This window comes from Streptomyces hesseae, from assembly GCF_031845785.1.
In the GTDB taxonomy this organism is placed as follows: domain Bacteria; phylum Actinomycetota; class Actinomycetes; order Streptomycetales; family Streptomycetaceae; genus Streptomyces; species Streptomyces hesseae.
Genome location: NZ_JAVRFI010000017.1, coordinates 57,672 through 155,940, shown reverse-complemented (window position 1 = coordinate 155,940; position 98,269 = coordinate 57,672). Strand labels below are relative to the sequence as shown.

The window sequence follows — 98,269 nt, the reverse complement described above, 5'->3', positions numbered from 1 at the left end:
CCCCCGACCCACCACCCACCGTCAGAGCAACCCAGCCACCTTCTCCCGATACCCCCGCACCGCCGCCGCGTCCCGATAGGGCTCCAGCCGCCGCTCGAAGTCCCGCACATACTCCAGCGCCCGCACCGACCGCATCTCCGCCGCCGCCTGCGCCGCCTCCACCCCCAGCGCGCACGCCTGCTCCAGCTCGCCCAGCCCCAGCCGCGCCGACGCCAGCACCACCCGGCAGAACAGCCGGCTCCGCGCGTACGCGGGCGACCGCAGCTGCAACGACCGCTCCGCGTGCTGCGCGGCGGCGCGGTACTGCTGAAGGTCCCGGTGGCAGTGGGCGAACTCGTCCGCCAGCTGCGCCTCGTCGAAGTACCGCACCCAGTACGGCACGTCGTCGCCCGCCCGCGAGCTCTCCAGGGCCCGTTCCGCCCGCGCCAGCGAGGCCGAGCAGGCCCGTACCTCGCCGAGCACCCCGTGCCCCCGCGCCTCCACCGCGTGCAGCAGCGACTGGACCACGGGCGGCGCCCCGGAGCCCACCCCCTGCTGAGCGACCCGCGCCAGCTGCACGGCCTCCCGACCGTGCCCCAGATAGACGGCCTGTCGGCTCATGGTCACGAGCACATAGCTGCCGTATGCCCGGTCCCCGGCGGCCTGGGCGAGCCGCAGTGCCTGGACGTAGTACCGCTGGGCGAGCCCGTGCGCGGCGATGTCGTAGGAGGTCCACCCGGCGAGCCGGGTGAGATCGGCGGCGGCCGCGAACAACCGCCGCCCGGTGGTCTCCCCGTACGTGCCGCGCAGCATGGGCTCGGTCTCGTGCTCGAGATACCGCACCAGCGCCTGCCGGGCGTGCCCTCCCCCGTACGCGTGGTCGATGGTCCGGAAGAGCTCGCCCACCGATCGCAGGGCGGCGATGTCGCCCATGGACACCCGCCCCCCGGGAGCGCGCTCGGCGGCCCGCTGGCGCGGCATCTGCCCGCCGCGCGCCTGAAGCGGCAGGCGCGCGCCCTCGCCGGAGGGCGCGGGGCTCATACCGCGCGCCACCCGTTCGTCCGCGCGCCCGATCAGCCAGTCACGGCTCGGCACCACGAGCCCGGCCGGAGTGAAAGCGATCTTCCGCAGCTCGGTGTGACTGCCGGAGTCCTTGCGCCAGAGGCCGCTGACGATGTCGATGGCCTCTTCGGGCGAGGCGGCGAATTCCAGCCCGGCGTACACGGGCGCGCACGCGTCCAACCCGAGGTCCTGGGCGGACAGCCGCCGCCCGAGCCGCCGGGTGAACACCTCGGCGATCAGCGCGGGCGTGGTGCCACGCGGCTGCTGTCCGCGCAGCCACCGCGTGACGGAGGTTTTGTCGTAGCGCAGATCGAGGCCGTGTTCGAGCCCCAGCTGATCGACGCGGCGGGCCAGGCCCGCATTGGAAAAGCCGGCCTCCGCGATGAGCGCGGCGAGTTGACGGTTGGGGATGCGCTGTGGGGGTCGTTCCGTCATCAGCCTGCCGGTCTCCCTGATCTTTGTTCCTGGAACGGCGTGAATTTAGCGGTCTCCCTCGCCCCGAAAGCCACCTTCGCCCCGCATTCATCCGATCGTGTGAGTACAGGCAGAATCCCGAAAAAGGGCCGCCCGACCTCCCAGGGAAGATCACCCAGCCCCCGACCGACTGCGGGGTGCACCGGAGGCGGTCGTACAGTGGGCACGGGCGTGCGAGGCGCGACGGCACGCGACGGGCACGCCCTCAAGACCACCAGACCGGGCCGGAACGGGTTCGGAACCGGTTCGAGGAGGAGCTGCCGTGAGTGAGCTGCGCTTTGTCCATCTGGGCTTCGGTGCGGACGCGGTCGAATACCAGCAGGCCTGGCAGAAGCAGCGTGAGACCCACGCGGCCCGCTTCGCGGACGAGATTCCGGACACCTGTCTGCTGCTGGAGCACCCGGCGGTCTACACGGCCGGACGGCGCACGGAGGACAGCGAGCGCCCCCTGGACGGCACCCCGGTCGTCGACGTGGACCGCGGCGGAAAGATCACCTGGCATGGCCCCGGCCAGCTCGTGGGCTACCCGATCCTCAAGCTGCCCCGCCCGGTGGACGTCATAGCGCACGTCCGCCGCCTGGAGGAGGCCCTGATCCGCGCGTGCGCCGAGCTCGGGCTGGAGACGACCCGGATCGAGGGCCGCAGCGGCGTCTGGGTCCTGGGCGACCCGCTGGAGCAGCGCCCCGCGCTCGGCGGCCTCAGCCTGGACTTCGACCCCCGTCTGACGGACGAGGAGTTCGACCCCCGCCTGAACGGCCCGGAGTACGCCCCGTCCAACGCGGGCCAGCGCCGTGAGGACCGCAAGCTGGCGGCGATCGGCATCCGGATCGCCAAGGGCGTCACCATGCACGGCTTCGCGATCAACTGTGATCCCGACAACACCTGGTTCGACCGGATCGTCCCGTGCGGCATCCGGGACGCGGGCGTGACGTCCCTGTCGAACGAGCTGGGCCGCCGGGTGACGGTGGCCGAGGTGGTACCCCTGATGGAGAAGCATCTGCGGGAGGTCCTGGCGGAGGAGGCACCCGGCCCCCGTGCCGTGGACCCGAAGCCCGAGCCGACGCCGGCGACCGCCGGCTGAGCGGAGAACCGAAACCTCCGAGCCGGCCGCCCAGCGAGCCGCTCGGCGGGGAATGCGCACCGGGATCCATCGGTTACCCAGGGCGCAGAAGTAAGAGCACAGGAAATAACGGGCGTACCCTGGTGTCCGCCGAGGAATCGAAGTCATAGGGAGCCGGACGTGTCCGCTGTCGCACCCGACGGACGCAAGATGCTGCGCTTGGAGGTCCGGAACGCCCAGACCCCCATCGAGCGGAAGCCCGAGTGGATCAAGACCCGGGCGAAGATGGGCCCCGAGTACAAGGAGCTCCATGGCCTCGTGAAGCGCGAGGGCCTGCACACGGTGTGCCAGGAAGCGGGCTGCCCCAACATCTACGAGTGCTGGGAGGACCGCGAGGCCACGTTCCTCATCGGCGGCGACCAGTGCACCCGGCGCTGTGACTTCTGCCAGATCGACACCGGCAAGCCGCAGGCGCTGGACCGCGACGAGCCCCGTCGTGTGGGCGAGTCCGTGGTCGCGATGGACCTGAACTACGCCACGATCACCGGCGTCGCCCGCGACGACCTGGAGGACGGCGGCGCCTGGCTGTACGCCGAGACCGTGCGCCAGATCCACGAGCAGACCGCGGGCCGCGAGGCCGGCCGCACCAAGGTCGAGCTGCTCGCGCCCGACTTCAACGCGGTGCCGGAGCTGCTCCAGGAGGTCTTCGAGTCCCGCCCGGAGGTCTTCGCGCACAACGTGGAGACGGTCCCCCGGATCTTCCGTCGCATCCGCCCGGGCTTCCGCTACGAGCGCTCGCTCGAGGTCATCACCAAGGCCCGTGAGTTCGGCCTGGTGACGAAGTCCAACCTGATCCTCGGCATGGGCGAGACCCGTGAGGAGATCAGCGAGGCCCTCCAGGACCTCCACGACGCGGGCTGCGATCTGATCACGATCACCCAGTACCTGCGCCCGTCGGTGCGCCACCACCCGGTGGAGCGCTGGGTGAAGCCGCAGGAGTTCGTGGAGCTCAAGGAGGAGGCCGACGAGATCGGCTTCGCCGGTGTCATGTCGGGCCCGCTGGTCCGGTCCTCGTACCGCGCCGGCCGGCTGCACCAGCAGGCGATCGAGAAGCGCGCGGCGGCCGCTTCGACCCAGGCGGTCTGACCCTTTCGGCCCTGCTCCGGACCCTGACGCGGCCCGTACCGTTCCTTGCGAAAGCAAGCGAACAGTACGGGCCGCGTCAACGTTTCATAGGTGTTTGACCAAGAGGTCATGCGTTGGTAACACCAGTCGGTGACGATAGGACCACGCACAGCAGTGCGACACCCTCCACGCAACCGAATTCCTTCCGCTCCCGAGGGGACATCGATATGCAGGTCGCGCCCGGTAACGCAGTCCTGGCGACCGCCACACGCGCCTCCTCCGCTCTGCCGTCCACGCTCTCCGTACGGCCCCCGTCCGTCACCGGGGCCCTGCGCGCGCTGGAACGGCTGCTGATGCGCGGTGGCCAGCGCACAGCACGGCGCAACGCGTGGACCGCCGTGCTGGAGGACCGCCGCCGGGCCAAGGACCGGCGCGAGGCCCAGCATGTGCTGGAGGCCATGGCGGCCCCCGGTCCGCAAGCGACGTAAACTGCGCCGTATGGCGAGGAAGGAAACATCCGAGAACCCCGGGCGACTGAAGCAGATCGCCCAGACCTACAAGATGACCAAGAAGGTCGACTCGAAGGTCGGTCTTGTCGTCGCGGCTGTGGGCATTGTCACCTTCGGTGTACTCCTTGCCATCGGCTTCTGGCTCGACCACCCGGTCTACCTGGGCATCCTCGGCTTCCTGCTGGCCTTCCTCGCGATGGCGATCGTCTTCGGACGCCGCGCCGAGCGCGCTGCCTTCGGGCAGATGGAGGGGCAGCCGGGAGCCGCCGCCGCGGTCCTGGAGAACATCCGCCGCGGTGGCTGGACGACGACGCCCGCGGTCGCGATGAACCGCAACCAGGACGTCGTCCACCGGGCCGTCGGCAAGGCGGGCATCGTGCTGGTCGGCGAGGGCAACCCGAACCGGGTGAAGGCCCTGCTGGCCGCTGAGAAGAAGCGCATGTCGCGCATCGTCGGGGACGTTCCGGTGCACGACATCGTCGTGGGCGAGGGCGAGGGCCAGGTGTCGCTGAAGAAGCTCCACACCACCCTGCTCAAGCTGCCGCGCGTACTGCCGGGCGCGAAGGTGACGGCCGTGAACGACCGCCTCCGGGCGCTGGGCGACCTGATGAGCAACATGCCGATCCCGAAGGGCCCGGTCCCGGGCAAGGGCATGCGGATGCCGAAGGGCCGCTGACCAGTACGAGACGAGACGACCGAAACGCGAGGGCGGCCGGAACCGAAGGGTTCCGGCCGCCCTCGCGTTTCCACGGGGTGGGGGTTGTTCAGATCCGGACCTGAACGGCCCGGGCGAGCCGGTCGTGGAGCCCGCGCGTGTCCCGGTCCCAGATGACGGCGGGGATCACGAGCAGCAGGAGCACGCTGCGCACCAGCACCCGCGGCAGGGAGAGCCGCGTGCCGTCCTCGGCGATGACGCGCAGGCCGAAGAGGCGCTTCCCGGGCGTACTACCGACCGTACCCACGGTGAGCAGGCTGAGTACGAGGAAGATCAGGAGTGCCCAGTTGCCGGCGCGCTGCTGATTCCCCTGGGCGAGGAACGCGAAGGCGATCAGCATGCAGAGCGCCCAGTCGATGGCGAGGGCGCCGAACCGCCGTCCGAGCGGGGCGACGGAGCCCGGCCCGCTCTCCGGCAGACCGAGGCGTTCACCCCGGTGGCCGAATTCGATGCCCATGTCCTCCGCGGCCGCGCGGGGCCCGGAGAGCCATGATCCGATTGCTTGCCTGTTGTCCACCCGTCCACGGTACTGGGCCCGCATACGTTTCCCGGGTCCCGGGTCCCCGGAGGAGGCCCCTCTTACCCGGCGAACCCCACGAGACCGCCCCACGACCGGTTAACCTCGGCGAAACAAATGGGTCATCCTTGAGAAATCCCGTCTCTCTAGGGTCGGCGGCAGCGCGTCCATGCGGTACACGCGCCACCGAAGCAATCCCCGACCGCGAGCGGCCGGGCTAGGAGGACTTGGATGTTCCAGAACGCCGACGAGGCCAAGAAGTTCATCTCGGATGAGGACGTCAAGTTCGTCGACGTCCGCTTCTGCGACCTGCCGGGCGTGATGCAGCACTTCACGATCCCGGCCACGGCGTTCGACCCCGACGAGGAGCTGGCCTTCGACGGCTCCTCCATCCGCGGCTTCCAGGCCATCCACGAGTCCGACATGGCGCTGCGCGCGGACCTCTCCACGGCCCGTATGGACCCGTTCCGCCGCGACAAGACGCTGAACATCAACTTCTTCATCCACGACCCGATCACGGGTGAGCAGTACAGCCGCGACCCGCGCAACATCGCCAAGAAGGCCGAGGCCTACCTCGCCTCCACCGGCATCGCGGACACCGCGTACTTCGGCCCCGAGGCCGAGTTCTACGTTTTCGACAGCGTTCGCTTCGAGACCAGCGCGAACCAGTCCTTCTACCACATCGACTCCGAGGCGGGCGCCTGGAACACCGGTGCGGAGGGCAACAACCGCGGCTACAAGGTCCGCTACAAGGGCGGCTACTTCCCGGCCCCGCCGGTCGACCACTTCGCCGACCTGCGCGCGGAGATCTCCCTGGAGCTGGACAAGTCCGGCCTCCAGGTCGAGCGCCAGCACCACGAGGTCGGCACCGCCGGCCAGGCCGAGATCAACTACAAGTTCAACACGCTGCTCGCCGCCGCCGACGACCTGATGCTCTTCAAGTACATCGTGAAGAACGTCGCCTGGCGCAACGGCAAGACCGCGACCTTCATGCCCAAGCCGATCTTCGGTGACAACGGCTCCGGCATGCACGTCCACCAGTCCCTGTGGAGCAAGGGCGAGCCGCTCTTCTACGACGAGCAGGGCTACGCGGGCCTCTCGGACACCGCCCGCTACTACATCGGCGGCATCCTCAAGCACGCCCCGTCGCTGCTGGCCTTCACCAACCCCACGGTGAACTCCTACCACCGCCTGGTCCCGGGCTTCGAGGCCCCGGTCAACCTGGTCTACTCGCAGCGCAACCGCTCCGCCGCCATGCGCATCCCGATCACGGGCTCCAACCCCAAGGCCAAGCGCGTCGAGTTCCGCGCCCCGGACCCGTCCTCGAACCCCTACCTCGCCTTCTCGGCCCTCCTCCTGGCCGGCCTCGACGGCGTCAAGAACAAGATCGAGCCCGCCGAGCCGATCGACAAGGACCTCTACGAGCTCGCCCCCGACGAGCACGCGAACGTCCCCCAGGTCCCGACCTCCCTCCCGGCCGTCCTCGAGGCCCTCGAGGCCGACAACGAGTACCTCCAGGCCGGCGGCGTCTTCACCTCCGACCTGATCGAGACCTGGATCGACTACAAGCGCACCCAGGAAATCGCCCCGATCCAGCTGCGCCCGCACCCGCACGAGTTCGAGATGTACTTCGACCTCTAAAGAGCGCGTCCAGGGCCGCCACCTCCGGAATGGAGGTGGCGGCCTTCGCTTATGCCGTCACGTGTATGGGTTCAGCCGGGAAAGGCCCAGGTCGAAGCCGAAGGGTGGGGGGATGCGGACGGTCTCGCCGAACTTTCGGTCGGTGCGCGTGTGGTACCGGTCATGGTTCGGCTCGGAGAACAGCGTTGCCGTGGAGTCGCGGGCGTCCACGATGAGGTAGAGCGGGATGCGCATCACCGCGTAGTCCCGCAGCTTTCCCACCCAGTCGTTTTCCGGGTTCGACGGGGAAACGATCTCGACCGCGAGGAGCGCGAGGTCGGCCGGTGCCGTGTTCCCCTCGGCTTCCATGACCTCCTCGGGCAGATAGGTGAGGTCGGGATTGCGGAGCTTCGCAGCGTGGGGGGATTCCAGGTCGGTGTTCTCGGTCGGCATGAAGCCGTCCGGGCAGTGTGCGTCGAACTGCCGACGCAAGTGGAACAGGTTGCGCTGGTGAATCACCGTCGGTGCCGCCTGCATGATGATCGTGCCGTCGGTGTACTCGACTTTGACGCCCTTGGGCGCGATCCGCTGGGCTTCTTCGAGCAGTCCGAGGTGCTGGGGGTCGATGGTCACGGCGTCCTCCAAGGGGTGCACGGGCAGCGTATCCACCCCGGACACGGCCGACGGCCTTTCGTTCCACGCTCGTCCACGCGTCACATTTCTTCCTCGCCGTACGTCATGTCAGCGAAGACCACGAGACAGCCACCCCGGCGGGAGGATCGACCGCCGGCCGGGGCGTGCGGGAAGCGAACGGGAAGAAGCCATGACGACATCCACGATCCTGGTCACCGGTGGCACGGGCACGCTCGGGCGGCTGGTCGTACCGATGCTACGGGAGGCCGGGCGCGAGGTGCGGGTGTTCAGCCGGCAGGAGCGCGAGTCGGGCGACGGCGTCACGTACGTGACCGGCGATCTGCTCAAGGACGAGGGGATCGAGGCCGCCGTCGAGGGGGCCGGGATCGTGCTGCATCTCGCGGGCGGGGCCAAGGGCGACGATGTGGCGACCCGGAATCTGGTGCGGGCCGCGCGGCAGGCCGGGGTGGGGCATCTTGTGTACATCTCCGTCATCGGGACGGACAGGATCCCGCTGGGCTACTTCAGGGCCAAGCTGGAGTCCGAGCGGATCGTGGCGGAGTCCGGGCTGCCGTGGACGACGCTGCGTGCCGCCCAGTTCCACGATCTGGCCCTGACCGTGGTGGCGAAGATGACGAAGCTGCCGCTGGTCCCGGCCCCCGGCGGGGTGCGCTGGCAGCCGGTCGACGCGCGTGAGGTGGCCGCCCGGCTGGTGGAGCTGACGCTCGGCGAGCCCGCCGGCGCGGTGCCCGATCTCGCCGGGCCGGAGGTGTTCGAGCTGGCCGAGCTGAGCCGCAGCTATCTGCGGGCCACGGGCAGGCGCCGGCCGATGGTGCCGGTCCGGGTGCCCGGCGGGTTCGGCCGTGCCTACCGGGCCGGGGAGAATCTGGTCTTCGACGGGGCCGTCACGGGGCGGCGGACCTGGGAGGACTTCCTGGCGGAGCGGGTGGGCGGCCGCTAGGCCCGTCAGGCCCGTCAGGCCCGTCAGGCCCGTCAGGCCCGTCAAGCTCTAGGGTCGGGTCATGGAGATCTGGATCAATCCCGCCTGTTCGAAGTGCCGCAGCGCCGTGTCGCTGCTCGATGCCGAGGGAGCCGGTTATTCCGTCCGGCGTTATCTCGAGGACGTGCCCACCGTCGAGGAGATTCGCGCTGTCCTGGAGCGGCTGGGGCTGGAGCCCTGGGATATCACCCGGACGCAGGAGGACGCGGCCAAGGAGCTCGGGGTCAAGGACTGGCCCCGGGACGCGGCGGCGCGTGATCGGTGGGTGAAGGCGCTGGCGGCGTATCCGAAGCTGATCCAGCGGCCGATCATCACCGCCGACGACGGCTCGGCCGTGGTGGGGCGCACCGAGGAGGCCGTACGGGAGGCGCTGGCCCGGTCGTCACACGGCTAGGTCGTCACACGGCTAGGTCGTCACACCGCCAGGTCGTCACACCGCCAGGCCGCTCACGCCGAACGCGTCCGCGAGCCCGCGTGTCCCCGCCTCCGTGAGGTGGACGACGCGCGGGCTCGCCCCGTGCCGGAGCCAGCCGAGGGTGAAGAGCCGGGCGGTGAGGGCGGCGCCCAGCGCGCCGGCGAGGTGGTGCTGGTGCTCGCTCCAGTCGACGCAGTAGCGGATGGCCGGGCGGCGCCGGGGCAGGTCCTCGACGTCCACGCCGAAGGCGGTCAGGGCGGTGCGGCCGGGGGCGGTGATCCGGTACGCGGCGTCGTGGCCGTAGGCGGCGGGGCGGTCGCGGACGGCGGTGTCCGGGCGGTGGGTGCCGTCGTGGCCGGTGAGCATGCCGCGGTCGAGGAGGGCGCGCATCAGGGCGACGCCGAGGTGGCCGGCCAGGTGGTCGTAGCAGGTGCGGGCGCGGTGGAGGGCGTTGGCGACGCCGCTGTCGCGCAGGGAGCGCACCGGCAGGGGCGGGGCGATGAGGGCGAGCGCCTCCAGCGCGGTGGCGACGTCGGGGCCGGTGAGGCGGTAGTAGCGGTGCCGGCCCTCGTGGACGGCCGTGATCAGGCCGCCCGACGTGAGCCGGGCGAGGTGGGCGCTGACGGTGGGGGCGCTCACGCCCGCCTCCGTGGCGAGGGTGCCCGCCGACAGGGCCCGGCCGGCGCACAGCGCCTTGAGGATCCGGGCGCGGGACGGGTCCGCGATCAGGGCGGCGGCGCGGGCGATATCGGGCTGGTGATTGATCACCGGGGTCACAGGGCTCACGAAGCCAATTTACGACGGGCATATTTCGGTCTGTGGCGAAGTGTGCGGGCACGAGACTCGGTGTCGTGACCACAACACCCTCGCGACTCCCCCTCGTCTCCCTCAGCCTCGGCTACTTCCTGGTGATGCTGGACGTCACCGTCGTCACGGTGGCCGTACCCGACATCGGCGCCTCGCTCCACGCCGGGCCCGCCGCCCTCCAGTGGTGCGTCGACGGCTACAGCACCGTCTTCGCGGGGCTGTTGCTGCTCGGCGGCGGGCTGGGCGACCGGTTCGGGCACCGGCGGGTGTTCCTGTGGGGGCTGGGTGTCTTCACCGCCGCGTCGGCCGCCTGCGGGCTGGCCACCACGGCGGGCGCCCTGGTGGCGGGGCGGCTGGCGCAGGGTGCGGGGGCGGCGTTCCTGGTGCCGGCCTCGCTGGCGCTGCTGCGAGCCGCCCATCCGGACCGGGCCTCGCGGGCCCGGGCGGTCGCGGTGTGGGGGGCCGTCGCCTCGATCGCCTTCGGGGCGGGGCCCGTGGTGGGCGGGCTGCTGGTGGCCGGGCTGGACTGGCGGGCGGTGTTCTGGCTGAACCTGCCGGTGGGTGGCCTCACCATGTTCCTGATCCATCGTCACATTCCTGACTCCCGCGGTCTCTCCGGCCCCAAGGCCCCGCGGCTCGACCCCGCCGGTCAGGTGCTGGGCGTGGTCGGTCTCGTGGCGCTGGCCGGGGCGCTCAACGAGGCGGGGACGGCCGGCTGGTCCGCTCCCCCGGTGTGGGCGGCGGCCGGGACGGGCGTGGTGGCGCTGGTCGCGTTCACCGTCGTGGAGCACCGGCTGGAGGCCGGAACGGCGGCGACCCCCTCGGCCCGGCGGCCACTGTTGCCGCCGTCCCTGTTCCGGCGGAAGGCGTTCTCCGCCACGACCGCCGTCGGCTTCCTGATCAGCTTCGGCTACTACGGCATGCTGTTCCTCTCCACGCTCTACTTCCGGCAGGAGCGCGGTTACGACGCCCTCGAGACCGGCCTGGCCCTGCTGCCCTCGGTCTGCATGGGCCTGATCGCGGCGCCGCTGCTGAGCCGGGCGACGGCGCGTACGGGCCCGTACGTGCCCATGGCCGCCGGGCTGTTCCTGGGGGCGGCGGGTTTCCTGGGCTGGCTGGTCGCCGGGCCGGGCGTCCCGTATCCCGCGCTGCTGTTCGCGCTCGCCGCCACGGGCCTGGGCCAGACGACGACGGCGCTCGCCGCCACCGCCGCCGTCATCGACGCGGCGCCGGCGGACGGTACGGGCGTGGCGACCGCGGTCTTCAATGTCGCCCGGCAGGTGGGCAGCGCCGCCGGGGTGGCCCTGTTCGGCACGGTGACCACGGCGGCGGGCGGCTTCACCGCCGGTCTGCGGGTGTCGGCGGTGCTCGCGGCGGCCGCGTTCCTGACGGGCGGGGTGCTCGCCACCGTGCTTCTGCTGGGGGCACGGAGGAGGCGGCGACGGCTCTTGTCCCGTGCGTCGGCTGACGGAAACCTGTCCGCCATCGGGTGCTAACGGCAACTGATCTGATGTGGCGGGCCCGCTTTCGGATCACCGACCGTCGAAGGAGTCACCGTGCCTTTCACGAAGACCGCCGGATCCATCGCCCTGTCCGCCGCCGCCCTGCTCACCGCCGCCGTCCTGCCGCAGCAGGCCCGGGCGGCGGAGAGGACCGACACACCACGGCTGAAGGTGCTCACCTACAACACGTTCCTCATGAGCACGAAGCTCTACCCCAACTGGGGCCAGGCGCACCGCGCCAAGGAGATAGCCGCCGCCGGTTTCTTCCAGGGCAATGACGTCGTGGTGCTCCAGGAGGCCTTCGACAACGCCGCCTCGGACGACCTGAAGGCCAGGGCGGCCGCGGGCTATCCGTACCAGACGCCCGTCGTCGGCCGGAGCAAGGACGGCTGGGACGCGACCGGGGGCTCCTACTCCACGACGACCCCGGAGGACGGCGGGGTGACCGTGCTCAGCAAGTGGCCGATCGTCCGCAAGGAGCAGGTGATCTACAAGGACGCGTGCGGCGCCGACTGGTGGTCCAACAAGGGCTTCGCCTACGTCGTCCTGAACGTGAACGGCACCAAGGTGCACCTGGTGGGGACGCACGCCCAGTCGACGGACAGCGGCTGCAAGGCGGGCGAGGCGGAGGCCGACCGCGCCAAGCAGTTCCGGCAGATCGACGCGTTCCTCGACGCCAAGAACATCCCGGCGGACGAGCAGGTGATGGTCGCGGGCGACCTGAACGTGGACTCGCGGAGCGAGGAGTACGGCTCGATGCTCGCCGACGCCGACCTGGCCCCGGCGGACGGCCGCACCGGGCACCCGTACTCCTTCGACACCAAGGAGAACTCGATCGCGGCCTACCGCTACCCGACCGACCCCCGCGAGGACCTCGACTACGTCCTCCACCGCAACGGTCACGTCCGGCCCCGGGGCTGGACGAACTCCGTGATCAAGGAGAGCTCGGCGCCCTGGAAGGTCTCCAGCTGGGGCAAGGAGTACACGTACACCGACCTCAGCGATCACTACCCGGTGGCCGCCGGGCGCTAGCCGCCTGTTCGATCTTCGTCAAGCCCCGGCCGGAGTTGCGCAGATCGCCTCCGGCCGGACTGCTCCCGAGCCCCGCGCCGTGCTTCAATAGGGGGCATGGCCAGCTACCAGAACTCCGCGACGGGTCGCTTCGACCTTGAGCCGTTCTGGCCTTCCCGTCAGCACCACGACTTCGACCGAGTGTGTTGTCGCGCGATTCCCGCGCAGGCCCACTCCCCCCGCTGACCCGCGTCGAAGTCAGCCGCCGGTACCGTTCCGGCCAAGCGGCCCGCGCCCGCACGTCCTCTCGACGGCTTCTCGCGCGAAAGAGCTGAGCTCTCCATGACGAACCTCCGCACCCTCACCGCGTCCCCGCAGATCCCCGCCCAGGCCGGCCGTACCGACCGCCGCCACCGGCTGCGGGCCGTGGCCCCGGACGAGGTACCGCCCGTCGCCGAGCTGCTGCACGCCGGGGCGACCTGGCTGCCGGCGCCCCAGCACGCCCTGCCCACCCTGCCGGGCCGGCCGCCGATGATCGGGTACCTGGTGCTCGTACCGGCCGGGCACGCCGAGGCCGGGCTGAGCGGTCAGGCCGGACCGAGCGGGCAGCCGGGGCAGGCCGGACCGGCCGACCCCGAGGCCGCGCCCCTCACCGAAGGCGACGCGCTGGTGAGCATCGACCCCGAGCAGCGGACGGCGAGCGTCGCGGGCCGCACGCTGGACCTGACCTACCTCGAGTTCGAGCTGCTGGCCCACTTCGTCGCCCACCCCCACCGGGTGCACACCCGCGACCAGCTGGTGACGACCGTGTGGGGCTACGGGCACGTGGGCGACGGGCGCACCGTCGACGTCCACGTGGCCCGGCTGCGCCGCAAGATGGGCGCCGAGCACCGCTCGTCGATCGTCACCGTCCGCCGCGTCGGCTACAAGTACACGCCCCCGGCGGCCTTCTGACCTTCCCGACCGGCCTTCCCGGTCATGGTGGTGCTGGGTACACCCCCGGCCGTCGCCCAGCCCCCGTGACCGGGCGCGGCCGGGCCCCGCAGACTTGTACCCGCGGGCCGGTGCACGGCCCGCGGGACGATCCGTGGGGAGAGGGAAGAATGAAGGTCCGGGAAGGCCTGCTGGCCGGGGCGCGTGGATTCTGGCTGGCGGTGTCCGGGGCGGTGACGGCGACCGTGTTGTTCTCGTTCACGGTGGTGTCGGCCGTTCTGATCGTGCTGGGCGTGGGGCTGTTCACGACCCCGCTCATGCTGAGAGCCGTCCGGGCCCACGCCAACCAGTGCCGGGCCCAGGCACTGGACTGGTCCGGGGTGCGCATCCCGGTCCCCTACGGGCCGCCGCCCGTGACGAGGGGCGGGTTCGTCGGCCGGGTCGAGCTGTGCCTGGCCCTGCTCAAGGACCGCACCACCTGGCGGGACGCGCAGTGGCTGCTCGTCCAGATGACGGGGGGCATCCTCACCGCGATCCTCCCGGCCGTCCTGCTGGTGTACGCGGTGTGGGGGCCGGTGCTGGCGTTCGGCGTCTGGAAGCCGATCGTGAACGCCGGGGGCAACGAGTGGTTCGCGTTCATCCACATCACCGGCCAGACGTCGGCGAACATGGCGGCCGGCCTCGGCCTCGCCCTCGGCGTCCTCGGACTCTTCGTCAACCCTCGTCTGCTGCGCTTCCACTTCGGGCTGGCAGCGGCCCTTCTGCGGCCCACCCGGGAGACCGAGCTGGCCCGGCGCGTCGACCGGCTCACCGAGACCCGGTACGAGGCCGTGGACAGCTCCGCCGCCGAACTGCGCCGAATCGAGCGCGACCTCCACGACGGGGCGCAGGCCCGGCTCGTCGCCATGGGCATGAGCCTGGGCACCATCGAGGCGCTGATGGAGAAGGACCCCGCAGAGGCCAAGCGGCTGCTGGCGGCCGCCCGCGCCGGTACCGCGGAGACCCTCACCGAGCTGCGCGACCTCGTCCGGGGCATCCACCCGCCGGTGCTGGCCGAGCGGGGGCTCGCCGACGCCGTGCGCGCCCTGGCGCTGAGGCTGCCGCTCGCCGTCGAGGTGGACGTGGAGCTGGCGGGCCGGGCCGCCGAACCGGTCGAGTCCGCCGCGTACTTCGCGGTCAGCGAGGTCCTCACCAACGCGGCCAAGCACTCCGGCGCCGAGCGGATCTGGCTGGACGTCCGGCATGTGGAGGGCACCCTGCGGATCGCGGTGACCGACAACGGGCGCGGTGGCGCCGACCCGGCGGGCGGCACGGGGCTGCGCGGCATCGAGCGCCGGCTGGGCGCCTTCGACGGTCTGCTGGCCGTCAACAGCCCGGTGGGCGGCCCGACGATGGTCACGATGGAGATCCCCTGCGCGCTCACCCGGTGACCCCGCCGGCGGAAGCCGGTGGGAGAGTGGGGCCATGACCGAAGCCTCCGAAAGCTTCCCCGAACGCTCCGCGCTCGTCTCCCTCCTCGGCCTGCGGCCGCATGTCGAGGGCGGCTGGTTCCGGGAGACCTGGCGGACCTCCGGCACGGCCGTCCCGGAGGGGTACCCGGGGCCGCGCGCCCACGCCACCGGCATCTATTTCCTGCTCCACCCGGGTGAACGTTCCCGCTGGCACCGGGTCCGCTCGGACGAGGTGTGGCTCTGGCACCGGGGCGGCCCGCTGCGGCTGCGCCTGGGCGGCGACGGCCCGGAGCCCGACGAGGCCGGCGCCGAGGAGCTCGCCCTGGGCGCCGGCGTCGAGCGGGGCGAGCTGCCGCAGGCGCTGGTCCCCGGCGGGGTGTGGCAGTGCGCCGAGCCGGTGGGCGCCGAGCCGACCCTGGTGACCTGCGTCGTCGCCCCCGGCTTCGACGAAGAGGACTTCACGCTCGCGGAGGGCCCGTGCGCGTAGTGCTCGCCGAGGACCTGTTCCTGCTGCGGGACGGTCTGGTCCGGCTGCTGGAGGCGTACGGCTTCGAGATCGCGGCGGCGGTCGCCAGCGGCCCGGAGCTGACCCGGGCCCTGGCCGAGGAGCGGCCGGACGTGGCGGTGGTGGACGTGCGCCTGCCGCCGTCCTTCACCGACGAGGGCCTCCAGTGCGCCCTGGCCGCCCGCCGCGCCACCCCGGGGCTGCCGGTGCTGGTGCTGTCGCAGCATGTGGAGCAGCTCTACGCGCGGGAGTTGCTCGCGGACGGCAGCGGTGGCGTCGGCTATCTGCTGAAGGACCGGGTCTTCGACGCGGAGCAGTTCGTCGACGGCGTACGGCGCGTGGCGGCGGGCGGCACGGCGATGGATCCGCAGGTCATCTCGCAGCTGCTGACTCGGCGTGAGAAGGACCGGCCGATGGCGAGGCTCACGCCGCGCGAGCGCGAGGTGATGGAGCTGATGGCGCAGGGCCGGTCCAACACGGCGATCGCCGAGCGGCTGACGGTGACCGAGCGGGCGATCGCCAAGCATACGTCCAACATCTTCGGGAAGCTCGGGCTTCCGCCGTCCGACGACGACAACCGCCGGGTGCTGGCGGTGCTGGCCTATCTCGACAAGGGGTGAGGAAGTGTCCCGGATCCCGTCCCGGATACCTCGTGCTCTGCCGCTGTTCGCCCCCGCCTATGTCGGGGGCGTGCAGCTGGGCGCGTACGCCGTGCGGCGCCTGCTCACGCCGGACGCGCGCGAGCGCCTGCTGCGCCGGTGCTCCACCAATGTCGACAACCTCGCCGCCGGCCGCTGGGACGCCCTCGCCGGCAGCGCCTTCCTCGTCGAGGCCCCCATGGAGCTGCCGTACGCGCTGCTCCTGCTGGCGGTCCTGGGGTACACGGAGTACGCCTACGGAGCGTGGTGGGCGGCGGGGGCGTTCGCCTACGGGCACGTGGGCGCCTCACTCCTCGTCTACGCGGGGCTGCGCGCCCTGCGCGCCGGTCCCCGGACCCGGTCCGCGACGGATGTGGGCGTCAGCTACGGCCTCCACGCCGTCACGGGCGCCCTGGCCGCCGCCCTGCCGCGCGGCCCGGCCCGGACGGCCGCCTGCGCGGCGCTGCTCACGCTCGGTGTCCGCCCCTGCCTCCAGGGACGGGGCCGGACGACCTTCACGGACGTGGGCCACCTGCTGGCGCTGACGCTGGGCCTGGGGCTGGGCCCGGCACTGATCAGGGGGCGCCGTCGCGGACTCGGCCGGCGTTCCTCACAATAAGAGGGCAGAAAATGCGATAAGCCGCGAAAAGCGGATGAGGGAGACCGGCCCATGCCCCAGCAGTTCGACGCCTCGACGATCACGAACCTCCGCGACCTCGGCGGCATCGCGCTCGTCGGCAACTCCGCCGTCCGCCCCGGACTGCTGCTCCGCTCCGCAGGGCTCGACCGCCTCGACCCGGTGGCCGACCCGGCCGTCGCCGCCCTCGGCATCCACACGGTCGTGGACCTGCGCAGCGAGAACGAGCGCCGCGAGCGCCCCGACCGGCTGCCCGAAGGCGCCCGTCTGATCGTCGCGGACGTCTTCGCCGGGCCCGGCGCGACCCACCCGGGCGGCGGCGAGGCGGTACCCGGCAAGCTGGAGGACGTCCTGGGCAGCCCGGCCGCCGCCGAGGAGCACCTGGGCGGCGGCAAGGCCGAGAAGGTGATGAGCGACGTCTACCACTCCTTCGTCACCTCCGAGTCCGCCTGCCAGGCCTTCGGGACGCTGCTGACCACGCTCGCCGAGCCGGACTGCGGGCCGCTGCTCTTCCACTGCACGGCCGGCAAGGACCGCACGGGCTGGGCGGCGACGGTCGTCCTGCTGCTGCTCGGGGCGGACGAGGCGACGGCCGAGCGGGAGTACCTGGCGGTGGAGCCGGCCGTACGGGCGGCGTTCAAGCCGGTCATCGACCGCTTCACGGCCGCCGGCGGCGACCCCGCCATCGTCGACGCCATCCTCGGCGTGCGGCCCGGCTATCTGGCGGTGGCGCTGGAGGAGATGCACCGGACGTACGGCGGGGTGACGGGGTACGTGCGCGACGGGCTCGGCATCCCGGACGCGGCGGTGGACCGGATCCGGGCGCGCTGCATCGCGTAACACGGGCACCCTCGTAGCACGGACACCCCCCGGCAGGGGCCCGCGCAACCCACTCGGGTGAGCCGCCCACTCGGGTGACGGGTGAAGTGACCATCGCATCATTCACTCGTTCTACCTACGTGCAGCAGCAAGCAACGGCCTCCCGGCCCCCCGCCCCGCCCACTGTCGACGTCGAGCAGGCCGAAGCCGCGCTCATCGAGCACTATCCGCGTCTGGTACGGCTCGCCTACCTGGTGCTGCCGCCGTCGCTGGGCCGGAACCGCCGCGTGCTGACCGCCCACGCCCTCGTCCAGCGGGCCCTGCCCCGGGGCAGGGCGGGCGCACGGGACGAGGAGACCGTCCTGCCGGGGCCCCGGGGCTCCCACGGGGCGCCGGAGGACCCGGGGTACGCCTACGTCCGTCAGCGGGTGCTGGACTCCGCGCTGGCCGCCGCGCGCCCGCGCGGCCGGTTCCGGCTGCCGCGCCCCGGGCAGCTGCCGCCGCCGCTGCCGCAGGTGTGGGGGCTGCGGCTGTTCCCGCGCTCGGGCGGCGCCGACGAGCTCGTGCTCGACCAGGCGCTCTCCGCGCTCTCCGCCCCCGGCCGCGCCGCCTATGTGCTGCGCGCGCTGGAGCTGCCGGACGAGCGCGACGTGGTGCGGATGCTGGCCGCCGCCGGGGTGATGGAGCCGGGCGCGGCGCTGGCCGAGGCCGACGGGGTACGGCTCCCGCCGGGCAGCCGGGACGCCTCGCTGCTGGAGTCGGTGGAGTTCGACCCCTGCTCCCTCCAGGCCCGGCCCACCGACCTGATGCGCCGCCGCCAGCACACCAGGGCCGCCCTGGCCGCCGCCGCGGCGGTCGTGATCTGCGGGACGCTGATCGCCCTGCCCGACAGCGGCTGGGGCCCCGACGGCGCCGCCGCGCCCCCGTACACCCAGAACACTGCCGCCGAGCAGGCCCTCGACCCGGCCCGTCTGGTCACCGCCGACCCGACCGCCTGGAAGAGCGCCGACCACCCCGGCTTCGCCTCCTGGCCCGCGCGCGGCGGCCGCACCGGCGACAAGGAACTGCTGCGCCGGGCCCTGGCCGCCTGGGCCCGGCCGGGCCCCTCCGTGCAGGTCACCGCGACGCCCGGCACCGCCACCGGGCCCGCTGCCGGACCCCCGCAGCTGCTGTACGCGGGCGAGGCCGACGCGGCGACGGTCGTGCTGTTCCACGACGGGCTGCGCGTCGTGCGCTACGCCGAGTCCAAGAACGGCGACACCGGCGCGGCCGCCCTGGACTTCGCCCGTGCCGACGCGGCCGACACCGCCACCGCCGCCGCCCTCGTCGTCGGCCGCACCGACGGCAACGTCCGCTATCTGACCGCCCCCTGGATCGCCGACGCCGCCGTACGGGACCTGCTCGCCCCGGGCGCGGCCGAGGAGCCGCTGCACCGGGGCGCCGACGGCGTCACCGACTCCGTGCCCAGCCCCGCCGGCGCGAGCGACTGCCACGCCTGGACGGCGCTGCGCTTCGGCGACCACCTGGTCACCGACCTCGGCGAGCTGCTCCCCGCCCGGCTCACCGCGGGCGCCCCCGCCTCCCCCCACGACGCGACCGGCGCCAAGGACCGTACGGCCTGGGCGCGTACGGCCTGCCGGCTGACGACCGTACGGGGGCAGGGCGTGCGCTCGGTGAACGCCTGGCAGTTCGCCACCCAGACGCTGCCCGGGGCCGCCGGGAGCGCGGAGTGGTTCTGCACCCGGGCCGAGACCTGGCGCGGCGCGGGCAGCCGGGTGCTGGCCCAGTTCCTGGCCCCCGGTGGCCGGGCGGGCGCCTCCGCCGCGGTCGTCGGCCGCGCCGAGTCCACGCTCGCCTGCGGGGCCCGCGACCCCCACGTCCTGGCGGGCGCCCTGTGGAAGTCCCCGGGCGGCACCTGGTACGCGCTGGCGGCGGGCGGCGGCGACGTCGCCTCCGTCACGGCGACCGGCGGAGTGCACGGCAGCGACCGGGGCCCCCTCCTGGCCGTGCCCACCCACCAGGGCGCCCAGGCCGAACTGACGGCCCGTCTGGAGGACGGCACCAAGCTGACGCAGCTGCGTTGAGCCGTTCGGCCCGGGCCGAACGGGCCCCGGTACGTACCGGTTTAGGATGACCGCCATGACGACCGGGGTACGCCGCAGGATGGGTGTCGAGCAGCGCCGCGAGCAACTGATCGCGGTCGCCCTCGACCTGTTCGGGCACCGCCCGCCCGACACCGTCTCCGTCGACGACATCGCCACCGCGGCCGGGATCTCCCGGCCGCTCGTCTATCACTACTTCCCCTGCAAGCAGAGCCTCTACGAGGCCGCGCTGCGCCACGCGGCCGACGAGCTGACCGCCCGCCTCGCCGAGCCGTGCGAGGGCCCGCCCGGCGGCCGGCTGTCACGGGTGCTGCGGCGCTTCTTCGACTTCGTGGAGGCCCACGGGCCGGGCTTCGCCGCCCTGCTGCGCGGCGGCCCGGCGATGGCGGGCACCGGCCCGTCCTGCGCGATGATCGACGGGGTGCGGCAGGCCGCGTACGGCCACCTGCTGACACACCTGGGCGTACGGGAGCCGTCGCCCCGGCTGGAGCTGCTCCTGCGGTCGTGGATCTCGCTGGCGGAGAGCACCGCGCTGCTGTGGCTGGACGGCCGCCACGTCCCGCGCGCGGAGCTGGAGCGCCAGCTCGTGCATGCCTTCGCGGCCCTCTTCGCGGTGAGCGCGGCCTACGACGAGGGGACGGCGGCGGTGCTGGTCCGGGTCCTCGGGGACGAGCCGGTGGACGGGCCCTTCGTCCGGTTCACGGCCCGGAGCGGCGTACCCGGCCCCGCCCGGCTGCCCGCCGGCGCCGCTCAGCCCTCGGCCGTCGTGATCGGCTGAGGTTCCTTCCGTACGCGGCCCCGACGCTTCGGCTCCCGTTTCCCGCGCTCCTGCACGGCCACCGACAGCTGCCGCAGGAGCAGGGGCGTCGCGATGCGCGGGTAGAGGCACGCGTACATGCGGAACTCGCTGCGCATGGCGTTCAGGCCACGCGGGTGGAGCACGTGGACGTGGATGCCGTATTCGGCGTGGACGAAGCGGATGACGAAGGACCGCGCCAGGAGGGCGTTCCAGACGTCCTCGTTGTCATCGGACGGGTGACGCAGGGCGGTGCCCTCCGCCCCGGCGTCCACCAGGGAGACCATGGCGCGCCATTGCCGGGCGCTCATGGCCTCGGCGAGGAAGGAGCTGAGGACGTCGGCGGAGCGGGCGGGGGCCGTCTCCAGGAGGCCCGTGAACTTGCGGCGGCGTCCCTTCGCCAGCCGGGCCGCGCGCTCGTCCTCGGCGTAGGCCGCTTCCAGCTCGGCCATGGCCCGGCCTCGCAGGAGCCGGCGGTAGCGGGCCAGTTCGTTGTTGACGAGTCTGCACACGACCGTCGGGGCGCGCTGGACGAGGGAGGCGATCTCCCGCAGGCGGGCGTCGTCGGGGGTGACGACGGCGAGCGTCTTCGTCTCGTGGGCCAGCGCGAAGAGCTCGGTCAGATGATCCGTGATCTGGGCGCGGCGGGCGATGGCCACCGGATGGTGGTGGAGTGCGCCCCTGATCCGGTCGAGGGGGACCCCGAGGCAGGCGGCGAGCCGGATGCGCAGCGTGCCGTCGTCCCGGGCGGGCAGGCGGGCCAGGTTCTCGACGTCCCGGTAGGTCCTGCGGCTGACCCCGAGGGAGGCCGCGACCTGGGCCGCGGTCAGGCCGGCGTGCACGCGCAGGTCCCGTATGGACAGATGACGGGTGTCGGGGAGCGACAGCCGGTTCGGGGGGACCCGGAAGACCCGGGCCAGTTCGGCGATGCGCCCGGGCTCCGGGACGGAGCGGCCGTGCTCGTAGGCGAGGATCCGCGCCTTGGAGGTGCCCACCCTGGCGGCGAGGGCGGCGGCGCTCAGGAAGCGGCCGTCGACGCGCCGGGTCGCTCGGAGCGTACGAAGGGCGCACCCATCGAAGTCCGCACTACCACGTGCCACCGACACCGCCTCCCCGAAAGGTCTGGCCAAGGTACCGCTTAGGTCAACCTGGATCCATCGATATGACCCGCGCGGGTTCACCTTCCCTCGCCTGGCCAGAATGCCTTTACTGGTACCGTTAAGGAGCAATCCTCGTTCCTTTCCCGGCCCTTGGGCAGGATGGTCGAGGGGTCGGCGGAAACGTCGGCGAAGGAGTTCATCCTTGCGCGGCCATGTTGGGTATCGCGCAATCGGGGGCACTCAAGCAGTACGTACCCAGTGACATATCGATGGGCCCGCGCGTCAGGTAGCGATCCGGAGCACGGGCCCATCGGCCGGCTGGGTATCAGCCGGCGGATGAGGGGCTAGCCCTTCATCCGCCGGTGCCATAGAGCTCAAGGGCGATCCGGATGATCCAAAGGATCACTTCGACGATCATCCGTTTCCGCACCCTCGACGGCACGACACCTCGGTCCGACTCCTCGTGGCACCGGCATTCCGGGGTCCGACGGCTCCCGCCCGCTTCGGGATCACCCTGCGGGGCGGCCGCCTCTTCGCCCGGGTCGCCTGACCGGTCGGAGTCAGCCATGTGAACCTCACTCTCTTCCGGGAAACCGGGTCGGTCGACCCGTACGGAATCAACCGGCGGAGGGCCCGAAGAGAGCTGGGCAAGAGCCTACAGGGTGTCACGAGCGGACAACGCCTCGCAGCGCGAAGCCCCGAGTGATCGTCAACGCCCCCTGGAGCATGGCTCTTTCGATTGCGAGATCAGCACCGGGCCCCGAGCATGCAACCGCGTCATCGGAGCGGCTCGGGGCCTCTTATCTCAAGGGGGGCGCACGCAACTAGGTGTGAAACAAAAGGATTTGTTACCTTCAAGTAGGAGAGAAGTGAGTCGTGCACCCCTGGAGGGCCGCGCTCAGGAGGCTTAAACGATCGACCACGGTCCATCAATCACCGTTCATTTTCCGCCATTTGCCCACGCGCGGCCCTGCCGACGCTAAAGTGTCGCGGCCCGGAAGACCGCGACCGTCCGGGCGGGCACGGTGAAGGTCCCGGTGCCGCTCGTATACGACGCGGATTTCACCACGGGGTCCGCGCCACGCGCCTGCACCGGGTGCAGGCTGTAACCGGTGCCCGCGAGGGCCGGGACCGTCTGGGCCCGCTCCTGCGGGGTCGCGTTGAGGACGACGACCAGGTCGCCCAGGCGCATGGTGATCACGCCCGGGGTCTCGTCCCTGCCGGAGAGCGGGAAGGACAGGGCGGCCTGCACGGCCTCGGCGGTCGGCTGACTGAAGGCCTTCTCGGTGGTGCGGACCCGCAGCAGGTCCCGGTAGGCCGCCGAGGCCGCGGTGACGGTCCCGCAGCCGGGCCGCAGGGCCGGATCGGCCAGCAGCGGGCGGGCGTAGGGCCACTTGGCCGCGTTGTCGGCGGCGGGCGGCAGGCCCCGGCCGAAGCCGTTGCCCTCGGCGCAGTTCCAGTGGATCGCGTTGAACCAGTCGCCGCTGTCGTAGGAGTTGCGGTCCAGGGACTTGGAGCGCAGCAGGTCCGTACCGGCCTGGGAGAGGGCCGGTCCCTGCGACAGGGTGGCGGCGGCCAGGGCGAGGACCTGGGCCCTGGCCCGGTCGGCGGCGGAGGTCGCGGGCGGGAGCTTGTAGGCGAGGGCGTCGTAGAGGGTCTCGTTGTCGTGGGCGTCGGCGTAGGACAGGGCGTCGCCGGGCGCGGCAGCGTATCCGGCAGGCTGGCCGTTGTAGTCGACGTCGGCACCGCGCACGGACCGGCCGGTGGAGTCGGTGAAGCGGTACGCGGCGAGGTTGCCGGTCAGGCCGACCTTGATCAGGTCCTGGGCGTGGAGGAGGCGGGCCCGCTGTTCGGCGGGCGATCCATTGGCGGGCGAGGGGTTGGGGTCGGTGAAGAGCCCGGAGGCGAAGCCCTGGACGCGAGGATCTTCGTCGAAGGGGCCGCCGCCGCGGATCGCGTCGCGGGAGCGGTCGGAGAAGGTGGCGATGCCGGTGCCGGCCATGTTCTTCTGCGTGGCCTGGACGAAGCGGGCGTCGTTCGCGACCTCGCCGAAGTTCCAGCCCTCCCCGTAGAGGATCACGGACTTGCCGTCGACGCCGTCCTTGGCGGGCGTGAGGGCGTCGAGGGCCGCGCGCACGGCGAGGATGTTCGCCTTGGGGTGGTGCCCCATCAGGTCGAAGCGGAAGCCGTCGACCTTGTACTCCTTCGCCCAGGTGACGACGGAGTCGACGACGAGCTTGCCCATCATGGCGTGCTCGGGCGCGGTATTGGCGCAGCACGTGGAGGTGGCGACGGCGCCGTCGTCGAGGAGCCGGTGGTAGTAGCCGGGCACGATCCGGTCGAGGACGGACTTGTCGTCCTGGCCGGAGGCGGCGGTGTGGTTGTAGACCACGTCCATGACCGTGCGCAGCCCGGCGCCCGCCAGCCCCTGCACCATCCGCCGGAACTCGAGCGTGCGGCGGGGGCCGTCGGGGTCGGAGGCGTACGAGCCCTCGGGGACGGTGTAGTGCAGCGGGTCGTAGCCCCAGTTGTAGGCGTCGTGGGCGGCGGTGCGGGCGACGCACTTCTGTTGCTCGTCGGAGTCTGCGGGGAAGGCGGCCAGGTCGCAGGGCGGGGTCGCCTGGTCGGCGCGGCGCTCGGGGACGGTCGCGAAGTCGAAGACGGGCAGGAGGTGGACGTAGGACGTCCCGGCGTCGGCGAGGTCCTTGAGGTGGCGCATGCCGGGCGAGGCGGGATCGGTGAAGGCGAGGTAGTCGCCGCGCAGGGAGAAGTCCCGGACGTGGAGCTCCTGGATGCGGGCGTCACGGAAGGGGACGGGCCTGGGCTTGCGGGCGCTCTGCCAGCCGGCGGGGGTGAGGGCGGGCGCCGACAGGTCGGTGACGAGGCTGTGGGTGGAGTCGGCGGTGAGGGCGGTGGAGTAGGGGTCGGTGACGTGGTTGACGACGGTCTCGCCGAGGGCGGGGACGTGGACGGTGACGGCGTAGCGGTAGGGCTTGCCGGTCCAGGAGCGGGGTCCTTGCGCGCTCCAGACACCGCTGGACGCGTCGCGGCGCATGGGGAGGGTACGGCCGTCGAGCTCCAGCGCCACGTTCTTGGCCGTGGGGGCCCAGACGGAGAGGGTGGGGCGACCGTTGTGGAAGGCGGGGCCCAGGTGGGCCTTGGTGGCGGCGGGGGCGTAGAGGTCGTCGAGGACGCCGGGTATTTGGACGCCGGTGGTGACGCCGTCGGTTTCGGCGGTGAGGGGGCCTCTGAGCGCGGAGCGCACCTGTTCGGGGGTCGCCTCGACGCGGAAGGCGTCGTAGGCGGCGTAGGCGGCGGTGAGCCCGCCGGGCCGGGGGGTGAGCTCGAACGCTCCGCCTTCATGGACGAGGCGGTGGGGGCGGGTGGGGTCGCCGAGGTTCTTGGGCCAGGCGACGGTGTGTTTGTCGAGCCACTGGACTTTCGCGTCGGTGACGCGGGGTGGTTCGGCGGCGTGGGCGGGGCTCGGCCCCAGGAGGGGGAACAAGGCCGTGAGGGCGACGGCCAGGCGTCTCATGACAGGGTGCTCCTTCGGTTCGGAGGTGTTCTTGCCCCGGTCCCGCCCTTTCACCGTTTCCCGGGGCTCCGCCCCGGACCCCGCTCCTCAAACGCCGGAGGGGCTGATTCCGGGGCACAGCCCCCAGTTACGGAAAGGGGCGGGTCAGCGGAAAACTCAGCCGCACGTACGCGCGCCCACATGCAGCGCCAGCGCCGTGTTCGGCGCCACCGTCGCCGTGAAGCGACCGTCCGCGCCGACGGTCACCCGACGCCCACTCTGCACATCGCAGTAGTCCCCACCCGGCAGGGACGTCTCGAAGACGCGGCTCACCGCGTACCCCTCGTGGTTGACCACCACATATCCCTTGTCCCCCCGCCCGAAGGCGATCGCCTGATAGCCGTTGTCCCACCACCCGGTGACCGCCGTCCCCCGCACCGCGTTGCGGAAGGCCACCATGCTCCGGATCTCCGGCCATTTGTGCTGGCACTTCCAGCCGTCCCGCCAGCATTCCCCCACCGCGCCACCGCCGGGCGGGCCCGCGTCGCGGTCGGTGAACTCGTAGCCGGAGTGGACGTCCGGCGAGCCGTACGGCCAGGCGAGCATGAAGACCTGGGCCAGCGTGTAGTCGGCGCCGTCCTTGTAGGAGAGGGTGTCGCCGTTGCGCTCGGTGTCGTGGTTGTCGACGAAGACGGACGCCTGGCCGCTCGGCAGATAGGCCCAGCCCTCGCCGTAGTTCTTCAGGTAGGCCAGCCGTTCGCGCTGGAAGACGCGCTTGAGGTCGCGGGCGTAGCGGAATTCCTGGACGTCGCCGGTGCGGACGTACTCCTCGGGCCGGACGGCCTCACCCGCGCCGTAGATGGTCTCCTGCTTCCAGTGGACGCCGGGGCGGCTGAGCTTGGCCTTGATCGCGGCGAGGTCGTCGGCGGCGATGTGCTTGGCGGCGTCGATTCGGAAGCCGTCGGCGCCGAGGGAGAGCAGGTCGTCGAGGTAGCCGGCGATGGCGGTGCGGACGTGGTCGCTGCCGGTGTCGAGGTCGGCGAGGCCGACGAGTTCGCAGTTCTGGACGTCGGTGCGGCTGGTGTAGTCGCTGATGGACTTGCGGCAGGTGTGGAAGTCGGTGTCCGCGTAGAGGCCGGGGTAGCCGTACTTGGTATACGAGGTGCCGCCCGTGCCCACGCCCGTGCCGGCCGCCATGTGGTTGATGACGGCGTCGACGACGACCTTCACGCCCGCCGCGTGGCAGGAGCGGGTCATCTCCGTGAAGGCGGCGCGGTCGCCGAGCCGGCCGGCGATCCGGTAGCCGACGGGCTGGTAGGACGTCCACCACTGGGGTCCCTGGATGTGCTCCTGGGGCGGTGAGACCTGGACGTAGCCGTAGCCGGCGGGGCCGAGGGTGTTCGCGCACTCGCGGGCCACGGACTTGTAGTCCCATTCGAAGAGGACTGCCGTGACGTCCTTCTCGCCGGGGGCGCTCGCCACCGCCTGTGGGGCGCAGACGGCCGTTCCCGCGATCAGCGCGGCCGCGACGGACAGGACTCTTCGGGCGATTCCGGGCATGCCGGTGGGGGGCATGGTTCCTCCTGGGTGGGGGGTGCGGTGGACGACCCCGCGCGGCAAGCGCCCTTGCCCGTAAGGCCCATGAAGGCTCATGAGGAGTCATGAAGGTTCTTGCAGCAAGGTTGCCCGCACGAGTGCAACCGCTTGCCGGTCGAGACCGTACGAGCCCTAACCGCACTGGTCAACCCTCCGGACACGGGATGGTTACAACCGCGAAATCTTGGGATTGCCTCCTTGCAAGGTCTTTCGCAAGAGATTGCAGCCTGTTAGCTTCCTCCTCAGCTCGGGCCGCCCTCCCCTCAGGCGGCCTCCTGGAAGAGGAGCATCCATATGCGAAGAGGCATATCGGTCGCCGCCGTTGTCGGCGCGCTGGCCCTGACCATGTCCGCGTGCGGCGGTGGCGGCGACAACGGCGGTGACGGCTCCAAGGCGGCGAACGATCCGGGCGCCGTGAGCGGCACCATCACCTGGTGGGACACCTCCGACGCGACCAATGAGGCGCCGGCCTTCAAGAAGCTCGTCAAGGACTTCGAGGCCAAGTACCCGAAGATCAAGGTCGATTACGTCAACGTCCCCTTCGACCAGGCGCAGCAGAAGTTCAAGACCGCGGCCGCCACGGGCAAGGGCGCCCCGGACGTGCTCCGCTCCGATGTGGGCTGGACCCCGGGCTTCGCCCAGCTCGGCTACCTCAAGGACCTCACGGGCACCCCGGCCCTGGAGAAGACCGAGGACTTCCTTGAAGGCCCGCTGAAGAACGCCGCGTACCAGGGCAAGACCTATGGCGTCCCCCAGGTCACCGACACCCTCGGGCTGCTCTACAACAAGGAGCTCTTCCAGAAGGCCGGCGTGGAGAAGGCCCCGGCGAACTGGCAGGAGGTGAAGGAGGCGGCCGCGAAGATCAAGGAGAAGACGGGCGCCGAGGGCATCGGCCTCAGCCCCGACAGCTACTACTCGCTGCCCTTCCTCTACGGCGAGAAGAGCGACATGGTCGACGCCGCCAAGAAGAAGATCACCATCGCGAACGCCGCCTCCCTCAAGGGCATCGAGACCGCCGTCGACCTGGTGAAGTCCGGCGCCGCGCCCAAGCCCGCCGGTACCGACGGCTACAACGTCCTCAAGACGGACTTCAAGAACGGCAAGCTGGCGATGCTGGTCGACGGTCCCTGGGCGACCAAGGAGATCTTCGGCGGCGACGCCTACAAGTCCCGGGACAACCTGGGCATCGCCCCCGTTCCCGCCGGTTCCACCGGTACGGCGGGCGCCCCGGTCGGCGGCCACAACCTCGTCGTCTACGCCGGGTCCAAGAACTTCGACGCCTCCTACCTCTTCACCCGGTTCATGACCGACGCCGCTCAGGAGGAGAGCGCCTCCACCGCCATCGGGGTGCTCCCGACCCGTAAGTCGGCCTACACCCAGGCCGTACTGGCCGACCCGGTGCGCAAGTCCTACTACGAGGCGCTGAGCAAGGCCCACCCGCGGCCGCCGATCCCGCAGGGCGGCGACCTCTTCACCGAGTGGCTCCAGCACTACACCAAGATCCTGACGCTCAAGGAGGAGCCCAAGGCGGGCATGACGGCCACGGCCAAGGCCTGGCAGTCGGCGCTCCTCAAGGACTACGGGGTCGAGGAGTAGAGACCCCCATGGCCACAGTCGTCACCCGGGTCAAGCGCTCCTTCGACACGCACTGGTACGCGTGGGCGATGGTGCTGCCCGTCGTCATCGTCCTGGCGGTCCTCGTCGGCTATCCGCTGGGACGCGGCATCTACCTGTCGTTCACCGACGCCAACGAGGCCAACATCGGCCGGACGATCGGCGTCAACCACATCCCGTCGACGTACCGGTTCGTCGGCCTCGACAACTACTGGAAGGTGCTCTCCGGCCAGGAGGGCCACTTCTACTCGCGGCTGGGCTGGACGGTCGTGTGGACGGCGTCCTGCGTGGTGCTGCACTACGCGATCGGCCTGGGGCTGGCGCTGCTGCTCAACCGGCAGATGCGGTTCCGGACGCTGTACCGGGTGCTGCTGGTGCTGCCGTGGGCGGTGCCGGCGTTCGTCGCCACGTTCTCCTGGCGGCTGATCTTCAACGAGAAGTACGGCGTCCTCAACTCCTTCATGACCATGCTGGGCCTGGACCCGGTGGACTGGCTCGGCGACAGCTTCCTCCAGAAGGTGTCGGCCGTCGCCGTCAACGTCTGGCTGGGCGTGCCGTTCATGATGGTGGCCATCCTCGGCGGGCTCCAGGCGATCCCCGCCGAGCTCCACGAGGCGGCCGAGATGGACGGCGCCTCGCCGTGGCAGCGCTTCCGTCATGTGACGCTGCCGGGGCTGCGCGAGGTCAGCGGGACCGTGATCCTGCTGGGCGTCATCTGGACGTTCAACATGTTCCAGGTCATCTACCTGCTGATCGGCGCGGGGGCGAGCTCGGACAGCGAGATCCTGGTGACGTACTCCTACCGGCTCGCCTTCCAGGGCATCCGCGACTACGCGGGCTCGGCGACCTACGGAATCCTCATCCTCTCCCTCCTCCTCGTCTTCGCCGTCTTCTACCGCCGGACGCTCGCCCGACAGGAGGCCTCGCGATGACGAGCACCACCCCCCACACCCGCGGTCAGCGCTCCCGGGCGGCCTCGGCCGGGCTCCACACCGCGCTGATCGTCGCCTCGGCCGTGGCGCTGTTCCCCGTGCTGTTCATCGTCTTCGTCTCGCTGCGCGGCCGCGACGGCTGGCAGGAGCCCACCCGCTTCGTGGGCTTCAGCCTGGACAACTACACCCATGTGCTGGGCCAGACGAAGTTCCTGACGTGGTTCGGCAACTCCGTGATCGTCGCGCTCGGGGCGACCGTGCTGGGCGTACTGGTCGCGGCGACCGCGGGGTATGCCGTCTCGCGGATGCGCTTCCCCGGCCACCGGCCGCTGATGTGGACGTTCCTCGTCGTCCAGATGTTCCCGATGGCGGTGCTGATCGTGCCGCTCTACAACCTCCTCGGGCAGCTGGAGCTCCTGGACTCCTACGGCGGCCTGATCGTCACCTACTGCTCGGTCTCGGTGCCGTTCTGCGCCTGGATGCTCAAGGGCTACTTCGACTCGATACCCGCCGAGATCGACGAGGCGGGCCGGGTGGACGGGCTGACGCCCTTCGGCACGTTCTGGCGGCTGATCCTGCCGCTGGCCCGGCCGGGGCTGGCCGTCACCGCGTTCTACTCCTTCGTCACGGCCTGGGGCGAGGTCGCCTTCGCCTCCCAGTTCATGAGCAGCGAGGAGCACTACACGCTCGCCGTGGGCCTCCAGACCTTCGTGGGCCAGCAGAAGGCCGAGTGGGGGCTGATGACGGCGGCGGCCGTGCTCATCACCATCCCGGCCGCCGTGGTCTTCTTCCTCGCCCAGCGGCACCTGGTCGCCGGGCTCACCGCGGGCGGCACCAAGGGCTGACCCGGCGGCCCGCGGACGACGCCCTCCCCGAACCGACAGCGAACCAGCGACCCTCCGAACCGATAGGACGTACATGACCCAGGACCTCGCGCCCTCCGTCCGCCCGGACGCCGCCGACGACGCCGTGCGGGCGGCGGACGGCTGGTGGCGCAGCGCCGTCATCTACCAGGTGTACGTGCGCTCGTTCGCCGACAGCGACGGCGACGGCATCGGCGACCTGCGCGGGATCCGCGAGCGGCTGCCGTATCTGGCGGGGCTGGGCGTGGACGCGCTGTGGCTGACGCCGTTCTACGCCTCGCCGCAGGCGGACGGGGGCTACGACGTCGCGGACTACCGGGCGGTGGACCCGCTGTTCGGGCAGCTGTCGGACGCGGACGACCTGGTACGGGAGGCGCACCGGCTGGGTCTGCGGGTGATCGTCGACATCGTGCCCAACCACACTTCGGACCGGCACTCCTGGTTCGAGGAGGCGCTCGCGGACCGTCCGGGGGGGACGGCCCGCGAGCGCTACCACTTCCGTCCGGGCAGGGGTGCGGCCGGGGAACTCCCGCCGAACGACTGGGAGTCCGTCTTCGGCGGCCCGGCCTGGACCCGTACGACGGACGCGGACGGCACGCCCGGCGAGTGGTACCTCCATCTGTTCGCGTCCGAGCAGCCGGACCTCAACTGGGAGAACCCCGAGGTCCGCGAGGAGTTCGCGTCCGTGCTGCGGTTCTGGCTGGACCTGGGCGTGGACGGCTTCCGGATCGACGTGGCCCACGGCATGGTCAAGGCGCCGGGGCTGCCGGACATCGGGCTCACCGAGCAGGCCAAGCTGATCGGCGCGCAGGTGCTGCCGTTCTTCGACCAGGACGGGGTGCACGAGATCCACCGCGACTGGCGGCGGCTGCTGGACTCCTACCCGGGCGAGCGGATCGGCGTGGCCGAGGCGTGGGCGCCGACGTCGGAGCGGCTGGCGCTGTACGTCCGGCCGGACGAGCTCCACCAGGCGTTCAACTTCCAGTTCCTGACCTGCGACTGGGCGGCGGCGGAGATGCGCACCGTCATCGACGCCTCGCTGGCGGCGACGCGTTCGGTGGGGGCGCCCACGACCTGGGTGCTGTCCAACCACGACGTGGTGCGGCACCCCACGCGTTACGGCGCCGGCGACGCGGAGCTGGGGCTGCGCCGGGCGCGGGCGGCGGGGCTGCTGATGCTGGCGCTGCCGGGCTCGGCCTATGTCTACCAGGGCGAGGAGCTGGGGCTGCCGGAGGTCGTGGAGCTGCCGGACGAGGTGCGGCAGGACCCGGCGTTCTTCCGGGGCGACGGCCAGGACGGGCTGCGCGACGGCTGCCGGGTGCCGCTGCCGTGGTCGGGCGAGGAGGCGCCGTACGGCTTCGGGTCCGGCGGCAGCTGGCTGCCGCAGCCCGCGGAGTGGGCGGCGCTGTCGGTGGAGGCGCAGTCGGGGGACCCGCGCTCCACGCTGGAGCTCTACCGCTCGGCGCTGGCCGTGCGACGGGAGCTGCCGGGGCTGGGCGACGGGGAGATGACCTGGCTGGACGCCCCGGAAGGGGTGCTGGCGTTCTCCCGGCCGGGCTTCGTATGCACGCTCAACACGCTGGGCGACGAGGTGACGCTGCCGGTGCCGGGCCGCCCGGTACTGGCGAGTACTGCCCTGGAATTCACTGGGGGTATCGTGCGGATCCCCTCGGATTCATGCGTGTGGTGGGCAGTCTGACATGCGACCGGTACAGTCACCTCCTGTGACCGCCCGGCTCTCCGACATCGCAGCCCAGGCGGGTGTCAGCGAAGCAACCGTCAGCCGCGTCCTCAACGGAAAGCCGGGGGTCGCCGCCTCCACCCGCCAGTCCGTGCTGGCCGCACTCGACGTGCTCGGCTACGAGCGGCCGGTAAGGCTGCGGCAGCGCAGCGCGGGCCTGGTGGGACTGATCACCCCGGAGCTTGACAACCCCATCTTTCCGGCCTTCGCGCAGGTCATAGGGCAGGCGCTGACCCGCCAGGGCTATACGCCGGTGCTGGCGACCCAGACGCCGGGCGGCTCCACGGAGGACGAGCTCACGGAGATGCTGGTCGACCGGGGGGTCGCCGGGATCATCTATGTCTCCGGGCTCCACGCGGACACCTCGGCGGACACGCAGCGCTATGCCCGGCTGCGTGCCCAGGGTGTGCCGTTCGTGCTGATCAACGGCTTCTCGGCGGAGGTCCGGGCGCCTTTCGTCTCCCCCGACGACCGGGCCGCCGTACAGCTGGCCGTCACCCATTTGGCGGCACTGGGCCACCGCCGGATAGGACTGGCCCTCGGGCCCCGCAGGTACGTTCCCGTGCAGCGGAAGATCGAGGGCTTCCTGGACAGCATGCGGGAGCGGCTCGCCATGGGCCGCGAGGAGGCCGAGGAGCTGATCCAGCATTCGCTGTTCACTCTTGAGGGTGGTCAGGCGGCGGCCGCCGCGTTGATCGACCGGGGGTGCACGGCGGTGGTGTGCGCCAGCGACATGATGGCGCTGGGGGTGATCCGGGCGGCGCGGCAGCACGGTCTCGAAGTCCCGCGCGACATCTCGGTGGTGGGCTTCGACGACTCCCCGCTCATCGCGTTCACCGATCCGCCGCTGACCACGATCCGGCAGCCGGTCCAGTCGATGGGGCAGGCCGCGGTGCGTGCGCTGCTGGAGGAGATCGGCGGGACGCCCGCGCCGTACGGCGAGTTCGTCTTCCTGCCCGAACTGGTCGTCAGGGGCTCCACGGCCTCGGCGCCGGGAGCGCGTACGTAAGCCTCGTACAGCCGCCCGGCCCCGACCGCCCGAAGGAGGACGAACCGGGGCGTAGGTGGCGTGAACCGGACGGGTGGCCGATCTGCCGTCCAGCGCCATCTGGCAGACTCTTTCCCTATGGGTGAAGCGACAGCAAAGACCCTGGAAGGCCGCACGGCCGACGCGCCACCCACCGAGGCGGGTGGCGCGTCGGGCGCGGTCCGGCCGCGGGCGGAGCGCTTCCGCCTGCGGCGGCCCCGTGCGCCGAGGCGCCCACGCCTGTGGTTCGAGGTACTGCTGATCGCGGTGAGTTACTGGACGTACTCGCTCGTCCGCAACGCCGTGCCGGAGCAGAGAGCCGCCGCGCTCCGCAACGCCGACTGGGTCTGGCAGGCCGAGCAGAGCCTCCACATCGCCGTGGAGCACACGGTCAACCGGGCCGTCAATTCGGTGACGTGGCTGATCGTGGGCATGAACTACTACTACGCGACGCTCCACTTCGTGCTGACCATCGGTGTGCTGGTCTGGCTCTACCGCTGGCACCCCGGGCGTTACGCGGCGGCGCGGCTGACGTTGTTCGCCACCACGGGTGTGGCCCTGCTCGGCTACTACCTGTATCCGCTCGCTCCACCGCGGCTGATGGAGGACCTCGGCTTCGTCGACACGGTCGTCGTCCACCACACCTGGGGCTCGATGGCCTCGGGCAATCTCGCGGACGTCTCCAACCAGTACGCGGCGATGCCCTCGATGCACATCGGCTGGTCGACCTGGTGCGGCGTCATCATCGCGTCGCTGGCACGGCCGGTGTGGGTACGGGTGCTGGGAACGCTCTACCCGGTGGCGACCCTGGTGGTGATCGTGTCGACCGCCAATCACTTCTGGCTGGACGCGGTGGGCGGCCTGCTCTGCCTGGCGCTCGGCCTCGCCCTGTCCCGGGCGTGGTCCGGGGCGCTCCCCCACCGGCTGCCCCGCCATGTGGCGATCAAGGCCGACCGGCGGGACGCTGGTCCGAGCACGGGCAACCCGGCCGGCCGGGCACCGAGGCAGCGACGGCGGGCCCCGTCCCGCCCGGAACCGGTGGCGCCGGGCGGCCGCAGGAGCGGCGCCCCGTAAGGGGCGCGGGGCAGTATCGATATGCGGCTCCGCCGCGTGGGCGCGACAAGCCCCCACCGGCCGGCAGGCGAAACTTCTACGACCCGTAGAAAAGGTCCTCGACCACACCACGCGCCCGCCGCGTAGTCCGCCGGTAATCGTCGAGCATCTCCCCACCATGCCCCGGCGCATACCCCAGATACCGCCCGACCGCGGCCAGTTCCCGGGCCTCGCCCGGAAACGTGTCGCCGGACCGCCCCCGCACCAGCATCACCGCGTTGCGCACGCTGGTCGCCAGCACCCACGCCTCGTCGAGGATGCGGGCCTCCTCGGCGGTGAGCAGCCCGGCCGCATGGGCGGCGGTGAGGGCGTCGCGGGTGCGGGTGGTGCGCAGGCCGGGCTCGGCCCAGCCATGCCGCATCTGGAGCAGCTGGACGGTCCATTCGACGTCCGACAGACCGCCGCGCCCCAGCTTGGTGTGGGTCGTGGGGTCGGCGCCGCGCGGCAGCCGCTCGGACTCCATCCGGGCCTTCAGCCGGCGGATCTCGCGGACGGCGTCCTCGCCGAGGCCCTCGACGGGATAGCGCAGCGGGTCGATCAGTTCGATGAACCGCCGGCCCAGGTCGGGGTCGCCCGCGACGGGCTCGGCGCGCAGCAGGGCCTGGCTCTCCCACACCAGCGACCAGCGGCGGTAGTAGGCGGCGTAGGAGGCGAGGGTGCGGACGATCGGCCCGGACTTGCCCTCGGGCCGCAGGCCGGCGTCGACGAGCAGCGGCGGGTCGGTGGTGGGAAGCTGGAGCAGCCTGCGCATCTCCCCTGCGACGGCGAAGGCGGCCTTGGCGGCGTCCTCGTCGGAGACGCCCTCGCGCGGCTCGTGGACGAACAGGACGTCCGCGTCGGAGCCGTAGCCCTGCTCGTGGCCGCCGAAGCGGCCCATGCCGATGACCGAGAACCGGGTGGGCAGGGTGTCGCCCCACTCGCCCCGGACGGCCGCGCGCAGGGCGCCGGCGACGGCGGCGGCGTTGACGTCGGAGACGGCGGCGCCGACGATGCCGGCGCGGGCGGCGTGGTCGTTCCCGGCGGTCTCGGCGGCGCCGCGCGAGCCGGTGCCGTGCTCGCCGGAGGCGTGGGCCCGGGGGGCGGGGCCGGCGTGTCCGTAGGCGCCGATGATGTCGGCGGCCGCGGTGCGGAACAGCTCGCGGCGGCGTACGCCGCGCACCGCGACGATGGCCGCCTCGGCGTCCTCGGCGCGGCCCACGGCGGCGAGGATCTCCTGCTCCAGGGCCTCGCGGCCGCGCGGGCGCAGGCCCCCGGAGTCGCCGAGGAGGGCGACGGCCTCGGGGGCGCGCAGCAGCAGGTCGGGGGCGAGCCGGCCGGCGGAGAGCACCCGGGCGAGGTTCTCGGCGGCGGCGCCCTCGTCGCGCAGCAGCCGCAGGTACCAGGGGGTTCTGCCGAGGGCGTCGGAGACCTTGTGGAAGTTGAGCAGCCCGGCGTCGGGGTCGGCGGAGTCGGCGAACCAGCCCAGCAGCACGGGCAGCAGCGTACGTTGGATGGCGGCCTTGCGGGTGACGCCGGAGGCGAGGGCCTCCAGATGGCGGAGGGCGGCGGCGGGGTCGGCGTAGCCGAGGGCCGCCAGGCGCTGGCCGGCGGCCTTGGGGCTGAGCCGGATCTCGCCGGGTTCCAGCTGGGCGACGGCGTCGAGCAGCGGCCGGTAGAACAGTTTCTCGTGCAGCCGGCGCACCTCGCGGGCGTGGAGCTTCCACTGTCTGCCGAATTCGGCGACGGGTTCCTTGCCGGGGGCCCACTCGTAGGTACGGGCCAGGGAGCGGCCCAGGCGTCGTAGGTCCGCCTCGCGGTCGGGCACGAGGTGGGTGCGGCGCAGCCGGTGGAGCTGGATGCGGTGCTCCATGGTGCGCAGGAAGCGGTAGGCGTCGCCCAGGGACTTGGCGTCGGTGCGGCCCACGTAGCCGCCGGCGGCGAGGGCGTCGAGCGCGTCGAGGGTGGAGCCGGAGCGGAGGGTGGCGTCGCTGCGTCCGTGCACCAATTGGAGGAGCTGGACGGCGAATTCCACGTCCCGCAGGCCGCCGGGGCCGAGTTTGATCTCGCGGTCGACCTGGGCGGCGGGGATGGAGTCGACGACGCGGCGGCGCATCTCCTGGACGTCGGTGACGAAGTTGTCGCGCTCGGCGGCCTGCCAGACGAGCGGGGAGAGGGTGTCGACGTAGTCCTGGCCGAGGGCGAGGTCGCCGGCGACGGGCCGGGCCTTGAGGAGGGCCTGGAACTCCCAGGTCTTGGCCCAGCGCTGGTAGTAGGCGAGGTGGCTGGAGAGGGTGCGCACCAGGGGGCCGTTGCGGCCTTCGGGGCGGAGGTTGGCGTCGACGGTCCAGATGGTGCCCTCGGGGGTGACGTCGGAGCAGATCCGCATCATCCGGGAGGCGAGGCGGGTGGCGGAGCGCAGGGCGGTGGCCTCGGCGGTGCCGTCGCGGGCCTCGGCCACGAAGATGACGTCGACGTCGGAGACGTAGTTGAGCTCGCGGCCGCCGCACTTGCCCATGCCGATGACGGCGAGCCGGCAGGCGGCGGCGTCGGCCGGCTGTTCCTCATTGGCGATGGCGAGGGCGGCGCGGAGGGTGGCGGTGGCGAGGTCGGCGAGTTCGGCGGCGGCTTCGGCGACGTCGGTGCTGCCGCTGACGTCGCGGGCCGCTATGCCGAGCAGGGCGCGCCGGTAGGCGGCGCGCAGGGCGTCGGCGGGTGGCAGCCCTGCCTCCCGGCCGCGGCGGGTCCCGGCGGCGAGGGAGCGTTCGAACTCGGGGACCGCGGGGTGGAGGTCGGCGGCATCGAAGCTGTCGAGGGCGTGCCAGTCGCCGGGGTGGCGGGCGAGGTGGTCGCCGAGGGCTTCGGAGGTGCCGAGCACGCCCAGCAGCCGGTCGCGGAGCGGCTTGGCGGCGGCGAGGGTGTCGAGGAGGGCCTGCCGGTCGGCGTCGTCCCGGGCGGCGAGGGACTCGGCGAGCCGGACGAGTCCGCGCAGCGCGAGGTCGGGGTCGGCCGTGGTGCCGAGGGCGTCGAGCAGCACCGGGCCGGTGCCCAGGGACCCCAGCGCGGGGGTCCCCAGGAGCCGCTCGGCCTCGGGCACGGCGGTGAACCCGCAGCGCAGCAGCCGGCTGTAGGTACTGCTCCGCCGCCCGTCGGGCACGGTCATCGCCGGTCCTCTCGCCGGTGGTGCGGGGTGGCCGGGGTCAGAGCACCGGCAGCATCTTGCGCAGCTCGAACGCGGTCACTTCCGACCGGTACTCCTCCCATTCCTGCTTCTTGTTGCGCAGGAAGAAGTCGAAGACGTGCTCGCCGAGGGTCTCGGCGACCAGTTCGCTGCGTTCCATCAGTTCGATGGCCTCACCGAGGTTCTGCGGCAGCGGCTCGATTCCCATGGCCCGGCGCTCGGCGTCGGACAGCGCCCATACGTCGTCGTCGGCGCCCGCGGGGAGTTCGTACCCCTCCTCGATGCCCTTGAGACCCGCCGCGAGGAGGACGGCGTAGGTCAGGTAGGGGTTGGCGCCGGAGTCGATGGAGCGGACCTCGACCCGGGTGGAGCCGGTCTTGCCGGGCTTGTACATGGGCACGCGGATGAGCGCGGAGCGGTTGTTGTGGCCCCAGCAGATGTACGAGGGGGCCTCGCCACCGGCGCCGGCGGTGCGCTTGGAGCCGCCCCAGATGCGCTTGTAGGAGTTGACCCACTGGTTGGTGACGGCGGAGATCTCGCCCGCGTGCCTCAGCAGTCCGGCGATGAAGGACTTGCCGACCTTGGACAGCTGGTACTCGGCGCCGGACTCGTGGAAGGCGTTGCGGTCGCCCTCGAAGAGGGAGAGATGGGTGTGCATGCCGGAGCCCGGGAAGTCCGAGAAGGGCTTGGGCATGAACGTGGCGTGCACGCCCTGCTCCAGCGCCACCTGCTTCATCACGATGCGGAAGGTCATGATGTTGTCGGCGGTGGAGAGCGCGTCGGCGTAGCGCAGGTCGATCTCCTGCTGGCCGGGGGCGCCCTCGTGGTGGCTGAACTCGACCGAGATGCCCATGGATTCGAGCATGGTGATGGCCTGTCGGCGGAAGTCCATGCCCACGCCGGTGGGGGTGTGGTCGAAGTAGCCGGAGGAGTCGGCGGGCACGGGGCGGGTGCCGTCGACGGGCTTGTCCTTGAGCAGGAAGAACTCGATCTCGGGGTGGGTGTAGAAGGTGAACCCGAGGTCGGAGGTCCTGGCCAGGATGCGCTTGAGGACGTAGCGCGGGTCGGCGTACGACGGGGACCCGTCCGGCATCAGGATGTCGCAGAACATCCGGGCGGTGCCGGGGGCCTCGGCGCGCCACGGCAGGATCTGGAAGGTGCCCGGATCCGGCTTGGCGATCATGTCCGATTCATACACCCGCGCGAAGCCCTCGATCGCGGAGCCGTCGAAGCCGATGCCCTCGTCGAAGGCCTGCTCCAGCTCGGCGGGTGCCACGGCCACGGACTTCAGGTAGCCGAGGACGTCGGTGAACCACAGCCGGACGAACCGGATGTCGCGCTCTTCGAGCGTGCGGAGCACGAACTCCTGCTGCTTATCCATAGCTACCTATCCTTGCAGGTCAGACGGCTCGTTTCACCGGGTGCGGGCACGGGCTGGACCTTGAGTATCACGTCCCCGGGTTACCTGTGGGTTTCCGGACGACGCCGCTTGCCCTTCGGCTTCCTCCGGTCATCGTACTTATGCCTGTACGAAGAATGCCGCCGACGAGCGCATACCGGTATGCAGTCCGCTATGGTCCGAGGCGGAGCAAGGGAGGACGCCTGATGACCGCGGTTTCCGACCGGCCGCAGATGCTGCCCGAGGAGTTCGAGGAGTTGGCGCGCCTGGCCGCCCGGACCATTGAGGGGCCGCGCCTGGAGTTCATCAACGGGAAGCTGGGCGTCAAGCCCGTGCCGGACGGCGACCACGGCCGGATCATCCAGTGGCTGACGCGCGTCTGCATCGAAGCGCGTCCCGAGCTGTTCCTGCACGGCCAAGGGCTGAAGCTCTCCAGCTACCGCTTCGGCAAGACGCTGGCCCTCCCCGACCCGGTGGGCATCGAGCTGGACACCGAGCCCCTCAAGGACTGGGTGCGCTGAGCCGACCGGGTGTCACGCCCGTATGAACGGAGTCGCCAGCACGGCCGCCGCGATGGCCTGCGGGCGGTCGTACATCAGCAGGTGGCCGGCCGGGGCGACGGCCTCGAAGCGGCCGTCGAGGCGGTCGGCGAGGGCGCGCTGGCGCTCCAGCCAGCGGCGTTCCTCGGCGGAGCCGGTGCCCGGGGAGGCGGCTAGGACGGTGACGGGGACGGGCGGCAGACCGTGGTGGGCGCGCAGGTCCTCGAGTTCGGCGGCGACGTCGCGGTAGCGGGCGTTCTCCATGACGATGGCGCGCGCCACGCGCGCGGTGCCGTACGTCCGGCGCACCAGGTCCTCGGGGGCGGGGTCGAGGCGGGTGACGGAGGCGGCGCGGACGGCGAGGCGGCGCAGGGCGGGGCCGAGGGCGCGCGGCAGGCCGGTGGCGGCGAGGGCCCGGCCGCGTACCCGGGCGGCGGCGGTGCGCAGTTCGCGGCCGGGCACGGGCCGGGCGTCCGGTACGACGCTCGCGTCGACGAGGACGAGCCCGGCCGTGCGCTCCGGGTACATCCGGGCGTAGGCCTCGGCGTGGAAGCCGGCCAGGGAGTGGCCGACGACCGTGGCCGGGCCCGGCAGGCCCAGCGCGTCGAGGATTCCGGTCATCCGGGCGGCCTCGGCGGCGGCGGTCGGGGGTTCCAGCGGCGAGGCGCTGAAGCCCAGCCCGGGGCGGTCGAAGCGGACGACCGTGCGGTGGGGAGTGAGGAGGGGGACGACCGGCTCCCAGTCGAACCAGCCCATGCCGAGGCCGGCGCTGAGGACGCACACGGGCCCCGAGCCCTCGCGCAGCACGTGCAGGGGCACGCCGCCGACCCGCAGCATCCGGCCCGGCGGCTGCCCCGGCGGCTGTCCCGGTGGCCGTTCCGTGCCGTGCGTGTCGCCGCCCGTAGCGCTCATCGAGTCCCCCTCGGTCCGTCCCCGCCGGCCGATGTCTTCGTCGGCCGGCTTCGGAGAGCACGGACAAGCTACTCGACGGGGGTGGTCTCCCGGTGCCCGGCCGTCACCCAGTGCGGCTTGCGCAGGGCGAGGAAGGCCAGCGGCACGAGGAAGCCGAGCGTCAGCAGTCCGCCGCCGACGATGAGCAGATAGCGCCACAGCGGCTGGCCGCCGAACTGCTCCGGCGGTACGAAGCCGATGAACATGGCCCCCACGGAGGCGGCGAAGCCGACGCCGGCGACGAGGCCCAGGGCCGGGACCCTGAAGCCGCGCGGCTGGTCGGGACGGGTGCGGCGCAGCCGGAGGGCGGCGGCGAACATCAGCAGATAGACGACGAGGTAGATCTGCGTCGTGACCACCGAGAAGATCCAGTACGCGCTGGAGACATCGGGGATGAAGGCGTAGAGCAGGGCGATCAGCGTGGTCAGGGCGCCCTGGGCGACCATGATGTTGCGCGGGACGCCGTTCTTGTTGAGCCTCTGGAGGGCGGGCGGCAGATAGCCCTCCTGGCGGGCGACCATCAGCAGGCCCCGGGAGGGTCCGGCCAGCCAGGTGAGCATCCCGCCGAGCGCCGCGGCGACGAGCAGGACGCCGACGACCTTGGTCAGCCAGCCCACGTGGAAGTGGTCGAAGAAGCCCTGGAAGGCCTGCATCACGCCGGCCGTCAGGCTCAGGTCCTTGCCCGGCATCACCCAGCTGATGGCCAGCGCGGGCAGGATGAAGATCAGCAGAACGAGTCCGGTGGCGGCGAAGACCGAGCGCGGGTACTCCTTGCCGGGCTCGCGCAGCGAGGAGACGTGGACGGCGTTCATCTCCATGCCCGCGTACGACAGGAAGTTGCCCACGATCAGCACGAGGCTGGCGAGCCCGGTCCACGGCGGGAGGACGTGGCCGGTGTCCATGGGCGCGGCCGACGGGTTGCCCTGGGCGAGGAAGACCATGCCCAGGAGGACGAGCACGACGCCCGGGATCAGCGTGCCGACGACCAGGCCCACGCTGGAGAGCCCGGCCACGGCCTTGGTGCCGCGCGTGGAGATCAGCACCCCGGCCCAGTACACGACGACGATGACGAGCGCGACGTAGAGGCCGTTGTTCGCCAGCGACGGGTCGATGACGTAGGCGAAGGTGCTCGCCACATAGGCCAGCAGGCTGGGGTAGTACGCGATGGTCATCGCGAACTGGCACCAGACGGCGAGGAATCCGAGCCGCTTGCCCAGGCCCTCGCTCACCCACCGGTAGATGCCGCCGGTCCAGCCGGAGGCCAGCTCGGCCGAGACCAGGGCGGTCGGCAGCAGGAAGACGACGGCGGGGAGGAGGTAGAGGAAGACGGCGGCGAGGCCGTAGAGGGCCATGGAGGGGGCCGGGCGGAGGTTGGCCACGGAGGCCGTGGTCATCATCGCGAGGGTCGCCCACGAGATGAACTGTGTACGGGTGGCGCCGGCTCCGGTGGCGGGGGCAGCCGTGGGGGGACGTTCGTCCCGGACCTGTTCCGTGATGGTCATTGTTGGGGAGAGCGTCCTTCAGGGCTGTGCGTCAAGAATGTTCGTCAAGGGTTTTCATCAAGGGTTTCGTCCCATAATCGGGGCTTCGCGCCGCCGTTCGCACATCCGGTCCGGTCGCCCGTCCCTCCGCCCACCTGGAGGGCGGATACCCCGTGGGGGTAGGGTGCCCGGAGGTCAACGGGCTTGTGGAGGCGGGCGATGCACGGACGGCGGAGGGTCGCCGCGTGGTGCGGCCGGCTGCTGCTGTTCGCCGCGCTGCTGCTCGGCATCGTGACGATGCACACACTCGGGCACCCTCGTGACCACGCGCCGGGGGCGACGGCAGATGCGGTGGCGGGGGCGCATGCGATGACGGCCGGGCACGCCCAGGCCGTCGCGCCCGCCATGCCGGACGCCACGCCGGACGCCATGCCGGGTACGCACGCGTCCGCGTCCACCGCCCACCGCGGCGGTCACGGCGGCATGGATCCGCTGTCCGTCTGTCTCGCTGTGCTCGGCGCGGGCTGGGCGGCGGCCTTCTTCCTCTCCCTCGTCGCCTTCTTCCGCGACCGGCCCCGTACGGGCCCGGTGGCCGCCCGCGCGTGGTTCTCGCGCGCGCTGTGGCCGATCCCGCCCCCGCCACGGCGCAAGGCCCTCGCCCGGTTGTCGGTACTGCGCGTATAGGGCGCGTTCCGCTGCCCGCCTCCTCGGCGGCAGCGCACGCGCCCGTCATCACGCACACCCACCGACACCACAGAGGTGTACTCCCATGCGCACAACCACCCGCCGCGCCGTACTCGGCGCGGGGATCGCCGCTGCCGGAAGCGGGCTGCTGGCCGCCTGCTCGAAGGGCACCGGCGACGGCCCTTCCTCCTCCTCCGGCGCCCCCGCCGGGTTCGTCTCCCCCGACGGCCGCGAGGTGGCCGCCGCCGAGGCCCGGCGCGGCACGGGACCGGTCCGCCGGGTGCGGCTCACCGCGACTCCCGCGCAACTGGACCTCGGGGGCGGCCGTACCGTCGCGAGCTGGGCGTACGGCGACGCGCTGCCCGGCCGGGAGGTCCGGGTCACGGCCGGTGACACCCTCGCGCTCACCCTCGCCAACCACCTGCCCGTACCCACGTCCGTGCACTGGCACGGGCTGGCGCTGCGCAACGACATGGACGGCGTCCCGGGGCTGACGCAGCGCCCGGTCGCGGCGGGGGCGTCGCACGACTACCGCTTCACGGTCACGCGCCCGGGCACGTACTGGCTGCACCCGCACTCCGGCACCCAGCAGGACCGGGGGCTGTACGCGCCGCTGATCGTCGAGGACCCGAAGGAGCCGCTGTCGTACGACAAGGAGTGGGTCGTCGTGCTCGACGACTGGGTCGACGGGGTCGACGGCAGCACTCCGGACGCGGTGCTCGCGGAGCTCGCCAAGGGCATGGACATGGGCGGCATGGACCACGGCGGGGGCCACGACATGTCGCACATGTCGATGACGTCCGTCGGCCGGGACGCCGCCTCCTCCCCCTCCCCCACCGGCCCGCCCCGGATGCTGATGGGCGCCACCAGCGACGTCCTCGGCGGTGACGCCGGCGATGTCGCCTACCCGTACTACCTGGTCAACGGGCGGACGCCGGAGAATCCGGAGACCTTCACCGCCAAGCCCGGCGACCGGGTCCGGATCCGGCTGATCAACGCGGGCGGTGACACCGCCTTCCGCGTGGCCCTCGGCGATCACCGGATGACCGTCACCCATACGGATGGTTTCCCCGTCGAGCACATACAGACGGACACGCTTCTGCTCGGTATGGGAGAGCGCTACGACGTCCTGGTGGAGGTCAAGGACGGCGTCTTCCCGCTGACCGCCCTGGCCGAGGGCAAGAAGCGCACCGCGCTGGCCCTGCTGCGGACGGGCGGCGGTTCGGCGCCCGGGGCGGACGTACGGCCCCGGGAGCTGGAGAGCGCCCCGCTGACCGCGGACCGGCTGAAGGCCGCCGGCGGCGTCGTACTCAAGGAGCGCCGGCCGGACCGCACGATCACGCTGAAGCTGACGGGCTCGATGGCGAAGTACGACTGGGCGATCAACGGGCGGACGTACTCGCCCTCGTACCGCCTTCCGGTGGCGGCGGGTGAGCGGGTCCGGCTCGCCTTCGTCAACGCCACCACGATGTGGCACCCCATGCATCTGCACGGGCACACGTTCGCCCTGCCGGGCGGCGGGGCGCGCAAGGACACCGCCATCGTGCTGCCGGGCAGGCGGCTGGAGGTCGACTTCGACGCGGACAACCCGGGGCTGTGGATGATCCACTGCCACAACGTCTACCACGCGGAGTCGGGGATGATGACGGTCCTCGGCTACCGCGCGTAGCGGAAGGGGAGGGCCCGCAACACCGGGCCCTCCCCCTCATCGGTTCAGATCGCCAGCGGTACCTGGGTGCCGGGCGCGGCCCCCTGGTAGTGGTCGACGATCTTGTTGAGCTCGTTCTGGTAGTACAGCGGCCACAGGCCGAGCACGAAGATGAGCAGCAGGCCGAGACCGCCGCTGCAACTGGGCTGGAGACCGGCCGCGCGCTGGGCGTCGGCTATGCGCTTGCCGGTGTTGTAGATGGACACGAACGGCGGGATCAGCAGGATGCCGCCGAACATGATGGTGAGCAGGCTGCCACCCGGGCTGATCTTGCGGCGGCTGTCGAACTCCGCCATCTCCTTATGGATCTTGTAGTACCAGACCAGGAGGTAGATCCCGAAGGTGATGATCGGCAGACCCAGCCAGACGCCGAAGATGTTGCGGCGCTTCATGGCAAGGCCGTAGTGGGCCGCACCCTGCGGCTGGCCGTAGGGGGCCGGGGGCTGGGCGGCGGCCGGATAGCCGTAGCCGGGCTGCTGGCCGTAGGGCTGCGGCTGGCCTCCGTAGGGCTGCTGCCCGCCGTAAGGCTGCTGCTGACCGCCATACGGCTGCTGGCCGCCGTAAGGCTGCTGACCGCCATACGGCTGCTGCTGCGGGTAACCGCCCTGGTACGGGCCGGGAGCACCCTGGGGACCGGGCACGGCCGGAGGGTAGGGACCGTTGTCGGAAGGCTGTGGACCCCACTGCGGCGGCGGCTGCGTGCTCAACGGATCTCCTTGGGATCAATGCTGACAAGACATCACCGGAACCCACGGCACGACACCCCATGGGCAGATCGCGCAGCTTGTCACAAGATCACAATCCGTGGCCAGATCCGCACGCATCCGTCCCGGCCCTCCGTGGCGGCCCTCACACCACATCGCGTCAGTCAGACGATTACACTGAGGCGCGTGGCTCAACTTCGTCTCGCCCTGAACCAGATCGACTCCCGCGTCGGCGACATCGCCGGGAACGCCGAGCGGATCGTCCACTGGACCCGGCGCTCCGCCGAGCAGGGCGCCCATCTGGTGGCCTTTCCCGAGATGGCGCTGACGGGATACCCCGTCGAGGACCTCGCCCTGCGCTCCTCCTTCGTCACGGCCAGCCGGGACGCGCTGCACGCGCTGGCCGCCCGCCTCCAGGCCGAGGGCCTGGGCGAGCTCCCCGTGATCGTCGGCTATCTGGACCGCAGCGAGGAGGCCCGTCCGCGGCTGGGCCGCCCCGCCGGGGCCCCGCGCAACGCCGGCGCCGTCCTCCACCGGGGCGCGGCCGTGCTGACCTACGCCAAGCACCACCTGCCGAACTACGGCGTCTTCGACGAGTTCCGCTACTTCGTGCCCGGCGAGACGATGCCCGTGCTGCGCGTCCACGGCGTGGACGTGGCGCTGGCCATCTGCGAGGACCTCTGGCAGGAGGGCGGCCGCGTGCCCGCCGCGCGCTCCGCCGGGGCCGGGCTGCTGCTCTCCATCAACGCCTCCCCCTACGAGCGCGAGAAGGACGACACCCGCCTGGAGCTGGTGCGCAAGCGCGCCCAGGAGGCCGGCTGCGTCACCGCCTACCTCGCGACCACCGGCGGCCAGGACGAGCTGGTCTTCGACGGCGACTCGATCGTCGTCGACCGCGACGGCGAGGTCATCGCCCGCGCCCCGCAGTTCGAGGAGACCTGCCTCGTCCTCGACCTGGACCTGCCGGCCGCCCCGGCCGCGGCCCCCTCGGGCGTCGTCGACGACGGCCTGCGCATCGAGCACGTCACGCTCTCCGACGCCCCCCTCCCCGCCTACGAGCCGGAGCTCACCGGCGGCCTCGCCCCCCACCTGGGCGACGACGAGGAGATCTACAAGGCGCTGGTCACGGGCCTGCGCGCGTATGTGGAGAAGAACCGCTTCCGGAGCGTCCTCATCGGTCTGTCCGGCGGCATCGACTCGGCGCTGGTCGCCGCCATCGCCTGCGACGCGGTCGGCGCGGAGAACGTGTACGGCGTGGCCATGCCCTCCCGCTACTCCTCCGACCACTCGATCGCCGACGCCGAGGAGCTCGCCCGCCGGACGGGCCTCCACTTCCGGACCGTGCCGATCGCCCCGATGTTCGACGCGTACATGGGCTCGCTGGGCCTCACCGGCCTCGCCGAGGAGAACCTCCAGTCCCGGCTGCGCGGCACGATGCTGATGGCCGTCTCCAACCAGGAGGGCCACATCGTCCTGGCCCCGGGCAACAAGTCCGAGCTGGCGTGCGGCTACTCCACGCTCTACGGCGACTCGGTCGGCGCGTACGGCCCGATCAAGGACGTCTACAAGACCGGCATCTTCCGCCTCGCCAACTGGCGCAACCGGGCGGCGGCCGAGCGCGGCGAGACCCCGCCGATCCCGGAGAACTCCATCACCAAGCCCCCGAGCGCCGAGCTGCGCCCCGGCCAGGTGGACACGGACTCCCTCCCGGACTACGACGTCCTCGACCGGATCCTGGAGCTCTACGTCGACCGTGACCGGGGCCGCGCCGACATCGTGGCGGCGGGCTACGACCCGGAGCTCGTCACCCGCATCCTGCGGCTGGTCGACACGGCGGAGTACAAGCGCCGCCAGTACCCGCCGGGCACGAAGATCTCCGCGAAGGGCTTCGGCAAGGACCGCCGCCTCCCCATCACCAACGGCTGGCGCGAGGCCTGATCCACGTCAACGGCCGGAGGGTCCACGGCAGCACGCCGTGGACCCTCCGACCGAAACCCGCAAGGCCTTGAGACCGTGAGGCCTTGAAACCGTGAGGCGTTACGCCTGCGGCTTCTGGAACGCCTTGATCATCGCCGCGTAGCTGTTCTTCGCGTGACCCTGACCGATGATCTTCTCCATCAGGTTCTGCGAGTACTTCGGCAGCTCCGCGTCCACACCCAGCGCCTCGCTCTCGTGGACGAGGTGCTTGAGGGCCTCGAGGTGGGTCTCGAGGGTGGCGTCGTTGGCCGGGAACTCGCCGTCGCCCGCGTCGATCTGGTTGGCGTAGTCGGTCGTGAACATCTTGATGGCGTCGAGCCACATGTGCGCCCACGGCAGGTACGTCTTCGCCGAGACGTCGGCGGTGCCGACGACGGCCACACCGTGCAGGAAGGCGTTGAACGTGCCCCACATCAGGCCGAGCAGCGACACGTCGTACAGCGCCGGCATGGCGTAGTCGGCGCCGAGGTAGGTGGTGCCGCCGCCGAGCAGACCCAGGGTGGACTTGTGGGCCTCGAAGACCTCCTCGTCACCGGCGTAGAAGAGCACCGAGGTCTCGGCGCCGATACCGGGCGGGGTGATCATGATGACGCCGTCGAGGTACTTGACGCCCAGCTTGCCGAAGCGCTCGGCGGCCACGCGGGCCTGGTCCGAGGAGCCGGAGGTCAGGTTGACCAGGACCTTGCCCTTGAGGGCCTCGTCCAGGCCGTCAAGAATGCCGTCCAGGTTGTCGTAGGTCGACACGCAGACGACCAGCAGCTCGCTGGCGGCGACGGCCTCGGCCGGGGTGGCCGCGAGGACCGCGCCCTCCGAGACGAGCTTCTCGGCCTTTTCGGCGGAGCGATTCCACACGGTCGTCCGGTGACCGGCCTTGAGGAAAGCGGCGGCAAGCGCCTGACCCATCAGGCCGAGACCGATGACCGTCACCGGGGCGTGGTTGTCGCCCATAACTGTGTCCTCCAGAGAAAGTTCTGTGCAGCGGAGCTGTGTTGCGGGGGAATGCTTTACAGATTGGCCGACGCCACTGGTACGCCACAAGCACGTACTTCAAAGTGGGTACTTACCGCGAGGTAAGGCCCGGAATATTCCCGCCTCGCGGAGAGCCGTTTAAAGGAAATCGGTGTCCGGGTCCAGGTCCAGCAGCACCCGGCCCTGCAACTCGAGGTTGGCGTTGAGCTGGGCCAGCGCGTGCAGGGAGAAACCCTGGATGTCGCGGTGGAAACGCTGGAGATGGACGCTGCGCTGGATGACCGAGCCGCCGCTGGCGTTGTGGAGGATCTCCACGGCCTCCTTGGCCAGCTGGGCCGCGAAAGCGGTCTGGCCGCGGACGATCGCCTTCTCGGCGAGGGTGGGCTGCTCACCGGCGTCGGCGCGGGTCTGCATCATCTCCAGCCAGCGGGCGGAGAGGGACTCGGCCGCGTCGATCTTGTTGCGGGCGGTGGCGACCTGGATCTGCGTGAGCGGGTGCAGCTTCTGGTCGGTCCAGTTGGTGTAGGTGATGCCACGGCCGGGCAGGCGCTCGTGGAAGAGCTCGTAGGCGCCCTGCGCGATGCCGATGAACACGGCGGCGCACTCGGCCATGACGAAGCCCAGCAGGCCGTAGTTGCGGCCGGTGGCGCCGGTGTTCGAGCGGTCGCCGGTCGCGCTGAACATGACCTCCTCGAAGGTGGTCACGTGGTGCGCCGGGACGAAGACGTCCTTCGCGTGGGTGGTGGCGCTGCCGGTGGCGGTACCGGCGGAGACGTGCCAGTCGTCGGTGATGGTCATGTCGCTCATCGGGAGGACGGCCATGATCTCTTCATGGGTGCCGTCCGGGTGCTCGATCATCGCGGCGGTGAAGTTCCAGTCGGCGCCACGACAGCCGGTGTTGAACTTCCAGGAGCCGTTGAGGATATAGCCGCCCTCGGTCGGCACGGCGGTGCCGGTGGGCGCGAAGGCGCTGGAGATGCGGACGGAGTCGCCCGAGAAGATCTCCTCCTGGGCCTTGTCCGGGTAGAGGGTGGCGGTCCAGGTGCTGGACACCCAGACCATGGTCACCCAGGCCGAGGAGGGACAGCCGCGGCCGACCTCGGCGATGACCTTCGCCTGCTCGGCCAGCGACAGGTCCAGACCGCCGAAGCGTTTCGGCATGGCCATCCGGAAGACGCCGGCTTTTTCGAGCAGCTGAAGATTCTCTTCCGGAAGCCAGCGCCGGTCCTCGGCCTCGACCCCGTTCTCGCGGAGCGTCGGGACGATGCTTTTCACGGCGTCCAGCACGGATACCAGGTCCTCATTCATGGCCATTCAAAGGCTCCTCACTCGTCGGGTTCCAGCCCGGAAAACCTAACCGAGACTCCGTCAAAATGCGGACCTAGAGCGGTAATGCGGCAGTAACCAGGACCAATGAGCGGTTTCACGAGGATCAATTCGCCGTCGCCAACCGGCCGTTTACCGGTCGCTTACCGCCCGATGGCCGGGTAATTCCCGTTTCCGGCCGGCATCGCGCGGGAGTATCCGAGTGCGGTGTGGCAACATCCGTGGCATGACAATCAATTGGCCTGAACTTGTGACCGCAGCCGCCGCCGACAGCACCGCCGCGCTCGAGAAGGGGGCCGGCCAGGACTGGTCGCGCAGGGCGACCGAGCTGGACTGGAACTGTCGCGAGACGCTCTCGCACATCGCCCTGGGAGTGGTCGGGTACGCGGGTCTGCTGATCGCCCAGCCGACCGACCGCTACATCACGCTGTTCTCGTCGATCGACTCCCACGCGCCCGTTCCGGCCGCGCTGGAGGGCATCCGCATCGCGGGCCGGCTGCTGTCCACCACCGTTCGTGACGCCGCCCCCGAGGTACGCGCCTGGCACCCCTACGGACACTCCGACGGCCCGGGCTTCGCCGCGATGGGCGTGCTCGAAATGGTGGTCCACAGCCGTGACATCGCGCTGACCCTGGGCATCGACTGGACCCCGGCCGACGAGCTGTGCGCGCCGGTCGTCGAGCGCCTCTTCCCGGACGCCCCGACCGGCTTCGGCCCGGCCGAGACCCTGCTGTGGTGCACCGGCCGCATCGCACTGCCGGGCCTGGAGCGCCGCGTGGGCTGGCGCTGGGACGGCCGCGTCCGCTAGTCGGTGGGCTCACTTCCCATCGGTGGGACCGGCCCGCTTCGCGCCCCGCACCACCAGCCCGTCCAGCAGCCGGGCCGTCGCCTCCGCCACCGCGTCCACGGCCTCGTCGAAGACGGCACGGTTGTGGGCGGCGGGGGCGCGGAAGCCGGAGATCTTGCGGACGTACTGGAGGGCGGCGGCGCGGACGTCGTCCTCAGTCGCCTCGGGCGTGACCGGCGGTCTGAGCGTCTTGATGCTGCGGCACATGCTCCAAGTGTGCCCCCGCCCCCGCGACCACCCGCGAGCTCCCGTCGCCGCCCCGGTCGAGCGCGCCCGCGACGACCGCGACGGCCAGTCCCACCACGGCCAGGGCCGCGCCCACCAGCGTGGGTGAGGTCCAGCCCCAGCCCGCCGCGATGGCGACGCCGCCGAGCCAGGCCCCACCGGCGTTGGCGAGGTTGAAGGCCGAGTGGTTGGAGGCGGCGGCCAGGGTGGGGGCGGCCTTGGCCTTGTTCATGATGAGCATCTGGAGGGGCGTGCTGGTCATGGAGCCGGCGGCGCCGAGCAGGACGACCGTCACCAACGCGGCCCACTTCACGTGCACGGTGAAGTCGAAGACGACGAGGACCGCCGCGAGGCCGGCCAGGGCTCCGTAGAGCGTGGGGCGCAGGGCGCGGTCGGTGAGGGGGCCGGCCGCGAGGACGCCCAGGGTCATGCCGGTGCCGAAGAGCGCCAGCACGAACGTGACCGAGGTTTCGGAGAAGCCGGTGACCTCCACCGCCATCGCGGACAGGTAGCTGTAGACGGCGAAGACGCCCGCGAAGCCGAAGACCGTGGTCAGCAGGCCCAGCAGCACCTGGCGGCCGCCCAGGGCGCGCAGTTCCTTGCCCAGTCCCGCGCCCTGCTCGGGCGGCAGCTGGGGGATCAGCCGGGCGAGGGCGGCCATCGCCGCGAGGCCGATCGCGGCCACGACGAGGAACGTCGCGCGCCATCCCAGGTGCTGTCCGAGGAGGGTGGCCGCAGGAACGCCGACGATGTTCGCGACCGTCAGGCCGAGGAACATCATGGAGACGGCCCGGGCCTGCCGTCCCTCGCCGACGAGGCGGGCGGCGACCACGGACCCCACGCCGAAGAACGCGCCGTGCGGCAGCCCGGCCAGGACCCGGCCCGCCACGAGCGTTCCGAAGGAGGGGGCGAGCGCGGAGGCCAGGTTCCCGACCGTGAAGAGCGCCATGAGCAGGATCAGCATCCGCTTGCGGGGGACGCGCGAGCCGAGGGCGGTGAGCAGGGGGGCGCCGAAGACGACGCCGATGGCGTAGGCGGAGACCAGGTAGCCGGCGGTGGGGACGGAGGTGCCTAGGTCGTCCGCGACATTGGGCAGCAGGCCCATCATCACGAACTCGGTCGTTCCGATGCCGAAGGCGGAGACGGCGAGCGCCAGCAGCGCCAGGGGCATGAGAGGCCTTTCGGGGGCGGAGGGGTGTCGGAGCAGCCTTCCAGCCTACGGGGTACGCGGACGAGCCCGTGCCCGGGAGGTGAACTCCCCGGGTACGGGCCCGTACGGGTCGGATTCCGGCGGTGTCAGATGTTGTGGCTCAGATCTTGTGGCTCAGATCTTGACGCGGGCCGCCACCGGCAGGTGGTCGCTGGGCGTCGCGGGGAGGGTCCACGCGGAGACCGGGTCCATGCCGCGGACCATGATCTGGTCGATGCGGGCCATGGGGAAGCTCGCGGGCCAGCTGAAGCCGAAGCCGTCGCCGGCCGCGCCCTGGGCCGAGCGGAGCTGGGAGGTGACGGGGGCGAGGGAGCGGTCGTTCATGGTGCCGTTGAGGTCGCCGAGGAGGACGACCTTCTTCACCGGCTCGTGGGCGATGGCCTGGCCGAGCGCCTGGGCGCTGTTGTCGCGCTGCCCGGCGGTGAAGCCGGCGTTGAACTTGACCCGCACCGAGGGCAGGTGGGCGACGTAGACGGCCACCGGGCCCTGCGGCGTCTGGACGGTGGCGCGCAGCGCGCGGGTCCAGCCCATCTTGATGTCGACGGGCCCCGCGTCGGTCAGCGGGTATTTGCTCCACACGCCGACCGTGCCCTGCACGGAGTGGTACTTGTACGTGGCCGCCATCGCCTTCTCGTAGCGCGAGGCGTCGCTGAGCTCCTCCAGGGCCACGACGTCGGCGCCGGAGGCGGCGACGGCCCGGGCGGTACGGGCCGGGTCGGGGTTCTCGGCGTTGACGTTGTGGGTGGCGACGGTGAAGTTGCCGCCCTTGCCGGACTTGTCGGTCAGCAGCCCGCCGAAGAGGTTGACCCAGGCGACGGCGGGGAGCAGCAGGGCGATCAGCGCGGTCGCCGAGCGGCGCAGCAGCGCCAGGCCCAGCAGCACCGGGACGAACAGGCCCAGCCACGGCAGGAAGGTCTCGGTGAGGCTGCCGAGGTTGCCGACCTTGTTGGGCAGGTCGGCGTGGATCAGCATCAGCAGGCCGAGCAGGACGGCGAGCACGGCGAGTACGGCGCCGCGCCGCCAGATGCCGGGGCCCTGCCACTGGCTGCGCCAGCGGTCCAGCCGGCTCCGGAGCGTCGGGGCCCCGGAATCGGTCCGCGCGGGGCCCGCTCCCTCAAGGCCCGTCTCCTCCATGTGCGCCTGCGGCATCGGCTGTCCTCACTGCTTCATCTGCTGCTCGCCCCCGGTACCGGACGATAGGTGATCATGGCACGCGGGGCTGACCGGAACGCTCCTGGCGGGGGCGTCGGGTGGGAGGACGACCGTCCGGTCCCACCGGGTTCCTCGATACGGGCCCGGCACGGGGTGCTGTGACAGAACGGGCACATGAGGACGTCCCAGGCCACCCGGAACCCTCTGGAATCAGGACTTCCGGCCCGGTACGGCGGGGTCGTACGGCCTGGGCGAGGGCCGTCTACCGGGCGCGCACGCCCTCCAGCACCGTGTCGACGATCTGCTCGGCCAGCCCCTCCGGCAGCTCCTGCCAGTCGTGGAGGATCGCGCGGGAGAGCATGGGGCTGACGAAGAGGTCGGTGAGGAGGTCGACGTCGAGGTCGGCCCGGATCTCCCCCGCCGCCATGCCGCGCCGCAGCACCTCGTGGAAGGCGCGGCGCCGGGCCGCGACGACCGTGTCGTGGTACTCCTGCCACAGCCGGGGGTGGGCGCGGACCTGCGCGATGGCCGTCCGCAGCACGGCCGAGGAGCGTTTGGCCAGGCCGCGCCGGCGCAGGAACTCCAGCAGGGCGACGAGGTCGTCGCGGGCCGGGCCGCCGGCGAGTTCGGGGGCGCTGTCGTCGAGGGAGCGCAGCACGTCGAGCATCAGCGGCTCCTTGCCCGCCCAGCGCCGGTAGACGGTGGCCTTGCCGACGCCCGCCTCGCGGGCTATCCGCTCCATGGACAGCTCGGCGACCGTCACCCCGTCCTCGAGCAGCCGCAGCACGGTCTCGATGACGGCCCGGTCGACGGCGGCACTGCGCGGCCGCCCGCGCCGCTCCCCCGGCACGGATGCCGACGTCGCCGCTTCTGACGTACCACTCACTGGCCCGCCCCCGCGCCCTCTTCCGCCTTCTCCGCGGTGCCCGGCCGCGCCGCGCCCCCGCCGGGGCGCCCCGGCCGCCCCGGCGGCAGGAAGAGCACGGCGACGAGCGCGCCCAGCATCGCGACGGCGGCGGCGCCGAGGACGGTGACGTGCATGGCGTGGACGAAGGCGTCACGGGCCGGGCCGACGAGCTCGTGCCCGGCCGGGCCGAGCCCCCGGGCGGCGGTCAGGGTGGCCTCGATGGACTCGCCCGCGGCGTGCCGGGCCTCCGCGCTCAGGCCGGGTACGGCGTCGAGCCGGTCGCGCATGCCCGAGCGGTAGACGGTGGAGAGGAGCGAGCCGAGGACGGCCACCCCGAGCGCGGCGCCGAGCTGCCGGAACGTGTTGTTCACGGCGGATCCGGAGCCGGCCTTCTCCCGGGGCAGCGACTGCATGATCGAGACGGTGGCGGGCGGGCTGATGTGGGCCATCGCGGTGCCCTGGCAGAAGAAGAGCACCTCCATCAGCCAGACCGGCCCGTCCCGGTCCAGCAGGACGTAGCCCGCCATCGTGATCGCGATCATCACCATGCCGGCGGTGCACACCGCCCGGGCCCCGAAGCGGGCGACGGCCAGCCGGGCGCGCGGCGCGAAGACCATCTGGGCGGCGGCCAGCGGCAGCATCAGCAGCCCGCTGTGCAGCGGGGTGTAGCCGCGGGCGCTCTGGAGGTAGAAGACCATGAGGAACGTGACGCCCATCAGGGCGAAGAAGACCAGCCCCAGCGAGGTGACCGCGGCGGAGAAGGCCGGGTTGCGGAAGTAGCGCACGTCGAGGGCGGGGTGCTCGCTGCGCCGCTCGTGCAGCACGAACAGGGTCAGTACGAACAGGCCGGCGACCGCCGTGCCGTAGACCTCGGGCACGGTGAAGTCGGCGAGCTGGCCGCCCTTGATGATGCCGTACACCAGCAGGACGAGCCCGACGATGGACAGCAGCACGCCGAGCGGGTCGAGCCGGCCCGGGCGGGGGTCCTTGGAGTCGGGGACCAGGACCGTCATCGCGACGAGGGCGACGGCCACGATCGGGATGTTGATCAGGAAGACCGAGCCCCACCAGAACCGGCTCAGCAGCAGGCCGCCCGCGATCGGCCCCATGGCGATCGCCAGCCCGACCGCGCCCGCCCAGATGCCGATGGCCTTGGGCTGCTCCTCGCGCTCGAAGACGTTCATGATGATCGCGAGGGTGGCGGGCATGACGAACGCGCCGCCGAAGCCCATCACCGCCCGGTAGGCGATCAGCTCGCCGGGCGAGCCGGCCATGGAGGCGAGGGCGGAGCCGATGCCGAACACCGCCATGCCGAAGAGCAGGACCTTCTTGCGCCCCAGCCGGTCGCCCAGCAGGCCGGCCGTGAACAGTATTCCGGCGAAGACGAGGGTGTAGGCGTTGATGGCCCACTCCAGCTCGCTCTGGGTGGCGCCGAGCCCGGTGGGGGCGGGCGCGGCGATCGTCTTCATCGCCACGTTGAGCACGGAATTGCCCAGGACGACCATGAGCAGGCTGAGCAGCAGCACGGCCAGGACCGCCCAGCGTCTGCGGTGGACGGCCTCGGGGACCCGGCGGGAGGGGGACGGAGCGGCCTCGGGTGTTGCCATGCACACACCCTACGGTTATTTCGAGACGGACCCGTTCCGTATTGAGCAGTCTTTACGCCCGTGAGCGGGGCGCGGCACCACATGTGCCGTACAAGAAGTTTCCCGGGGGGTCACTACCGCCCCCGGAAAGGGCGTGTCAGCATGGGAGGTGATCCGGGGACGCCGTCAGGGCGCCTCGAGACGACGAACACAGGAGTCACGGCCATGACGCACGCCTTGAAAACCCCCGACAGCAGCCAGAAGAGCAACAAGGCGCTGTACGGCGGTACGAGTTCCCGGCGCATCACCGTCCGCGACATCGCCGCCGCCAAGGAGCGCGGCGAGAAGTGGCCCATGCTCACCGCCTACGACGCGATGACCGCCTCCGTCTTCGACGATGCCGGCATACCCGTCATGCTCGTCGGCGACTCCATGGGCAACTGTCACCTCGGCTACGAGTCCACGGTGCCGGTCACCATGGACGAGATGACCCTGCTGTCGGCGGCCGTCGTACGCGGCACCAAGCGGGCCCTCATCGTCGGCGACCTGCCCTTCGGCTCGTACCAGGAGGGCGCGGTCCAGGCGCTGCGCAACGCCACCCGGCTGGTGAAGGAGGCCGGGGTCGGCGCGGTCAAGCTGGAGGGCGGCGAGCGCTCGGCCCACCAGATCGAGCTGCTGGTCCAGGCCGGCATCCCGGTCATGGCCCACGTCGGCCTCACCCCGCAGTCCGTCAACGCCTACGGGGGCTACCCGGTCCAGGGCCGCGGCGAGGAGGCGGCCCAGCAGCTGCTGCGCGACGCCAAGGCCGTCCAGGACGCGGGCGCCTTCGCGGTCGTCCTGGAGCTGGTCCCGGCGGAGCTCGCCGCCGAGGTCACCCGCATCCTGCACATCCCCACCGTGGGCATCGGCGCGGGCGTGGAGTGCGACGCGCAGGTCCTGGTGTGGACGGACATGGCCGGCATGACGCCCGGCCGGATGCCGCGCTTCGTCAAGCAGTACGCGAAGCTGCGCGAGGCGCTCGGCGACGCGGCGAAGGCCTTCGCGGAGGACGTCGTCGGCGGCGCGTACCCGGCGGAGGAGCACTCCTTCCACTAGGACCGTCCCCGGGGGCTCCGCCCCCCCTTGCCGACGGTCCGTGTCGGTGATCTGTCGGTGATCTGTCGGCGCCCCGCCAGGGGCGCCGACAGGCTGTCGGCCCGGTGTCAGTGCCCCCTGGCACCGTGGACGGCATGACGCGAAACGACATCCCTCGCCGCGGCGGCAACGCGGTGGAAGTACGGGGCCTGGTCAAGCACTTCGGTGCCACCAAGGCCCTCGACGGGGTCGACCTGGACGTACGCGAGGGCACCGTCCTCGGTGTCCTCGGCCCCAACGGCGCCGGCAAGACCACGCTCGTGAGATGCCTGTCCACGCTGCTCCGGCCGGACGCCGGCAGCGCCCGGGTCGCCGGGTACGACGTGCTGACCCAGCCCCGGCAGCTGCGCCGGGTCATCGGGCTGACCGGCCAGTACGCCTCGGTCGACGAGAAGCTCTCCGGCCTGGAGAACCTCTATATGATCGGGCGGCTGCTCGACCTCTCCCGCAAGGACGCCCGTCGCCGGGCCGAGTCGATGCTGGAGCGCTTCTCGCTCACGGAGGCCGCCAAGCGCCCCGCCATGCACTACTCGGGCGGTATGCGCCGCCGTCTCGACCTGGCCGCCTCCATGATCGGGCAGCCGGCGGTCCTCTATCTGGACGAGCCCACCACGGGCCTCGACCCGCGCACGCGCAACGAGGTGTGGACCGAGGTCCGGCGGATGGTGGCCGAGGGCGCGACGGTCCTGCTCACCACCCAGTACATGGAGGAGGCCGAGCAGCTCGCCGACGAGCTGACGGTCGTCGACCGGGGCCGGGTGATCGCGGGCGGCCGGATCGACGAGCTCAAGGCCAAGGTCGGCGGCCGCACCCTCCAGATACGCCCCTCCGACCGCGCCGAGCTGGCGCGGATGGCCGAGGCGGTGGAGCTGGCCGGACTGGCCGGGATCGCCGGTGCGACCGCCGACGCGGCGGAGGGCGTGGTCAACGTCCCGATCGTCAGCGACGAGCAGCTGACCGCCGTGGTCGGGCTGCTGGGCGAGCGCGGCTTCGCCATCGCGGGGATCAGCACCCATCTGCCCAGCCTGGACGAGGTCTTCCTGGCCGTCACCGGCCAGAAGGCATCCATCGGCGCCGAGCCCCTCGACACCGCCGACACCACCGACACCACCCGTACCGACGAACCCCAGGAGGTCGCGGTATGAGCGCGGCGACGATCGAAGCGCCCGCGGCGGCGCCCGCCGGCGAGGGCCGGATCGGCCTGCGGGCCAATCTGCGGCACATCGGCGCGCTCGCGCGCCGCAACATGCTCCAGATCAAGGCGGACCCGGAGTCGATGTTCGACGCCGTCCTGATGCCGGTCATCTTCATCCTGCTGTTCACCTATGTCTTCGGCGGCAACATCGCCGGCAAGGGCCATGAGCAGGAGTACGTGGACTACCTGGTGCCGGGCCTGATGGCGATGATGGGCATGAACATCGCCATGGCCGTCGGCACGGGCATCCACGACGACTTCAAGAAGGGGGTGATGGACCGCTTCCGCACGATGCCGATAGCCCGGTCCTCCGTCCTCCTGGCGAAGATCGTCGTCGAGGTCGGCCGGATGCTCGTCGCGACGTCGATCCTCCTGGGGATGGGCTTCGCCCTCGGCCTGACCGTCCACACCTCGGTGTTCCACCTGCTGGGGGCCGTGGCGCTGGCGATGGTCTTCGGCGCCTCGCTGATGTGGATATTCATCCTGCTGGGTCTGGCCATGAAGACGGCTCAGGCCGTCCAGGGGGTCGCCATGCTCGTGATCATGCCCCTGCAGTTCGGCAGCTCCATCTTCGCCCCGACCCAGAAGATGCCGGGCTGGCTGGAGTCCTTCACCCAGTACAACCCGCTCTCCAACCTCGCCGACGCCTCCCGCAATCTGATCAACGGCGGCCCGGTGGCCCACTCGGTGTGGATGACGCTGGCCTGGGCGGCGGCGATCACGCTGGTGACCGCTCCGCTGGCGGTGTCGAAGTTCCGCAGCAAGACCTGACGGCGCGTCCACCGGTCGCGTCATACGGCTCGGACGAGGGCTCAGACGAGGGCGGCCGCCTCCGTGGGGGAGAGGCGGGTGCCCTCGGCGTACGCGCGCTCGTACGCCTCGGGGCCCAGCACCGCCCGGGCCAGCTCTTCGGTCTGCCCACGGGTCTCCCGTTCCTGCGAGACGACGAAGTGTCCCGCCGGCCGCGCCGTCACGGCGGCGCCCAGGAGCCGGGCCGCCGTCAACGCGTCCTCCTCGCCGCCGAGGACGGCGTGGGCGAGCGCGGCCTGCTGCATATGGACCATCGGCAGGTGCGAGGCGACGAGCCCGACGAGCGGGTCGTCGACCAGCCTCATCGCCCCACGGAGCTTGGCCAGGCCGTCGGCCGGGCGGCCCTCCAGGGTGTCGAGCCAGCCCAGCAGCCCCAGCATCATGCACTCGAACAAGGGCAGGGCGCGCTGCGTGAACTCCTCCACCATCAGGTCGAAGTGCTCTCTCGCCTCGGCGACCCGCCCGGCCCGGGCGAGCCGGATGCCGAGCTGGACACGGGTGAAGGCCGCCCCGTCGGGGTGTGACAGCTCCGCCTCCCCGAGCGCCTCGGTGAGCATCCGCTCGCCCTCCTCCGCGCTGATCGCCTCGCCCTCCAGGAGCACTTCCGCGAGCCGGGCCCGCAGATGGGGCACCTGCCCGTACGAGCCCAGTGCCTGGACGTGTTCGATGGCCTCGCGGTAGTCGTCGGCCGCCGCGGCGAACCTTCCGGTCCGCTCATGGGCCTCGGCCCGTCCCGAGAGTGCCTCGGCGACGCCCCAGGAATCGCCGAGGCGGCGGAAGATCTCCAGGCTCTCGTCCGCGTCCCGGGGCCCCAGGGCCGCCCGTTCGGGGATCTCGTTGAGGAGCTTGGCGCGCAGCTGGAGGGCGGTGGCGAGCTCCCAGGAGTAGCCGAGCTCGCGGCAGCGCTCCACGGCGGCGTCGACGACCGCGCACAGGTCGTCCACGGCGTTGGTCAGCAGCAGCGCGAAGAACCACATCATCCCGGGCATGCGGAGGTTCTGCGGCTGCCCGTCTCCGTAGGCCTCGATGATGCCGCGCAGCCGGCGCTGCATCTCGGGGGTACCGATGCCGCGCAGGTCGGCGTCGTTGTGGATGACGCCGAACAGGCGGACGCCGCGCCGCGCCTCCATCAGCAGGTCCGGCGGCATCGGCGGCGGCGCGGCGGTGCAGGAGACGAACAGCGGCGGAGCGAGCTCCACGGGCTCCGCGAAGGGGTCCGGGCCCAGGGCCGCGGCGGCCTCGGCCCAGTTACGGGCCTCGACGCGGTGGTCGCGCAGCTGCCAGAACCAGCCCAGGGAGAGCACCAGGCACAGGGCCTCCTGCTCGTCCCGGGCCGCCACGGCGTGCCGCAGGGCGGCCCGCATGTTGTCGTGTTCGAGCTCCAGCCGCTCCAGCCATGCGCGTTGCTCCGGGCCGCGCAGCAAGGGGTCGGCGGTACGGGCCAGTTCCCGGAAGGCGACCAGGTGCCGGCGCGTCGTGTCCGCCCGTTCGCCGGCCTCGTCCAGCCGCTCGCCCGCGTATTCGCCGACGGTCTCCAGCAGCCGGTAGCGCATCTGTCCGTCGGCGGCGGGCGCTGCGACCACCAGTGATTTGTCGACGAGCGAGCCGAGCAGCGCGGCCACGTCCCGCGCGCCGACGTCGCCGGCGGCGCACACCTCCTCGGCGAGCGCGAGGTCGCAGCCGCCCGCGAAGACGGACAGCCGGCGCAGCACCGCCCGTTCGGGGCCGGTCAGCAGGTCCCACGACCAGTCGACGACCGCGCGCAGTGTCTGCTGGCGCGGCAGCACGGTGCGGCTCCCGGAGGTCAGCAGCCGGAAGCGGTCGTCGAGACGGTCGGCGAGCCCGCGGGGGGTGAGCAGCCGCAGCCGGGCGGCGGCCAGCTCGATGGCGAGCGGCAGACCGTCCAGGCGGCGGCAGATTTCGGCGCAGGCCTCGGGGTCGTCCGCCACTTGGAAGCCGGGCCGCGCGGCCGCGCCCCGGTCGGCGAGCAGCCGCAGCGCGGTGGGGTCGGGCAGCGGCTCCACGGGCCGTACCAGCTCGCCGGGCACGGCGAGCGGTTCCCGGCTGGTGGCGAGCACGGTGACGCCCGGGCAGTGGGCGAGGAGCGTCTCGGCGAGCAGGGCGGCGGCGTCGACGACGTGCTCGCAGTTGTCGAGGACGAGCAGCATCCGGCGCCGCTCGCAGTGCTCGGCGACCCTGGCCAGCGGGTCGAGCGCGGTGGCGTCGGTGGCCGCCCGCAGCCCCTCGGTGGTGGTGCCGCGCACCATGGTCTCGCGGGCGCCGAGGGCGGTGAGGACGGCCTCGGGGACGTTTTCCGGGTCCTCGACGGGCGCGAGTTCGGCGAACCACACGCCGTCGGGCCACGGCCCGTGGGCCGTCTCCGCCGCCTCCTGCGACAGCCGCGTCTTCCCGGCGCCGCCGGGGCCGAGGAGGGTGACCAGGCGATGCCGGGTCAGGTCCTCGCGGATGAGGACGAGGTCCTCCTCGCGCCCGACGAAGGAGGTGAGGCGGGCGCGGAGGTTGCCGCGCGGGGGCACGGGGGCTTGCCCCCGGGAAACGGGAAGGGGCGGGACCGGGGCCTCCTCCCCGCCGCGACGGAGATCGGCCACGACGCTCGTGACCGGCGGTGCCGAACCGGCCCCCGCCCCCGCCCCCGAAAGCAGCTCCGCGTGCAGCGCCCGCAATTCCGCCCCCGGCTCCGTCCCCAGCCGTTCCCCGATCGTCTCCCGGATGTCCGCGTACGCGGCGAGCGCCTCCGCCGGCCGTCCCGCCGCGCGCAGCGCGCGCAGGCGGAGGGCGTGGAGGGGCTCGTCCAGGGGGTGCTCGGCGCACAGCTCGGCCAGGGCGGGCAGGGCCCCGGCCGCGTCGCCCAGGGCCACGGTCGCGGCGAGGCGGGCGCGGCGGGCGGCGAGGCGGCGGGCCTCGGGCCGGGCGGCGGCCGTGGCGGCGCCGGGCAGGTCGGCGAGGGCCGGGCCGCGCCAGAGGGCGAGGGCGTCGTCGAGAAGGACCGCCGCCTTCGCGGGGTCGCCGTCGGCGAGCGCCCGTTCCCCCTCGTCGGCGAGGCGCTCGAAGCGGTGGAGGTCGACGTCGTCGGGGTCGGCGCACAGCCGGTAGCCGTCGGGCGTGGAGGCCACCGCCTCCCGGCCGACGACCCGGCGCAGCCGTCCGACGAGCGCCTGGAGGGCGCCCGTCGCGTCGGCGGGTGGCTCGCCGTCCCAGACCGCGTCGATCAGCGCGGCCACGCTCTGTGGGCGTCCGGGGCGCAGGGCCAGCGCTGCCAGGAGCGCGCGCAGCCGGGCGCCGCCGAGGGCCAGGGGTCTGCCGTCGTCGGAGTGGGCCGAAGTGGTGCCGAGGATGCCGTAACGCACCGGCCCATTGTCCCGTGTCCGGTACATGATCGAGCAGTCGGCCACTACGCGCTCCCCGGGCCCACCGAGTACGGTCACGCGGTACGTTCGTACGCCCGGACAATTCCCGCAGTCCAGACGAGCTCAGGAGCACACGCATGGCAACGCAAGCGACCCGCGGCGAAGGGCGTGTGAGCCCTGTCTTCCTCGCCCTCGTCGCCATCATGGCGGTCTCCATATGGGCGGTGTGGACGGACTACTCGGCGTCGCCGGGCTTCGCGGTCTTCCTCTTCGTCGTCTCGGCGTGGATCGTCTCGCTGTGCCTCCACGAGTACGCGCACGCCCGCACCGCCCTCCACGGCGGTGACATCACGATCGGGGCGAAGGGCTACCTCACCCTCAACCCGCTCAAGTACACCCACGCCCTGCTGAGCATCGTGCTGCCGGTGGTCTTCGTGATCATGGGCGGGATCGGTCTGCCCGGCGGTGCCGTCTTCATCGAGCGCCACCGCATCCGCGGCCGCTGGAAGCACAGCCTGATCTCCGCCGCCGGCCCGCTGACGAACCTCGTCTTCGCGGCCGTGGTCTCCGCCCCGTTCTGGCTGGGCGCGCTGGACGGCGTGCCGGACAACTTCCGCTACGCCCTCGCGTTCCTGGCCCTGCTGGAGGTCACCGCCACGATCCTGAACCTCCTGCCCGTGCCGGGCCTGGACGGCTACGGGATCATCGAGCCCTGGCTGTCGCCGAAGGTGCGCCGACAGGTGGAGCCGTTCGCGCCGTTCGGGCTGCTCGCGGTCTTCGGCTTCCTGTGGATCCCCGAGGTCAACCACGCGTTCTTCGACATGATCGACGCGATTCTGCGGAGGGCGGGCATCACGGAGTGGGACACCTACTGGGGTCAGGAGCTGTTCCGCTTCTGGCAGGGGACGCCGGAGATCCCGCCGCTGAACGCGCTCGACCTGGGCTGATCGGCGACCTCGGCTGATCGCCGGGCGGTGTCAGCGCCCGGCGGCCTCGGCGGCCTTGTCGTTCTTCGCCTTGCGCACGTAGTACCAGGCGATGTTGGACGAGACGCCCAGCATCAGGATCCACACGATGCCGAGCCAGCTGCCCCGGGCGAAGGAGACGACGGCCGCCGCGACCGAGAGGACGCAGACGGCGAGGGCGTAGAGGGCGAGGCGGGGCATGGGGGCGGCTCCTACTCCGGGTCCGGGGCGCATGTGCGTACGATCCCGGTCATTGTCCCCCATGCCCCGGAGGCGTCCGCCACGCCCCGGGGGCGACGGACGCCCGGAGGCGTCAGATGTCGGTGGCGCGCAGGCCCGCGTGCGCCTTGTAGCGGCGGTTGGCGGAGATCAGGTTGGCGACCAGCGACTCGACCTGGTGGGCGTTGCGCAGCCGGCCCGCGTAGACGCCGCGCATCCCGGGGATGCGGCCGGCCAGAGCCTGCACGATGTCGGTGTCGGCCCGCTTCTCGCCCAGCACCATCACATCGGTGTCGATCTCCGCGACCTCGGGGTCGGAGAGCAGCACGGCGGACAGGTGGTGGAAGGCGGCGGTCACCCGCGACTCCGGCAGCAGCGCGGCGGCCTGCTGGGCGGCGCTGCCCTCCTCCGGCTTGAGCGCGTAGGCGCCCTGCTTGTCGAAGCCGAGCGGGTTCACGCAGTCGACGACGAGCTTGCCCGCGAGGTCCTCGCGGAGCGCCTCGAGCGTCTTGCCGTGGCCCTCCCACGGCACCGCGACGATCACGATGTCGCTGCGCCGGGCGCACTCGGCGTTGTCGAGCCCCTCGATCCCCAGGCCCAGCTCCTCCGCCGCCGCCTGGGCGCGCTCGGCCGCACGGGAGCCGATGATCACTCGCTGGCCGGCCTTGGCCAGCCGGTAGGCGAGGCCGCGGCCCTGGTCGCCGGTGCCGCCGAGGACACCGACCACCAGGCCGGACACGTCGGGAAGGTCCCAAGGGTCCTTCGCGGGCACCTTCTTGGCGTCTTCAGAAGTAGTCATGACAGCGATACTGTCACGCCCGCGTCCCGCCGCCCGGACCGGTGCGGGCCCCTCGTTCCGCCCCCGCGCCCGAACGGGTGAGGCATTCGACAACTCGGCGTTCCCCCGCGACCGTTGGGGCAGGATGCGGCGCATGGACGCCGTACGGGTCGCGCTGCTGCGCGAGGCACTGGCCGGGACCGAGTGGCTGCGGGACACCCGCCGCTTCGCGGGGACGCTGCGCGGCTCGGTCGGGGCGCACGGCGGGGGCCTGCTGCTGGTGGGCACGGCCGGCTACGAGCCCTGGCACCTGGCCGCGCACCTGGACGACGAGGCCGCCTGGTCCGGTCTGACGGAGCTGTCCCCCACGCTCGTCCGGCACCGCCCGCCGCCCGGCGCGCCCGCGCACCTGTCGGTCGGGCTGGGCCGGCTGGAGGCGGCGGGGCGCGGCGAGACGCTGTTGGTGGTGGCGGAGGGGAGCACCGGCGAGGGGCTGCTGGAGCGGGTGCACGACGCCCGGCGCGGCGGGGCGACGGTGCTGGCCCTGGACGGGACGCCCGACGGTGGCCCGGCGGCTGGGGCGCACACGGACCTGTGCTCGCTCGCCCATGAGGCGCTGGCCGTGCCGGACTCGGCGGGCCTGGACCTCGACACGGTGCAGCACCTGGTCAGCGCGGCCGCCGGGGAGAACGGGCCGATGCCGGGCGCGCGGGGGCGCCGCTTCCGCGACCGGCTGTCGCGGCTGGTGGACCAGTTGTCGGCGCCGCCGCACCGGTGGTGAGCGGGGCACCGCACCGGTGGTGAGAGGTACGCCGCACCGGTGGTGAGAGGTGCGCCCACGGGCGGCGGCCGGTGAAAAACGGTTTGCTCCGGGCCCGGGCGCGCCCGACCATGGTGCCCCGTGACCGAGCACCATCCCCCTCCCTCCTCAGACCCCTCCGATACGTCCGCCGACGCCTCCGCCGGCCGGATACGCGCGCTCCTGCCCGACCTCTCCCCCTGGCACTCCTCCCGGGACTTCCGCCGCATGTGGCTGGCGGGCCTCGTCACGGTCTTCGGCAGCTTCCTGACCTTCATCGCGCTGCCGCTCCAGCTCAAGGAGCTCACCGGCTCCGCCCTCGCGGTCGGCGCGATCGGCGCGGTCGAGCTCGTACCGCTGATCGTCTTCGGCCTCTACGGCGGTGCGCTCGCCGACGCCCTGGACCGCCGGAAGCTGATCCTGTGGACGGAGGCGGGGCTGGCCGTCCTGAGCGCGATGCTGCTGCTCAACACGCTGTTGCCGCACCCCATGATCTGGCCGCTGTATGTGGTGGCCGCCCTGGTCAGCGCGCTCACGGGGCTCCAGCGGCCGGCGCTCCAGGCGATCGTCCCCCGGATCGTGGCGCACGACCAGCTGCCGGCCGCGATCGCGCTGAACTCGATGCGCTGGCAGCTCGGGGCCATCGCCGGCCCCTCCCTGGCGGGTGTCGTCATCGCCTTCGCGGGGCTGCCGCTGGCCTACGCGCTGGACCTCGCCTCCTTCGTGATCTCCCTGGTCCTGACCGCCGGGCTCGCCCCCTCCCCCGCCTCGCACGACGCCGAGAAGCCGTCGCTGCGCGGCATCGCGGAGGGCGCGCGCTACGCGTGGGGCCGCAAGGAGCTGCTCGGTACGTACGCGGTGGACCTGGCGGCGATGTTCTTCGCGATGCCCACCGCGATCTTCCCGTTCCTGGCGGACGAGCTCCACGCCCCCTGGGCGCTGGGCCTGATGTACGCGGCGGGCGCGGTCGGCTCCCTCACGGTCAGCCTGACCAGCGGCTGGGTCTCCCGCATCCACCGGCACGGCCGGATGGTGGTCCTCGCGGCGGCGGGCTGGGGAACGGCCATGGCCGTGGCGGGGTGGCTGCACAACATCTGGCTGGTGCTGTTCTTCCTGGCCGTCGCGGGCGGCTGCGACATGGTGAGCGGCCTGTTCCGCTCGGCGATCTGGGACCAGACCATCCCGGACGAGCTGCGCGGCCGCCTCGCGGGCATCGAGCTGCTGTCGTACTCCGTCGGCCCGCAGCTCGGCCAGGTCCGCGCGGGCGGCATGGCCACGCTGACGGGCGTCCGCACGTCCGTCTGGGCGGGCGGCCTGGCGTGTGTGGCGGCGGTGGGCCTGCTGGCGGCGTCCCTGCCCAAGCTGATGGCCTACGACCAGCGGACGGACGAACACGCGGTCCGGATGCGCAGCCGCAAGGCGGCGGAGGCGGTGGCGGAGGCGGCCTGACCGCATCCGGCCCGGCCGGACCCCGGGGGGAGGCTCCTCCCACCCGGGGCCCCTCCCCGCCGCGACGGCGGTCAGCCCACCGCGAGGTGCCCGGCGGTGCCGGACAACGCTCAGTCCTCGTCCTTCCAGCGTGGGTCCTCCCGCCACGCCTCGTTCCGCTCGCGCGCCGTCTCCATCGCGTGGGACGCCTCCTCCCGCGAGCCGTACGGGCCCAGCCGGTCCGCCGCCCGGCACTGCGGTCCCTCCTCGACCGTGCCGTGCTCGAGGCAGTAGTACCACTCGCCCGGCTTCCCGGCCGCGCGCCGCTTGAACAGTGCCATCAGCTCTCCTCCAGCGTATGTTCCATCGCAACTACACTCGCAGACATGTCTGGCCAGTCGCTTCTTGTCCCGGGGAGACTCTCCCCCACCCGCCCCGTTCCCGCCTCGATCCCGCGCCCCGAGTATGTGGGGAAGACGGCGCCGACCCCGTACGACGGCCCCGAGGTCCAGGACGCCGAGACCATCGAGAAGATGCGGATCGCGGGCGGCATCGCCGCGCGGGCGATGGAGGAGGCGGCCAAGCACATCGCCCCCGGCGTCACCACCGACGAGCTGGACCGGGTCGCGCACGAGTACATGTGCGACCACGGCGCCTACCCCTCCACGCTCGGCTACCGCGGCTTCCCCAAGTCGCTGTGCGCGTCGATCAACGAGGTCATCTGTCACGGCATCCCCGACTCGACCGTGCTGCGCGACGGCGACATCGTCAATCTCGACGTGACCGCCTACATCGACGGTGTGCACGGCGACAACAACGCCACCTACCTCTGCGGCGACGTGGACGAGGAGTCGCGCCTCCTCGTCGAGCGCACGCGCGAGGCGCTGAACCGGGCCGTCAAGGCCGTCAAGCCGGGCCGCCGGATCAACATCATCGGCCGTGTCATCGAGTCGTACGCCAAGCGCTTCGGCTACGGCGTCGTGCGCGACTTCACCGGGCACGGCATCAACTCGTCCTTCCACTCCGGCCTGATCGTCCCCCACTACGACAGCCCCCACCACGACACGCTCATCCAGCCGGGCATGACCTTCACGATCGAGCCGATGCTGACGCTGGGCACGTACGAGTACGACATGTGGGAGGACGGCTGGACGGTCGTCACCAAGGACCGCAAGCGGACGGCCCAGTTCGAGCACACGCTCGTTGTGACGGAATCGGGTGCGGAGGTCCTCACCTTGCCGTAACGTGGCACCAGGTTTTTACCGACAGCATGTCGGGAAGCAATTGACTTAGGTAAGCCTAAGTAGAGAGGATGGGCGGTGGCGGCGCGCTTTTGGCGCATCCGTTACCGCCTGTTTTCTCCCCGCTTCTTCCCGTCCCCTCGGTCACCGGAGGTCCGCCTTGGACGCCCCCGCCACGACTCCGTTCTCCACGCTCATCCGCACTGCCTCGCACGAGCAGCACACGGAGGCGGAGAACTCGTCGTTCATGAGCGACATGCTGGGCGGCCGCCTCGGGGTGGCCGCCTACCGCCGCTACACGGAGCAGCTCTGGTTCGTGTACCAGGCCCTGGAGTCCGCCTCCGACGTCCTCACCGGCGACCCCGTGGTCGGACCGTTCATACGCCCCGAGCTGCGCCGCTCCGTCGAGCTGGAGCGGGACCTGGCCCACCTGGGCGGCCCCGGGTGGCGTACGGACCTCACGCCCCTGCCCGCGACGGCGGCGTACGCGGCCCGGATCGAGGAGTGCGTCCGCGACTGGCCCGCCGGCTATGTCGCCCACCACTACACGCGCTACCTGGGCGACCTCTCCGGCGGCCAGATCATCCGCGGCACGGCCGAGAAGACGTGGGGCTTCGCCCGCAAGGGCGACGGCGTCCGCTTCTACGTCTTCGAGGGCATCTCCAACCCGGCCGCCTTCAAGCGCGAGTACCGCGAGCTGCTCGACGCCCTGCCGCTGGACGACCTGGAGAAGCAGCGCGTGGTCGACGAGTGCAAGCGCGCGTTCGCCCTCAACACGGCGGTCTTCAGGGAGCTGGGCGAGGAATTCCCGCTGAGCGCGTGAGCCGGGCACGGCACTCAGGGATTGGACTGATCTTCGCCCGAGGCCCCGGTATCCGAACCGCCTTCACCGCCGCCCTCCGCCCCCGCGTCAGCACCGCTATCCGCTGACGCCCCGGCATCGGCAGGCGCCCCCGCATCCACTGGAGCCTCCGCGTCGTCCGGCACAGCGGCATCCGCAGGCGCACCGGCGTCCGCAGGCACCCCTGCATCCGCACCACCTTCACCGCCGGCTTCCGCCCCCGCGTCAGTACCCGAGTCCAGCGGAGCACCGGCATCAGCAGGCACACCGGCATCCACTGGAGCCCCACCATCGACAGGCGCACCGGCATCGACAGGCGCGCCAGCGTCCGCAGGCGCACCAGCATCGGCAGGCGCCCCCGCGTCCGCCGGAGCCCCCGCAGGTATGGCGTCATGCTGCAACAGCTGGAACTGCTGGATGATCCCTACGAGGGTGTCCGCGTACCGTGGATCAGTGGCGTAGTGGCCGGCGGCCACCGCACGCGCGAAGGCGATGCCGTCGGTTGTCCTGAACGCCGGCGCATAGTTCGAGTTGTTCCGCAGGAACGCTCCATGGTCACGGAAGGAGTCGGCCATGGAGTCGTACTTCCGGAAATTTGCCTGGACCGTGACATCCTTGCCGTTGACCACCTCACGGGTGGGAACGGTCACAAATCCGGTGGCTATGGATCCCCAAGTCACCTTGCCATTGACAGTAAACGCCTTGATCCCGAAGTAGTTATTGGCATCGCCGATATGGTGCACCCCCCAACCGCTCTCAAGAATGGCCTGGGCAACGGTGACCGAGACAGGCACCTGAAACTCGGCCTGGGCAGCCCGGGCAGCGGTAATCGCGTCATTCAGGAACTGCTGCTGTGCGGCGGTGAGCGCCATTTCTCCTCCTTGGGGCTTCCGGACTTCCCATCAGCCCTTTGAAATTCCTCGCTAATGAGCGGCAATCACATCCGGGGTGAGCACGAAGATCGGGTTCTCGACGAAGTCGTGCTCGACTGTGGACTGTGCCGCGACCCGGGCGGGGTCACCGCCCGTGACAGTCAGTGTCAGCGTCGCGGCGAGCCCGGTGAGAGTGAACACCGAGGGGATGTCGACAGCCGTGCTGTCCACCATGTGCTGCGGATTGAGGGTGAGGACGGGTACCGAAATGGATGGTGCGTCATGGAGAGCGACCGCGATTTCCATGGCGTTGATCCCAAGATCCGCGAATGGCACTCCGGTCGCATTGACCGACAGCCAGTGGTGAACCTGTTGCACGCTCTCCGCATTGATGGCGATGTAGTTGTTGATCACCTGCGAGGTGATGGGATCCGGTAGCGCGAGCGTGCAGTCGAGCAGCACCTGATCGGTATCCGCAGCCACGGAAACCGGTGCGGTCTGCCCAGGGGAAAGTGTTGCCTCATACGGCGTGACAGCGGGTCCGGCAGGCGTGTGAGTGGTGCACCGAGTGGTCCGTAGGGCCTGTCCGGAAGCGTTTCGTACGGTCCAGCTACCGGGCCCGAGCATGGTGAGGGTCAGTTCGCCGCTACCGCTGGTCGTGCGCAGATCAAGAATGGCATCAGTGAGGACCGGCGGCTGATGGAAGTCGTCCAAGCGCACGGCTATGCGCCCCAGTAGCGGAGCCGTACCCTGCGGAGCGAGCTGGCGCAACAGCAGGTTCGTCTTCACGATGGCCGGTTGAGCATCATCGGTGACGCTCAGATTCAGCAGAAACGTGTGCGGCGCTACACCCACTCCCCAACCTGCCGTCGAGGTCACGGGGGAGGTGAAGGTCGGGGGCGTCCGGGCATCGAGGTCCGAGGGCAGCGTAAGGTGCAACGACCGGCCTTCGAGGCCAGGCGCGGTGAGCAGATCATTGGCGAGCCGGGCGAGGTCCCCGGGATCCACCACCGGCCCCAGGGTGAAGGACATCTGGAACCGGCAGCCGCTCGGGGCCGTCGGTTGAGTGTCGACAACGGCGTCACACTCGGCAGCACAGCCGGATGCCGTACGCACCATGCCGTACGCCGCAGGCACGGCAATGACGGTGCCGCTCACCGCGCCGACATAGAGCGAGCGCAGCGACGGGTAGGTGCTCGCCACATCACCGAGTGAGGTGAGCTCGCTGTATTCGGACTCGTGCACGTCGAAGGACGACAACATGGCAGGGTCGCTCAGGACCTGGGACTGACCCTCGACGATCAGGGAATAGGTGCCCCCATAGGCCGGGGCTGCGTATTTGAGCCCGAGATCGATCGTCAATTGATCCGACAGAGTGGACCGCACGGCGACGTTCTGGTTCTGCGCCGCCTCCTCGGGGGTTTGAGGATCACTCGACGGTGCCCCGAACGGATCCACGAAGACCGGTTTGCCCGTGGCATCGACCACCATGAAGTCCCAGGTCTGGAAAGAGTAATTGACTTCGACCGAGATGTCCCCGGTGGCCAGCAGCTCCGTGCAGGCCAGGATGACGTTCGGCCCGAACAACCCCGCGCTCACCTGTATCCCGTTGTCGAGGTAAGAGACCGGGGCGGGTACGCGGATTTCCTGGTCCGAACCGTCCGGGGCCTTGCCGTGGAGCACCAGCGTGGCCGTGATCTCGGTCAGTGAGATTTCCTGGAACTCCACGGTGGAGTCGGCTTGTTGTGCCGCCTGAACGTCTTCGGGGACGATCTTGTCCAGTCCCAGGGAGAGGGATGCCGTCCTGCTGGCCTGGGTGGCCGTGAAGGCAAAGGCCGCGTCCGGATCATCCGGATGCAGAACGAAACCCGGCAGATACCACCGCGTGGAACCGTCGACGTGGTCACGGTAGACATGACCCACTTCACTACCGGCTTGAGGACCACCGTCGTCCGTGCTCTCCGGTTCGGCCACCACCGGTGTCATCGCGGCCAGCATCACCGGGGAGAGCGACAGTCGTGCCGCGGCTGACTCGCCCATGACCCTGACACCCGTCAGCTCTTCTTGGAATTCTGGATGTAGGTATCGACGGTGCCCTTCTTCTCCGGAGGAACCGACGGCAGTTTCAGCGTGTACGGGTTGACGTACTTCAACCGTCCGGTGGGAAGCGGGACGGTGACCGGCCCGTCGGACTGCCATGTGACCGGGTCATCCGTGAAGCTGGGACCGGAGACCTCGACGTTCACCGTGTACTGGAACGAGGTCTCGTCCTTGTACTTGTCCGAGAAGATCTCCCACAGGACATTGTTCTGGTTCGCCTGGTTGATGGTGAGAGTGTCGGTACGGGACCCCAGCGTGCACGTCAGCGTAACGGTGACGTTGTCGGTGGTTATCTTTCGATCCAGGACGAACCGGACGAAGACATACCCCACCTCGTCCGCCGTGAGCTTGGGGGCATGCGCCCCGGGCTGCTGGACCACGGTGAACGTCGAGCCGCCGTCGGCAAGCTCCACACGCGGATCGGAGCCGTCGAAGACGATCGTCTTCGTGACCTTCACTTGGTCGGCCGGCCAGTTCGGCAGGTCCTTGTCCAGCCTCAGCGCGGAGATGTTGACAACGTCATGAGGATTGTCCTTGGTCCACAGAGCGAGTTCAGATCCGGCGTTGGGATCAGAATGCCCAATGGTGTAGTGGAACCCCTCGGCCTGGGAGACGAGATTGGGCTGACCGTCCGACCCCTGTGGATTGCTGAAGTCCGGATAGGCGACCTCCAGCTGTACGGACTGGATCGGGTCGCGCAGATCGGTGCCGTCGGGAAGCTTCTCACCGAAGTTGACCGCACTGGTTCCCGCGACCTGGATCTTCTTGAAGTACTCTCCGATGTCCACGATCGCCAGGTACTTGTCGAGGTTGGCCTTGACCGCCGGAAGCAGGTCGTTGAGATCGCCGGAGACGGTCTGGGTAACAGCGATCGTGGTGTCGAGGCGCAGCGTCTGGGTGAGATGGGCCCCATGGTGCTGATAGCTCTCCTTCAGGGAGACCGAGGAGCCACCGAATATCTCACTGAAGATCCCACGATCCGTCGAGGCCGGCGACTGTTCAGCCGGCTTCCAGTCGAAGATCTCGTTCTTCACCACATCGAAAGCGGTCTTACGCATGTCGTCGACGTTCTTCTCGATCCACTGCTGAAGTTCGGGGGTGAGCGTCCCCTCGTCCATCTGAATCTCGGTCGAGATTCCACCGCTGGTCACGAGACTGCTGTACGCATAATCGAGGCAAGCACTGTCGATGCCGAGGAACCCACCGGTCGACACTGCCGCCGAGAACTGGTCGAAGGTCTTGTCGACGTCCACCGTGACCTTTGCCTGACATCCATGGATGTACACCAGCTCCTTGAGACTGCAGCTGACGGTGAAGGGGGAAGCCCCGTTCTTGAGGCTTCCTGCTATCGCACCGGCCGCAGGTTGATTGCAGGTCACCAAGAAGCTGCTGAATCCGTGTTCTTCGATGCTTCCCTTGCCTGAACCCTGGGCACTCAGGAACATCGGGACCTTGGTTCCCTTGGTGGCGTCGATCAAGCTCGGTATATTGATCGTCACACTGCTGTCAGTGATGGGAATCACGCCCAGCAAGGGGTCCGGCTGATCGGCTCCACCGGCCGGGAACAGGTTTCCCAGCCGCGGCGCCGGCGCAGGATGGTTTCCCTCTTTCAAGGCCTGCGTAACATGGGCAATGACGCTGTCGGGCACGGCGAAGGTGGTCGTGAAGGCACAGAAACCACCACCGACTTCCGCGTCACCGCCCGTCGTCTGGTCCGGCGTGATACCGATCGTGGTCTCGGAGGTCATCAGCCCCTTGAAGACCGTCATGCTGAAGTCGTAGTCGGCCGGGCTGTCCTGTTTCCGGGCCAGATAGACGCGTGATGGCTGCCAGTAGAACTGGGTGGGACGCCCAGCCGCCTGAAGATCGGCGTTGCTCGCATCGGGGTAAACCTGCAGGCTGTACGACACGCCGGTGTCGTCATTGACGGTGACAACGACAAAATCAGGGCCGAACAACGGTCCAGTGGGGGAAAGGAAGTCAGCCATTTCGCCACCTCCCGCGGCGAAGATTGCGGAGTGCGGGACGGATACGGAGGAGGGGACGCCCGAACCGAGGCCGACCAAGCCTCGTCACGGCAGCGGATCAAGCTTTCCGTCACCGTTGGCGTCCACCCAGCCGAAGTGGCCCAGCGTCCAGTCACATACGTCCTCCGTGTTCTTCTTCATCAGACACGGCACCGAAGCCGGATTGGTCGCAGCACAGTTGCCGTTCTGCACCTTCAGGAAGCCGAATACATCGCTGGAACGGCATGTACTGGTGAATTCATCGGGCGCATCGAACATATGGCCGGTCTCATGAGCGAAGACCCTGTCGATATTGGCGGGCCCCCAAGCTGTCGTCCCACCGGGGCCACCGGTGGTCAGGTACTCGTACTGCATCGTGATCCAACGCCGGTTGCGGGCGTATGCGACCCACCCTGCCGGATACTTGGTGAAGAACACCACGTAAGCCCACTGCGGCGTTCCTCCCGCCGTCCAGGATTTGGCGAGCAGCGCCTGCCGGTACACTTCGACGCCGGACTGACCTACCGGATAGCCAAGCTTCGTCAGCGCCTGGTCCAGCCATACAGGTTCAATGGATCTGATCTCCGAGCTCCGCGTGCCCTCGTTTCCGGTCGGCTTGGGAACGGTTGCCGGATCGAGATCGAGGCTTACCGTCCTGACCTCGGCCAGGAACAGCAGGTGCGGATTCACAGGAGAGCGTTTGGACAGCCGGTACAGGATGTCGAAGCCCTGGGACACCTCGCTCACGATGGTCAACCGCTCGTTCTCGGTGAAGGTCGCGCCACCTGGCCCGTTGACGATGACGATTCCCACGGCGGTAGTGCCGATCATGTAGTCGTTGAGGGTCATGAGCTGTCCTCCTCGTCGAGGAGGGCACAACCGTCGGAGGTGTCCCAGTCGTCGCCGTCCCTCGGGCGCGCCGCCTTCGCGGACTGGTAGTCCGGGTCGAATCTCAGATTCCATGCGGACGCGACCAGAGCGCTGTCCTCGTCCAGACCGAGTGGGGCGATGTCCAGCGGAGCGTCTGTGGACAGGGCGCGCACTCCCTGGCCGAGCTGGTTGAGCGCGGTGATCGTCTCGTCAGTCCCGTCCGCCATCAGGATGACGGGGTCGAACACGCTCGTCACTGCGGCTTGACTCTGGTCCAGGGCTTCGGTGACGGCCGCGACGCCCTCGTCCGTGCCGTCGAGCACGATCAGGAGTTCCATGATCCCTCCTTCACGGCTACAGGTCGAGATCAGCCCTGCTTAGGGGCAAGAGTGATCGATACCTCCTGGAGAGGTGAAACCATCTGCCCCGCAGCCGGATTTTGCGCGGCAATCACGCCGTCCTCCGGCGCTCCCTCGGGCAGATCCAGCGACATGTTGGACGCGCTCATCTTGGCCTTCGCGGCAGCGACGGTCATTCCTGTCAGGTCAGGCACAGGCACATGAGATTGACCAGCGACAGCCGACAGAATGTCCTTCCTCGCGGCGTCGGCGCTCCGCGCCGAGAAATAGAAGGCGACCACAGCGGACGCCAGCGTCGCTACAGCGCCCAGCATCAGCATCTGCCGCTGGTCGTTGCTGTCGTCGAAGTGGACTACAGCTGTGAGCAAGGCAAGGGCAGTGACCAGGATGAGGGCCAAAGCGCTGCGGACCACCCCTCGATCCGAGCGTTTGAATGCGTTCAGCGTGATCTTGGCTCCGAGAGCAATCGCAGAGACCGTGACCGCGAACCAGAACATCGCCCAGACGAAAATAACGTCATGTGCCGCAGCGTAGGTGGATGACCCGAGAACTAGCTGGATGGAGGACATATCGTCCCCTTCCGCGATGCTTCTTGCCGCACAGCCAAGGCACTTCGGTGCCGATTCCGATCACCGCGTCGGCGCGCCACATTGAAGGTCAACTCCATGCTATTGCCAGGCCCCATAGAGGGCAAATCGACCCCTGGAGGAGCAGTCCGCGCCCCCGGTGACCGTAACCGGGGGCGCGGGCCGTTTCAGCGCGAAGGGGCGTCAGCCCTTCGCGAGCGCCGACCGCCGCCGCGTCGCGTAAACCGCCGCCCCACCCGCCAGCGTGAGCGCCACGGCCCCACCGAGGAGCGGCCCGGTGGGCATCCCGGCACCCGTCGCCGCGAGCGAAGCCTCGTCACCAGTCACGCCACCACCGCCGGTGGGCGTCCCGGCTGCGACAGAGGCCGCCTGGCCACCGGCGGCCGGGAGCTTGGCGTCCTTGCCGACCGTGACGGCAAGGCTCACCGGGTCGAGCGCGGTGCCCTCCTTGTACATGGCGCGGTCCTGGTACGAGAACACGCCCGCGCCCTCGGCGGTCAGGGTCGCCGGGACGGCGGACAGGGTGACGACCCCGTTCCGGGCCTTGAGGGCGTTCGCGTCGAGCTTCAGCTTCGCGAGCGTCACCGTGCCCTTGGCGGCCACGTCCGCGCTGAGCGTGGCGTCGCCGGAACCGGACGCCTTGACCTTGAAGTTGCTGAACCGCAGGTCCAGCTGTCCCTCGTGGCCCGTGAAGCGGACCTCTCCCTTGAAGGCGACGTCGAGCGTGTTGGTGGCCGCGTCGTACGTGCCGCCGGCCTTGGTGAAGCGGTAGCCGTCGGCGAGCTTCGCGGCGTCGCCGAAGACCTCGGCCTTGCCCTGGGCGAACCCGCCGGTGACGTAGTCGCGGAAGGACTTCTTCAGGCCCCAGTCGAGCCTGCCGTCGTTGACGGTGCCGGAGACGGGCTTGGCGTCACTCCGGGCAGCCTTGTCGTTCTCGGCTGCGTCGTTCTTCGACGCGCCGGCGTCCTTCTTCTCCTCGCCGCCCTCCGACGGCTTCGGCTCCGGCTCCGGCTCCGGCTTCTGCGTCGGCGTCGCCGTCGACTTCGGGTCGGGCTGCGGCTGGGAAGCCGTCACCGCCGTCGTCGTGAACGTCGCCTTGTCGAGTTCGGCGCCCTGCTTGTACATGGAACGGCCCTGGTACGAGAAGACCTTCGCGCCCTCGGCGGTCAGCGTCGCGGGTATCCCGTCGAAGGTGACCTTGCCGCCCGCGCCCATGGTGCGCTTCGCCGCCGCCAGGTCCAGCGCGGCGATCGGCACGTCGTCCTGGGTCGTGCCGCCCTTCGTCGTGACGTCGGCGGTGATGCGGCCGGTCTTGCCGCCGGCGTCGCCCGCCAGCTTCAGGTCGGCGAAGGTGATGTCCAGTTCGCCGTCGTGGCCGGTGAAGCGCACGCCGCCCTTGAAGGTGCTGCCGACCGCGTGCGTGGACATGTCGTACGTGCCCTTGCCGTCGGTGAAGGCGAAGGAGCCGTCGGCGGCCCGCCGCGCGCCGTCGGTGACGCTGATGGCGCCGTTGGCGAAGCCGCCCTCGACGTAGTCGCGGAAGGACTTCTTCAGGCCCCAGTCCAGCGTGCCGTCCTTCAGCGTCATCGGCGGCGGCCCGCCCGCGGCGTGGGCGGCCGGGGCGATCAGGGCGGTGGTGCCCAGGGCCGCGGCGGCCGTGGCGACGGCGGCCACGAGGGCGAGGGGGCGTCGGCGTGCGGCGACGGTCATGGTCTGTTGTCTCCTCGGTCGGGGGTGCTGATGGATTTCAGGGGAGGGGGAGGGGGTCGGTCAGTCCAGGGAGGGCGTGGAGGCCGTAGGCGTCCGCCGGCGGGTCATCAGGAAGGTGGCGACCGCCGCCGCCACGACCACGGCGGCGGTCACCGCGACCGGCACCGCGGGGAAGGAAGCGGAACCGGACGACGAGGACGACGAGGAAGCGGTGGACTTCGTACGCGGCTCGGCGGCTGCGGACGGGGCGGCACTCGACCCGCTGCCGAGGTCCGGCAGCGGCGGCAGCGCGGCCTTGGCGTCCAGCGGCACGGCCAGGGAGACCGGGTCCATGTCCGTGCCCTCCTGGTACATCCCGCCGAAGGCCTTCGCTCCCTCGGCCGTGAGCTTCGCCGGGGCCTCGGCGACGGCGGCGAGCCCGTCCTTCTCCTTCAGCCCCGAGGCGTCGAAGGTGACGAGCGGTACGCCCTCGGCGGCCGTGCGGCCGTCGCCGGTCACGTCCGCCGACAGCGTGCCCCGGCCCTCCTTCACCGCGACCTTGACCCCGCCGAGGGTGAGGTCGAGGTGGTTTCCGGTGAAGCGGAGGGTGCCGGCGAACGCGGCGTCGAGGGAACCGGCGCCGGCGTCGTACGTGCCCTTGCCGCGCGGGAAGCGGAAGAGCGCGCCGCCGTCCTGGGCGCCGTCGCCGAGCTTCCATGAGCCCTGGGCGATGGACCCGGTGACGTACTCCCGGAACGTGCGCCGCACGCCCCAGTCGACGGCCGCCTCCGTGAACCCGCCCTCGGTCGCCCGCTTCTCCCCCGACGCATTCGACGGCGCTGCCGACGGTGCCGTGGACGGGCCCGCGCCCGGCGACGCCTGGGCGGCGGCCGCCAGGATGTCGGCGGAGAGGGTGACGGGGTCGAGTGCCGTGCCCTGGGTGTAGTAGCCGGCGAAGGCCTTGGCGCCCTGCGCGGTGAGGGTGGCCGGGACGTCGGCGAGGCCGACGTGCGTCCCGCCGCCGCGCAGGTCGACGCCGGAGACGTCGAGGGCGGCGAGGGGCACCTGGGCGGCGGTCGTGACCTCGCCCGTGCCCTTGGCCCTGCTCGTCATGTCGGCGTAAAGGGTGGCCGTGTAGAGGCTGCCCGCGCCGCCCGTGAGGCGGACGGTGGGGCGGGTGATGGTCAGGTCGAGTTCGTGGGTGCCGTCCGGCTTGCGGTGGCCGGTGAAGTGCACGCCGCCGGAGAAGGCCGCCTCCAAGGCGCCGCTTTCGGGTGTGTAGGAGCCCTTGGCGGAGTGGAAGCGGAACCGGCTGCCGCCGATCGTCGCCGCCCCGCCCCGGAGTTCCCAGCTTCCCTGTGCGATCGGCCCGGTGACATAGCTCTGGAAAGAGGACTTGATCCCCCAGTCGAGCCGGCCGCCGGACACCTCCCGCGTTCCGGATGACCCGGGCCCGTCCGCCGCGTGGGCGGCCGGGACGAGCGCGGTCGCGGCCGTCAGCAATGCCGCGAGAAGCGCGACGACGGGCGCGCGGGCAGGTCTGGACGGCAGCATCGGAGGGCCCCTCTCAAGCAATGGCGATTTAGGTAAGGCTAACCTAAGCTACAGCTCAGCGGGTGGACAGCCCACCCGGAGGAATCCGCACCGGAAAGGCGGGAACGTGTTTCAACGGCATTCGGCAGGAGCCCTGTTGCGCGTCCCACGCCTCGTCGGCGCCCTCGCGGGCCTGCTCGCCATGGCAGCCGTCCTCACCGGTTGCGGCACGGCGGACGGGGATTCCGGAAAGCCCTCGGGTGCCTCCGGGACCGCCGGCCGGCAGCGGTCGACGCCCGACCGCGTCGAACCGATCGCGCCGGCGCCCAGGCCCCGACTGCCCGTCACCGTGCGCTCCGCCGACGGCCGGGACGTCACCGTGAGCGGCGCCGACCGGATCGTTCCGCTTTCCGGCTCGCTCTCCGAGATCGTCTTCAGCCTCGGCCTCGGCGACCGGGTCGTGGCCCGTGACATCACCGCCACGTTCGAACAGGCCGGCAAACTGCCCGTCGTGACGCGCGCGCACGACGTCTCGGCGGAGAGCGTGCTCTCGCTGCGGCCCACGCTCGTCCTCGCCGAGACCACGACCGGCCCGGCCGAGGCCATCGGCCAGATCCGCGCGGCGGGCATCCCCCTCGTCGTCCTCGACCCGGCGAAGAGGCTCGGCGACGTCGGCACCCGGATCGACAAGGTGGCGGCCGCGCTCGGCGTCCCCGCCGCGGGCAAGGAGCTCCGCGAACGCACGGAGAGCCGTATCGAGGCGGCGAAGCGGAACATCCCCCAAAGCCATGGGCGGAAGCCGCGCGTCGCCTTCCTCTACCTGCGCGGCTCGGCCTCCGTCTACCTCCTCGGCGGCGCGGGCTCGGGAGCCGACTCGCTCATCGAGGCGGCGGGCGGCGTCGACGCGGGCGTCGACTCGGGCCTGAAGAAGGACTTCACCCCCATCACCAGCGAGGCCCTCGCCAAGGCCGCGCCCGATGTGATCCTCGTGATGAGCAAGGGCCTGGACTCCGTCGGCGGCGTGGACGGGCTGCTCAAGATCCCGGGCGTCGGCGAGACCCCGGCCGGGCTCGACCGCCGGATCGCCTCCGTCGACGACGGCGTCCTGCTGAACTTCGGCCCGCGCACCGACACCGTGCTGGGGTCCCTCGTCGAGCAGATCCACAAGGGCGGCGAGTGACATGACGACCGCCGTCAAGGAAGAGGAAACCGTGCCGCGGGCGGTGCCTCGCGCGCGTACGACGCCCGTACTGCTGGGCGGTGCGATGGCCGTCGCCCTCGCCGTCCTCTGCCTCCTCTCCGCCGGGCTCGGCGCGTACGACATCCCCGTCGGCGACGTGCTGGGCTCGCTCCTGCACCGCGCCGGACTCGGCGGCACGGCCCTCGACCGCGTGGCCGAGAGCGTGCTGTGGAACGTCCGGCTGCCGCGCGTGGCACTGGCGCTGCTCGTCGGGGCGTCGCTGGGGTGCGCGGGGGCGCTGACGCAGGGCGTGTTCGGCAATCCGCTCGCCGAGCCCGGCGTCATCGGCATCTCGTCCGGCGCGGCCGTGGGCGCGGTCGCCTCCATCTCGCTGGGCCTGACCCTCTTCGGCACCTGGACGGTGACGGTCTGCGCGTTCGTGGGCGGGCTGGTGACGGTGGTGCTGGTGTACGCGCTGTCGCGTTCGGGCGGGCGGACGGAGGTGGTGACGCTCATCCTCACCGGCATCGCGGTGAACGCGTTCGCGGGCGCGCTCATCGGCCTGTGCGTCTTCTTCGCGGACAACGCGCAGATCACCCAGATCACCTTCTGGCAGCTGGGCTCCCTCGCCCAGGCGACCTGGCCCAAGGTGCTCGCCGTCCTGCCGTGCGCCCTGGCCGGGCTGGCGGTCGCGCCCTGGTACGCCCGGAAGCTGGACCTGCTGGCGCTGGGCGAACGCCCGGCGCGGCACCTGGGCGTGGACGTCGAACGGCTGCGGATGGTGCTGGTGCTGGTGGTCGCGCTGCTGACGGCGGCGGCGGTGGCCGTCGCGGGGATCATCACGTTCGTCGGACTGCTGGTGCCGCATCTGCTGCGCATGGCGGCGGGCCCGGGGCACCGCTTCCTCGTACCGGGCAGCGCGCTGGGCGGCGCCCTCGTCCTGGTGGCCGCGGACCTCGCGGCCCGCACGGCCGCCCAGCCGGCGGAACTGCCCCTGGGCGTCCTGACGGCCTTGTTCGGCAGCCCGTTCTTCTTCTGGTTGCTGCGCAGGACGCGGCGGAAGCAGGGAGGTTGGGCGTGATGCGCGCACTCGACATCGGCTCCCTGCCCAGTGGGTGTCCGGCCGGGGGTCCGGGGGTTGCCCCCGGGAAAGCACAGCTGGTTGCTGCGCAGGACGCGGCGGAAGCAGAGAGGCTGGGCGTGATGCGCGCACTCGGCATCGGCTGGGGAAGGACCCTCCTGCGGCCGCGGCGCCGCACGCTCCCCTCCCCCGCCCCCGCCGGAACCGTACGGGCCGAGGCCCGTGCCCTCCGGGTACGGCTCGGCGACCGTACCGTCCTGTCCGAGGTCGACCTGCGCGTCACCGCCGGCGAGGTCGTCGCCCTCGTCGGCCCGAACGGCGCCGGGAAGTCCACACTGCTCGCCGCGCTCGCCCACGACCTGCCCGCCGAATCCGGCGAGGTGTGGATCGACGGCCGTCCGGCAGCCGATTGGAGCGCCGGCGAACTCGCCCTGCGCCGGGCCGTGCTGCCGCAGTCGGCCCGGCTCTCGTTCCCGTTCGCCGTCGAGGAGGTCGTACGGATGGGCCGGGCCCCCTGGGCCGGTACGCCCGCCGAGGACGAGGACGATCCGGCCGTGCGGTCGGCGATGGCCGCCGCCGAGGTGGCCGGATTCGCCTCCCGGCCGTTCGCGGAGCTGTCGGGCGGCGAACGGGCCCGGGTCGCCCTTGCCCGGGTGCTAGCGCAGCGCACCCCGCTGCTGCTGCTCGACGAGCCGACGGCCGCGCTGGACCTGCGCCACCAGGAACTGGTGCTGCGGGTGTGCCGGGAGCGCGCCGCCGCCGGGGACGCGGTCGTGGTCGTCCTCCACGACCTCGGCCTCGCGGGCGCCTACGCGGACCGCGTGGCCGTGCTCCACGAGGGCCGGATCGCGGCGGACGGTCCGCCAGGCCGGGTCTACGCGCCCGAATTGCTGAGCCGTGTCTATTCTCAGCCGGTCGAAGTAATTGATCATCCGCGTACGGGAGAACCTTTGGTGCTGCCGAGACGGGATGGCCGAAATTTTGCCTCGTGAGAGCAGAATCACGCACCCAGTGGGGAACAGGGTAGGCAAGCCTCAGATAAGTTAGGGCGGCCTTATTCAGCCATGCGGTTTCGGCCATGTCCGATAATCCACCCTCTCCGAGCAAGCCTGGAGCCCACATGCGAGCCCTTCGCTCCTCCGCCGTCACCGCCATCGCGGCGGTCGCGGCTCTGACCGCCGTGTCCGGCTGTGCCGAGAAGTCCGACGGGAAGAGCGCGGACGGAGCCGTCAATGTGACGGCCTCCGACGACAAGTGCGAGGTCTCCAAGACCTCGTTCCCGGCCGGGCACGTCAAGATCCATGTGGAGAACAAGGGCTCCAAGGTCACCGAGGTTTATGTCTACGCCCCCGATGACCGAATTGTCACCGAGCGCGAGAACATAGGCCCGGGCACCAAGGCGGACATCACCGCGACGATCAAGGCTGGCTCGTACGAAATCGCCTGCAAGCCCGGCATGAAGGGCGACGGCATCCGCCAGAAGATCACCGTCACCGGTGGCGGCGCGGAGAAGAAGAGCGACCCGGCGCTGGACAAGGCGGTCGCCGAGTACCGCAAGTACGTGCAGCAGCAGGCCGACGAGACGATCCCGGCCGCGCAGAAGTTCGTGGACGCCGTCAAGAAGGGCGACCTGGACGAGGCGAAGAAGAACTACGCCTCCTCCCGCACCGGCTGGGAGCGCACCGAGCCGGTCGCCGAGTCCTTCGGCGACATCGACCCGAAGGTCGACGTCCGCGAGGACGGCCTGGAGAAGGACCAGAAGTGGACCGGCTGGCACAAGCTGGAGAAGTCGCTCTGGGACGCCAAGGCCATCACGGACGAGGACAAGACCCTCGCCGACCAGCTGATGAAGGACCTCGAGGACTGGCGCAAGCGCGTCGGCACCGCCGAGATCACGCCGACCAGCATGGCCAACGGCGCCAAGGAGCTCCTCGACGAGGTCTACCGGAACAAGATCACCGGTGAGGAGGAGCGCTACAGCCACACCGACCTGGTCGACTTCGAGGCCAACGTCGACGGCGCCGAGAAGGCGTACGAGCTGCTGAAGCCGGTCGCCACCAAGAACGACGCCGCCCTCGTCAAGACCCTGGACGCGCAGTTCGCCGCCGTGAAGAAGGCGCTCGGCGACTACCGCGACGGTGACGGCTTCAAGTCGTACGACACCGTGGGCCAGGACGACCGCAAGAAGCTCTCGGACGCCGTGAACGCGCTGTCCGAGCCGCTGTCCAAGCTCGCCGCCGCGGTCGCGAAGTAAGCGGGGGAACGACGATGACGGAATCCTCGAAGCCGAAGGCCTCCGAGACGGCGGAGGCCACCGGGACCACCGAGACCGCACAGGCCTCGGAGACCACGGAGACCACCGAGACCGCCACGAGCAAGGCGCCCGCCGCGAACGCCGGTGACGCCGGTGACGCCACCGACGGGGCCAAGGCCGAGGCGAAGGCCGAGGCCAACGCCGACGCGAAGGCCGGCGGGGCCGGCCGCCCCGCCCCCTCGCGCCGCGCCCTGCTCGGCTGGGGCGGCGCGGGCCTCGCGCTCGGCGCCGCCGCAGCCGGCGGCACGGCCGCCGCGCTGCGCGTCGGCTCCGACGTCTCCCCCAGCGCGTCCACCGGTGACGCGGTGCCGTTCGACGGCGCCCACCAGGCCGGCATCTCCACGCCCGTCCAGGACCGGCTGCACTTCGCCTCCTTCGACGTGACGACGACCGACCGGGCCGCGCTGGTCAAGCTGCTCCAGGAGTGGACGGCCGCCGCCCGGGCGATGACCGCCGGGCACGAGGTCGGCGCGGGCGCGATCAGCGCGAACGAGGAGCTGCCGCCGGACGACACCGGCGAGGCCCTCGGCCTCAAGCCGTCGCGGCTGACCCTGACCTTCGGCGTGGGCCCCGGCCTGTTCGAGAAGGACGGCAAGGACCGCTTCGGGCTGAAGGCCCGCCGCCCCAAGGCCCTCGTCGACCTGCCCGCCTTCCCCGGGGACAACCTCGACGCCGCGCGCAGCGGCGGCGACCTGTGCGTCCAGGCCTGCGCCGACGACCCGCAGGTCGCGGTGCACGCGATCCGCAACCTCGCCCGCATCGGCATGGGCCGGGTGGCGATCCGCTGGTCGCAGCTGGGCTTCGGCAAGACGTCCTCGACGACGCCCGACGCGCAGACGCCGCGCAACATGATGGGCTTCAAGGACGGCACCCGGAACATCGCGGGCGACGACACCGCCCGTCTCGACAAGCACGTGTGGGTGGGCCAGAAGGACGGCCCCGACTGGATGGTCGGCGGCTCCTACCTCGTCGCGCGCCGCATCCGGATGCACATCGAGACCTGGGACCGGACCTCGCTCACCGAGCAGGAGGACGTCTTCGGCCGCGACAAGTCCGAGGGCGCGGCCGTGGGCAAGCAGCGCGAGCACGACGAGCCGCTGCTGAAGGCGATGAAGCCCGACGCGCACGTGCGCCTCGCGCACCCGGACTCCAACAACGGAGTGACGATCCTGCGCCGCGGCTACTCCTTCACGGACGGCACGGACGGCCTGGGCCGGCTCGACGCCGGGCTGTTCTTCATCGCGTACCAGCGCGACGTCCGGGACGGCTTCATACCGCTCCAGACGCGCCTCTCACGCAGCGACGCGCTGAACGAGTACATCCAGCACGTGGGGTCGGCGGTCTTCGCCGTCCCGCCGGGCGTCCGCGACAAGGGCGACTGGTGGGGCAAGGCCCTCTTCGCCTGACCGCTGGTCCCTTTCTGAGAGGAGATGCCGGGTGTTCGGCAACTACCTGATCGGCCTGCGCGAGGGCCTGGAGGCCAGCCTGGTCGTCTGCATCCTCGTCGCCTACCTGGTCAAGACCGGCCGCAGGGACGCCCTGCGGCCGGTGTGGACCGGCATCGCGGCGGCGGTGCTGCTGAGCATGGCCTTCGGCGCCGTGCTCCAGTTCGGCTCGCAGACGATGACGTTCAAGGCCCAGGAGGCGCTCGGCGGCTCCCTGTCCGTCATCGCCGTCGGCCTGGTGACCTGGATGGTCTTCTGGATGCGGCGCACCGCGCGGCACCTGAAGAAGGAACTGCACGGCAAGCTCGACGCGGCCCTCGCGATGGGCACGGGCGCGCTGGTCGTCACGGCGTTCCTGGCCGTCGGCCGGGAGGGCCTGGAGACGGCGCTGTTCATCTGGACGGCCGTGCAGGCGACCAATGACGGTGTGCGGCCGCTGATCGGCGCGCTGCTGGGGCTGCTGACGGCCGTGGTGCTGGGCTGGCTGTTCTACCGGGGCGCGCTGAAGATCAACCTGGCGAAGTTCTTCACCTGGACCGGCGCGATGCTGATCGTGGTCGCGGCGGGCGTCCTCGCCTACGGCTTCCACGACCTCCAGGAGGCCGACGTCCTGCCGGGCCTGGGGAACCGGGCCTTCGACATCAGCGAGCAGATCCCGGCGGACAGCTGGTACGGCACGCTGCTGAAGGGCGTCTTCAACTTCCAGCCGGACCCGACGTGGCTTCAGGTGGGGGTGTGGGCGCTGTATGTCGTCCCGACCCTGCTGGTGTTCTTCGCTCCGGGCCGGACGGGTAGGGTTGCGCCGTCCCGAGCAGTCACGGAGGAGTCGAAGCGCGATGAGACGCCGGTCGCCACGTCGGGTGTTCCCGCGTCGGGCAGCGATTCTGACGGTGGTGCCGGTGCTACTGACGGCGGCGACCGGGTGCGTGACGGTGCACGGGGAACGGGCGGTCATCCCGGCGGTGAGCGGGAAGGCTGAGGCCGAGAAGGTCCTCCGCCGTTTCACCGACGGCTACAACGACGCGTACCGCAAGCTCGACCCGGCCCTCGTGGACCGGGTCGAGACCGGTGCGCCGGCCGAGATAGCCCGGGCCGACCTGGCCGCGCAGCGCGCGGTGACGCCGGGCGGCAACCCGGGCTATCCGCCGCTCGTCCTCGACGACGCGCGGTTCACGATCCCGAAGATGGCGGGCTGGCCGAAGTTCTTCGTCGCCGACACCCACAGCAACCGTGACCAGCACCGCTGGCTGCTGGTCTTCACCCGCGCCGACGCGGGCCGGCCGTGGAAGGCCGCGTATCTCTCGCTGCTGAACCAGGGAAGCGTCCCGGAGTTCGCGCTGGACAAGGACGGCTACGCGCAGGCGGTGCCGGCCAAGGCGGAGACGAGCGAGGCCCCCCTCGCCGTACGGCCGACCGCGCTCAGCACCGCGTACACCGACTTCCTGCGCACGGGCGCGGGCACCGTCTTCGCCCCCGGCACCTCCACCACGCAGATCCGCGCGGAACGCGCGAAGCTCGCCCGGACGCCCACGTTCTGGACCGAGTACATCGACACCCCGGAAAAGGCCCCGGGCTTCCCGGCCCCGGCTCTGCGCACCAAGGACGGCGGCGCGCTCGCCTTCTTCACGGCGCACCACCGGGAGCGCCGCACCGCGGTCGCGGGCGTCCGCCCGGAGGTCACCGACCCGCGCACGAAGGCGCTCCTGAAGGGCGACCTCAAGCAGGCGGTGACCTACACGCGGGTCTCGGAGTCGGCGGTCCGGATCCCCCGCACGGGCCCGGTGGTCTTCCTCAACAGAATCGACTCCTTGACGGAGGCGAAGGGCGAGTAGGGACCTGGTTGTGGGCAATCGTTCCGCAAGGCGGAACGGGTGGGCACAACCCGACCACGGCCTCAGCGCCGCAAGCGCACCTCAGCGCCCGATCGGCCACGGGTGAGCCGGCTCATGATCCCCCTGCCGCCCCCCGGCGTAGACCGCACACGCATCCGTAAGCGCCTCCAACAAAGAAAGCGGGTCCGGCAAAGGCCGATCGGCCCCGAACCCCGCGACCCACTCCACCCGCTCCTCCCCCGGCAGCACGGACGGCGGCAGCAGCACATAGCTGCCCCGGCAGTGCCACCGCAGCCCCGGGTGCTCGTCCATCGTCTCGGGGTGGCAGTCCAGCTCGCAGGGCCACCACTCGTCCTCGTCGTCGGGGGTGCCGCGGGTGGCGGTGAAGAAGAGCATGCGGTCGGGGGCGACGGTGGCGACGGGGCCGGCTTCCACTCCGGCGGCCGTCAGCCGGTCCAGCGCCTGCCGGCCGGCCTCGGCGGGGACGTCGAGGACGTCGTGGGCGATGCCGGTGGCGGTGACGAAGTTGGCCTCCGGCTGGCCGCGCAGCCATTTGGTGACCTTGTCGGCGTCGGTCGAGGCGAGGGTCTGCCAGGCGAAGGAGACGGGGTGCCGACCGGGGGTGGGACACCCGATGCGTTCACAGGAACAGCCGTAGCCGGAGGGGTGCGCGGCGGGCGCCAGGGGGAACCCGGCGGCGGCCGCGGCCAGGAGCAGTTCCTCGCGGGCGGCTCCGGTGGCCGCCCCCGTGCCCGTATCGCCGCCCGCTCCGCTCCTGGGGCGGCGCAGCCATTGGGAGAATCTGCTCTTGCGTTCCATCTATCCCCTCACTTCGACCGCGGTCTTCGGTCAATGCTGCCACCATCCTGCTCCTGGTGTGACCGCCGGACCTATCCGGGGGGTGTGAGACCGGCCGCGTCGGGGCCCGTTGGGGGAGGACGTGTCCACGCACAGGGCCTCCCCAACCCCATTGACAAGACGAACCGTCTCGTTCAGAGTGGAGGACATCGCGAGACGAATCGTCTCGCTGAAGTGAAAGGGGACCCACCATGGCTCGAGGCGGATCACGCGGCATGCTCGGCGTCGGCGGCACCCGCAGCAACCTCTCCCGCGCCTCTCTGCGCGGCGCGGGCGGAGGCGGCCGGGGGGCGAACGGCGGCACCGACCCGAACGCGCAGAAGCGCGAGCTGCTGCGCGCCCTCAAGGCGCAGCGGAACGGCGACACCAGTAGGTGAACGGGTGGCTTGTAAACCACCCGTACGGTTCATGCGCCAAGCCCTCACAGCGTGGACCATTTGGGCACGCACGATCCACGTGCGTGCCCAACACCACCGTGAGGAGCGCGACTTGCGTACATCCCCGCGTGCATCCACTCCGCGCCGCTATCTGATGTGCCCGCCCACGTACTACCGGGTCACATATTCGATCAACCCCTGGATGGACCCGGGCAAGCCGGTCGACCTACAGCTCGCCCTCGCGCAATGGGAGGAGCTCCGCGACCGCTACCGCGCCCTCGGCCACACCGTCGAGGTGCTCGCCCCTCGCACCGATCTGCCCGACATGGTCTTCGCCGCCAACGGCGCCACGGTCGTCGACGGGCGGGTCCTCGGCGCCCGCTTCGCCCACCCCGAGCGCTGGGCCGAGGCGGCGGCGCACCGGGAGTGGTTCCGCGCCCACGGCTACGAGGCGGTGCGCGAGCCGGAGCACATCAACGAGGGCGAGGGCGACTTCGCCGTCACGGCCACCTGGCTCCTCGCGGGGCGCGGCTTCCGCAGCAGCCCTCTCTCGCACCCGGAGGCACAGGAGTTCTTCGGCCGCCCGGTGATCGGGCTCGACCTGGTCGACCCGCGCTACTACCACCTGGACACGGCCCTGTGTGTCCTCGACGACTCCACCGACGCGGAGGTCATGTACTACCCGGGCGCCTTCTCCCCGGGCAGCCGGGCGGTCCTGGAGCGCCTCTTCCCCGACGCGCTGATCGCGACCGAGGAGGACGCCGCGGCGCTGGGCCTCAACGCGGTGAGCGACGGGAAGCACGTCCTGCTCCCCCAGGCGGCGGTCGGCCTCTTCGAGCCCCTGCGCGCGAGAGGCTACGAGCCGATCGGCATGGACCTGGGTGAGCTCCTCAAGGGCGGCGGCAGCGTGAAGTGCTGCACGCAGGAACTCAGATAAGGGCCTCCTGGGAGCCTCATCCCCGCCGCGGCGGCGCGCAACCGTCGCGGCGGATCCCGGCGGTGCCGGACGGCCTCAGCCGTCCTGGTCCTCCTGACCGGCCGGAGGCCACTCCCCGCCCCACTCCGCATCGCGCGCCGCGCGGTAGAGCGGCCCGTGCCGCTTGGTGACGGTCTCCCGCCCCAGCCCGTCCCCGGGCGTGCACAGCTCCAGCAGCACCTGCCCCTTGCGGATCTGCGGCTTCCGCACGATCCGCGAGGGATCGGCCTCGGGAATGTCCATGTCCCGCACCGCCGCCACGTACGAGAACTTCTCGTCCTCGTACGACAGCGAGCCCCCCTTCACCTGCCGGTGGAGCGACGAACGGCTCACCCGGGCCGAGAAGTGGCACCAGTCCGTGCCCCGCTCGATGGGGCAGGCCGCGCTGTGGGGACAGGGCGCCACGACACGGAAGCCCGCCGCGATCAGCCGGTCGCGCGCCTCGATGATCCGCAGATAGCCCTCGGGCGTCCCGGGCTCGACGATCACGACGGCTCGCGCCGCACGCGCGGCCGCGTCGGTGACCGCGTGCCGGTCGCCTTCGGTCAGCTCACCCAGGACGTACGAGACCGTGACCAGGTCCGTGCCCTCGGGCAGGTCGAGGCCGGAGTCGATGGCCCGGCGCTGCCAGCGCGCGCCGCTCAGCGCCGGCTCGGACCGTACCGTTCCGGCCAGCTCGGCGCCCAGGGCGAGCGCGGGCTCGGCCCAGTCCAGGACGGTGGTCGTCCGCTCCCCGCCCGGCCAGGCCGCGGCGACGGCCCAGGTCGCGGCGCCCGTGCCACCGCCGACGTCGACGTGCGTGGCGGGGTGGAGGTCCGGCAGCCGGTCGCGGAAGGCCTCCAGCGCGGACCGTACGGCCTCGAAGGTCGCGGGCATCCGGTACGCGGCGTAGGCCGCCACGTCGGAGCGGTCGCGCAGGACGGGGGTGTGCGTGGGGGTGCGCCCCCGGTAGTTGGCGATCAGCCGCTCGACGGCCTGGGCCGCCTGCTTGGGCGGCAGGCCGTCGAGGAGTCCGGCGAGGGCGGTGCGCAGGGTCTCGCCGGTGACCGGGGCCTCGCCGGTCGGCGCGTGTGCGGGGGCGTGCATTTCGCGAAGTCTATGCGGTGCCGAACGCGTCGTCCTCCCGTCGCCGCCAGGGCCGGCACAGCCCCACGAAGCAGACCACCGCGGCGAGCGCGCAGCCGAGCTGGACGAGGGCCATCGGCACGGCCGTGTGCTCGCCCGCGATGCCGACGAGCGGCGAGGCGATCGCGCCCAGCAGGAAGGTGGAGGTGCCCAGCAGCGCGGACGCCGACCCGGCGGCGTCGCGGGAGCGCATCAGGGCCTGGGCGTTGGTGTTGGGCATGGCCAGGCCCATCGCGGACATCAGGACGAAGAGCCCGGCCGAGACCGGGACGAGCCCGGCCTTGCCGAGTACGCCGGAGGTCATCAGCAGCAGGGCCGCCGACGCGAGGGTGATCACGGCGAGGCCGACGGCGAGCGCCTTGTCGAGGCTGACCCGCCCGACGAGCACCTTGCCGTTGATCTGGCCGGCGATGACGAGCCCGATGGAGTTCAGGCCGAAGAGCAGACTGAAGGTCTGCGGGGAGGCGCCGTAGATGTCCTGGACGACGAAGGGCGAGGCGGAGATGTAGGCGAAGAGCGCGGCGAAGGCGAAGCCGCCCGACAGCATGTAGCCGGTGAAGACCCGGTCGGCGAGCAGCCCGCGCATCGTGCGCAGCGCCTGGCCGAGGCCGCCGTCCTGACGGCGGGCGGGCGGCAGGGTCTCGTCCAGCCGGCGCCAGACGATGAACGTGAGGAGGACGCCGATGACGGTGAGGACGACGAAGACGCCGCGCCAGTCGGTCAGGCGGAGGATCTGTCCGCCGATGAGCGGGGCGACGACGGGGGCGACACCGGATATCAGCATGAGGGTGGAGAAGAACCGGGCCATGGCCACGCCCTCGTACATGTCGCGGACGACGGCCCGGGCGATGACGATCCCGGCCGCCCCGGCGAGCCCCTGCGCCAGCCGGAAGCCGATCAGCAGCTCCACGGTGGGGGCGAAGGCGCAGGCGGCGGTGGCGAGGACGTAGACGACCATGCCCACGAGGAGCGGACGCCTACGCCCCCAGCGGTCGCTCATCGGCCCGACGATCAGCTGGCCGAGCGCCATGCCCATGAGGCAGGCGGTGAGGGTGAGCTGGATGGTGGCGGCCGGGGAGCTCATGGCGGAGGTGACCTCGGGCAGGGCCGGGAGGTACATGTCCATGGAGAGGGGCGGCAGGGCGGTGAGACCGCCGAGCACGAGGGTGACGACGAGCCCGGCGCGGCGTGCGCGCGCCTCCGGCTTCGCAGCGCTCACGGCCCCGGCACTGGGGATGCCCTCGTCAACGGCCTGGGAGCGGCCGGAGTCCGTCATCGTCTCTCCATGAAAGTCGCAATTCTTGTAGTTTCAAATTTCTTCCATGGTGTCATGGCCACGGCCACGAGTCGCCCCTTACGGGGGTGATGTGCGCTACGGAATAGCCACCCGTGGCGAAAAGTTGACCTGCCCATGAAGACGCAGACGAACATCCCCGCCAACGGCGACGTCCTCCGCTACACCGCCTTCTCCTCGGACCCGTCCGGCGGCAACCCGGCGGGTGTCGTCCTGGACGCCTCGGCCCTGGACGACTCGGCACGGCTCGCGGTCGCGGCCGGGCTGGGCTACAGCGAGACGGCCTTCCTGACGGCACCGCCGGAGGGGCTGGGCGAGCCGGGGCGCGCGTTCACGCTGCGTTTCTTCAGCCCGCTGGCGGAGGTGTCGTTCTGCGGCCACGCGACGGTGGCGACGGCGGTCGCGCTGGCGGAGCGGAGAGGTCCGGGCGAGTTCGTCTTCGCGACGGCGGCGGGAACGGTGCCGGTGGAGGTCGTGGAGGTGGACGACCAGCTGAGGGCCACGCTGACGAGCGTGGAGCCGCACACGGAAGAAGTGCCGGCGGAGACCCTGACGGAAGCCCTGGCGGCCCTGGACTGGAAAGCAGCGGACCTCGACCCGGCCTTCCCCGTCCGCATCGCGTACGCGGGGGCGCGCCACCTGATCCTGGCGGCGGCCACTCGGGGCCGACTGGCGGACCTGGACTACGACTTCGACCGCCTGGCGACGCTGATGCGCGCCCATGACCTGACGACGGTCCAACTGGTGTGGCGGGAGAGCGGGACAGTCTTCCACGTACGGGACCCGTTCCCGGTGGGCGGTGTCGTGGAGGACCCGGCGACGGGCGCGGCGGCGGCCGCGCTGGGCGCGTATCTGCGGGAGCACGGGCTGGTGGGCGCGGCGGCCCGGCTCACCCTCCACCAGGGCGCGGACATGGGACGGCCGGGACTGCTGGGGGTGGAGCTACGGGAGGGCGACCGGCGGGTACGGGTGACGGGCACGGCGACGCGGATCGGCTGAAGAACCCCAGGGGCGCCCGTATCCGACGCGCGCCCCCAACCGGTCCCGCTCCACACCCGAATGGCCAATTCCGGGTGTACGGTCCGGATGCGCGGGGGCGAGATGAAGCGCCCGGAACGAAACGGCGACGACCGAGGGGGACGGCGACGTGAGCCCGGACGGAGACCCACCTCCACCACCACCGCACTCACCCTTCTGGCGCCGCGTCTGGACGTACTGGGTGACGGGCGGCCTGGCGGTGGTACTGGCGGCGGTGATCCCGGTCCTGCTCCAGAAGGGCCCCTTCGCCCCGAACAAGCCAACCCCGACAGCCTCCCCCACCACCCCGGCACCCCCGCGCCCGGACCTGGGCACAACACCCCCACGCACCATCCCACCCGGGCCCCCCACCCAGTCCCCCGTCACCGCCAGGATCACCGGCATCGCCCCCCTGGGCGCGGTCACCCCGACGGTGACCAAGGTCCAGGTGACCATGACCTGGACGGGTCTCAAGGGCCGCTCGGGCTATATCAAGTGGCACACGTACAACGACGCCACCAAGCTCTCCATGAGCGACGACAGCACCATCAGCACCCCGGCCCTCAACTGGGACAGCACGGACTGGAAGCCCACGTTCATAGTCCCGACGCCGACGGTCCACTGGCAGCTCCAGGTGACGGCGTACGGTCCGGACGGAACGCAATTGACGACGGGTCACTCGAACTTCACGTTCAATACGCCGTAGGGGCCCGAGCCTCCGCTCCCCGACATCCGACGGCACTTCTCCCCCTCTTCCGCGTGGCCGGCCTCGCCCCACGTGGATATCCGGTCGAGGAGAGCGGTCGGCGCTGCTTATCATCGAGCCTGTTTTGTCGAGCGTGATGCCATTCGCCGAGTGTGCGACCCGCGCACGCTCAGCGAGGAGACAGCACCGATGGCAGGCCACCGCCGTGGGCGGCGCAGGGCTCGGGCCCGACGGTCGCGCTGGAGACTTCCCCTGACCGTCGTCACAGCGGTCGCCTTGATCGGGGGGCTGGTCTGGGTACTCGTGCCGTCGTCCGGCAGCGCCGACGCCGAGGCCGCCACCGTCGAGGAGAGACCCACCCCGCCCGCCTGGACGCGCACCTGGGGCACCGCCATTGCCGCAGCCGCCCCGGCCGCCAAGACCGATGTCACCGGCCGTCAGACCCTCCGCATGGTCGTGCACACCGGCGTCGCCGGGACGTCCTCCCGCATCTACCTGGTGAACACCTTCAGCAAGGAACCCGTGACCATCGGACACGCCACCATCGCCCGCCAGGCGCACGGTGCCGCCGCGGCGGCAGCCCCGGTGGCCCTGACCTTCAACGGCCGCCCGGGCACCGTCATCGCGCCCGGTGAGAGCGTCTACAGCGACGCGGCCGCGTTCCCGGTCAATGCCGACGAGAATCTGCTGGTCAGCATTTACCTCCCCAACCCGGTCCGTACGGCGCCGTATCACAAATGGGCGCTGACGACCTCCTACACCTCCGCACCCGGGGACGCGGGCGACCGCACCATGGATTCGGCGGACGGTGGATTCACCACCAAATTCCCCTACTTCGCCTTTCTCAGCGGCGTCGACGTCATGACGAGCAGCGCCGGCACCATCGTCCTCCTCGGCGATTCGCAGACCGACGGCGCCCACACCACCGCCGACGGCAACCGCCGTTGGCCCGACGCGTACGCGCGTGCGCTGGGGGCGGCCGCAGCCGCAGCCCAGGACAAGCCGATGACGGTCGTCAACGCCGGTATATCCGGGAACCGCATACTCGCCGACGGCGACCACGCGGAGGCCGGCCCGAGCGCGCTCAACCGATTCGACCGCGACGTCCTGGCCGTGCCCAACGTCAAGGCTGTACTCCTCTACGAGGGCATCAACGACATCGGCCTTGCCGGCTCGACTACCCCGGAGGTCATATCCGGGATCCGGCAGCTCGCCGCGCGCGCCCACTCGGCGGGGCTCACCTTCACCGTGGCAACGATCCCTCCGTTCAAGGGATTCGAGAGGTACACCCCGGCGAAGGACAAGGTGCGGCAGGAGGTCAACGATTACATCCGCTCCACCCCGGACATCGACGCGCATGTGGACTTCGACCTGGCCACGCGCGACCCGCTGAATCCCGCCCGGCTCTTCGCCGGCTATTACGGCCGCGGCGACGACCGTCTGCATTTCAGTGACAACGGAAGCCAGGCGCTCTCGGACTCCGTGACCTCCGGTCGCTCCCCCGCCCCGCTCGCCTCGCGTCCTCCGGCGCCCACGCAGACCGTCGTCGCCGATTTCACCGGGGACGGCATTCCCGATCTCGTCGCCCGTGAGGCCAACGGTGAACTCCGGCTCCGGCCGGGCAACAAGGACGTCGACGACAGCAGCCGCGGCGACGGGACCTTCGGAACCCCCAAGACGGTCATGCGCGACTGGGACTTCACCCAGACCGTGGCCGGTGACTTCAACGGCGACGGTCACAACGACCTCATGGCCAGGGACCGCGCCGGAAACCTCCAGCTCCTCACCGGAAACGGCAACGGATCCGGAACCGACAACGGCACCTTCGGCAAGCCCAAAAAGGTCCTCGACGGCTGGGCCGCCACCCAGACCGTCGCCGCCGACTTCAACGGTGACGGAATTCCCGATCTCATCGGCCGCGGCGCCGACGGCGGCCTGCACTTCTGGCCCGGTGACCGGAAAACCATCCTCGGACCGGCCCGGCTCGTTCTCAAGAAATGGAATTTCACGCAGGCCGCAGCGGGTGACTTCACGGGCGACGGAAAGGCCGACCTCATCGCCAAGGACGACGCCGGAAACCTCCAGCTCCTCACCGGAAACGGCAACGGAACCTTCGCCGGTCCCAAAAAGGTGCTCGGCGACTGGACGTACACCGAGCTCTCGGCGTTCGCCCTGCGCAAGGGCGGTATCGCCCATCTCCTCGGCAGAAGCGCGGAAACGGGCTCGCTCCACGCCTGGTTCAACCTGGGGAACGCCGAGTTCAGCCGCCCCTTGCGACACCCCGACAGCTGATCCCAGCAGTCGGACGGCCCCCAAAAGCGGAATCTGTGATTTCGCATCGGGGAATGCAACTCCGCTTCAGGCCACGCCGATCAAGGTGATATCAATAGGGCGCCGGTCCGGCACAGAGGCGGAACCAACCATCCCGGTTTCCTCGCCGGACAGGCATGTGTGCGGTACCCGCGCACGCGCATTTTTTGCCATACCCCAGACGTTTTCTTAGCGTATTCATTACGAAGGCAAGGAACAATGAAGGTTATTTCCCGCGTGCTGGCAACCGCCCTCGTCGCGAGCAGCGTCGCGATCACCGGCGCCAACGCCGCGATGGCCGCCGACACCCCGCCGCCCATCGTGGAGGACTTCGAGTACCCGCAGGCGGACAAGATCTTCCAGGAGCGCGGGATCAAGCTGAAGAGCGGTGACGGGCACATCATGCTCGCCACCTGCGACAGCGCCCCGGGCCTGATCGAGGTCTACTCGCGCGGCATGCAGGAGCGCGACAAGGTCGGCCAGGGCAAGTTCTGCTTCAAGGTCAACGGTCCCTCCGGCTACCTGAGCCTGGAGCTGCCGACCGTCTACGGCGCCAAGGGCAACGACTACGCGGTCAAGGTCAACATGGTGACCACCAACGAGTCGAAGTCCTTCAACCTCGACAAGAACAAGTGGACGGCCGTCGGCGAGAGCGCCGACCCGCAGGGCCGCGAGTTCACGCTGCTCGAGATCGTCGCGAAGAAGTAAACGAGCCGCGTTCTCCCCTCGGTGACTTGGTGGCGCGCGGCACGCGCGCCACCTGCCGTTCCTCAACGTCTTCTTCTCTCAAGGTTCGTAAGGAAAGCAACATGTCTGGCAAGGGTCCGCGTGTCGCGTGGATAGCAGGACTTATCGCCGGTTCCGTCGCGACCGGTGCTTTCACGGCCGTTCCCGCCCAGGCCGTCGTCGGTGACGCCGCCAAGGACGGGCAGTACGCGTCCACCGCGAAGCTCGACATCGGCGGCGGGAAGCGCACCTGTACCGGCACCCTGGTGGAGAGCCAGTGGGTGCTCACAGCCGCGAGTTGCTTCGCGGACGACCCCTCGCAGGGCTTCCGCATCACCGCCGGCGCCCCCAAGCAGCAGACCGCTGTGACCGTCGGCCGCACCGACCTCACGGGGACGGCCGGTACCACGGTCGACGCCGTCGAGCTCGTGCCCCGTGGCGACCGCGACCTGGTCATGGTCAAGCTCGCCAAGCCGGTCACCGGTGTCACCCCGGCCCCCGTGAGCTCCGCCGCGCCCCGGCAGGGCGAGGACCTGCGGGTCACCGGGTTCGGCCGTACGAAGGACGAGTGGGCCCCCACCCGGCTGAACACCGCCGCCTTCGGCGCCGGCACCGTCGCCGCCACCACCGTCGACCTGGCCGCCAAGGCCCCCGTCGACGCCGCCCTCTGCAAGGGCGACATGGGCGGCCCGGTCCTCCGCGAGACCAACGGCACCGCCGAGGTCGTCGCCGTCGCCACCGGCTCCTGGCAGAACGGCTGCTGGGGAACCGACGGCACCGAGACCCGTACCGGCGCCGTCGCCACCCGCGTCGACGACGTGGCCGACTGGGTCCAGCAGACGTACGCCCGGACGCTGCTGGCGCGGCGCGGCTGGGGCAACGCCGCGCATCTGGCGTCGGGCTACTTCACCAGCGAGCCCACCGGCAAGCGCCGGATGGACCTGTTCGTCGCGTGGAAGGACGGCTCCGCCAGCCTCTTCCAGGGCGCCGACTACGACAACCCGAAGTACCCCTTCACCCGCGAGATCCAGCTCGAAGGCGCCGGCAGCTACTGGAAGTACGCCGACGCGGTGACGGCCGGCCGTTACAGCGACAGCGGTACCGACGGTCTGACCGTCCGCTGGGCCGGCGGCAAGCTCTCCACCTACACCCACGTCGACGAGAAGGGTTTCCACGAGGAGAAGACCCTCGCCGAGCCCGGCTCCTGGTGGTCCCACGCCCGCCTGATCACCTCCGGCCGCTTCAGCGCCAACGCCCTGCGCGACGACCTCCTCGTGCTGTGGGAGGACGGCTCGACCTCGATGTACACCGACACCGGTGTCAACGGCGTCAAGAAGGAAACCCAGCTCACGCTGAAGAACGACGGTTTCAAGGCCGCCGTCCAGATCAACGCCGGTGAGTTCACGGGCGGCAAGACCGCCGACCTGATGATCCGCTGGAGCGACGGCCAGACCCAGATCTTCCCCGGTGGCGACACCAAGAACGACCACAGCCGTATCCAGGTCACCCCGGTCGGCTACCACTGGACGCACGCCGCGCAGATCACCGTCGGCAACTTCACCAAGCCCGCCGGCCCCCTCAACGACATCCTCGTCCGCTGGGACACCACCGACCTCAGCTACTACCCGAACGTGACCCCCGGCGCCATCCCCTCCACCAGGGGCCCGCTCGGCGAGGTCCAGCTCGTCGGCTGAGTCCGTCCCCACCCGTTGACGCCGTTCCACATGCCCTGACCCAGGGCACTTTCAGGAGCACAGTTGTCTCAGATATCCCGGAAGCGTTCACGCACCGCGTGGACGACCGCCGCCCTCGCCACCGCCGTCGCCGCCGGCGCCCTGACCACCGCCACCCCGGCGAGCGCCGTCGTCGGTGACGCCGCCAAGGACGGGCAGTACGCGTTCACCGCGAAGCTCGACATCGGCGACGGGAAGCGTGCCTGCACGGGGGCGCTGGTCGACCCGATCTGGGTGCTCACCGCCGCGTCCTGCTTCGCCGACGCGAGCGGCAACGTCACCCCCGGCGTGCCCGCGCTGAAGGCGACGGTCACCGTCGGCCGTACCGACCTCGGGAGCGCGGCCGGCACCGTGACCGAGGCCGCCGAGGTCGTCCCCCGCACCGACCGTGACCTGGTCGCGGTCCGGCTGGCCAAGCCCGTCACCGGTGTCACCCCCGTACAGGTGTCGACCGCCCAGCCCCGGCAGGGCGAGGAGCTGCGCGTCACCGGCTACGGCCGCACCAAGGACGAGTGGTCCCCGACCCGGCTGAACACCGCCGCCTTCGGCGCCGACGCCGTGGACGCCAAGACCGTCGGCCTCGCCCCCAAGGCCCCTGCCGACGCCTCGCTCTGCCAGGGCGACATGGGCGGGCCGGTCTTCCGCGAGACGAACGGCACGGCCGAACTCGCCGGCGTCGCCACCGGCTCCTGGAAGAAGGGCTGCTGGGGCGGCGACGGCACCGAGACCCGCACCGGCGCCGTCGCCACCCGCACCGACGACGTCAACAGCTGGGTCCAGCAGCTGCGCCTGTTCAACAAGCTCGACCAGTTCACCGGCGTCATGACCTCCGGCGACTTCAACGGCGACGGCCGCGCGGACGTCGCCGCCGTGCTCAAGGACGGCTCGCTGGTGGCCTACTACGCGGGCGCCGACGGCACCCTCGAGTACGGTCGCGACCTCTGGTACGACAAGACCTGGGACGGCAAGCAGCAGATCATCGCCGGTGACTTCAACGGCGACGGCATCACCGACATCGCCGCCGTCGCCCCCGACGGCAATCTCCACCTCTACGCGGGGAAGCCCGACGGCAAGCTCGCTGGCGCCAAGAAGATGTGGACCGACACCTCCTGGGGCAAGATGACCGCCATCGCCCGCTACCGGGGTGACGGCTGGCAGCACGACGGCCTGATCGCCCAGTGGGACGACGGCTCGCTGTTCGCGTACCCGACGGGGGCCGACGGCGTGCTGACCGGCAAGAAGACCGAGATGTGGCGCGACAAGTCGTGGACCAAGAACTTCATCGTCACCGGTGACTTCAACGGCGACGGCCACGACGACATCGTCGCGGGTGCCAAGGACGGCAGCCTCCACCTGTACGCCGGCAACGGCAAGGGCTCGTTCGACAACGCCCGTTCCATGTGGCGCGACAAGTCCTGGGGCACCATGCAGAACGTCCTCGCCGGCGACTTCGACGGCGACGGCAAGCCCGACCTGCTCGCCCGCTGGGCCCGCACGATCGTCGGCCCGGGCAAGGTCTACCTCTACGGGGGCGACGGCAAGGGCGCGCTGGCGGACGCGCGCTCGGCGTGGCCGCGTTCGTAGCTCGTAATTCGTAATTCGTAAAATGACCTGACATCAATGTTCAGGTGGAGGGCATCGGCGCCGAGTGCCGATGCCCTCCACCTGTTGGCAACAAGGAGTCAGGACGGATGGGACACCCCCTGTCGTCAAGCGACAAGTACGTTCGGGCGACCGCGGCAGCGCTCCTCATCTGCGGAACTCTCATGGCACACCCTGCGGCAGCCGCACCGCCCCCTCCCTGGACCAGGACGTGGGGCACGGCCCTGGCCACCGCCGCCGCTCCCGACGAGTCCGGGGTGGACGGCC

General features: G+C 71.1%; 86 protein-coding genes and 1 pseudogene (1 of these 87 running past the window's edge). 52 read left to right on the top strand and 35 right to left on the bottom strand.

Annotated features, from left to right (window positions below):
* Positions 1-21: 21 nt before the first annotated feature.
* On the bottom strand, positions 22-1,476 hold the full coding sequence (locus RM609_RS24025) for an NsdA family TPR-like regulatory protein (RefSeq protein ID WP_311613605.1): 1,455 nt from the start codon (positions 1,474-1,476) through the stop codon (positions 22-24).
* Positions 1,477-1,777: 301 nt separating this feature from the next.
* Here RM609_RS24025 and lipB point away from each other — a divergent pair, with 301 nt between their 5' ends.
* The 4 genes from lipB to RM609_RS24005 all read left to right on the top strand — a co-directional run bounded on the left by lipB (position 1,778) and on the right by RM609_RS24005 (position 4,885).
* Positions 1,778-2,596: a lipoyl(octanoyl) transferase LipB gene (gene lipB / locus RM609_RS24020; RefSeq protein ID WP_311613604.1), complete on the top strand. Its 819-nt coding sequence runs from the start codon at positions 1,778-1,780 to the stop codon at positions 2,594-2,596.
* Between the two features lie 159 nt (positions 2,597-2,755).
* Positions 2,756-3,721, top strand: coding sequence for a lipoyl synthase (gene lipA, locus RM609_RS24015; RefSeq protein WP_311613603.1), 966 nt, complete (start codon positions 2,756-2,758; stop codon positions 3,719-3,721).
* A gap of 206 nt (positions 3,722-3,927) precedes the next feature.
* Positions 3,928-4,188 carry an SCO2195 family GlnR-regulated protein gene (locus RM609_RS24010; RefSeq protein ID WP_311613602.1) on the top strand — a complete coding sequence of 87 codons (261 nt, stop codon included), beginning with the start codon at positions 3,928-3,930 and terminating at the stop codon, positions 4,186-4,188.
* A gap of 10 nt (positions 4,189-4,198) precedes the next feature.
* On the top strand, positions 4,199-4,885 hold the full coding sequence (locus tag RM609_RS24005; RefSeq protein ID WP_311613601.1) for a DUF4191 domain-containing protein: 687 nt from the start codon (positions 4,199-4,201) through the stop codon (positions 4,883-4,885).
* 88 nt (positions 4,886-4,973) lie between these two features.
* Here the strand turns inward: RM609_RS24005 and RM609_RS24000 are convergent, their stop codons facing one another.
* Positions 4,974-5,441: an RDD family protein gene (locus RM609_RS24000; protein ID WP_311613600.1), complete on the bottom strand. Its 468-nt coding sequence runs from the start codon at positions 5,439-5,441 to the stop codon at positions 4,974-4,976.
* 231 nt (positions 5,442-5,672) lie between these two features.
* Here RM609_RS24000 and glnA point away from each other — a divergent pair, with 231 nt between their 5' ends.
* On the top strand, positions 5,673-7,082 hold the full coding sequence (gene glnA / locus RM609_RS23995; protein ID WP_311613599.1) for a type I glutamate--ammonia ligase: 1,410 nt from the start codon (positions 5,673-5,675) through the stop codon (positions 7,080-7,082).
* Between the two features lie 57 nt (positions 7,083-7,139).
* On the opposite strand, the gene RM609_RS23990 is transcribed toward glnA, so the two are convergent.
* A complete protein-coding gene (locus tag RM609_RS23990) occupies positions 7,140-7,694 on the bottom strand; it encodes a Uma2 family endonuclease (protein ID WP_311613598.1) in 555 nt (184 codons plus the stop codon).
* Positions 7,695-7,884: 190 nt separating this feature from the next.
* Between RM609_RS23990 and RM609_RS23985 the strand changes: the two genes are divergently transcribed.
* Complete coding sequence (locus RM609_RS23985; RefSeq protein WP_311613597.1) at positions 7,885-8,655, top strand: SDR family oxidoreductase; 771 nt, start codon at positions 7,885-7,887, stop codon at positions 8,653-8,655.
* Between the two features lie 61 nt (positions 8,656-8,716).
* Positions 8,717-9,088: an arsenate reductase family protein gene (locus RM609_RS23980; RefSeq protein ID WP_311613596.1), complete on the top strand. Its 372-nt coding sequence runs from the start codon at positions 8,717-8,719 to the stop codon at positions 9,086-9,088.
* A 36-nt stretch (positions 9,089-9,124) separates the two neighbouring features.
* Here RM609_RS23980 and RM609_RS23975 read toward each other — a convergent pair whose 3' ends face one another.
* Complete coding sequence (locus RM609_RS23975; protein ID WP_311613595.1) at positions 9,125-9,895, bottom strand: ArsR/SmtB family transcription factor; 771 nt, start codon at positions 9,893-9,895, stop codon at positions 9,125-9,127.
* Positions 9,896-9,960: 65 nt separating this feature from the next.
* On the opposite strand from RM609_RS23975, the gene RM609_RS23970 reads away from it, so the two are divergent.
* From RM609_RS23970 to RM609_RS23925, 10 genes are all read left to right on the top strand, one after another.
* Positions 9,961-11,412, top strand: a complete 1,452-nt coding sequence (locus RM609_RS23970; protein ID WP_311613594.1) for an MFS transporter — start codon at positions 9,961-9,963, stop codon at positions 11,410-11,412.
* 60 nt (positions 11,413-11,472) lie between these two features.
* Positions 11,473-12,450 carry a sphingomyelin phosphodiesterase gene (sph, locus tag RM609_RS23965; protein WP_438828514.1) on the top strand — a complete coding sequence of 326 codons (978 nt, stop codon included), beginning with the start codon at positions 11,473-11,475 and terminating at the stop codon, positions 12,448-12,450.
* A 321-nt stretch (positions 12,451-12,771) separates the two neighbouring features.
* Positions 12,772-13,383, top strand: coding sequence for a winged helix-turn-helix domain-containing protein (locus RM609_RS23960; protein WP_311613593.1), 612 nt, complete (start codon positions 12,772-12,774; stop codon positions 13,381-13,383).
* Positions 13,384-13,532: 149 nt separating this feature from the next.
* A complete protein-coding gene (locus RM609_RS23955; protein ID WP_311613592.1) occupies positions 13,533-14,792 on the top strand; it encodes a sensor histidine kinase in 1,260 nt (419 codons plus the stop codon).
* A gap of 34 nt (positions 14,793-14,826) precedes the next feature.
* Positions 14,827-15,300 (top strand): cupin domain-containing protein, encoded by a 474-nt coding sequence (locus RM609_RS23950; protein WP_311613591.1) that lies wholly within the window; start codon positions 14,827-14,829, stop codon positions 15,298-15,300.
* Positions 15,291-15,938 (top strand): response regulator transcription factor, encoded by a 648-nt coding sequence (locus RM609_RS23945; protein ID WP_311613590.1) that lies wholly within the window; start codon positions 15,291-15,293, stop codon positions 15,936-15,938. Before RM609_RS23950 ends, RM609_RS23945 begins: the two co-directional genes overlap by 10 nt.
* A 4-nt stretch (positions 15,939-15,942) precedes the next feature.
* Positions 15,943-16,575: a rhomboid-like protein gene (locus tag RM609_RS23940; protein WP_311613589.1), complete on the top strand. Its 633-nt coding sequence runs from the start codon at positions 15,943-15,945 to the stop codon at positions 16,573-16,575.
* Between the two features lie 51 nt (positions 16,576-16,626).
* Positions 16,627-17,433, top strand: coding sequence for a tyrosine-protein phosphatase (locus RM609_RS23935; RefSeq protein WP_311613588.1), 807 nt, complete (start codon positions 16,627-16,629; stop codon positions 17,431-17,433).
* 119 nt (positions 17,434-17,552) lie between these two features.
* Complete coding sequence (locus RM609_RS23930; protein WP_311613587.1) at positions 17,553-19,496, top strand: hypothetical protein; 1,944 nt, start codon at positions 17,553-17,555, stop codon at positions 19,494-19,496.
* Between the two features lie 55 nt (positions 19,497-19,551).
* Positions 19,552-20,292 carry a TetR/AcrR family transcriptional regulator gene (locus RM609_RS23925; protein ID WP_311613586.1) on the top strand — a complete coding sequence of 247 codons (741 nt, stop codon included), beginning with the start codon at positions 19,552-19,554 and terminating at the stop codon, positions 20,290-20,292.
* On the opposite strand, the gene RM609_RS23920 is transcribed toward RM609_RS23925, so the two are convergent.
* The 4 genes and pseudogenes from RM609_RS23920 to RM609_RS23905 form a co-directional block, all read right to left on the bottom strand.
* Positions 20,265-21,410: a helix-turn-helix domain-containing protein gene (locus RM609_RS23920; RefSeq protein ID WP_311613585.1), complete on the bottom strand. Its 1,146-nt coding sequence runs from the start codon at positions 21,408-21,410 to the stop codon at positions 20,265-20,267. The two genes, RM609_RS23925 and RM609_RS23920, sit on opposite strands and share 28 nt — an antisense overlap.
* Positions 21,411-21,762: 352 nt before the next feature.
* Positions 21,763-21,978 (bottom strand): hypothetical protein, encoded by a 216-nt coding sequence (locus RM609_RS23915; RefSeq protein WP_311613584.1) that lies wholly within the window; start codon positions 21,976-21,978, stop codon positions 21,763-21,765.
* Positions 21,979-22,389: 411 nt separating this feature from the next.
* Positions 22,390-24,897: pseudogene (gene pulA / locus RM609_RS23910) on the bottom strand (pullulanase-type alpha-1,6-glucosidase); the annotation flags it as partial.
* Between the two features lie 204 nt (positions 24,898-25,101).
* Positions 25,102-26,499 carry an alpha-amylase gene (locus RM609_RS23905; protein WP_311613582.1) on the bottom strand — a complete coding sequence of 466 codons (1,398 nt, stop codon included), beginning with the start codon at positions 26,497-26,499 and terminating at the stop codon, positions 25,102-25,104.
* A 315-nt stretch (positions 26,500-26,814) separates the two neighbouring features.
* On the opposite strand from RM609_RS23905, the gene RM609_RS23900 reads away from it, so the two are divergent.
* The 6 genes from RM609_RS23900 (at position 26,815) to RM609_RS23875 (ending at position 33,771) form a co-directional block, all read left to right on the top strand.
* The gene (locus tag RM609_RS23900; protein WP_311613581.1) at positions 26,815-28,116 is read left to right on the top strand and encodes an extracellular solute-binding protein; all 1,302 of its coding nucleotides are present in this window, start codon (positions 26,815-26,817) and stop codon (positions 28,114-28,116) included.
* 8 nt (positions 28,117-28,124) lie between these two features.
* Positions 28,125-29,066, top strand: a complete 942-nt coding sequence (locus RM609_RS23895) for a carbohydrate ABC transporter permease (RefSeq protein WP_311613580.1) — start codon at positions 28,125-28,127, stop codon at positions 29,064-29,066.
* Positions 29,063-29,911 (top strand): sugar ABC transporter permease, encoded by an 849-nt coding sequence (locus RM609_RS23890; protein WP_311613579.1) that lies wholly within the window; start codon positions 29,063-29,065, stop codon positions 29,909-29,911. Before RM609_RS23895 ends, RM609_RS23890 begins: the two co-directional genes overlap by 4 nt.
* A gap of 73 nt (positions 29,912-29,984) precedes the next feature.
* Positions 29,985-31,628 carry a glycoside hydrolase family 13 protein gene (locus RM609_RS23885; protein WP_311613578.1) on the top strand — a complete coding sequence of 548 codons (1,644 nt, stop codon included), beginning with the start codon at positions 29,985-29,987 and terminating at the stop codon, positions 31,626-31,628.
* Between the two features lie 25 nt (positions 31,629-31,653).
* On the top strand, positions 31,654-32,679 hold the full coding sequence (locus tag RM609_RS23880) for a LacI family DNA-binding transcriptional regulator (protein ID WP_311613577.1): 1,026 nt from the start codon (positions 31,654-31,656) through the stop codon (positions 32,677-32,679).
* A 117-nt stretch (positions 32,680-32,796) separates the two neighbouring features.
* Positions 32,797-33,771 carry a phosphatase PAP2 family protein gene (locus RM609_RS23875; protein ID WP_311613576.1) on the top strand — a complete coding sequence of 325 codons (975 nt, stop codon included), beginning with the start codon at positions 32,797-32,799 and terminating at the stop codon, positions 33,769-33,771.
* A 76-nt stretch (positions 33,772-33,847) separates the two neighbouring features.
* On the opposite strand, the gene RM609_RS23870 is transcribed toward RM609_RS23875, so the two are convergent.
* Both RM609_RS23870 and glnA2 read right to left on the bottom strand, forming a co-directional pair.
* Positions 33,848-36,949 (bottom strand): bifunctional [glutamine synthetase] adenylyltransferase/[glutamine synthetase]-adenylyl-L-tyrosine phosphorylase, encoded by a 3,102-nt coding sequence (locus RM609_RS23870; RefSeq protein ID WP_311613575.1) that lies wholly within the window; start codon positions 36,947-36,949, stop codon positions 33,848-33,850.
* A gap of 37 nt (positions 36,950-36,986) precedes the next feature.
* The gene (glnA2, locus tag RM609_RS23865; protein ID WP_311613574.1) at positions 36,987-38,348 is read right to left on the bottom strand and encodes a gamma-glutamylpolyamine synthetase GlnA2; all 1,362 of its coding nucleotides are present in this window, start codon (positions 38,346-38,348) and stop codon (positions 36,987-36,989) included.
* 224 nt (positions 38,349-38,572) lie between these two features.
* Between glnA2 and RM609_RS23860 the strand changes: the two genes are divergently transcribed.
* Entirely contained in the window at positions 38,573-38,887 is a 315-nt protein-coding gene (locus RM609_RS23860; protein ID WP_311613573.1) for a hypothetical protein, read from the top strand.
* 12 nt (positions 38,888-38,899) lie between these two features.
* Here RM609_RS23860 and RM609_RS23855 read toward each other — a convergent pair whose 3' ends face one another.
* Both RM609_RS23855 and gadC read right to left on the bottom strand, forming a co-directional pair.
* The gene (locus tag RM609_RS23855) at positions 38,900-39,742 is read right to left on the bottom strand and encodes an alpha/beta fold hydrolase (RefSeq protein WP_311613615.1); all 843 of its coding nucleotides are present in this window, start codon (positions 39,740-39,742) and stop codon (positions 38,900-38,902) included.
* 143 nt (positions 39,743-39,885) lie between these two features.
* Positions 39,886-41,358, bottom strand: a complete 1,473-nt coding sequence (gene gadC / locus RM609_RS23850) for a glutamate/gamma-aminobutyrate antiporter GadC (RefSeq protein WP_311613572.1) — start codon at positions 41,356-41,358, stop codon at positions 39,886-39,888.
* 198 nt (positions 41,359-41,556) lie between these two features.
* Between gadC and RM609_RS23845 the strand changes: the two genes are divergently transcribed.
* On the top strand, positions 41,557-42,021 hold the full coding sequence (locus RM609_RS23845; protein ID WP_311613571.1) for a DUF6153 family protein: 465 nt from the start codon (positions 41,557-41,559) through the stop codon (positions 42,019-42,021).
* Between the two features lie 85 nt (positions 42,022-42,106).
* Complete coding sequence (locus tag RM609_RS23840) at positions 42,107-43,690, top strand: multicopper oxidase family protein (protein ID WP_311613570.1); 1,584 nt, start codon at positions 42,107-42,109, stop codon at positions 43,688-43,690.
* Positions 43,691-43,734: 44 nt separating this feature from the next.
* On the opposite strand, the gene RM609_RS23835 is transcribed toward RM609_RS23840, so the two are convergent.
* The gene (locus tag RM609_RS23835; protein WP_311613569.1) at positions 43,735-44,370 is read right to left on the bottom strand and encodes a DUF4234 domain-containing protein; all 636 of its coding nucleotides are present in this window, start codon (positions 44,368-44,370) and stop codon (positions 43,735-43,737) included.
* A 249-nt stretch (positions 44,371-44,619) separates the two neighbouring features.
* On the opposite strand from RM609_RS23835, the gene RM609_RS23830 reads away from it, so the two are divergent.
* Entirely contained in the window at positions 44,620-46,371 is a 1,752-nt protein-coding gene (locus RM609_RS23830; protein ID WP_311613568.1) for an NAD+ synthase, read from the top strand.
* 99 nt (positions 46,372-46,470) lie between these two features.
* Here RM609_RS23830 and RM609_RS23825 read toward each other — a convergent pair whose 3' ends face one another.
* Both RM609_RS23825 and RM609_RS23820 read right to left on the bottom strand, forming a co-directional pair.
* Positions 46,471-47,358, bottom strand: coding sequence for an NAD(P)-dependent oxidoreductase (locus tag RM609_RS23825; protein WP_311613567.1), 888 nt, complete (start codon positions 47,356-47,358; stop codon positions 46,471-46,473).
* A gap of 159 nt (positions 47,359-47,517) precedes the next feature.
* Positions 47,518-48,693, bottom strand: a complete 1,176-nt coding sequence (locus tag RM609_RS23820) for an acyl-CoA dehydrogenase family protein (RefSeq protein ID WP_311613566.1) — start codon at positions 48,691-48,693, stop codon at positions 47,518-47,520.
* Between the two features lie 238 nt (positions 48,694-48,931).
* On the opposite strand from RM609_RS23820, the gene RM609_RS23815 reads away from it, so the two are divergent.
* Entirely contained in the window at positions 48,932-49,513 is a 582-nt protein-coding gene (locus RM609_RS23815) for a maleylpyruvate isomerase N-terminal domain-containing protein (protein ID WP_311613565.1), read from the top strand.
* A gap of 9 nt (positions 49,514-49,522) precedes the next feature.
* Here the strand turns inward: RM609_RS23815 and RM609_RS23810 are convergent, their stop codons facing one another.
* The 5 genes from RM609_RS23810 to RM609_RS23790 all read right to left on the bottom strand — a co-directional run bounded on the left by RM609_RS23810 (position 49,523) and on the right by RM609_RS23790 (position 54,653).
* Positions 49,523-49,759, bottom strand: a complete 237-nt coding sequence (locus RM609_RS23810; RefSeq protein WP_311613564.1) for a DUF2277 domain-containing protein — start codon at positions 49,757-49,759, stop codon at positions 49,523-49,525.
* Complete coding sequence (locus RM609_RS23805; RefSeq protein ID WP_311613563.1) at positions 49,707-50,948, bottom strand: MFS transporter; 1,242 nt, start codon at positions 50,946-50,948, stop codon at positions 49,707-49,709. Before RM609_RS23805 ends, RM609_RS23810 begins: the two co-directional genes overlap by 53 nt.
* A gap of 153 nt (positions 50,949-51,101) precedes the next feature.
* Positions 51,102-52,136: an endonuclease/exonuclease/phosphatase family protein gene (locus RM609_RS23800; RefSeq protein WP_311613562.1), complete on the bottom strand. Its 1,035-nt coding sequence runs from the start codon at positions 52,134-52,136 to the stop codon at positions 51,102-51,104.
* A gap of 265 nt (positions 52,137-52,401) precedes the next feature.
* Complete coding sequence (locus RM609_RS23795; protein ID WP_311613561.1) at positions 52,402-53,025, bottom strand: TetR/AcrR family transcriptional regulator C-terminal ligand-binding domain-containing protein; 624 nt, start codon at positions 53,023-53,025, stop codon at positions 52,402-52,404.
* On the bottom strand, positions 53,022-54,653 hold the full coding sequence (locus RM609_RS23790; protein WP_311613560.1) for a DHA2 family efflux MFS transporter permease subunit: 1,632 nt from the start codon (positions 54,651-54,653) through the stop codon (positions 53,022-53,024). Before RM609_RS23790 ends, RM609_RS23795 begins: the two co-directional genes overlap by 4 nt.
* A gap of 204 nt (positions 54,654-54,857) precedes the next feature.
* On the opposite strand from RM609_RS23790, the gene panB reads away from it, so the two are divergent.
* The 3 genes from panB (at position 54,858) to RM609_RS23775 (ending at position 57,732) form a co-directional block, all read left to right on the top strand.
* The gene (gene panB, locus RM609_RS23785) at positions 54,858-55,727 is read left to right on the top strand and encodes a 3-methyl-2-oxobutanoate hydroxymethyltransferase (RefSeq protein WP_311613559.1); all 870 of its coding nucleotides are present in this window, start codon (positions 54,858-54,860) and stop codon (positions 55,725-55,727) included.
* A gap of 134 nt (positions 55,728-55,861) precedes the next feature.
* Positions 55,862-56,911 (top strand): ATP-binding cassette domain-containing protein, encoded by a 1,050-nt coding sequence (locus RM609_RS23780; RefSeq protein ID WP_311613558.1) that lies wholly within the window; start codon positions 55,862-55,864, stop codon positions 56,909-56,911.
* On the top strand, positions 56,908-57,732 hold the full coding sequence (locus tag RM609_RS23775; RefSeq protein WP_311613557.1) for an ABC transporter permease: 825 nt from the start codon (positions 56,908-56,910) through the stop codon (positions 57,730-57,732). The genes RM609_RS23780 and RM609_RS23775 overlap by 4 nt, the downstream gene beginning before the upstream one ends.
* Before the next feature lie 41 nt (positions 57,733-57,773).
* Here the strand turns inward: RM609_RS23775 and RM609_RS23770 are convergent, their stop codons facing one another.
* Complete coding sequence (locus RM609_RS23770) at positions 57,774-61,139, bottom strand: ATP-binding protein (RefSeq protein WP_311613556.1); 3,366 nt, start codon at positions 61,137-61,139, stop codon at positions 57,774-57,776.
* Positions 61,140-61,276: 137 nt separating this feature from the next.
* Between RM609_RS23770 and RM609_RS23765 the strand changes: the two genes are divergently transcribed.
* Complete coding sequence (locus RM609_RS23765) at positions 61,277-62,086, top strand: site-2 protease family protein (protein WP_311613555.1); 810 nt, start codon at positions 61,277-61,279, stop codon at positions 62,084-62,086.
* Between the two features lie 30 nt (positions 62,087-62,116).
* Here the strand turns inward: RM609_RS23765 and RM609_RS23760 are convergent, their stop codons facing one another.
* Positions 62,117-62,305 (bottom strand): hypothetical protein, encoded by a 189-nt coding sequence (locus tag RM609_RS23760; RefSeq protein WP_311613554.1) that lies wholly within the window; start codon positions 62,303-62,305, stop codon positions 62,117-62,119.
* A 112-nt stretch (positions 62,306-62,417) separates the two neighbouring features.
* Positions 62,418-63,122, bottom strand: a complete 705-nt coding sequence (gene npdG / locus RM609_RS23755; RefSeq protein WP_311613553.1) for an NADPH-dependent F420 reductase — start codon at positions 63,120-63,122, stop codon at positions 62,418-62,420.
* 133 nt (positions 63,123-63,255) lie between these two features.
* Between npdG and RM609_RS23750 the strand changes: the two genes are divergently transcribed.
* Both RM609_RS23750 and RM609_RS23745 read left to right on the top strand, forming a co-directional pair.
* Positions 63,256-63,882 carry a hypothetical protein gene (locus tag RM609_RS23750; RefSeq protein ID WP_311613614.1) on the top strand — a complete coding sequence of 209 codons (627 nt, stop codon included), beginning with the start codon at positions 63,256-63,258 and terminating at the stop codon, positions 63,880-63,882.
* A gap of 120 nt (positions 63,883-64,002) precedes the next feature.
* Positions 64,003-65,349 carry an MFS transporter gene (locus RM609_RS23745; protein ID WP_438828513.1) on the top strand — a complete coding sequence of 449 codons (1,347 nt, stop codon included), beginning with the start codon at positions 64,003-64,005 and terminating at the stop codon, positions 65,347-65,349.
* A gap of 110 nt (positions 65,350-65,459) precedes the next feature.
* On the opposite strand, the gene RM609_RS23740 is transcribed toward RM609_RS23745, so the two are convergent.
* Positions 65,460-65,669 (bottom strand): hypothetical protein, encoded by a 210-nt coding sequence (locus tag RM609_RS23740; protein WP_311613552.1) that lies wholly within the window; start codon positions 65,667-65,669, stop codon positions 65,460-65,462.
* 45 nt (positions 65,670-65,714) lie between these two features.
* On the opposite strand from RM609_RS23740, the gene map reads away from it, so the two are divergent.
* Together map and RM609_RS23730 are read left to right on the top strand one after the other, a co-directional pair.
* On the top strand, positions 65,715-66,572 hold the full coding sequence (gene map, locus RM609_RS23735; protein WP_311613551.1) for a type I methionyl aminopeptidase: 858 nt from the start codon (positions 65,715-65,717) through the stop codon (positions 66,570-66,572).
* A 157-nt stretch (positions 66,573-66,729) separates the two neighbouring features.
* A complete protein-coding gene (locus tag RM609_RS23730; RefSeq protein ID WP_311613550.1) occupies positions 66,730-67,392 on the top strand; it encodes a biliverdin-producing heme oxygenase in 663 nt (220 codons plus the stop codon).
* Positions 67,393-67,406: 14 nt separating this feature from the next.
* Here the strand turns inward: RM609_RS23730 and RM609_RS23725 are convergent, their stop codons facing one another.
* The 8 genes from RM609_RS23725 to RM609_RS23690 form a co-directional block, all read right to left on the bottom strand.
* A complete protein-coding gene (locus RM609_RS23725) occupies positions 67,407-68,282 on the bottom strand; it encodes a glycoside hydrolase family 73 protein (protein WP_311613549.1) in 876 nt (291 codons plus the stop codon).
* Between the two features lie 51 nt (positions 68,283-68,333).
* The gene (locus RM609_RS23720; protein ID WP_311613548.1) at positions 68,334-70,322 is read right to left on the bottom strand and encodes a hypothetical protein; all 1,989 of its coding nucleotides are present in this window, start codon (positions 70,320-70,322) and stop codon (positions 68,334-68,336) included.
* A 14-nt stretch (positions 70,323-70,336) separates the two neighbouring features.
* Complete coding sequence (locus tag RM609_RS23715; RefSeq protein WP_311613547.1) at positions 70,337-72,370, bottom strand: hypothetical protein; 2,034 nt, start codon at positions 72,368-72,370, stop codon at positions 70,337-70,339.
* A gap of 84 nt (positions 72,371-72,454) precedes the next feature.
* The gene (locus RM609_RS23710) at positions 72,455-73,237 is read right to left on the bottom strand and encodes a M12 family metallo-peptidase (protein ID WP_311613546.1); all 783 of its coding nucleotides are present in this window, start codon (positions 73,235-73,237) and stop codon (positions 72,455-72,457) included.
* Positions 73,234-73,596 carry a hypothetical protein gene (locus RM609_RS23705; RefSeq protein WP_311613545.1) on the bottom strand — a complete coding sequence of 121 codons (363 nt, stop codon included), beginning with the start codon at positions 73,594-73,596 and terminating at the stop codon, positions 73,234-73,236. The genes RM609_RS23710 and RM609_RS23705 overlap by 4 nt, the downstream gene beginning before the upstream one ends.
* 29 nt (positions 73,597-73,625) lie before the next feature.
* Positions 73,626-74,186 carry a PASTA domain-containing protein gene (locus tag RM609_RS23700; protein ID WP_311613544.1) on the bottom strand — a complete coding sequence of 187 codons (561 nt, stop codon included), beginning with the start codon at positions 74,184-74,186 and terminating at the stop codon, positions 73,626-73,628.
* A gap of 201 nt (positions 74,187-74,387) precedes the next feature.
* Positions 74,388-75,914, bottom strand: coding sequence for an HtaA domain-containing protein (locus RM609_RS23695; protein ID WP_311613543.1), 1,527 nt, complete (start codon positions 75,912-75,914; stop codon positions 74,388-74,390).
* A 60-nt stretch (positions 75,915-75,974) separates the two neighbouring features.
* Positions 75,975-77,447, bottom strand: a complete 1,473-nt coding sequence (locus RM609_RS23690) for an HtaA domain-containing protein (RefSeq protein ID WP_311613542.1) — start codon at positions 77,445-77,447, stop codon at positions 75,975-75,977.
* A gap of 181 nt (positions 77,448-77,628) precedes the next feature.
* On the opposite strand from RM609_RS23690, the gene RM609_RS23685 reads away from it, so the two are divergent.
* The 7 genes from RM609_RS23685 to RM609_RS23655 all read left to right on the top strand — a co-directional run bounded on the left by RM609_RS23685 (position 77,629) and on the right by RM609_RS23655 (position 85,278).
* Complete coding sequence (locus RM609_RS23685; protein ID WP_438828516.1) at positions 77,629-78,606, top strand: heme/hemin ABC transporter substrate-binding protein; 978 nt, start codon at positions 77,629-77,631, stop codon at positions 78,604-78,606.
* Between the two features lies 1 nt (position 78,607).
* Positions 78,608-79,687, top strand: a complete 1,080-nt coding sequence (locus tag RM609_RS23680) for a FecCD family ABC transporter permease (protein WP_311613541.1) — start codon at positions 78,608-78,610, stop codon at positions 79,685-79,687.
* A 122-nt stretch (positions 79,688-79,809) separates the two neighbouring features.
* Positions 79,810-80,679, top strand: a complete 870-nt coding sequence (locus RM609_RS23675; RefSeq protein ID WP_311613540.1) for a heme ABC transporter ATP-binding protein — start codon at positions 79,810-79,812, stop codon at positions 80,677-80,679.
* A 128-nt stretch (positions 80,680-80,807) separates the two neighbouring features.
* Complete coding sequence (gene efeO, locus RM609_RS23670; RefSeq protein WP_311613539.1) at positions 80,808-81,941, top strand: iron uptake system protein EfeO; 1,134 nt, start codon at positions 80,808-80,810, stop codon at positions 81,939-81,941.
* A 14-nt stretch (positions 81,942-81,955) separates the two neighbouring features.
* Complete coding sequence (gene efeB / locus RM609_RS23665) at positions 81,956-83,407, top strand: iron uptake transporter deferrochelatase/peroxidase subunit (protein WP_311613538.1); 1,452 nt, start codon at positions 81,956-81,958, stop codon at positions 83,405-83,407.
* 31 nt (positions 83,408-83,438) lie between these two features.
* Positions 83,439-84,425, top strand: a complete 987-nt coding sequence (gene efeU, locus RM609_RS23660) for an iron uptake transporter permease EfeU (protein ID WP_311613537.1) — start codon at positions 83,439-83,441, stop codon at positions 84,423-84,425.
* Complete coding sequence (locus RM609_RS23655) at positions 84,307-85,278, top strand: SCO2278 family lipoprotein (protein WP_498073170.1); 972 nt, start codon at positions 84,307-84,309, stop codon at positions 85,276-85,278. Before efeU ends, RM609_RS23655 begins: the two co-directional genes overlap by 119 nt.
* An 81-nt stretch (positions 85,279-85,359) precedes the next feature.
* On the opposite strand, the gene RM609_RS23650 is transcribed toward RM609_RS23655, so the two are convergent.
* A complete protein-coding gene (locus RM609_RS23650) occupies positions 85,360-86,097 on the bottom strand; it encodes a bifunctional DNA primase/polymerase (protein ID WP_311613535.1) in 738 nt (245 codons plus the stop codon).
* A gap of 230 nt (positions 86,098-86,327) precedes the next feature.
* Between RM609_RS23650 and RM609_RS23645 the strand changes: the two genes are divergently transcribed.
* The gene (locus RM609_RS23645; protein ID WP_311613534.1) at positions 86,328-86,513 is read left to right on the top strand and encodes a DUF6243 family protein; all 186 of its coding nucleotides are present in this window, start codon (positions 86,328-86,330) and stop codon (positions 86,511-86,513) included.
* 31 nt (positions 86,514-86,544) lie between these two features.
* Complete coding sequence (ddaH, locus tag RM609_RS23640) at positions 86,545-87,450, top strand: dimethylargininase (protein WP_438828512.1); 906 nt, start codon at positions 86,545-86,547, stop codon at positions 87,448-87,450.
* Positions 87,451-87,525: 75 nt separating this feature from the next.
* Here ddaH and RM609_RS23635 read toward each other — a convergent pair whose 3' ends face one another.
* Complete coding sequence (locus tag RM609_RS23635) at positions 87,526-88,575, bottom strand: small ribosomal subunit Rsm22 family protein (RefSeq protein WP_311613532.1); 1,050 nt, start codon at positions 88,573-88,575, stop codon at positions 87,526-87,528.
* Positions 88,576-88,585: 10 nt separating this feature from the next.
* Positions 88,586-89,890, bottom strand: coding sequence for a multidrug effflux MFS transporter (locus RM609_RS23630; protein ID WP_311613531.1), 1,305 nt, complete (start codon positions 89,888-89,890; stop codon positions 88,586-88,588).
* 135 nt (positions 89,891-90,025) lie between these two features.
* Between RM609_RS23630 and RM609_RS23625 the strand changes: the two genes are divergently transcribed.
* From RM609_RS23625 to RM609_RS23595, 7 genes are all read left to right on the top strand, one after another.
* Positions 90,026-90,907, top strand: coding sequence for a PhzF family phenazine biosynthesis protein (locus tag RM609_RS23625; protein WP_311613530.1), 882 nt, complete (start codon positions 90,026-90,028; stop codon positions 90,905-90,907).
* Positions 90,908-91,055: 148 nt separating this feature from the next.
* Positions 91,056-91,631, top strand: coding sequence for a hypothetical protein (locus tag RM609_RS23620; protein ID WP_311613529.1), 576 nt, complete (start codon positions 91,056-91,058; stop codon positions 91,629-91,631).
* Between the two features lie 276 nt (positions 91,632-91,907).
* A complete protein-coding gene (locus tag RM609_RS23615; protein WP_311613528.1) occupies positions 91,908-93,923 on the top strand; it encodes an FG-GAP-like repeat-containing protein in 2,016 nt (671 codons plus the stop codon).
* 255 nt (positions 93,924-94,178) lie between these two features.
* Positions 94,179-94,649 (top strand): hypothetical protein, encoded by a 471-nt coding sequence (locus RM609_RS23610; RefSeq protein ID WP_311613527.1) that lies wholly within the window; start codon positions 94,179-94,181, stop codon positions 94,647-94,649.
* A 101-nt stretch (positions 94,650-94,750) separates the two neighbouring features.
* Positions 94,751-96,361, top strand: a complete 1,611-nt coding sequence (locus tag RM609_RS23605) for a S1 family peptidase (RefSeq protein WP_311613526.1) — start codon at positions 94,751-94,753, stop codon at positions 96,359-96,361.
* 63 nt (positions 96,362-96,424) lie between these two features.
* Positions 96,425-97,984, top strand: a complete 1,560-nt coding sequence (locus tag RM609_RS23600; protein WP_311613525.1) for an FG-GAP-like repeat-containing protein — start codon at positions 96,425-96,427, stop codon at positions 97,982-97,984.
* A 182-nt stretch (positions 97,985-98,166) separates the two neighbouring features.
* Positions 98,167-98,269: the beginning of an FG-GAP-like repeat-containing protein gene (locus tag RM609_RS23595; protein WP_311613524.1), read on the top strand. 1,808 nt of this gene lie beyond the right edge of the window; 103 of the gene's 1,911 nt are visible here — the first part of the coding sequence; the start codon lies at positions 98,167-98,169; its stop codon lies off the right edge, out of view.

Excerpts from the sequence above, each read along its gene's own strand:
- RM609_RS23635 (WP_311613532.1), bottom strand. The coding sequence starts at position 88,575 with ATGCACGCCCCCGCACACGCGCCGACCGGCGAGGCCCCGGTCACCGGC.
- RM609_RS23805 (WP_311613563.1), bottom strand. The coding sequence starts at position 50,948 with ATGCCCCTGGCGCTGCTGGCGCTCGCCGTCTCCGCCTTCGGCATCGGA.
- RM609_RS24005 (WP_311613601.1), top strand. The coding sequence starts at position 4,199 with ATGGCGAGGAAGGAAACATCCGAGAACCCCGGGCGACTGAAGCAGATC.
- RM609_RS23935 (WP_311613588.1), top strand. The coding sequence starts at position 16,627 with ATGCCCCAGCAGTTCGACGCCTCGACGATCACGAACCTCCGCGACCTC.
- RM609_RS23750 (WP_311613614.1), top strand. The coding sequence starts at position 63,256 with ATGGACGCCGTACGGGTCGCGCTGCTGCGCGAGGCACTGGCCGGGACC.
- RM609_RS24025 (WP_311613605.1), bottom strand. The coding sequence starts at position 1,476 with ATGACGGAACGACCCCCACAGCGCATCCCCAACCGTCAACTCGCCGCG.
- RM609_RS23980 (WP_311613596.1), top strand. The coding sequence starts at position 8,717 with ATGGAGATCTGGATCAATCCCGCCTGTTCGAAGTGCCGCAGCGCCGTG.
- RM609_RS23855 (WP_311613615.1), bottom strand. The coding sequence starts at position 39,742 with ATGCTGCGGGTCGGCGGCGTGCCCCTGCACGTGCTGCGCGAGGGCTCG.
- RM609_RS23705 (WP_311613545.1), bottom strand. The coding sequence starts at position 73,596 with ATGGAACTCCTGATCGTGCTCGACGGCACGGACGAGGGCGTCGCGGCC.
- glnA (WP_311613599.1), top strand. The coding sequence starts at position 5,673 with ATGTTCCAGAACGCCGACGAGGCCAAGAAGTTCATCTCGGATGAGGAC.
- RM609_RS24010 (WP_311613602.1), top strand. The coding sequence starts at position 3,928 with ATGCAGGTCGCGCCCGGTAACGCAGTCCTGGCGACCGCCACACGCGCC.
- RM609_RS23685 (WP_438828516.1), top strand. The coding sequence starts at position 77,629 with ATGGCAGCCGTCCTCACCGGTTGCGGCACGGCGGACGGGGATTCCGGA.
- RM609_RS23790 (WP_311613560.1), bottom strand. The coding sequence starts at position 54,653 with ATGGCAACACCCGAGGCCGCTCCGTCCCCCTCCCGCCGGGTCCCCGAG.
- RM609_RS23680 (WP_311613541.1), top strand. The coding sequence starts at position 78,608 with ATGACGACCGCCGTCAAGGAAGAGGAAACCGTGCCGCGGGCGGTGCCT.
- RM609_RS23650 (WP_311613535.1), bottom strand. The coding sequence starts at position 86,097 with ATGGAACGCAAGAGCAGATTCTCCCAATGGCTGCGCCGCCCCAGGAGC.
- RM609_RS23890 (WP_311613579.1), top strand. The coding sequence starts at position 29,063 with ATGACGAGCACCACCCCCCACACCCGCGGTCAGCGCTCCCGGGCGGCC.
- RM609_RS23630 (WP_311613531.1), bottom strand. The coding sequence starts at position 89,890 with ATGACGGACTCCGGCCGCTCCCAGGCCGTTGACGAGGGCATCCCCAGT.
- RM609_RS23800 (WP_311613562.1), bottom strand. The coding sequence starts at position 52,136 with ATGCCGCAGGCGCACATGGAGGAGACGGGCCTTGAGGGAGCGGGCCCC.
- RM609_RS23960 (WP_311613593.1), top strand. The coding sequence starts at position 12,772 with ATGACGAACCTCCGCACCCTCACCGCGTCCCCGCAGATCCCCGCCCAG.
- RM609_RS23675 (WP_311613540.1), top strand. The coding sequence starts at position 79,810 with ATGCGCGCACTCGGCATCGGCTGGGGAAGGACCCTCCTGCGGCCGCGG.
- RM609_RS23885 (WP_311613578.1), top strand. The coding sequence starts at position 29,985 with ATGACCCAGGACCTCGCGCCCTCCGTCCGCCCGGACGCCGCCGACGAC.
- RM609_RS23710 (WP_311613546.1), bottom strand. The coding sequence starts at position 73,237 with ATGACCCTCAACGACTACATGATCGGCACTACCGCCGTGGGAATCGTC.
- RM609_RS23810 (WP_311613564.1), bottom strand. The coding sequence starts at position 49,759 with ATGTGCCGCAGCATCAAGACGCTCAGACCGCCGGTCACGCCCGAGGCG.
- RM609_RS23985 (WP_311613597.1), top strand. The coding sequence starts at position 7,885 with ATGACGACATCCACGATCCTGGTCACCGGTGGCACGGGCACGCTCGGG.
- RM609_RS23875 (WP_311613576.1), top strand. The coding sequence starts at position 32,797 with ATGGGTGAAGCGACAGCAAAGACCCTGGAAGGCCGCACGGCCGACGCG.
- gadC (WP_311613572.1), bottom strand. The coding sequence starts at position 41,358 with ATGACCATCACGGAACAGGTCCGGGACGAACGTCCCCCCACGGCTGCC.
- RM609_RS23700 (WP_311613544.1), bottom strand. The coding sequence starts at position 74,186 with ATGTCCTCCATCCAGCTAGTTCTCGGGTCATCCACCTACGCTGCGGCA.
- RM609_RS23715 (WP_311613547.1), bottom strand. The coding sequence starts at position 72,370 with ATGGCTGACTTCCTTTCCCCCACTGGACCGTTGTTCGGCCCTGATTTT.
- RM609_RS23900 (WP_311613581.1), top strand. The coding sequence starts at position 26,815 with ATGCGAAGAGGCATATCGGTCGCCGCCGTTGTCGGCGCGCTGGCCCTG.
- RM609_RS23605 (WP_311613526.1), top strand. The coding sequence starts at position 94,751 with ATGTCTGGCAAGGGTCCGCGTGTCGCGTGGATAGCAGGACTTATCGCC.
- RM609_RS23815 (WP_311613565.1), top strand. The coding sequence starts at position 48,932 with ATGACAATCAATTGGCCTGAACTTGTGACCGCAGCCGCCGCCGACAGC.
- map (WP_311613551.1), top strand. The coding sequence starts at position 65,715 with ATGTCTGGCCAGTCGCTTCTTGTCCCGGGGAGACTCTCCCCCACCCGC.
- RM609_RS23845 (WP_311613571.1), top strand. The coding sequence starts at position 41,557 with ATGCACGGACGGCGGAGGGTCGCCGCGTGGTGCGGCCGGCTGCTGCTG.
- RM609_RS23840 (WP_311613570.1), top strand. The coding sequence starts at position 42,107 with ATGCGCACAACCACCCGCCGCGCCGTACTCGGCGCGGGGATCGCCGCT.
- RM609_RS23695 (WP_311613543.1), bottom strand. The coding sequence starts at position 75,914 with ATGACCGTCGCCGCACGCCGACGCCCCCTCGCCCTCGTGGCCGCCGTC.
- RM609_RS23925 (WP_311613586.1), top strand. The coding sequence starts at position 19,552 with ATGACGACCGGGGTACGCCGCAGGATGGGTGTCGAGCAGCGCCGCGAG.
- RM609_RS23760 (WP_311613554.1), bottom strand. The coding sequence starts at position 62,305 with ATGCCCCGCCTCGCCCTCTACGCCCTCGCCGTCTGCGTCCTCTCGGTC.
- RM609_RS23720 (WP_311613548.1), bottom strand. The coding sequence starts at position 70,322 with ATGGGCGAGTCAGCCGCGGCACGACTGTCGCTCTCCCCGGTGATGCTG.
- glnA2 (WP_311613574.1), bottom strand. The coding sequence starts at position 38,348 with ATGGATAAGCAGCAGGAGTTCGTGCTCCGCACGCTCGAAGAGCGCGAC.
- efeO (WP_311613539.1), top strand. The coding sequence starts at position 80,808 with ATGCGAGCCCTTCGCTCCTCCGCCGTCACCGCCATCGCGGCGGTCGCG.
- efeB (WP_311613538.1), top strand. The coding sequence starts at position 81,956 with ATGACGGAATCCTCGAAGCCGAAGGCCTCCGAGACGGCGGAGGCCACC.
- RM609_RS23860 (WP_311613573.1), top strand. The coding sequence starts at position 38,573 with ATGACCGCGGTTTCCGACCGGCCGCAGATGCTGCCCGAGGAGTTCGAG.
- RM609_RS23780 (WP_311613558.1), top strand. The coding sequence starts at position 55,862 with ATGACGCGAAACGACATCCCTCGCCGCGGCGGCAACGCGGTGGAAGTA.
- RM609_RS23765 (WP_311613555.1), top strand. The coding sequence starts at position 61,277 with ATGGCAACGCAAGCGACCCGCGGCGAAGGGCGTGTGAGCCCTGTCTTC.
- RM609_RS23690 (WP_311613542.1), bottom strand. The coding sequence starts at position 77,447 with ATGCTGCCGTCCAGACCTGCCCGCGCGCCCGTCGTCGCGCTTCTCGCG.
- RM609_RS23625 (WP_311613530.1), top strand. The coding sequence starts at position 90,026 with ATGAAGACGCAGACGAACATCCCCGCCAACGGCGACGTCCTCCGCTAC.
- RM609_RS23955 (WP_311613592.1), top strand. The coding sequence starts at position 13,533 with ATGAAGGTCCGGGAAGGCCTGCTGGCCGGGGCGCGTGGATTCTGGCTG.
- RM609_RS23725 (WP_311613549.1), bottom strand. The coding sequence starts at position 68,282 with ATGGCGCTCACCGCCGCACAGCAGCAGTTCCTGAATGACGCGATTACC.
- panB (WP_311613559.1), top strand. The coding sequence starts at position 54,858 with ATGACGCACGCCTTGAAAACCCCCGACAGCAGCCAGAAGAGCAACAAG.
- RM609_RS23915 (WP_311613584.1), bottom strand. The coding sequence starts at position 21,978 with ATGGCTGACTCCGACCGGTCAGGCGACCCGGGCGAAGAGGCGGCCGCC.
- RM609_RS23820 (WP_311613566.1), bottom strand. The coding sequence starts at position 48,693 with ATGGCCATGAATGAGGACCTGGTATCCGTGCTGGACGCCGTGAAAAGC.
- RM609_RS23950 (WP_311613591.1), top strand. The coding sequence starts at position 14,827 with ATGACCGAAGCCTCCGAAAGCTTCCCCGAACGCTCCGCGCTCGTCTCC.
- ddaH (WP_438828512.1), top strand. The coding sequence starts at position 86,545 with ATGCGCCAAGCCCTCACAGCGTGGACCATTTGGGCACGCACGATCCAC.
- RM609_RS23895 (WP_311613580.1), top strand. The coding sequence starts at position 28,125 with ATGGCCACAGTCGTCACCCGGGTCAAGCGCTCCTTCGACACGCACTGG.
- RM609_RS23870 (WP_311613575.1), bottom strand. The coding sequence starts at position 36,949 with ATGACCGTGCCCGACGGGCGGCGGAGCAGTACCTACAGCCGGCTGCTG.
- npdG (WP_311613553.1), bottom strand. The coding sequence starts at position 63,122 with ATGACTACTTCTGAAGACGCCAAGAAGGTGCCCGCGAAGGACCCTTGG.
- RM609_RS23825 (WP_311613567.1), bottom strand. The coding sequence starts at position 47,358 with ATGGGCGACAACCACGCCCCGGTGACGGTCATCGGTCTCGGCCTGATG.
- RM609_RS23645 (WP_311613534.1), top strand. The coding sequence starts at position 86,328 with ATGGCTCGAGGCGGATCACGCGGCATGCTCGGCGTCGGCGGCACCCGC.
- RM609_RS23740 (WP_311613552.1), bottom strand. The coding sequence starts at position 65,669 with ATGGCACTGTTCAAGCGGCGCGCGGCCGGGAAGCCGGGCGAGTGGTAC.
- RM609_RS23905 (WP_311613582.1), bottom strand. The coding sequence starts at position 26,499 with ATGCCCCCCACCGGCATGCCCGGAATCGCCCGAAGAGTCCTGTCCGTC.
- RM609_RS23775 (WP_311613557.1), top strand. The coding sequence starts at position 56,908 with ATGAGCGCGGCGACGATCGAAGCGCCCGCGGCGGCGCCCGCCGGCGAG.